The organism is Corynebacterium sp. KPL2734, from assembly GCF_040225595.1.
GTDB lineage: Bacteria > Actinomycetota > Actinomycetes > Mycobacteriales > Mycobacteriaceae > Corynebacterium > Corynebacterium rhinophilum.
The window spans coordinates 1-115,343 of sequence record NZ_JBEHFO010000006.1 but is presented as its reverse complement, the minus strand read 5'-3'; the positions used below and the strand labels follow the sequence as shown (position 1 = coordinate 115,343).

The window sequence follows — 115,343 nt, the reverse complement described above, 5'->3', positions numbered from 1 at the left end:
AATTTACCCGCTTGATGCGGGAAAAGGGCATCCACGAAGACGATACCGTTGTTTTGTATGGCGATAAGTCCAATTGGTGGGCGGCCTATGCGCTGTGGGTATTTACCCTCTTTGGACACAAGGATGTTCGCCTTCTCGATGGCGGGCGCGATGCGTGGATGTCAGAAGAACGCGATACCTCCTTCATGGTCCCGGAATTCCCGGAGTCGGATTATCCCGAGGTAGCCCGGGACGATTCCCTCCTGCGCGCCTTTGTTTCCGATGTCCGCGAGGCAACCGGTTCCCTGGTTGATACCCGCCCGCCGGAGGAATTCGCGGGTGAGGCGACGGAGTTCGACCCGAATGGAAACTCGCCGTATGGTACGACCATGTGCCACGGCCACATTCCGGGTGCGATCAATTTGGAGTGGGATCGCGCAACCTACCCCAACTCCTGTTTCCGCAACGTCGATGACCTCAAGGTCAACTACGGCATGCTGGAGCCGGATACCCCCACCATCTTGTATTCCCACGTGGGCGCGCAGGCCGCGTTTACGTGGTTCGTACTGACCTACCTTTTGGGCTTTAAAAAGGCGCAGGTCTACGATGGATCATGGTCTGAGTGGGGCAACATGGTCAATATGCCGATTGAAAAGTAGATTTTCGTCCGGTCATTAATTACCCACATCGTGACGATGTGGGTTTATTTTTGTTTAAACGTAACAATTATTGCCACACGGACGAATTAATATTTTGGTGTGCAACAATAGATCCCGTAGTAAACGAAGTGTATTCAGGAGGTTACTGCCGTGGCAGTAGAAACCAAGAAGATCTCCAAGGTTCTCGTAGCGAACCGAGGTGAGATCGCCGTGCGCGTCATTCGTGCTGCTCGCGATGCCGGGATCTCCTCAGTCGCCGTTTATGCCGAACCGGATGCGCAGGCGCCCTTCGTCACGCTTGCCGATGAAGCCTTTGCCCTCGGCGGTTCCACCTCTGCTGATTCTTATCTTGTCTTTGACAAGATTCTGGACGCTGCCGCTAAGTCCGGCGCGGATGCCATCCACCCCGGCTATGGTTTCTTGTCCGAAAATGCCGATTTTGCTCAGGCCGTTATCGATGCCGGCCTGACCTGGATCGGCCCGCCTCCCCAATCCATCCGCGCTTTGGGCGATAAGGTCACGGCCCGCCACATCGCCGAGCGCGCCGAAGCCCCCATGACCCCTGGCACCAAGGATCCTGTGGCCAACGCGGACGAGGTCAAGGCCTTCGCGGATGAGCACGGCTTGCCCGTGGCCATCAAGGCGGCGTTTGGTGGCGGCGGCCGCGGCATGAAGGTCGCGCACACCGCCGAAGAGATTCCGGAGCTTTTTGAATCCGCAACCCGCGAAGCCACCACCGCCTTTGGCCGCGGCGAGTGCTTCGTCGAGCGCTACCTCGATAAGGCCCGCCACGTTGAGGCCCAGGTTTTGGCGGATAAGCACGGCAATGTGGTGGTCGTCGGCACGCGCGATTGCTCCCTGCAGCGCCGCTTCCAAAAACTCGTAGAGGAAGCGCCGGCGCCTTTCCTGAGCGACGAGCAGCGCGCCTCCATTCACGAGTCCGCCAAGCGCATTTGCCGCGAAGCTGACTACTGCGGCGCCGGCACCGTGGAGTATTTGGTTGGCGCCGATGGCCTGATTTCCTTCCTCGAGGTCAATACCCGCCTGCAGGTGGAGCACCCCGTTTCGGAGGAAACCACCGGGCTGGACCTCGTGCGCGAGCAGTTCCGGATTGCCCAGGGCGAAGAGCTTTCGCTCAGAGAGGACCCGACACCGCGCGGGCATGCCTTTGAATTCCGCATCAACGGCGAAGACGCCGCGGCTGGCTTCATGCCCGCCCCCGGGACCATCGTCAAGTACTCCGAGCCCGCTGGGCCTGGCGTGCGCGTGGATTCGGGCGTCGTCGAGGGCTCCGTCATCGGCGGGCAATTCGATTCCATGCTGGCCAAGCTCATTGTTTGGGGTCCGGACCGCGAAACCGCCCTGCGGCGCTCCGCCCGCGCCCTGGCTGAATACCAGGTTGAGGGCCTGCCCACCGTGCTCCCCTTTGACAGGGCCATCGTCGCCGATCCCGCCTTTACCGCGGAAAATGGGTCCTTCGATGTCTACACCAAATGGATCGAGGAGGCTTGGGATAACCAGCTGACGCCGCATGATGATTCCACCGATGCGGAAGCCGGCGCGCCCGAGGCCGCCCAGGTCCACACCGTAGAAATCGACGGCCGCCGCATCGAGGTAGCATTGCCCGCCACCTTTGGCATTACCGGCGCGCGCAAGCGGAAAAAGCGCAAGGGTGCCGGCGCCAAGGCCGCAGTGTCCGGCGATGCCGTGACCGCACCGATGCAGGGAACAGTCATCAAGGTCAACGTAGAAGAGGGCCAAGAGGTAGAAGAGGGCGATATCGTCATGGTCCTTGAGGCCATGAAGATGGAAAACCCCGTCAAGGCCCACAAGTCCGGCACCGTAACCGGCCTGGCGGTCGAGGCTGGCGCGTCCACCACCAAGGGCGCGCAGCTGCTGGAAATTAAGTAACCATGCCAGCTAACCTGGAAGAATGACTGATTCTTCTCTTGGTGTTCGCTTGGCCAAGGAAGAGGACCGCGACTACCTTGCGGGCCTCTTCCCCTCCTATATCGCGGACTGGTCCCCCATCGTCGATGGCGGCGTCATCGCCTTGCCCCTTGCCGCCAACGAAGATCCAACCATAGAACCCGTGGGAGCCGCGCTCCTGCGCTACTACCCCGCCGCAACGAAAGGCCCAGCCTTCCTCGGCGATCCGGATGCTGACCCGCTTGACGATGCCACTTGGCTCACCCCCTTCGATCCCGAGGACATCCCAGAGCTCATCGTCGCCACCGACGGCACCGACGGCACCAGCGACGAGGCTTCCCGTGCCCACGACCTGCTGGTTGCCAACGCTATAGACCTCGCGGCCGAGCAAACCGCCCCCGGCATCGCGTCTGCCACGCCGCTACCTGGCTTCGAGGAACTCACCTCGGGTAAGTTCTTCCGCCGCTTTTAATCTGGCCCCAATCTCCTGCAGGCGTCCAAGGCCTGCAGGAGATAAATTTCAACGAAGACCTTGTGTTCTGCACCACAGCTGCTATCGTTAAGGGCTATGAAGATTTCCGCCTAGTACGACGTACCTTGCACACTCGTTCTTTAAAGGTGGATTCTTCATGCCGATTTCTCTTTCTCAACTCAGCCTGTCCTGGCCAGACGGCACGCCCTGCTTTTCTCAACTTTCCGCAACAATCCCTGACTCGGTTACTGGGATGATTGGCGATAATGGATCCGGAAAATCAACCCTTGCTAAGGTCCTGTCCCACCAGATCGCACCATCCTCGGGCACATTCTCGGCACCAGAAGTCACGTACCTAGACCAAGATCTTGGTCTACATGACTCTTTAACCATCGCCGACGTTTTTGGCGCAGCGGAAAAGATTGCCGCGCTCCACGCACTTGAAGCGGGAAATTACTCCGAGGAACTGCTGAAAACCATTGGCAACGACTGGGATATCGAAGACAGGATTCATGCCTGCCTCCATAACGCAGGCGTTGCCCACCCGCTAGATCGCACCATCGGCACGATTTCCGGGGGCGAAGCGGTCACCATCGCGCTAAACGCCGCCTTTTTTGATCACCCAGACTTTGTCATCCTCGATGAGCCGACCAATAACTTGGACGCAGCAGGAAAAACCAAGGTCACCGAGCTTATTTCCAGCTCTTCTACGCCCATTCTTGTCATCTCCCATGACCTAGACCTGCTCTCCCATGTCGAGCACATTGCAGAACTCTACGCGGAACGTTTGCGGTTATTTTCCGGAAATTATCACGCCTACCGGGAGGCCATAGAAACCGAACAGCGCGCTGCCGAAGCAGAAACGCGCGAGGCCAAAGCCGAACACCGTAAGCAAGTGCGCGAGCGCGAGGCGATGCAGGTGCGCATTTCCCGGGACAATCGCCGCGGCAAAGCCTTCTCGCACAACCGCCGAAAGCCCGGGATGGCAATGGGCAACGACAAGAATCGCTCCCAAAATACCGCGGCTAAGCGCTCAGCTCAGGCAGCGGGTTCGGTAAAGGAAGCATTTGCTGCCTATCAAGCTGCGCAACATAAGATCCGCCCGGACGAGCACGTACACCTTGATCTCCCGGGCACGCAGCTGCCCAATGGCACCCGCGTGCTCACCAGCAGCATCGTAGACTTAACCGGTCCTGAACATGTACGTCTCATGGGGCCAAATGGCAGCGGGAAAACCACATTCCTTAATAAGGTTGCGCGCGGTGACGTTGAGTACAGCTTGGACTGTGGATACTTGCGGCAGAAAATCACCCTGCCAGAAGATCGCACAATCTTAGAAATGGTCACGGAGGCCAATCCCACGGCTCACCCACAATTCATCCGCGATCAATTGGCACAGCTACTATTTCGCGATGACCAAGTACACCGCCGCACCGGCCAGCTATCCGGCGGCGAACGCTTCCGCGCGGAATTTGCCCGGGTGCTTTTGGCCGAGCCCAGCCCTCAATTCCTCTTGCTTGATGAGCCCACCAATAATTTGGATATCACCACCATAAAGTGGCTCGTGCAGATTCTTGAGTCCTACGAGGGCGCATACTTGTTGGTCAGCCACGATGAGGGTTTCTGCAAAGAGCTCAGCCTAACTGCGCAGGTGCATATCTAGTCCCCAGTCTCCACTTTGTATCACCTTCACTAATACAGACTATGCTACTATTAGTTGCACAAAACTTATTGGAAGGAGGTAGCTCATGCTCATCACGCTCAACCCTGACGCGGATGTGCCGGTCTTCCAGCAGATTCACGATGAAATCGTGCTGGCCATCGCCCGCGGGCAACTGTTCGCTGGCGAAAAACTCGATCCCGTGCGCCACGTCGCCGCGGATATTGGCATTAACCCGGCCACGGTCAAAAAGGCCTATGACCTGCTCGTGGCTGATGGCCTCGTCGAAACCGCGGGCAGGTCCGGGTCAATCGTTCGACCCGGCGCGCACACCGCGGCGCAAGAACAGCAGGTACGGCAACGCCTGCGCCGCGTGGCAACCCTCGCCCGCGCCCAGGGCTTTTCCGCTGAGGAGCTCCACGGCTATCTCGATTCCGCACTGAAGGAGCTCGCATGATTCTTACCGTCCTCATGGCCGCGACCACGCTGGTCATAACGTGGATAATGACCACGATCCCGGCGCTTGCGGCGCCAGGCGCGCCGCTCGGCGTTCGCGTTCCCCAAAGCCACCTTTCGGATCCCGTTGTGGTCGGTGCTATTTCTGGATTTAAGACTCGGACGTGGGTTGTGGGCATCGCCGCGACGGTTACCTCGCTGTTCTACGTTAACCATTCGTGGGTGGCGGCCCTGTCTTCCCTGCTGGTCATTATCGGCAGCATGTGGGCTTACCTCTCCCAGCGCCGCTATATCATCGCGGCTAAGAAGGACGGCGGCTGGTTCGACGGGGTAGAAACCGCGGTCAGTGCCCAGGTAGCGGAGCGGGACGCCGACGCTGTGCAGGATATTGATGTACCAACGCCGTCTTTCCCCTGGCTGACCATGTTGGGTTCCTTGCTGGTCATCGTCGCCGGTGCGCTCATCGTCGCCGCCCATTGGACCGATATCCCCGATCCCGTACCGGTGCACTGGGATGATTCTTTGGAGCCGGATAGCTGGAGCGACAAGTCCATCGGCAGCGTCTTTTTCATCACGTTTATCGCGCTGGGAATGTGGTTGCTTTTCGCCGGCATCTGCTGGCTTATCCAATGCACCGCGGTTCGTCCACGTTCGGAGCGCTCCATCAAGGCGCGGCTGCGGAATCAGGCAAACCTTGCAGCCTCCAACGAAGCGATGGGCGTCCTGCTGCTTCTCATGTCCCTCGGGCTGGCTTTTGTACAGATAACCGGCCCGGTACCGAGCTATCAGGACCTGGCTGGCCTCTCCTTTATCACCATGGTGGTGATGACCATTAGCGGCACCATAGCCATCGTGGCAATGATACTGCGCGCCCAATCGCAGCTCGAGGATCAGCTGCGCGGGGTGAAACTTCCGGATGGAGACAAAGAATCCCCCGATAATGACGAGCATTATAAGTGGGGGATCCTGTATTACAACCCCGATGACCCAGCGGTGCTGGTGGACAAGCGCCTGGGCGTCGGAGTGTCCTTCAACTACGCCACGTGGCAGGCGAAGGTCTTCCTCGCCGTCATAGCGGTCATCATCATCGGGTCGATTGCTCTTCCATTACTCCTGATTTAGCCAATGCGGTCCAGGATGATCTGGCGCTCCTTATCCAGCGGGGCGTCGGTAATCTTAAAGCCCTGCTGCAAGGTCTCAAGGGAGCGCTCGAAGCGCTCTGGAGTCTCCGTGTGCAGGGTGAAAAGCTTCTGCCCCTTGGATACCTTCTCCCCCTTCACCGCGTGCAATTCGATGCCCGCGGTTGCCTGTACCGGGTCTTCCTTCCGGGCGCGGCCTGCGCCCAGGCGCCAGGAGCTCACGCCGACGGACAAGGCATCAAGCTCGGTGAGGTAACCATCGGATTCAGCGATGACATCGTGGGTATGCGTAGCCACGGGAAGCTTGGCGTCTGGGTCTCCGCCCTGCGCCTTAATCATTTGCTTCCACTTATCCATGGCGCGGCCATCCTTGAGCGCCTTTTCCACGTCGGCATCATGCACGCCGGCTGCTTCCAGCATCTCGCGCGCAAGTGCCAGGGTCAGCTCGACGACATCGCTTGGCCCACCGCCGGCTAGAACCTCGACGGATTCTTCAACCTCGAGCGCGTTGCCCACCTTGCGGCCCAACGGGGTGGACATATCCGTTAGCAGTGCCGTGGTGGCGGTGCCGGCATCATTGCCCAAGTCCACCATGGTCTGCGCCAGCTCGCGGGCCAAGGTCTCATCCTTCATAAAGGCACCAGAACCCACCTTGACGTCGAGGACCAAAGACGAGGTACCTTCCGCGATTTTCTTCGACATGATGGAGGAAGCAATAAGCGGAATCGCTTCAACGGTGGAGGTGATATCGCGCAGGGCATAGATCTTCTTATCCGCGGGCGCGAGGCCAGAGCCTGCCGCGCAAATGATGCAGCCCGGATCCTCCAGGATTTCCATCAATCGCTCATTGGAAATATCCGCCTGCCAGCCCGGGATGGCCTCCAGCTTGTCCAGGGTGCCACCGGTGTGGCCCAAGCCGCGGCCAGAAAGCTGCGGGACCGCGACGCCAAAGGCGGCAACGAGGGGCGCGAGAGGCAGCGTAATCTTATCGCCAACGCCGCCGGTGGAGTGCTTGTCCGCGGTCTTCTTGGACAAGGACTCAAAGCTCATCGTCTCACCGGAGGCAATCATCGCCTTGGTCCACTGCGAGATTTCCTCGCGGTTCATGCCGTTGAGGAAGATCGCCATATTGAGTGCGGCCATCTGCTCATCGCCCACGACCCCGCGAGTATAGGCATCGATGACCCAGTCGATTTCCTCCGGGCTAAACACCCCCTTATCGCGCTTGGTGCGAATAACATCTACCGCATCGAATTTCTCGGCCATGACGACTCCTCCTGTAATGATTTGGAAACCGAAACATACAAGCACATAATGTGATTTACTGCACTATATATAGTGGTTGTACACTCCGCCACGTCCAATTATTATTCCCTATAGAACAGATGTCAATGAGTATTTTTCTTTTTGTTCTAATGGAGAATTAACGCAGTCTCTCTTCATCCCGTAGAAAGAAAGTCCATACCGCAATGAACGCCACCCCGGATTCACCTCCTACCGATGCCGAATTGCTCAGCCTCGCTGAAGAAGCAGCCCACCACGCCTGGGCGCCCTATTCCTCTTTCCCAGTCGGTGCGGCTTTGCTGCTTGCCGATGGCCGCATTGTCACCGGCTCCAACGTCGAAAACGCCTCCAGTCCGCTAGGCATTTGCGCCGAACGCAATGCCGCCGCGCACATGGTCACCACCGCAGACGTAACGGCCACCGATGGCCACTTGCCCAGCATCCCGCAGATTAAAGCGGTTGCTATCGTCGGCTTAAAGTCCGCGCCTTGCTACCCTTGCGGTGCCTGCCGCCAGGTCCTGCGGGAGTTCAACTGCGAGCGCGTCATCGTTTCCGTAGATGGAAAGCCCCGGAGCCACGACTTTGCCGAGATCCTCCCCCACTCCTTTGGCCCAGAGTCACTCTAACTAAAAATTCCCTTCAAAGAACGGTCAGAAAATATGGAACGCTTACAAGGATTGCTCGGCATCATTGCCATTCTTGCAGTGATCTACGTCCTGTCGAGCTCGCGTAAAAATATCAAGTGGCGCACCATTGGTGTGGGCCTTGTCCTGCAGGTGGTCTTCTGTTTCTTAGTCCTCGCGTGGGATCCTGGATTCAAAGCCCTCAAGGGCGTCGCCAATGGGCTGACTAAGCTCACGGAATTTACCAACGAGGGCACCCAATTCGTCTTCGGCGGACTCTTCGGTGATGACTTCGTCTTCGCCCTCAACGTGCTGCCCGTGATCATCTTCTTGGGCGCCATCATCGCTGCCCTGTACTACCTTCGGGTTATCCAGTACTTTGTAGAATACGTCGGATCCGCCATCAAGTGGCTCATGGGTACCTCCAAAGTGGAATCGGTCTGGGCCACCACCGTCATCTTCCTCGGGCAATCCGAGGCCCCACTGGTGATTAAGCCCTACCTGCCCAAGCTCACCCGTTCCGAGCTTTATACCTGTATGGTCGGTGGCTTTGCCTCCGTGGCCGGATCCACGTTGATCGGCTACTCCCTCTTGGGCGCGCCCCTGGAGTACTTGCTCGCCGCATCGCTCATGAATGCGCCGGGTTCCCTGCTCGTCGCCAAGGGCCTCATGCCAGAGACGGAAGAGACGAACCTCGACGCCACCGTGAAAGACGTCCGCGATACCGAATCTAAAAACATCATCGACGCCATCAGTAGCGGTGCCATGGCCGGCGGAAAAATCGCTATCTCGGTTGCTTGCTTGCTCATCGCCTTCATCGCGACGATTGTGATGCTCTCTGCCATCCTCGGCGGCATCGGTTCTCTCTTCGGCCAAGATAACTGGTCGCTCGAAGGCCTCTTCGGCATCATCTTCGCCCCCGTGGCTTGGCTTATCGGTACGCCGTGGAACGAGGCCCTCGAGGTGGGTAACTTCATCGGCCAAAAGACCATCCTCAACGAGTTCGTTGGCTACACCGCTTTTGGTGAAAGCGTCGATGAGCTCAGCGATAAGGCCATCTTGATCTCCTCCTTCGCCCTCGCTGGCTTTGCCAACCTGTCCTCCATTGGTATTCAGATTGGCTCCATCGGCGGCCTCATCCCTGAGCGCCGCGGTGAAGTAGCAAAACTTGGCCCGCGCGCACTCTTCGGTGGCTTCCTTACCAATATGCTCAATGCCGCCATCGTCGGCGTCATCGTTGCACCAATGGTTCTCTAACCCGCCCGGCCAGATTCGATAACTAATCACGCCAAAATTTCCCAAAAGCAACCGCGTTTCCACAAAAATCAGGGCCGAAAATGGCCAAACGCGGTTGCTTTTAGACGTTTCCGCGAACTAGGTATGCAGCGACACAATTAATTGGTTGCGTCCTCTAGCTTTATACACCTTGAACCGTACGGAGTTTGTGTCAGCTCACGGCGCAGACGAGCATTCTCAGCGCGAAGATCGGGCTAGCTTAGCCCATCGGAGGATCCTCGGCGTTCGCGCTCATTTTGCCCCACCGGCCTAAAAGAACCTCGGCAGTGGGAGTGTCTAATGGTTTGTGTGTGGCAATCTATCCCGAATCAAATACTGGGCTCGACGAGAAAGAGAAACCTGTGATCCGATTCGCCATGAGAGATTACGGCACCCTAAAACCTCTAGACAGGCTCTTGTGACTTACATGCCAGGCACAAGGAGCCAAGCCCATCAATAGAACAGGAACGCACAATCATACCCAAGGTTTTAATCCAAGATTACTTCCTGAAACAATTGAATCGCATCAAAGCTACCGTCCCCTAGGGCCAGCCACCTGTCTGCTAACCTGGCAACGATGTTGACAATAGATGCAGACTACGGACATTCCGCCGCCTTGGGGCACCTCAATCGCAGCTTTAATGCCGGTCGCGTATACGGCCTAAAAGGCCCGAATGGTGCGGGTAAATCTACGCTGCTGCAGACGTTGAGCGGCGAGATTGCCCCACTAAATGGCACCGTTTTCATCGACGGTGCCGCGCCCGGTAGCGCTGCGGCGGCCGGTTCCGTCATCTCCGTCGGGGACCCAGTCTTCCTCCCCGATCTCACCGTGGGTGAGCACTTTAGCTTGCTATCCCGCCGCTCCGGCGTAAACTTTGCCGAGGTCCATGAGCTCTGGGCCATCGACGACGCCATCCGGAACTCCGCTGTCAGCAGCCTTTCTTCTGGCCAGCGCCAGCGGGTCTACCTCGCAGCCCAGCTTTATCAGCCGGCCAAAGCCTTGCTTATCGACGAACCCGAGCGCCACCTCGACCACACCTGGACCGCCTTCTTGGCCGAGGAGCTACGCCACCTGGCAGCCAATGGCCGCTGTGTGGTGCTCGCTTCCCATTCTCCGGCCATCTTCGCTGCCTGCGACGAAGTAGTGAAGATTTCATGAAACTTCTCTCCACAGCTTCCTCAGCCATCTATTACGCCTTCATCGCGGCACTTATCGCGAGCGTCAGCGTCTACGCCTGGCACAATGCTGCAGCGCTTCTGCCCTCGCTAGCACAGCGCACGGCCGCTGCTCTGCCCGCAACCGCGACCATTGGTGCCGGGCTCGGCTCGCTCGCCCTCATCGTCCTCCTCGAGGCGCTCTATCCGCTGCGCAGCCTTTCGCTCGGGCGTTGGGTCTATGCGGATAGGCCGCGGGGGCGCATGGGAGGCGTCGATAAGCTGTCTATTGCCCAGCTCGCCGGCGTGAGCCTCCTAGGTCTTGCCCTGTGTGCATCGCTGCATCTTCCACTCTATGCGGCGATAACCCTCCCCCTGCTGCGGTTTGCCATCGGCTGGCGATCCTTCGAACTCGCCTCGCTCCTCCGCGCGGGCCGTACCCGTGCCATCGGCTCGTCCTCCTTTGGGCTACTGGATTCTGAGGTTTCTGCCGATGCTATCGCCTCCCAATCCGCTCGCCTGCGCCCGCGCTCACATGCCACGGCTTCGCTCAGTCTCCTCTTTGCTCGGCGCCTGTTTCGCCGGTGGTACATCCCCCTCGGTGCGGTCGCCGTCATGGGACTGACCCTAGCGCTAGCACCTCAGCTCGGCGGCCTTGCTCTTATTGGATTTGCTGCCGCTTGGACCATTGTCGGCGCCGCTACTGGCCGCGCCGCCTCCTTCGGCCGCATCGTCGATGGTGCGTGGCCCGACTGGGGACTGCCACTGGCTGCCACCGCAGGTGCTGCCGTTGTCGGCACCGCCTTCATCGCCACCGTGTGGAAGCTGTCCCTGTTCACGCTCGCAGCATGTTGTTTGGGGCTTAGTTACACCGCTTTTAAGCGCTCCCGTCCCGCACGCGTTACCACCATGAATATCATCGATACCGGCGGCTTCGGCGCCTCCTTCTCTCCCGAGGTCTTCGGTTACTTCATGCGCGGGAGCTACGGTATTGCTGCCATCGCTGGGGCCCTTTTTCTCTAGTCTCCCTGCCCCGCAACCCAGGTACGTCACTGCATTAAGTCGCAGGTACCTGGGATTCTTTTTGCCCTCTTTTCTGTACCACATAAAATAATACAGCTTGTGTTACAGCAAGTAATACAGAAAAAGATTGGAGGTGACAGATGTTCATTACCCTTCACCCCGAATCTGACGTCCCCGTTTTTCAACAGATTCACGATGAAATCGTTTTGGCTATCGCTCGCGGACAGCTTTCCGATGGCGACAAGCTAGATCCCGTCCGCCGCGTTGCCAAGGATATAGGCATTAACCCTGCCACCGTGAAGAAGGCATACGACCTCTTGGTTTCCGAGGACCTTGTAAAAACCGCCGGACGCTCCGGCTCCATCGTCAGGCCTGGTGCTCGCACCACCGCGCAAGAAAAACAACTGGAAGAGCAATTAAGCCGCATAGTCGCACTCGCCCGCGCCCAAGGCTTTAGCCCAGATGAGCTCCACGCTCGACTCAGCTCCACCCTTAATGACCTGGAAGTATCACCATGATTTTCACACTCATAATGGCCGCCACCACCCTGGTTATCACCTGGATCATGGCCACAGCCCCCTCCCTGGCCTCACCTGGCACACCGCTCGGAGTGCGCGTGCCCAAGGCTTATCTTTCTGATCCTGCGGTTACCTCCGCCCTCGCCGGATTCAAGATACGCACGTGGAGCTGCGGCATCGTGGCAACGGCCATGTCCCTCTTTGCCTGGAAACTGCCGTTATTAGCCGCACTACCTTCCCTCGTGGTGGCGCTCGGTGGCATGTGGGCTTATGCGTCCCAACGCCGCCGTATCACCGCGGCTAAAAAGGCGGGCGGCTGGTTCAACGAGGTTGAAACCAGCATCGCTGCCCGTGTTTCCACCACAGCCATTGATGCGCCCGAATTTCGCGGCATCCCTACCCCGACCTTTCCGTGGGTAACCATGCTCTCTTCCCTGCTGTGCATCGCGGCCGGTGCCATCATCGTCGCTTCCCACTGGTCCGCCATTCCGGACCCCGTTCCCGTGCACTGGAATGAATCCATGGAGGCCGACAATTGGAGCGATAAATCAATTGGGAGCGTATTTTTCTCCTCATTCGTCGCTTTAGCATTGCTGGGCCTATTTGCCATTATCTGCTCTTTTATCGCGCATAGTGAGGTGTCCCCACGCTCTGAGCGCAGCATTAAAGCGCGGCTGCGTAACGAAGCAAACCTCGCCCTGACGAACACCGGCATGGGAGTCCTCACCCTGCTCATCAGCGCCGGGATGGCGCTGATGCAGGTAACCGGCCCTATCCCGCATTATCAACGCTTCAACGGCGCCGCGATCACCACAATGCTGATTCTCACCATTGGTGGCAGCATCGGTCTAGTTGTATTTCTTCTCTACAAGCAATCCCGGTTATCCGAACAATTGCGCGGTATTCACTTCGCTGATGAAGACAAAGAATCACCGGACAATGACCACCTCTATAAATGGGGAGTAATATATTACAACCCGGATGATCCGGCGGTACTGGTAGATAAGCGCTTCGGTACGGGAATGTCATTTAATTATGCCCGGTGGCAGGCCAAAGTCTTTTTCGGCCTCGTGGTACTCATCTTGGTCGGCTCGTTAGCATTGCCCGTCATCCTTGGTTAAGGCGAGCCTCCGCCATCCTCGCGAATCAACGATTTCGTCCATCTAGAGCAAGGATTTCGTCGACGGTTGCGGTCATTTGGATGGACGAAATCGTTGATTTTTAGCACAGCTAGACACCAAAGCGCCCCGCTGCCTCGAGATAAATCGAGGGAAGCGGGGCGCTTGAGTGTGCAGACTAGTTGATTACGGCAATGAGGTCGCCGCCTTCCACCTTGGTGGCCTGGCCAATGGCCACGCGTTCGACCACGCCATCCTTGGTGGCGGAAATGGAAGCTTCCATCTTCATGGCCTCGATGACCGCGATTTGGTCGCCGGCCTTGACCTCGTCGCCTGGCTCTGCCGTGGGGTTGACCACACCGGCGAACGGGGCCGCTACGTGGCCGTCATTGGACGGGTCCGCCTTCTCCACCGTGGCCACGGTGGATTCGGCGTTTTCATCGCGCACCTTCATCGGGCGGATTTGGCCGTTGACGTTGAGCACAACATTGCGCATGCCCTTCTCATCCGGCTCACCCACGGCATCGAGGCGCACCACGATCTGCTTAAGGTTGGAGCGATCGGTGGAATCTTCTGGGAAGAAGTGCACTACCTTTTCTTCGCCTTCGGTCAGGCCGTAGAAGAAGGTCGTATCCGTCAGCGCCTCGGTATTGCCATACTTGCGGCGGAACTCGTTGAATTCCTCGAACTGCTTGGGGAAGAGCAGGCGGTTCAGGCTGGCGCGGCGCTCATCCGAGTTATCCGACTCCAGGTGCGGCTGCTCCTCTGCCGGGACATCGTTAATCTGCGCACCGGTTTCGGCGCGGCCATCGAGGACCTTATCGCGCAGCTCCGGCCAGCCACCCGGAGGGGTACCCAGCTGGCCGCGGAGGAATTGATCCACGGAATCCGGGATATCGTACTTCGTCGGGTTCGCCGCAAAGTCTTCCGGAGAAACGCCGGTGCCCACGAGATGGAGCGCCAAATCACCCACCACCTTGGAGGACGGGGTGACCTTGGTGGGGCGGCCTAGCATCTCGTTGACGGCGGCGTAGTTATCCTCGATGACCTCGAAGCGATCCGCCAGGCCCAATGCGACGGCCTGCGCGCGCAGGTTCGACAGCTGACCACCCGGAATCTCGTGCTTGTACACACGGCCGGTCGGGCCAGGAATGCCGTTCTCGAACGGGGCGTATAGCTGACGCACGGCCTCCCAATACGGCTCCAAATCCGAGACCGCTTGCAGGTCGATTCCTGTATCGCGCTTGGAGTTGGAGAATGCAGCGATGAGCGCGGAAAGCGAAGGCTGCGACGTGGTGCCGGCCAGCGGTGCCGAGGCGCCATCGACGATATCGGCGCCGGCGCGCGCCGCCGCGAAGTAGGTAGCGATCTGGCCACCGGCGGTATCGTGCGTGTGGACGTGGACCGGCAGGTCGAATTCCTTGCGCAGCGCGGTCACCAGCGTGTGTGCGGCCTCTGGGCGCAGCAGGCCGGCCATGTCCTTGACGGCCAAGATATGCGCACCGGATTCTACAATCTGCTCAGCGAGCTTCAAGTAGTAATCCAAGGTGTAGAGGTCTTCCTTCGGCGAAGAAAGGTCACCGGAATACGCCATGGCCACCTCGGCCACGGTGGTATTCGTCTCGAGCACGGCATCGATGGCAGGGCGCATCTGGGAGACATCGTTCAGCGCATCGAAAATGCGGAAGACATCCACGCCGGACTTAGCTGCTTCCTGCACAAAGGAGCGGCACACCGAATCCGGGTACGGGATATAGCCCACGGTATTGCGCCCGCGCAGGAGCATCTGGATGTTCTGGTTCGGCATCGCCTCGCGCAGCAGATCCAGGCGCACCCAGGGATCCTCGTGGAGGAAGCGCATGGCCACGTCGTAGGTAGCACCGCCCCATGCCTCCACGGAGAAGAGGTCTGGGGTCAGGCGCGCCACGGCCTCTGCCGCGGAAACCAACGCGGTGCTGCGCACGCGGGTGGCAAGCAGGGACTGGTGGGCATCGCGGAACGTCGTATCCGTGACCATCAAAGGGTCTTGGGCGCGAATCTTTTCCGCGTACTTCTGCGGCCCGAGCTCCAAGAGGTCATCGCGGGAGCCGCGCGGGAGCGGTTCTTCCGCATTAAACTTCGGCAGCTTATCAAAGGGGCGCAGCGCGGTCGGCCTATCGCCATTGGGCTTATTCACGGTGATATCCGCGATGTAGTCCAGGATACGGCCGGACTCATCTACCGCCGGTGGGGCCTTGAGCAGATCTGGGTGCTCGGTAATGAATCCGGTATCGACGCGGGTATTGACGAAGTCGGACTCATTGAGCAAGGCGCGCAGGAAGCCGATATTGGTGGCCACGCCAGAGACATGGAACTCATTCAGCGCGCGGCGGGCACGGTGGACGGCCTGCTCGAAGGTGGTGCCGCGGCAGGTCATCTTCACCAAGAGGGAGTCAAAGTTGGGCGATACTTCAGCACCCACGGAGGTCGCGCCGTCCAAGCGCACACCAGCGCCACCCGGCGAGCGGTACGCAGTCAACGTACCCGTATCTGGGCGGAAGCCGTTATTCGGGTCTTCGGTAGTAATGCGGCACTGCAATGCGGAGCCGGTAATGGTGATATTTTCTTGCGACAGGTTGATGTCTTCCAAAGAAGCCCCGGCTGCGATATTCATCTGTGCCTTGACGATGTCCACACCGGTAACCTCCTCGGTCACGGTGTGCTCCACCTGCACGCGGGGGTTCATCTCAATGAATACGTGGTTGCCGCGCTCATCCACGAGGAACTCCACTGTGCCGGCACCTTCATAGTTGATGTGCTCACAGAAGTTCACGGCATCCTGGCAGATGCGCTCTCGCAGCTCCGAATCCAGCGATGGCGCGGGAGCGATTTCTACGACCTTCTGGTGGCGGCGCTGCACGGAGCAATCGCGCTCAAAAAGGTGGATGACATTGCCCTGGGAATCCGCAAGCACCTGCACCTCAATGTGCTGCGGATTAATCACCGCAGTCTCGAGGTACACGCTGCCATCGCCGAAGGCCGCCTCCGCCTCGCGCGAGGCCTCTGCCGCCCGTTCGCGCAGCTCAGATTCCGATTCCACGTAGCGCATACCGCGCCCGCCACCGCCAGAGACGGCCTTGACAAAGACTGGGAAGCTGAAGTCACCGGCGTCTGCCACCAGCTTATCGATCTCCGTGGTCGGCTCCGAGTCCTGCAGCGTCGGCAGCCCTGCTTCCTTCGCGGCGTTAACCGCAGCGGATTTATCACCGGTGAGATCCAGCGTGCCCGGGGTAGGACCAATGAATTTAATGCCATTGTCCTCGCAGGCGCGGGCCAAATCGGCGCGCTCGGACAAGAAGCCGTAACCCGGATAGATAGCATCCGCCTCAGACTTCTTGGCAGCGCGGATGATTTCCTCGATATCGAGGTATGCCTTGACGGGCTGTCCCTCGTCACCAATGCGCACTGCCTCATCCGCAAAGGCGCGGTGGAAGGAGTTGCGATCTTCACGAGGATAGACGGCGACGGTCTTCGCCCCCGTTTCAAAGGCAGCGCGGAAGGCACGCACGGCGATTTCACCGCGGTTGGCTACCAAAATCTTGTCGAACGATGGAAGGGCGGAATTGGCCACTTGGGTGTTCCTTTCAACTTGGAAGACGCTGCGTTGCAACGTCCCCACTGGGGTGATCCGTCTCTCAGTTTAGAGATCAGAATAGTTTTTATCATCCCTTTTTTAAAACGGAGTTTTCTACACTCACCTGCAACTTAAACCCCGCCTAGGCGATTTCTGCCAGCCAACCAGTAATAACAGTCCTAACAATTCTGCAAAGTCTGCAAATTTCCATCCGGCAAATTTTTCGCAGTCGGTGTCGCAGTCGCAGCCGTAGTCGGTACCGGAGTCGTAGGCGAAACCGATGCCGCAGCTGCAGCCATATCTGCTGCCGTAGCCGCTACATGTGCATCCTCCTATGCAATATCTGAGGCGAAAATGCGACATCTGAGGGCGCGGTTTGCTCAGTTATACCGTAGGAGGATGCACATTTGACGCAGATGTATGCGGATATACCGCAGGAGGGATGCACAAATGCTCCCCACGCAAGCGTGGGGAGCATTTACGGTCAACTTACCCGGGTTACACGGTCCGCCGCGGGACGAACCGCGCGGGAAGCCAAGTGTTTAGAAGGACTTCGGCGGAACGGAGCGCTGGTCTTCGCCGACGTAGGCGGACAGCGGGCGAATCAGCGAGTTGTTTTCGTTTTGCTCTACGATGTGTGCGGTCCAGCCGGTGATGCGGGCCATGACGAAGATCGGGGTGAAGAACTGAATATCGAACCCGAGGATGTGGTAAGCAGGGCCGGCCGGGAAGTCCAGGTTCGGCTTGATCTTGATCGAGGTGTTTTCCTCCATGGTCTTGGCCATGATGTCGTACATCTCGATCCACTTGGTCTGGTCGTGCTGCTCGGCAAGCTCCTTGAAGGCGGCCTCCATGGTGGGAACGCGGGAGTCGCCATTCTTGTACACGCGGCGACCAAAGCCCATGACCAGGTCCTTATTAGCCAGCTTGTTCTTGGTCCACTCCTCTGCCTTGGCAGGATCGTCTACCTCGAGGAAGTTCTTCATGACGGCCTCGTTGGCGCCGCCGTGCAGCGGTCCCTTGAGCGCGCCGATGGCGGAGTAGGTATCAGACATCGTGGAGGTCACCACGCGTGCCGAGAAGGTCGAGGCATTGAAGGAGTGCTCGGCATAAAGGATGAGGGACTTATCAAAGGCCTCGATATCGGCGCGGTTTACCGCTGGGGAGCCTTCTTCATCGCCGAAGACCATCCACAGGAAGTTTTCGGCAAAGCCCTTCTTACGGGAAGGCTCGATGTAGCCTTCACCGCGGCGGCGACGGATGTCGAGCGCGATGATGGTGGGGATCTTCGCCATGAGTTCGAGCGCGGTACGGCGGACGTGCTCGGAGTCCCTGGTGTATTCCTCCGCGTCCTGGGCCCCGATGAAGGAAATCGCCGTGCGCAGCACGTCCATGGGGTGGCAGCTTTGTGGCATGGACATGATGAGGTCAATGAGATGGCGGTCCAGGTGACGCAATGCCTTTTCACGCGCGGAGAAACGGATGAGGGATTCTTGGCCCGGCAGCTTGCCATTCCACAAGAGGTACGCAACCTCTTCGAAGGAGCAGTAGCGGGCCAGTTCTTGGACCGGGTAGCCGCGGTAGGTCAAGGAGTTGGTCTCAGGAACGACCTTGGAAACGGCAGTTTCATCAACGACGACGCCGTAGAGGCCCTTGCGGATTTCTGGGGTTTCGTTTTTCTTATCGGACATGGTCACTGGCTCCTTAGCTTTCAAAAGTGGGTTGATAGTTGTCTTTGGAATAGGTGAATACGGACTGGTCGAACTCGTTGTATTCCTGGTAGCGGACCAGCTCGTACAGGCGGGAGCGGTGCTGCATGCGCTCTAGCCACTCAGTCTGGATGCCGGTTTCCTGCAAGTCGCGCAGGAATTCTTCGGTAGCGCCCATGGCCACGCGGAAGCTGGAGACTGGCCAGATCACAGCGTTGTATCCCAAACCGTCGAGGGTTTTCGCTGATTGCAGCTCGGTTTTTCCAAACTCCGTCATATTCGCCAAAAGCGGTGTATCCACGGCGGCGCGGAACTTTTCAAAGTCCGCGGGGGAATACAGCGCCTCGGTGAAGATGAGGTCCGCGCCGGCTTCGGCATAGGCCTTGGCGCGGTCGATGGCGTCATCGATGCCATTGACACCGGCGGCATCGGTACGGGCGCAGATGATGAAATTAGGATCGCGACGCTCGTTGACGGCTGCGCTGATGCGGCGGACCATAACCTCCTTGTCCACCACTTCCTTGCCGTCGAGGTGCCCGCAACGCTTCGGGTTGACCTGGTCTTCTAGGTGGCAGCCGGCCAGCCCGGCATCCTCGAGCGCGGCGACGGTGCGGGCGGCGGACATGGGTTCGCCGAAGCCGGTATCGGCATCGACAAGCACGGGCAAGTCCGTAGCGCGCGCAATCTGCCCGGCGCGCTGGGCCACCTCGGTCAAGGTGGTCAGGCCAATATCGGGCAACCCCAAATCATTGGCCAACACCGCGCCCGATACGTAGACGCCGTCGAAGCCGCCGATGTCCTGGATAAGCCGGGCGGTCAGCGGGTTAAACGCGCCCGGCAGCGTGGTGATCGATCCGGATTCGATGGATTTACGGAAATTCGCGCGCTTTTCTGCGTTGCTGATTGTAGAACCAAATAGTCCAGCCATTAGAAGATTCCCTCCGGTTTCTCGGGCGCGGTGGCGAGGTGCTCATCGCTGACCCGCACGTTGAGTTCGGTTAGATCGGTGAGGTTTTCTAGGTCTTGCACGGCGGTGAGGAAGCGCTCTTGCTCGGCCTCGTCGACGACGCCATCGGCAAGCTTTTTGAACTTGGCGATGTACTGGTCGCGGGCGAAGGGGCGGGCGCCCAGCGGGTGGGCGTCAGCCACGGCGCGCTCATCCTCGATGACGGTGCCGTCCTTGAAGGTGATAACGGCCTTGCCGCCGAAGGCTTTTTCCTCAAGGTCGTTGGAGTGATAGCGGCGCGTCCACTCGGGATCCTCGACGGTGGAGATCTTCTGCCACAGCTCGATGGTCTCCGGGCGGTTGGAGCGCTCAGGGGAATAGGAGGTTTCGTGGTCCCAAACGCCATCCTCTAGCGCGACCGCGAAGATGTACATCACAGAGTGGTCCAGCGTTTCGCGGGAGGCGGATGGATCCATCTTTTGCGGATCGTTCGCTCCGGTACCGATGACGTAGTGGGTGTGGTGGGAGGTGTGCAACACGATGGACTCGATATCCGCCGTCTTCAGGCCCTTGTCCTCCAGCGTCTTTTTCAGCGCAAAGGCCATGTCGATGGGAGCCTGCGCCTGGTATTCCGCGGAGTGTTCCTTGGTGTAGGTATCCAGGATGGCGGTCTTGGCCTCACCGTTTTCTGGCAGGGGCACGGTGTAGGTGCGCTCTGGCGAATGCAGCATCCAGGCGATGAACCCGTCCTCGCCCTCCCAGATAGGTGCCGGGGCGCCTTCGCCGCGCATGGTGCGGTCAACGGCCTCGATGGCCATCTTGCCCGCGAAGGCTGGAGCGTAGGCCTTCCACGAGGAAATCAGGCCCTTGCGGGACTGACGGGTTGCCGTGGTGGTGTGCAGCGCCTGGCCGACGGCCTGGTAAATCGTGTCCTTATCCAGGCCCAACATGGTGCCAAGCCCTGCGGCTACCGATGGCCCCAAGTGCGCAACGTGGTCGATCTTGTGCTCGTGCAGGCATATGCCTTTGACCAGGTTGACCTGGATTTCGTAGCCGGTCGCGATGCCGCGGATAAGGTCGCGGCCGCTCAGACCCTTGTGCTGCGCTGCGGCAAGGAGCGGCGGAATATTGTCTCCGGGGTGGGAATATTCGGCGGCGAGGAAGGTGTCGTGATAGTCCAACTCGCGGACCGCGGTGCCATTGGCCAGTGCGGCCCACTCCGCGGAATACGTGCCATCGATGCCGAAAATGGTGGAACCCCCCTTGTCCACGGGGTGGGCTTCTGCCATCACTCGCGCGGATGTAACGGGGCCACGGGCAACGGACGCCATAGCTACTGCGGCGTTGTCGATGATGCGGTTGATGATCATCTCGGTGGTTTCTTCCGGGACTTCTACGGGGTCCGCGGCCACCTCGGCCACCTTGTACGCCAGGTGCTCCTCGTACGGGAAGTCCTCGGCGGATTTATGAGTGCGTACCTCATGGTTTTTCACTAGTTGCGTCCTCCTTCATCAAGAATGCGTTGCACATCACAGTAAATGCTTGCATGTGGTGCACGCTATAGGTAACATTTGTGGAAATTAGCGGACTTCTTTTGTAAAATCTGCAAAACTTGTGATTTTCACAGCGCATGGGCAGTAAAGGAAGACGAGGACGCATGACCAAGCACTATGCGGGGGCACGGATTCACGCTTTGCGCAAGCAACGCGGTCTCACCCAGGTGGCGATGGCGAAGAAGTTGGGGTTATCCACGAGCTACCTTAACCAGTTGGAAAACGACCAGCGCCCGCTGACCGTGACCGTGTTAATGCAGCTAGCCCAACGCTTTACCGTGGACCCCAGCTACTTCGCCGAAGACCGCGATATCCATACGATTACCGAGCTCCGCCACATCTTCCCCGATGCTTCTGAAGAAACGCTGTCGGATCTCGCCTCCCGCTTTCCCGAGTTGATGCCGCGGTTTGTTGACGTTGCTTCGCGCGCCCCTGCCGCGGACCCCTCCCCCTTTGAAGTGGTGCGCGACTTCTTTTATGACGCGCATAACTACATCCACGAGCTCGATGTGCTCGCAGAAGAACTCGCCGGCCAGTTGGGCGATCGCGTCCTGCGCCGCGGCCGGCTGGCCTCCCGCATGCACGAGGATCTGGGGGTTACCGTGCGCTTTTCCCGGCCCGGTCCTCGACGCAGCTTCGACCCGGATACGCGCGAACTCTCGCTACGCGATGGGCTATCTGAGGCCCAATTGGTCTTTGAAATGGCCCTGCAATACTGCCTGCTGGCCTACGGCGATATCTGTGACAACCTCGTGTCTGAACTGCCCGAAGGCGAATCCCAGGATCTGGCTACCCTGGGCCTTGCGCAATATTTCGCGGCGGCTGTCACCATGCCCTACCAGCGCTTTCTCACGATGGCAGAAGATACCCGCTACGATATCGACCTGCTGTGCAACTACTTTGGAACCGGGTTTGAAACTACGGCGCAGCGCCTCGCCACGCTCCAGCGCCCAGGGCTGAAGGGCGTGCCCTTTTCCTTCATCCGCACCGACCGTGCGGGCAATATTTCCAAGCGGCAGTCCTCTACTGCCTTTCACTTCGCGCGCTCTGGCGGATCCTGCCCCCTGTGGGTGGTCCACCGCGCCTTTGAAACCCCGAACCGCATTACCCGGCAGGTCGCGGCCATGCCGGATGGCCACGCCTACCTGTGGATCGGGCGTTTCGTGCAGGGAACGGCCAAGTCTTGGGGTACGCCGCGCAAGGAATTCGCGGTAGGCCTAGGCTGCGATATCACCCAGGCGGATCGCATCGTCTATGCCGATGCCCTGAACCTGGACATGTCCGCCGCCACCCCGATTGGCCCAGGCTGCACGGCCTGCCCCCGCGAGTTCTGTCCGCAACGCGCCCTGCCGGAGGCAGATCGACCGATCAAAGTCGAGCTCAACCGCACTGCGGAACAGGCCTACTCCACGTTCTAGGAACGAGGTTTACTCCAAGTCATCGTGGGCCACCAAGCGGCGGGCGGCCTCGGTGATGGTGCCGGACAGCGATGGGTAGACCGCGAAAGAATCGGCCAGCTGGTTCACCGTGAGCTGGTTGGTCACCGCCATTGCAATGGGCAGGATGAGCTCGGAGGCGGTCGGTGCAACGATGACGCCGCCGATCACACGGCCGGAGGTGGCACGGCAGAACAGCTTGACAAAACCGTGCTGCAGCGAGCGCATCTTCGCACGCGGGTTGGTATTCAGCGGCATGGTAATGGCGCGGGCGGCGACCTCACCGGCCTCGATTTCGGCCTGGGTAAAGCCGACCGCGGCGATCTCCGGGCGGGTAAAGACCGCGTTAGCCACGGTCTTCAGGCGCAGCGGCGAGACGCCTTCACCGAGCGCGTGGTACATCGCCACACGGCCCTGCATTGCGGCCACGGAGGCAAGAGGGAAGAGATCGGAGCAGTCACCGGCGGCGTAGATGCCGGCAATATTGGTGCGCGAGACGCGGTCTACCTGGATGTGCCCAGACTTCGCGGTTTCCACGCCCACATTTTCCAGCTTCAAATCCTTGGTATTCGGGACGGAACCAATGGACATAATGACGTGCGAGCCGTGGATCTCGCGGCCATCCTGCGTGGTGACCAGCACGTTGCCGTCCTCGGTGCGGTTAACGGTTTCCACGCGGCAGTTCTTTTCCAGCTCCACGCCGCGCTCGCTCAGCACGGTTTCGAGGACGTCGGCGGCATCGGCATCATCGTGCGGCAAAATGCGATCGCGCGAGGCCACCATCGTGACCTTGACACCCAGCTCGGCAAAGGCGGATACGAACTCGGCACCGGTGACACCGGACCCGACCACAATGAGGTGCTCCGGCAGCTCGGTGAGGTTATAGACCTGCTGCCAGGTCAGGATGCGCTCGCCATCTGGCTGGGCACCGGGCAAAATGCGTGGGGTGGCGCCGGTAGCCACCAAGACGAGGTCCGCATCGAGCGTTTCTTCGTGTCCATCCTCATTGAATACCGCGGTGACCTTGTGCCCACCGAAGGCATCGGCCTGCTGATCCTCCGGGAAGTGCGCGCGCCCATCGATAACGCGCGCTCCCAAGGAATCCATGGTATTGCGGATATCACCGGATTGTTTAGCCGCCAAGTCTTGCACGCGCTGGTTCAGCGCACTGATGGAAAGCTGCGCCTTGCCGATGCCCTCGTTCAGCTCCATGTCATCCGCGCGGCGCAAGTCCGTTTTAATATTGGCGCCGGCAATAAAAGACTTGGAGGGAACACAGTCCAAGACCACGCTATTGCCGCCCATGCCTTGGTCTTCGATGATGGTGATTTCCGCGCCGTACTTGGCGCCAGCCAGCGCTGCCTCGTAGCCCGCCGGGCCACCGCCGATGATGACAATTCGCTTGGTCTGGTTCAACACGCAATTGCTCCTTTATAGGCTCCACTTTTAAAGTCGCCTACGAGTCTAACCCGTAGGTAACCCCAGCGCGTTAGTCCGCCTGCGCATTCTCCCCCATAAATTGCTCGACCACAGCCCCGAAAAGCTTAATACCCACACCAATCGCCCGCTCATCCACGATGAGATCGCCCATGTGCAGATCGTGCTGCTCCCCCTCCCCGGACCAGCACCCAAGGCGCGCCATGGAACCGGGCACCTTCTCCAAATACCAGGAAAAGTCCTCGCCGCCGGAAGACTGCGGGGCCTGAACCACGGCCTGTGGGTCAATGGACTGTGCGGCAGACGCGAGCATGGCGGTCGCCACGTCATCGTTAAGCACCGGCGGCACGCCGCGGTTATAGGACAATTCATGTTCTACCCCCACCGGCGCGAGGATCTGCTCCACCAACTCCGCGAAGAGTTCCTGCATCTGGCGCCAGATGGTGATATCGGCGGTGCGCATCGTGCCGGTCAGCATGCCGGTTTCCGGAATAGCGTTGGGGGCGTAGCCAGAATTGACCTGGCCAAAGACCAATACCGTGCCGGTGCGCGGGTCAACGCGGCGCGACAGCAGCGCCGGCAGCTCTGTAATAACCTTGCCCAGCGCATAGACCACATCCGCGGAAAGGTGCGGGCGCGAGGTATGCCCGCCCGGGCCTTTAATCTTGAGCTCCACCACGTCCGTTGCGGAGGTTATGGCCCCGGCGCGGATGCCAATGCGCCCCACGCGCAGCTTCGGCTCGGCGTGGATGGCGAAGATGGAATGCACGCCTTCTAACGCACCCCAAGAAATAACGTCGGTGGCCCCGCCGACCCACACTTCTTCCGCCGGCTGGAAGATGACGCGAACGCCCAGCTTTAGCTCATTAACCCGCTGAAAATCCGCCAGCGCGCAGGCCAAACCGAGCGCCACGGTGGTATGTACGTCGTGGCCGCACGCGTGCATGGTCCCGGGCTTCTCAGAGGTAAACTCCAGCCCGGTCACCTCCGTGATGGGCAGGGCATCGATATCGGCGCGGAAGGCCAGGCGGCCAAGCTCCGTGTCTGGGCCGATGTCCACCATGAGACCAGTGTGCGGGAAGCGCTGCGGCTCGAGCCCATAATCCGCAAGGATATTCGCGATATAATTGGTGGTTTCCACCTCTTGGTTCGCAGTTTCCGGATTGCGGTGGATATGGCGCCGCCACGCAATGACCTCCGCACGGTGAGCATCGAACCACTCGTTAATAAACTCCGAGATCACGCGCACGCCTCCCTGTTGCTGGACTATCTCTTGGAGGCAGTCTACAACTAGACCATGCGGTTCAGTAAGTCAGGGTGGTTAGCCCCGCGCATTACTAAAGCGCCGCTGGTTGATGTAGTCCTGCGGAAAGGGCGCGACGTCTTCTACCCCGAGCACCGCGGAATCCGCTAAGTGGCCCTCCACCACGTCCCCACCGGCCGGCAAGAGGACCGCCGGCGGGATTTCTAAGGCCAACGCCAGCTTGTACACCGTGGATAATTGCGGGTCCGCCATGGTGTGTATGCCATTTTCGTTGCGTTCCAAGTTGGAGATCTGGCTGCGCGATACCCCCGAAATATCCGCAAGCACTTGTTGGGATACCCCGCGCCGCTCGCGCACGCGGCGCAGTTGTTGCGAAAATCCGTAGCCGTAGCTCGACCACATTAGTTGAATAAAACTCACGATCTTTTCCCCCTTTTTTGAAAGCCACCTTCGGGCTTTCAGGGAGAAATACTAGCTTAAAGATCGATATTGCGCGGCCCGTAGAGGCGATCGCCAGCATCGCCAAGCCCCGGCACGATATAGGCATCCGCATTGAGCTCGGGGTCAATGGCGGCGGTGACGAGGCGGACGGGAAGGCCCGATTCCTCCAGCGCATCCACGCCATTTTGCGCCGAGACCATGCAGATAGCGGTGATATCGGTAGCGCCGCGGGCGGCCAAGAGGCGCAACGCGTGCAACAAGGAACCGCCGGTGGCCAGCATGGGATCAACGACGAAGACGGTGCGCCCAGTCAGGTCTTGCGGCAGCGCCTCCAAGTACGGCACGGGTTCGTGGGTTTCTTCATCGCGCGCCATGCCAATGAAGCCGACCTGGGCATCAGGAATCATCGACAGAGCGGGATCCACCATGCCGAGCCCGGCGCGAATAATGGGCACGATGATGGGCGGATCCTGCAGGCGGGTGCCTTGTGCTGTGGCAACCGGGGTTTCGCAATCGAAGTTTTCTACCGCCAATTCGCGGGAGGCTTCATATACGAGCATGGTTCCCAAGTCATTGAGCGCGGCGCGAAAAGCGGAGTTATCGCTGCGCGCATCGCGCATCAGGGTCAGGCGGGAAGCGGCAAGCGGGTGGTCTACGACGTGGATATCCATGCCCACTACTTTAAACTTTTTGGGAACCACTTGGGCCATTGGCCAGTCCAATAGGGCATGAGACCATTTCAGATCGATACCGCCCACGCCCGCCATTTAGCCCGTGACCTGCATTCAAACGCGCAAGGAGACAACCCGCCCCACCCGGCATTGCCCGAAGATCCGGCTTTTACCGGGTTCAATGAGGCCGTTCATGCCGCCTTGGACAATATTGGGGCGCGGATGACCATGCTGCGCCGCGATATGGGCCATATTGCGCAGTCTTCCTTCCAGATGTCACGCGAGGCTGAAGACTCCGATGCGGCGTTGCGCGACTTACTCGGGGCGGCGATTTAAGTGCTTGCTACTGCCATTAAGAATATTGCCGCGCTGCAGCCCTCGCCGCTTCCCGATGTCCAGCTTCCCCGCGTCCCAGATATCTCCGCCGTACCGCCACTTGCGGATATCGCGCACGGTGACGCCTCCCAACTTATCGCCGCCGCGGATCTCCTCACCGGCGATAACGAGACCGTCTCCGCCGTACTTGGCCAGGCGCGCAGCCTTATCGCAGCGGCCGCCGGCGATATCTTCGGCATCGGCACGCAGCTCATCCGCGCCGCTGCGCCCATCGCGATGGGACTTATCTCCCTCGACCCCGCCTCTCGCGCCGCAGCACTTGCCTCACTTCGCGCCGTGATAGATGAGCATATTGGCTTGGCGATGGTCCGGGTCAGCCGACTAAAAGACGAGCTCACCAATGCCGCTGCGGCCCTTTTGCCTATCTCCCAGCGCCCGGTGGAATCCGCCGTGGGCCAGCCCCAGCAAGCCATGGCTGCCGCGGCGACGCACACGGCCGTGGCCCCTCCAGCAGAACTGGCCGCTGCTCCCACACCGAACCCGCCGGCGAGTACCGAAGCCGGATCGGGCGCAGGCCGGGCGGCCGTTGCCGCGGCCAAGAGCCAATTGGGCCAACCTTATACCTGGGGCGGAACAGGCAACGGCGGCTTTGACTGCTCGGGGCTTACACAATGGGCCTATTCCCAGGCAGGGGTGGATATTCCGCGCACGGCGGACCAACAGGCCATCGGCAAGCAGGTCAGCGCCGATCAACTCCAGCCCGGCGATCTGGTGGTTTGGGATGGCCATGTGGCGATGTATTCCGGCAATGGCGAGATCGTGGAGGCCGGCGACCCCGTGCAGACTAACCCGCTGCGGACGAATAATATGGGCATGCAATTTAAGGGCTTTTGGCGGCCGACTACCTGACAAGCGCCCGGCAATTCCGCGGGGCCGCAGGGGCGTTGGGTATGCTAAAAGGCCATGAGTACCCGTGCGATTGTGCCTATTAAGCTCTCCCTGACTGAGGGCGATTTTTATACCCTCTGGGCGCCCAAGTGGCGCGAAGGCGGCTCCGAATGGCAAGCCTTTTTGGGCGACGATGACTCCGTCTTGGTCTTTGACTCCCCCGCTGAGCTGCTGTGCTACCTGGAGTCCGATGCCAAGCATGACCTGCTAGATCACCCGCAGTGGGAACAATTTGCCGCCCGCCCAGCGCACCGCGTTACCCCAGCCAAGCGCGATGAATACGATCTGATTGGCATGCCGGAAGCCCTCGCCGGCCGCCCCAGCCACGCCAATGTCGCAACCGTGGCGCGCAACCTCGAGGTGGCATCTGCGCTTGCCGATGTCGCCGCTGCCGAACAAACCACCATCTTCTTCGCCACCCACTCCATCCTGCGCAACGTCTCCCGCGGCGCCGATCACTACTCCGGTGAGCAGGGGCTGAATGAGTGGACCGGCGTCGGACGGGTCATCTTGACCAATTGGAAGAAGGTCATCGCGGATTTGGATAAAAGCGTCCGCGTCGTTCCTAGCGATGAATTCGATGCCTCCGCTATCTCCGATGCCGAAACCCGCATCTCCGAGGCCGCGGACGCCGCCGACGCTGCCGCCAAGGAAGCTGAAGAAAAGCGTAAGGCCGCGGCGGAAGCCGCCGACCCTTATGACGAGTCCCCTTGGGCCGCCGCCGGAATCGACCCGATTAAAATCACCGCACAGTCCAAGTCCGTCTACACGCTGCGCACCTACTTGGACGGCAAGCCCATCTTCTTAGGCAAATGGGGCGAAATCTTTACCTTCGATTCCTCCAAGACGCTGGTGCGGTGGCTCATCGATAATGATGACCACGACTTGGCGCGCGTATCCACCTGGCAGGACGTTGTCACCGCCGCCAATGCCGGTGAACTCGAGGTCCAGGTCCACCCGGATAACCAGTATTCCTTTAATGGCATCGTGCGCGATATTGAAAAGGGACCGGAAGCGGTCGACTCCGACCAACTAGCCCGCTGCTACGAGGTCTGCGCCGATGCCGCGGACTGGGCCGGGGACGATTCCATTAACTCCTATATGCTGGCGAACCCACGCTTGCAGGACTACCTCGGCTACATGCTCGGTTCCACCGAGCACGCAGGCTACGTGCCGTCGAAGCCGTATAACGAGCATGCGGAGTCCTGGAAGGGTCTTGAGAACATGCTAATTAAGCGTTTTTCCCGCTTTTAAGTTTTTACTCTGCCCTGCGGACTACCGGCTCTAGCTACCTCAGCTGCCGGGAGCCGTTACTAACAGAAGACCGCCCCAGTCCAACCACTCCTCACAGTGGAGCGTGGACTGGGGCGGTTGCTGCATTTTCACCTACACCTCATTCCGCATCAAGTGCGGCTAGAGGTGGGAGCCGAGGTGCTCGATAAGATCTCCCAGCATTCTGCGCGATTGGGGCGCGCGCGGGCGTACCTGATCGAAGCCGTGATAGGCACCTGCATACACATCAAGTGTGGTCTCGACTCCGGCGTCCTGCAGTGCGGTAGCAAAGGCCACGGATTCATCATGAAAAAGATCGATGTCTCCCACGCCGATCCACGTGGGCGGCATCCCCGAGTGATCCGAACGCGTCGCCGGCGATGCATACGGTGGCAGCGGGGTTTCTAAATGGTCCTTTCCTAAGTACATATCCCAGGCGCCGCGATTTAAGTTCGGCGGACAAATAAACTGCCCCACCGCACCCTCTTTAGCAATGGTGCGGTGATCAAGCATTGGATAGACCAGTCCAAGCGCTCGAATGGGACGGTCTTCATCCACCGTGCGCTGGGCAAGGCCTGCGGCCAAGCCGCCGCCGGCGCTATCGCCAGCGACCGCAATGCGCGAAGTATCCGCGCCTAAAAGCTCACCGTTTTCCTGCATCCAGCGCAAAGCGGCATAACACTCTTCCAGATCCGCAGGAAAAGGTTCCTGCGTGGATTTGTGATAGCGCGGTGCAATGACAATGGCCCCCAACTCCGATGCGATGAGCGAAGTTTGGGGATCATGCATCGCCGGGCCACCGAGCAGGTGACCTCCGCCGTGAATCCACATCACCACGGGACGTGGCTCGGCTGGCGTTCCATCTCCGCGTGGAGTAATAACGCGGGCACGGAATGCTTGGTCTTCAAAAGAACAAGATAGCTCTTCGATGTCCACCGGGCGCCACTTCGGACGTGCCACGTCCATATTGGCAAATAGCCTGCTCGTTCGAGCGAATCGATCACCCGAGAGCAAGTGCAGCGGCAGGTACAGTAATGGGCTGCGAAGCTCAGGTGCAACGCTGCGCAGATAAGGACGACGACTCTTTATATACGCCGACGCCCCTACTACCGCGCTGCCTGCAGCGAGAGCTTTCAGCACCCGCATTAAAAGTCGCGCAGGATGCGCTGTGCCAAAGGCTCAGACGATGCCGGGTTTTGACCGGTGTACAGGTTGCGGTCAACCTCAACATAAGGCTGCATCGGATCGGTCTGCTTGAAATCAGCGCCGAGTTCGCGCAGGCGGGTCTCAACAACCCACTTGGCAGCGGCGATGGTTTCCTCGCCCTCTTCGGCGTTGGTAAAGCCGGTCATGGTGTAGCCCTTGAGCGGCCAGTTGTCATTGTCCAGTGCGAGCAATGCGGCCGGTGCGTGGCATACCAGGGACAGAGCGCGACCGGATTCGATGCGCTCCTGCAGCAGCTTGGCGGAGTCCTGGTCATAAGCCAAGTCCTCCATCGGGCCGTGGCCGCCGGGGTAGAAGACGAGGTCGTAGTCAGCTTCCTTAACATCGGCCAGGTTCAGTGGGTCTTCCAGGTCTGGACCGATTTCTGCGAGGTAGTTCTCCTGCTCGACGCGGTCGCCCTCAGACAATACCTCGAGGCTGTACTCGTCTACCACTGGAGCCTTTGCGTTCGGCGTAGCAAAGTCGATATCCCAACCAGCGTTCTTAAAAACGCGGTGCGGAGCAATGAGCTCCTCGGCCCAGTAACCGGTAGGGCGGGCGCTGCCATCAGCAAGCGTCCACTTATCAGCGGCGGTAACAACGAATAGTGCGGAAGGCATGTCTTCCTCCTTTATGTAGATTAACTCTCTATTACGCTTCGGAAGCGTTGTCATTCAGGTTCATTGAGAACCCGGAATCTTGGAGCGACTCCTCAGTATCGGGGCCGGCAAGTTCCGGATCGGAGAGGTCCTCGTAGGCCGGAAGGACAACGGTCTCAAGGATACGCTGCCTTGTCTCTTCGGTGCCGAAAATATTTTCAATCGCCTTCACGGTGAGATCGAAAAACTCCTCCAAGCCGTACCCAAAGGTCTCGCTCAAGGCGAGAAATTGCCTGCTCAGCGTGGAATCGCCGGAGGAGACCGAGCAGGTAAAACCAAGCTGCTGCAACAGGGGCAGCGGATGATCCGTCAGCTCCTCAACGTCATCCAAGGGCGAGAATACCAATGGAATGTGTCGGTCGCGGATCCATCCGGAAGCCTTGCCTGGGCGGATTCCATCGACATCAGCGGTGAAATCATCAATCATATTCACCGGCCGCAGCAAGCGGTTCACGCCGGCCTGGGCGGCGCTTTCGGTGGCGGCGAAATCCTCACCCACCGCGATCTGGGTAGGCAGGTACTTCGTGCGGAACTCCGCCGCGGCGGCAGCACTCCCCTCCGGCAGGGTGTAGCCAGCAATGCCCGCAGAGTCCTCAGAGTTAGCCGCCGGCTCTGCCACCTCGAGGACAAAACGTACCTCGAGATCGCCGAAGCGTTCCGCGGCCACCTCGCGTACGACTGCAGAGGTATCGAAAGAATAAGCCGCAGGGTTGAGCTGCAGCTCGGCGTAGACCACGTGGTCATCGGCAAGCTGGGCGCACTGTTCGCGAATATCCGCGTTCAATTCCTCCGCGGTGCTGGCCTGCGAACGAACCGGTTCCCACAGGGATACCTTGGGCAGTTGTTCCACCACGCTCTCGGCGGAATCCTTATTTTCGGGGCTAATTAAAGGTGCATCATGCATGCGCACCATCGTAGGCACCAGCCCTGGGATGCGCCATGTCAGCGTTCTACTTGCGCGGCTTCCTCTTTACCACTTCTGCGTTTGCGAGATCGTCGTGCGAGCCGCGCAGGTTGTTTTCCTCATTAATGGTGGTCGCGTGCACCACCGCGCCCACCAAGCCCACCAATTGCCCGATACCAGGAATCAGGTTAATTAGGCGCCACCACTGGCGCTTGGCGGACTGGCTGAGGCCGAGCTTTTCCTTCGTATCCACATCCCGCACGGTATAGCCGGCAAGAATCTTTGCCGGGCTAGCACCCAACCAAACTTCGCTGCCCAGAACGTAGACCACCATGACGATGCAGAAAACGACAAAGGACAGGGCGTCTACATCCACGAGCTCGTCAACACCCGCGCCAAACGCACTGCTGATGCTACCGGCCAAGAAGAAATCCAAGATGCCCATGCCAATGCGCGTGCTTTGCGAAGGCCGTTCCTGTGCCTGTTGCTGGAAGGGCACCGGCGGGGCAGCGAACGACGGCGACATCTGCTGCTGCTGCGATGATGCGTGCTGACCAAATGGGTTTTGCGCGTACGGGGAGCTATATGGGCTGGGCTGGGCAAAACCCGGCGCCTGCTCCGGACCACCCTGCGGTTGATCGTGGAAGCTTTTCTGCGAGCGCGGTGCCGGAGACCACTGCCCCACCGAACTCAGCGTGCCGAGCTCGCCCCACGTCGGGCGAAGGCCGGTGCGCAATGCTTCATCATATTCGGCCCTCTTTTTCGCCGAGCCCAAGATGCTGGCCGCTATGCGTAGCTGTACGCGCCGCGGCTCATCGGAGTTATATCCTTGCTGCCCGAGCTTGATATCTTTTGCTTCCAATACAACGGAAAGCTCATCCTCGCCACCACTGCGGTCGAGGTCCCACTTTTCGTAGAAGTCTGGGGCAATATCATCGGCGTTCATAGTGTCCTATCTTAAAGGTAAAGAGCGCAGCGATCCTCACCCGTAGGGAGGATTTTTATTTCCGGCGGAAAAGCTTCGCCACACCCACGGCCGCAGCGCCCAGCGCCGCGCCCACGCCGAAGACCGCACCTGCTGGTGCGCCCTCACGTACCTCGTTGCGCACGCGAATAACGGCAGGTTCTGGAACCGGCGGGTGCGCGTACTTCAGGGATTCTGCGGTCGTCGCAGTCCATGCGGAAATATAAAGCACCACGCGCCACACCAAGTACATGACGATCATCAGGACGATGACCGGACCAAAGACCGCGCCGGCCGGACTGCCGGTGGCAGAGGACATGATCACTGTGGACAGCTGCTTGATGGCCTCGAACGCCACCGCACCGATGGCGGCGCCGGTAAAGCCGGACTTCTTAGGCACCTTCGTGCGCGGCAGGATCATAATCAGCCACCACATGACGATGAAGTTGGCGATAAGGCCCAGCAACAAGCCACTGAAGAAGAAGACATAACCCATGCCCGGGAAGGAATCAATGCCTAAGAGGTCAAAGATCTTCTGCGTGAGGCCGGAGGAACCAGCAGCGGTCACACCGAAGGCGACGACAAAGGCGATGATCAGGCCGATAAGCCCCAGAAGGTCCGAGAACTTCTTTTTCAGGAAGGAGCCGCCGTCATTGGCATCGATGCCCCACATGGCAGAAATGCCGATGCGCAGGTGATTCATCCACCCCAGTCCGGACCACAGGGTGGTCAAACCACCAATACCGAACATGGCACCGCGCTGGTCGATGGCCGTATCCAAGATCTCATTGACCGATTCGCTAAGATTCCCGTCAATGGAGTCCGTGATATAGGACTGGAGATCATTGAGCAGGTCTTCGCGGTTAGCAAGGACAGCAGCGATGGTGGCCACCAGCAGCATCGCCAACGGGAAGATGGACAGCACCGAGTAATAGGTAATGCCAGCAGAAAACTGGTTGCCACCCTCTGCGGCATAGCGCTCCTGCATGCGCATGAGATGGTCAACAAAGGGCGACTTGCGCCGGACTTTATCTATCGCTCCCGGGTCATCGGCGTTCGCGCGCTCGATGCCGTAGTGGTCCGTCTTCTTAGAGGAGGATTGCGTGGTGGTGGACACGTGCTTCCCTTCTTGTTCGCACAGCGTTTATCCCGTATAGCGTAGCTGGCAAACACCCAGTTGTCCCTCGGTGGGGTGGGTTAAGGGGTACCTACTACCTGCGCGGGCGGGGAAGGAAGCCAACTTTTTCATAGACGGCATCGACAAGCGGCTGCGCTACTTCCTGTGCGGTCTGGGCGCCGCGCTCCAAGATGCGCTCCAGCTCGCCGCGATCCGCCATGAGCTCGTCATAGCGCTGCTTGAGCGGCGTGATGAAGGCCTCGAGCGCCTCCGCGGTATCCACTTTCAGGTGACCGTAGCCTTGGCCGGCGTACTTTTCCACCAAGGAGTCGACGGACTCACCAGTCAGCGCGGACTGGATGACCAGCAGGTTCGACACGCCCGGCTGGTTTTCCCGGTCGAAAGCGACGGTACCCAGGTCATCGGTCACGGCGGACTTGATGCGCTTGGCAGAGGTCTTCGGGGCATCGAGCAGGTTGACCAGGCCCTTGGGGTTGGGGCCGGACTTAGACATCTTGGACGTCGGGTCCTGCAGGTCATAGATCTTCGCCGCGCCCTCCGGAATGAATGGTTCCGGCACGTGGAAAGTCTCGCCGTACTTATTATTGAAGCGCTCTGCCAGATTGCGGGTGAGCTCCAAGTGCTGGCGTTGATCCTCGCCCACCGGCACGTAATCCGGCGAGTACAGTAGGATATCGGCCGCCATCAGGATGGGGTAAGTAAAAAGGCCCACCGAGGTGCGATCGGCGCCGCGCTTGGCGGATTTATCCTTGAACTGCGTCATGCGGGAGGCCTCACCGAAGCCGGTCAGGCACTGGAATACCCAGGTCAGCTCCGCATGGGCGGGCACGTGGGACTGGACGAAGAGGGTGGACTTCTCCGGGTCGATGCCCAGCGCGATGAGCTGTGCTGCACCGGCCATGGTGCGGTTGCGCAGTTCCTCCGGATTCTGCTCCACGGTAATCGCGTGCAGATCCGGGATGAAGTAAAAGGCATCGTAGCCTTCCTGCAAGTCGATCCACTGCTTCAGCGCTCCCAGGTAATTTCCCAAATGATAGGAATCAGCGGTGGGCTGAATGCCGGAAAGTACGCGGGATGCGGAATTAGATGCAGTGGAATCAGTCATGTCAGGTAATGTTACTCCGTCATTTTTGCTTGTTGATTGGCCGCCCCAAGATGCTGCGCGGCGTCATCAAAAATCGAGACCAGCCGGACACCGCGGGTAACGTGCGGGGTCCACGAGGTATCGATCACGTCATCGAGGTTGTCATCCTCCAGCGAGGCGACATACGCCTTGACCTGCACCAATGCTTCCTGGGTATAGCTGCGGAGCTTGCCGATGTCCTGCGTGGTCACCGCACGCGCTTCCTCCGCCGATTGGCCATAGCCCATGGCATCCGGCAGGTCGAGGTCGTAGCGCTGCCACAGCTCTTCTTCCCCAGTCAGCTGCGCAAGCTGCAGGTCTGCCATGCGGCCGGTGTGCCATAGCAGCCACGTGATCGAGTTCGGGTGATCACCAAAGTGCGCATTGGCGGTCTCGTTGCTCAACTCCGGCAATGCGGCGAGCGCATCGAGCGGGCGCTGCGCCATGTCTGTGAGTAGATCGATAGCTTTCATCGCCAGACCGTGCCCTTAGACCTTGCGGGAGGTGGGGCTGACGATGTCCATGAAAATGGCGAAACCGGTCACCATGAAGGCACCGCCGACGCCCATGAGGACGATGGGGCCAAGGAAGGCGAAGGACGGTCCGACAGCAGTCCACCACCAGATGCTCAGGGCGAGGATTACGGCGCCAAGGACAAAAGGAATAATTGCGCGAGCCATGAACTTTCTCCGTTGCAGATTTCGAAATTTTTAACGTGTTAATACTAGCACTACTGCTTGTGCTTGGGGGTCCTTTGCCTGCCCACATCCTCCTTGTTGAAGGTCCATTGCTGCTGCACATCCACTCCCCTCGCCCCAGGCGAGTGCTTGCCACTGGGGCGGGTAATCGATGAGTGAACAGTCGGCCGTGCAATCCGGTTGCTATTTAACTCTTCGAGGCTTAGCGGGGAGGAAAAATCGCTTGCGGTGCGCTTGCTGCGGCCCAGCGGCCGGGTGATGGGGCTGGCGTAGCGGGTGGCTGCGCCCGCCTTCCGCTTGGCACGACGGGCGCCATCGCGCACGATGCGCGCCGATAGCCGCAGGCGCGGATCCATCTGCTGCTCACCATCGCGGTATTCAAAGACGGGCAGGCCCGTCTTGAAGTAGATGGCCGCAAGGCGCGCGGCAAAGCAGACCAAGGCAGTAATAATCGCCGTGGGTTCCTCCGATAGCCCGGCGCGCAAGAGGATCATGTAGAGCCCGGCCGCAAGGATCGAGATGGCCGCATAAAACTCGCCGGAAAATACCAGCGGAATGCGGTCCGAAAGCAGATCGCGCAGCACACCGCCGAAGACGCCGGAAATGACTGCAGATACCGAGGCGATGATGAAGCCGTAACCCAAGTGTGCGGCAATCTGGGTGCCCAGCACGGAAAAGACCGCCAGCCCCAAGGCATCGAGGATGAGGAAGAGGTGGCGGAAATAGTGCATGAGGAAGGACATGCCCACCGTGACGATGGCGGCAGCGATGACGATGACCAGATAGATGGGGTGTTCTACCCAGGTCAGCGGCGGATCCGCCAGCACGATATCGCGGACGGTGCCACCGCCTAGTGCGGTAATGGCGGCGATCATCGTCACGCCGAAGAGATCGAGCTTCTGCCGGCCGGCCGATAGCGCAGCCGTCATGGACTCGGCGGTAATGCCGATGACGTACAGGACGCTAAATAGCGGCGACATCAGACGTATTCCACCAGCAGTGGCGAATGATCGGACCAGCGCTGCTCCACGGTCGGGGCCTTATCCACCCAGGTGCGCTGCGCGCGATCGAGCAGCGGCTGAGTTGCGGCTTGGTAGTCGATGCGCCAGCCTGCATCGTTATTGAAGGCTTGGCCGCGATAGGTCCACCAGGTATAGGGGCCGTCAGCCTCTGGGTGGAGCCGGCGCGCCACGTCGAACCACTGCGGCGCGGTGGCCGGCTCCCACGGGGTGGTGCCCGCGTAGTCCACGACGCCGAGCCACTCGCCCAGGTTCTTTTTCTCCTGCGGCGCCTCATCCGGGAAGCTGCCGAAAACGTGGTCCATAAAGGCGCGTTCTTCCGGCAGGTGGCCGGCCTTCTTCTCGTTGGCTTTATTATTCTTCAAATCCTGGGCGCGGTGGCAGATATTCCAGTCGCCACCGATGACCATGTCCTTATCGGCGTTTTCTGCCAGCACGGAATCGAATTCATCCAAGAAGCGGTATTTTTCATCCAGCTTTGGCGAATCGGTATCGCCGGAAGGCAAGTACAGCGAGGCAACGCGGATATCGCGGGTGGTCGCGGCAATCCAGCGGCCGGCATCGGTAAAGGAGCCGAAGCCGATTTCGACATCGGCAAGCGGCGTGCGGGAGAGGATGCCTACTCCGGCGCGGCCCTTGGCGGCGGCATCGGCAAGCTCCAAGTGCCAGCCGGCTTCCAGGGCGGGTGCCAGGGCTTTTCTGGCTTGATCCGGGGTGGCGCGTACCTCTTGCATCAGCACGATATCGGCCGGGGTCTGCTCCAGCCAGGCATTCATGCCGGGGTTGTTTTCGTTGCGCTGCTTGCACGCGGCGCGGATTCCATTGACGTTGACGCTAGCGATGGTAAGGCTCATGGTGCTCCAGAATATAGGCGTGTGCGGTGGTACTTCTAGCTGCGGCCTGCAAGGCGTTTTTTATCCCACATTGTTATCGCCCACACAACGCAACCCGCGGCCGCCAAGCCGGCGCCCGCCAGCGCCGGGGCGGAATAGCCCAGGCCCGCACCGACGACGATGCCGCCGATGGTCGCACCGGCTGCGTTTGCGATATTGAGCGCGGACTGGTTGAGTGCGGCGGATAAGGTCTGGGCATCGCCCGCCACGTGGACCAAGCGCAGCTGCAGCGACGGCACCAACGTGGAACCCATAAATGCCACCATGCCAAAGCAAATGGTGGCGGGGATGGCGTGGCTGGAAAGGAAATAGAAGGCGGTGAGGATGATGATCAAGCTGGCCAGGGCGAAAATGATCCCGAATTCAAGGTTGCGGTCCGCCAACCAGCCGCCAAAGGCATTGCCTATCGTCATGCCAATGCCGTAGGCCATGAGCACGACCCAAATCAGGCTATCGCTCAGGCCCGCGACCTCGGTCATGGTCCAGGAGATATAGGTATAGACGGAGAACATGCCACCAAAACCCACCACGCCCATGATGACGGTGAGCCACACCTGGCTGTTTTTAAAGGCACCGAACTCGGTGCGGATATCGGTCTGTTTCATCTCCGTCATGTGCGGCATGAGGAAAAACAGGGCTACGGCGGTAATAAGGCCGATGACCACAACCACCAGGTAGGCCGCGTGCCACCCCAGCGCGGAACCCAGGGCCTGTGCCGCGGGCACGCCGATGACCGTGGCGATGGCAAGCCCCATGCCCACAAAAGCCATGGCCTTGCCGCGCCCGCCGGGAGGGGCCATCGACGCCGCAGACAGGTTAGCCACGGAGAAGTACGCTCCGTGGGGCATGCCGGCGATGAATCGAGCCATCATGAGCACCCAGTAATTCGGCGCGAGTACCGACAGCAGGTTGCCCACCACCAAAAAGCCGATGAGCAAGAGGATGAGGCGGCGGCGCGGGAGCTTGCCGGTAAAGGCCGCAATCAGGGGCGCACCGACCACTACACCGAGTGCGTAGGTGGTAATCAGCGTGGAGGCGGTATCCTCAGAAACCCCGAAATCCTCCGCGATCAGCGGCAGCAGGCCCATCGAGACGAACTCGGTAGTACCGATAGCAAACGCACCAAGGGCCATCGCCACCATGACGATGGTGCGGCGCGCAGTAGAAATCTCCGTCTGGCGGGGCAAAGGCCGACGGTGAATGCGGTGTTCATGGGCGCTGCGCGGGCTTAACTGATCGATAATTTTCACGAGGGGCGACGATACACCCCACCTGCGCATAAAGCATGTTCAGGGCGTGGACAGGTGAAGAGATTTACCCAGCGCATGGCCCCGTGACCGATGCCACCCAGCCCCAGAATGTACCGAGCGCTCCACATGGAGCGGACAAAATCGGTAATCTGGTCACCTGAAGAAATTTTCCCACATTTAATAGGAGAATCATGGCTAAGATTACGTGGACCCGTACCGATGAGGCGCCGCTTCTGGCGACCTACTCCCTCAAGCCCATCGTGGAGGCCTTCGCTTCCACCGCGGGCATTGACGTAGAAACCCGCGATATTTCCCTGGCTGCCCGCATCGCCGCGCAGTTCCCAGAGCGCCTCACCGAGGACCAAAAGGTGGAAGACGCCCTGGCTGAGCTGGGCAAGATGGCCAAGACCCCAGAGGCTAATATCATCAAGCTGCCGAATATCTCGGCTTCCCTAGTGCAGCTGAAGAAGGCCATCGCCGAGCTGCAGGCCGCCGGCTACGACCTGCCTGATTACCCGGATAACCCGTCCACCGACGAGGAAAAGGACATCGCGGCCCGCTACGATTCCGTCAAGGGCTCCGCCGTTAACCCCGTCCTGCGTGAGGGCAACTCCGACCGCCGCGCGCCGGAGGCCGTAAAGAACTTTGTTAAGAAGCACCCGCACCGCATGGGCGAGTGGTCCAAGGATTCCAAGACCAACGTCGCCACCATGGACGATAACGACTTCCGCCACAATGAGAAGTCCGTCATCATCCCCGAGGAAGATACCCTGTCCATCGTACTGAAGACCGCTGACGGCGAGCAGACCCTGCTGCCGGAGCTGCCAGTTCTTAAGGACGAGGTCATCGACGGCACCTTCATGTCCGCCAAGGCCCTCGATGAGTTCCTGCTGCAGCAGGTCAAGCGCGCCAAGGAAGAGGGCGTGCTCTTCTCCACCCACCTGAAGGCCACCATGATGAAGGTCTCTGACCCCATCCTCTTCGGCCACGTCGTGCGCACCTACTTCGCCGATGTCTTTGATAAGTACGGCGACGAGCTCATCTCCGCCGGCCTCAACGGCGAAAACGGCTTGGGCTCCATCCTGGAAGGCTTGGACAAGCTCGACAATGGCGAGGAAATCAAGGCAGCCTTCGAATCCGCGCTTGCCGATGGCCCCGATCTCGCCATGGTCAACTCCCACAAGGGCATCACCAACCTGCACGTGCCTTCCGATGTCATCATTGACGCCTCCATGCCTGCCATGATCCGCACCTCCGGCCACATGTGGAACAAGAACGACGAGGAGCAAGACACCCTCGCCGTCATCCCGGATTCCTCCTACGCCGGCGTGTACCAGGCCGTCATCGAAGACTGCAAGGAAAACGGCGCCTTTGACCCCACCACCATGGGTACCGTGCCAAACGTCGGCCTGATGGCTAAGAAGGCCGAGGAGTACGGCTCCCACAACAAGACCTTCAAGGTGCCCGCAGCCGGCACCGTTGAGGTCCGCAACTCCAAGGGCGAGGTGCTCATCGAGCACGACGTCGAGGCCGGCGATATCTGGCGCGCCTGCCAGACCAAGGACGAGCCGATCCAGGACTGGGTTAAGCTCGCCGTCAACCGCGCGCGCCTGTCCGGTATGAAGACCATCTTCTGGCTCGACCCAGAGCGCGGCCACGACCGCAATATCCAGTCCCTCGTGGAAAAGTACCTCAAGGACCACGACACCGAGGGCCTGGACATCGAGATCCAGGATCCGGTCACCGCTACCAAGACCTCCATCGAGCGCATCCGCCGCGGCGAGGACACCATCTCCGTGACCGGTAACGTGCTGCGTGACTACAACACGGACCTCTTCCCTATCCTCGAGCTGGGTACCTCCGCAAAGATGCTGTCCGTGGTTCCGCTGATGGCAGGCGGCGGCCTCTTCGAGACCGGTGCCGGCGGCTCCGCCCCGAAGCACGTCCAGCAGGTGGAGGAAGAAAACCACCTGCGCTGGGACTCCCTCGGTGAGTTCTTGGCGCTGGCCGAGTCCTTCCGCCACGAGAACCAGACCAACGGCAACGAGAAGGCCGGCGTGCTGGCCACCACCTTGGACAAGGCCACCGAGCGCCTGCTGAACGAGGGCAAGTCCCCATCCCGCAAGGCGGACGAGAACGACAACCGCGGTTCCCACTTCTTCCTGGCTACCTTCTGGGCCGAGGAGCTGGCTAACCAGACCGAGGATGCCGATCTCGCGGCCGCCTTCAAGGACGTCGCCTCCGAGCTTTCCGGCAAGGCCGATGAGATCTCCCAGGCACTTATCGATGCCCAGGGTGAGCCCGCCGACCTCGGCGGCTACTACTGGCCCAACGACGAGAAGACCTCCGCTGTCATGCGGCCTGTCGCACAGTTCAACGAGATCATCGATGGCCTGAAGAAGTAGTTCTTTCTACCATCATGTTTCCGACCGCCGCGCGTATCCTCTCCGTAGTGGAGCGCGCGGCGTCGTCGTTTTCCTACGCCAACGTCCTCAACCACCAGGTCACCTTTGACGCCGCTGCGTGGCGCGAGGGGTGGTCTCAGCACCCGCATCTCGGGCCTCTGCCGACAGTGTTCAACACTGACTCGCCCCGCGGCACACTCACCCGCGGCCAGGTGTTTGCTGCGGCCGGCAACCTCGATTCGTCTGCGGATATACTCGCCTTCTTCGCCACCCTGGCCGCTTGGGGAACGGGCACCAACGGGCTGATGCGCTACCGCGCTATGACTCCGCTGACCATCCCCTCCAACACCAACAAGCTCCTCGATGCTGTCGCCGGAATGCCCTCCGACCCCGTGGCCGCGTACCGGTATTTCAATAACAGCGACTCAGGCCGCGGAAGACGCGTCCCCGGACTGGGGCCCGCGTATTTCACTAAACTGCTGTACTTCACCCATCCACCACAGCCAGGCGAGGTTACCCCACTAATCCTGGATCGCTTCGTCGCGAACGCTATGGGTTGGACCATCCACAGCGGGTGGCGCACTACGGAGTACGAGCTCTACCTGGCCACTGTCCACTCTGTGCTCGAGCAGTGGCGCCCCGATCTACCCTCCGATGCCATCGAGTATCTCCTCTTCACCACGCAGAGCTGACATGTACCCGTTTCCTGAGATGCGGGAGTTCTTTCCTCCGCTGACTCCCGGCAGCGTCTTCATCGTGAGTTCTGCGGACCCCCATCTCGCGCATGCAATGATTCGCCAAATCGGGCAATCAGTTCAATTATGGCCGGAGCTTCCCTTCGTGCCCCTGCGCCGCGAGAGTCAATCATGGGATAACTACTTCGCGGCAGCTCGCCGCACGGCCCTGCGGCTTGACACCATCGTTTTCCTCCCCGTTTCCCCTGAGTGCCCTGACAGGCCAGAGTGCCCGAGGGCCGTCCTCAAGCATGGCGACGCCGGTCTCATCGACCTCACATTGCTGTGGAACGGTTACCAACACTCTGCACCCGCCTCCTACCGCCTGAGCAATGTGACTGGGGCTCTCATTCCCGCCCACGACACGGAGATAGCCTTCCCCAACCTGTTCGACGGACTCTTCCTCATCGAACCCTGCAGCGTCGTAGAGGAAGCCAAGCCGCGCCTGCTCGACCTGTTGGAATCACAGCCCGATGTCCTCCGAGAGAAGCTCCAACTCGGCGAGGGCGACATCACCCTAGCACGCATCGAGTGTACGAATATTGAAAGCAGCGAGCACCACGTTATGTCCTCGCTCATGCTGCTTCTCGATATCTCCGGTATCCCCACCGACCGCACCATCACCGCCACCGGTACTCCCGGCGGCCAAGGCGGTTTCACTAGTTTCCACCTCGAGCTCTCATAATGAAAGCCATTGCTCACCCCCGTTCATCGATGACCTGAAGAAGTAAAAGCTTCTTCACTGTCTAGTTTTCACATCCCTTTCACACGACTGAAAAAATTTTCGCTCTCCGGGAACCAGGGTTGCCTAAGTTCCGACTATTAGTGCAGTTGATATCAGCGTCCATGCAACTGACCACTAAGCACGAAAGAGAACTACTTTATGAGTCGGACGGCTCTGCGTTCCTTCATCCAACGCATACACTTCTACGGCGGAATGTTCGTCGGCCCCTTCATCCTTATCGCGGCATTGACCGGCTGCCTCTATGCACTGGCGCCGACCCTGGAAAAGTTTGCTTACCGCGACGTCATGACCGTCGAGGAAGTAAATAACCCGGTAAGCCTGGAGGACCAAATCAGCGCCGCCCAAAAGGAACACCCGGATATGCCGGTCTCCCAGGTGTGGCCGGCGGAATCGGCGACGGACTCTACGCGCGTGCTGGTGGCGGATCCGGGCATCGACGAGAGCCTGCAGCGCACCGTATTCATTAACCCGGCCGATGGCGAGGTCATTGGTGACTACCCCACCTACTCCGGCTTGGGCGATATGCCGCTGCGACGCTGGATTTCCTCGCTGCATGAAAGCTTCCACTTGGGCCAGCCGGGTGAGCTTTATTCCGAGCTAGCCGCTTCCTGGCTGTGGGTCTTGGCCTGCGGCGGGCTCTACATGTGGTGGATTCGCCGCCGGCCCAAAAAGGCTGCCGCACCGCTAAAGAACCAGCCGCAGCGCTCCAAGCGCTGGAAGGCCACCCGCCTGCACTCCACTATGGGCGCATGGATTTTCATCGGGCTCATTGGCTTGTCAGCTACCGGCATCACCTGGTCCCAACTGGCCGGCGGGAACGTCAATTCCGTGGTGGAGAAGATGAACTGGAAGGCTACGCCGGTAGAAACCGCGCTCACCACCGATTCCTCCGCCGATGCCACACACGGTGCCCACGCCGGGCACGAAGGTCACGGTGCCCACGGCGCTCACGGTGGGGATGCGGAAGCTCCGGGCGAGGCTCCGGAGCCGGAGGTCATCGCCGAGCAGGCAGAGCGCGTCTACGCCACCGGCCGCGCGGAAGGCCTGACGGGCCCGCTGCGCTTGTACGCCCCGGAGGACACCGACTCGGGGTGGAAGGTGAGCGAGCGCTGGGTCGAGTGGCGCTACACCTCTGATGAGGTATCCGTCGACGGTTCCACCGGCGAGGTCATCGACCGCCTGCCCTTCTCCGAGCTGCCGCTATTTAGCAAGCTCAGCAGCTGGGGCATCTACCTGCACATGGGCATCATGTTTGGCCTGCCGCTGCAGATCGCCCTTTTTGCCCTTGGCCTCGCCATCGCCGCCATGGTTGTTCTGGGCTACTACATGTGGTGGAAGCGCCGGCCGCAATTTGCACCTGGCTCCAAGCGGCACTTCTCCTGGGCCACCACCGGCCTGGGCGCTCTCTTTGCCGCAACCGTCGGTGTATTTATACCGCTTTTGGGCATTACCCTTGCCGCATTCCTCGTACTAGACATCATCTTGATGAATACCGGAAAGCGAAAGGCCACGCCGCCGCAGAAGGAGCAGGATGAAGACGCGGAGCTAGTAACGGTGAGCTAGCCTTCTTAGTGAAAGCCATCACAGAGGGTGGAGTTAATGGGTACATTGGTCATTTATGACTAATCCATTACTCCACCCTTCATCGTTGCCCTACCAACTCCCGCCGTTTGCGGAGATTAAGGTCGAGCACTACCGCCCCGCTTTCGACGAAGCGCTCGCGCGCCACGATGCCGAGCTCTCCGCCATTACTGGAAATCCCGCCGCGCCCACGTGGGAAAATACCGTGGAAGCCCTCGAGCGTTCCGGCCAAGACCTCGACCGCGTCATGGCGGTCTTTGGCAACCTTTCTGGCACGGACGTCACCGATGAGATGGAAGAGATCGCCGCCGATATCTATCCGCGCCTGTCCGCCCACTACGACGCGATGTACCAGGACGAAAAGCTCTACCAGCGCATCAAGGACGCCACCCCGCCCGCCGGCGATGAGGAGGGCGCGCGCCTGCACGAGCACCTGCTGCGCACGTTCGCACGCCAAGGAGCGGATCTCGATGCCGCCGGCAAGGCCCGCCTATCCGATATCAACCAGCGCCTGTCCGCCCTATCGGAGGAATTCGGCCGCAATCTCATGGCCTCCACGCGCGAGCACGCCGTCGAGTTCACGGAGGAAGAGCTCGAGGGCCTGCCGCCGGAGCGCATCGCCTCGGCCAAGGCGGATGCCAATGCCCTAGGCCGCGAAGGCTACGTCATCCCGCTCGAGCTGCCCACCGTGCAATCGGAGCAGTCCCGCCTGGCTAGGGAGGGGGCGCGCAGAAAGCTCTATGCGGCATCGGCAAGCAGAGGCTCCGAAAACAACATTCCAGGGCTTATCGAGGCCGTCCAGCTGCGGGCCGAGCGCGCCGAGTTGCTGGGGTATGCTTCCCACGCCGATTACGTCATCGCGGAAGAAACCGCTGGCAGCGCCGATGCCGCGCGCGACATGCTCGCAGACCTCGCCCCCGCGGCCGCGGCCAATGCCGCCGGCGAGCACAAGCTATTAGCTGAGGAAGCCACGCTCAACGAGCAAGACTTCCACGCCGCGGACTGGCCCTACTGGGAATCCAAGGTCCGCGCCCGCGACTTCTCGCTCGACGAGGAGGAGTTGCGCCAGTACTTCCCCCTGGACAAGGTCCTCACCCAGGGCGTATTCGCCGCCGCCGAGCGCCTGTACGGCATTTCTGTGGTTCCGCGCGAGGACCTGGAGGGCTATGCCGAGGGCGTGCGCGTGTGGGAGGTGCTCGACAAGGATGTCGAGCACGCGGGAGATGACGAACACGGCGATAACGACGAACACGGCAATAACGTCGAGCACGGAGACAAGGGAATTGGCCTGCTGCTCACAGACTATTTCGGCCGCCCCACCAAGCGCGGTGGCGCGTGGATGAGCCAGTTCGTGGGCCAATCAGGCCTGCTGGAGCGCAAGCCGGTCATCGTCAACGTGCTGGGCATTACCAAGCCCGCCGATGGTTCCCAGCCCCTGCTGAGCCTGGACGAGGTGCACACCCTCTTCCACGAATTCGGCCACGCCTTGCACGGGCTGCTTTCCGATGTCCACTATCCCACCTTCGCCGGCACCAACGTCCCGCGCGACTGGGTAGAATTCCCCTCGCAGATCAATGAGAACTGGGCGCTGGATAAGTCGCTGGTCAAGCAGTATGCGCGCCACGTCGACACCGGCGAACCGATCCCCGATGAGCTGCTCGATGCCGTGACCGCCGCCTCCGAATTCGGCCAGGGCTTTGCCACCTCGGAGTACTTGGCGGCTTCCATTATCGATTTGGCGTGGCATTCGCTCAGCGCCAAGGATGCCGCGGCACTTGAGGCCACCCCGGAGGCTGTGGACGCATTCGAGGAGGAGGCCCGGCGTGCGGTGGGGCTGGATAACCCGCACATCGCCCCGCGCTACCGATCGACGTACTTCAACCACATCTTCGCCGGCGGCTACTCCGCGGGCTACTACTCCTACCTGTGGGCGGAGGCGCTCGATGCCGATGGCTTTGAGTGGTTCAAGGAGCAAAGCAATCTGCGCGCCGCAGGACAAAAGTTCCGAGACCTCATCCTCTCCCGCGGCGCCTCCCGCGATTTCGGCGCGGCCTACCGCGACTTCCGCGGGCGCGATAAGGACGTAGCGCCGCTGCTCAAGCGCCGCGGCCTCTCCGGCGCCTAGCGGATACTGTCCAGCCAGGCGGCGTGCACGCGCGCCTCATCGTTTTCTTCCGGGTGGAAGCTCAAGGCGGTGACGGCACCGTGGCGCACGCCCACGACCGCGTCCTCCGCGCCGTCGTGCGGCACGGTCGCGATGACCTCCACGCCATCGCCGACGCGGGTGACCAGCGGGGCGCGGATGAAGCTCGCCTCGATGGGCAGAGTTTCTTCCCCGACCACGACCGGCACGGTGCGCTCGGCGGAAAAGCGCTGGTTGCCAAAGGCATTGCGCCGCACGGTGATATCGAGCAGCCCCAGTGTCTGCTGGCCTGGCGAGGGGTTATCCAGCTCGCGGGCGCAATAAATCAGCCCGGCGCAGGTGGCGAGCACGGGAAGGCCGTGGTCTACGGCCTCGCGCAGCGGACCTGCCACGCCGAAGGTGCGGGCGAGCTTATCGATGACACTCGACTCCCCGCCCGGAATCACCAGCCCATCCAGGCCCTCAAGGTCGCGCGGCACGCGCACCCGGCGCGTCCCCGCCCCCAAGCCGTCAAGGATGTGCAGGTGCTCTTCCACGCCGCCCTGCAGCGCGAGCACCCCGATCGTGGCGCTAGCTTCTTGTGGCATGACCACGCGATTACCAGCCGCGCTCGGCCAGGCGGTGCGGTGCCGGCACATCGCCGACATTGATGCCGACCATGGCCTCGCCCAGGCCGCGGGAGAGCTTGGCGAGCTCGGCGGGATCATCGTAAAGCGTGGCGGCCTTCACGATGGCCTCCGCGCGCGCCGCCGGGTTACCGGATTTGAAGATGCCGGAGCCCACGAAGACGCCTTCGGCGCCCATCTGGCGGACGAGGGCGGCATCGGCAGGCGTGGCCACGCCGCCGGCAACGAAGAGCACGACCGGCAGCTTACCGGTCTCCGCAACCTCCGCTACCAGGTCATACGGTGCCTGGAGTTCCTTGGCGGCAACGTAGAGCTCATCGCGGTCGAGGTGCTGCAGGCGGGCGATTTCCGCGCGAATCGTGCGCAGGTGCTTGACGGCCTCGGAGACATCGCCGGTGCCGGCCTCACCCTTGGAGCGAATCATGGCCGCGCCCTCGGTGATGCGGCGCAGGGCCTCGCCCAGGTTGGTCGCACCGCACACAAACGGCACGTCGAAGTCCCACTTATTGATGTGGTTGACGTAATCGGCGGGGCTGAGCACCTCGGACTCATCGATGAAGTCCACGCCGAGCTCGCCCAGAATCTGCGCCTCGACGAAGTGGCCAATGCGCGCCTTCGCCATCACGGGGATGGATACGGCGTCGACGATGCCCTCGATAAGCTCCGGATCGGACATGCGGGCCACGCCGCCCTGGGCGCGGATATCGGCAGGCACGCGCTCAAGTGCCATGACGGCGCTCGCGCCCGCATCCTCGGCGATGCGCGCCTGTTCTGGGGTCACGACGTCCATGATGACGCCGCCCTTGAGCATGTCAGCTAGTCCACGTTTCACGCGCGTGGTCGCAATGTTTTCGGTCATGCGCTCTATACTGCCCTGCCCAAGTGGTACAAGTAAAGAACCATTTCCCGCGTGTTGGGTTGTACCACTTATACTGTGTTTATGCCCCTGCGCCTCGACCCTACCGATACTCGCGCCCTGCCGGTGCAAATCGCCGCCGCCGTGCGCGCCGATGTCACCTCCGGCGCCCTGCTTCCCGGCGAGCCCGTGCCCTCCACGCGCACTCTGGCCACCCAGCTCGGCGTCTCCCGCGGCAGTGTCGTTACCGCCGGTGCCCGCGATGGCCTGGCTTTAGTGCTGCGCACGCTCGGTACTGCGCTGCGCGTCGGCGTCGAATCGCCCGGTTACCCCAGCCTGCGGCGCATTCCGCAGGCGCTTGGCCATGAGCTGGTGAACGTGCCCACCGATGCCGATGGCGTTACCGTTCCCGATACCGACCTCGACGCGCTCATTGTCACCCCGAGCCACCAGTACCCGTATGGCGCCTCGCTGCCGGCCGAACGCCGCGCCGAACTCGTGGCCTGGGCCCGCCAGCATGGCGCTTTACTCATTGAGGATGACTTCGATTCCGAGCTGCGCTACGTAGGCCAGCCGCTGCCCGCGCTCGCCGCGCTCGCCCCAGAGCGCACGGTGTTGCTCGGTACGTTTTCCACCGTGATTTCACCGTCCATCGCCTGTGGCTATGTGGTGGTCCCGGATGGGCTGCGCGGGGGGCATCGACAAGCAGCGCGATATCTTTGGCCAGCCGGTCGGTACCATCCCACAGGCCGCGCTCGCCCATTACCTGGCCAGCGGGGCGCTGCGGCGCCACACCGGTCGCATGCGCCGGACCTATAAGCGCCGCCGCGACCTCGTGGCCGATGCCCTGGGATCTCTCCCCGACGCGCGCCTGTTGCCCATCAATGGCGGTCTACATGCGGTTTTGCTGTGCGACCCGGCCATCGTCCCGCGCGCCGCCGCCCGCGGCATCAAGCTGACCCCGCTGCGCGAATACTGGGGCGGCGTGGACGCTGAAGACGGCGTGGTTTTAGGTTTTGGCCACTTAAGCGATGACAGGCTGGAATACGCCTTACAAACTATTGAAAAGTCCAATCATAAAAGTTAACTGTTAGTTAACATCCGGACACGATTCAACAAAAAAGAAAGCTTTTATGTTTATTTTCTCATAAAATATTCATTGAACGGTACGCGTTCATTCATTTCAATTCAAGGAGATTGCCATGAGAGTAGCTTCTCAATTGTTAGTTGCCGCCACGGCTGCAGCCATAGTCACCCCGCCGGTAGCTGGAGCCGCTGAAACCTCCCCAAACTGGGAGCAAGAGGCTCAGGCCCCGCCCCTGAAACACCCCATTTCACTACGTATAGTGCACAAGGCCTCACCTGGGCACCAGGCGGAACTGCAGCGTCCAACTCAATCTACGTAAAGGGACAAGGTACTCACGTGGAGTGGGCAAGTGTTTCCTACATGGTAGGCACAGACTTGGGAAATGCGTGCGCAGATGAATTTCAAATCATCTACCGCCAAAATGGAGAGGGTAAGTCTCAAACCACCAAAGGCTACTGCAAGCCAGGTCGAGTGAGCCACAAATTTCCCATCAATGCAAACGTCGATCGCGCCAAGTTCTGTGGCCGCGCCAAGGTTGGCGGCAGTTGGGGAAACTTCGCTTGCATCGATATTAAATAGAGGAGGGAACAATGACTTTATGGGAAATTATCCTTATCATTCTGTATATTCTTGTTATTCTCGCACTAGCCGGAATAGTGTGTTGGATTGTTAAAACGATCCTACGAAATAACAACCATAAAATACAGTCGTCTATCAACAACGACAAGTCTGCAAAGCAGTAAGCCTTGTTAGGACCCCTGCCAAAGCAGCAGTTTGCTTTAACAGGGGTCCCCAAAATTACTACAGCAATGAAACTCAGTCCACGGCAATGGAACTATTTCTCCGAACCTAGATTCCCAGACTACCGATACAGACTACTTTCATGCCGACAAGCCTCGTGCCTTTCCGCACCGCTCGTTTTCCGCTCCAACTAATAACCCGGTGACTGCTAAAAATAGGCTGATATTGTTCGCCGCTATTCTATTATGGAATAGCAGTGATCTTACGACAGCACTTGGCATATTGTTGAAAACTCCAAGGTTGACCCCTTCGACTTTAGGCAGTCCTGTAGAATGTAGTTTTTCAAAGCCGTACCTGCCGTTCTAACATCAAACAGCCGAGTCTTCACCAATCCATCCCCACACTGCCGTCTATGAACCGACGTTCGTTGATAGCTTTAGGTACGTTACACCCCATTATCAACCAGCAGGATGGCATCTCTAGTCAACTGGTTTGCACCATTCCAAAGGCTACACTCAGGAATTACCTGAATAATGGCGCTCTGAGGCATCACACTGAAGACAGACACCGGACTTCTAGGAGTTACTGCGCTATACGAGTGCTAGTTTCTGGATTTAAATACCCTCGCACACAGAAAGGCGTAGCAATGGCGTTTGGCCCGTTCGAACTTCTGCTGATACTCATCCCGCTAGCCATCATTATCGGGATCGTTTATTTAATCGTGCAGGTCGCGCGCAATTCCAAAGACATCAAGCACAATGCGCAGGACATCGCGCAGCTTCGAGAGGCACAGAAAAACGGCCCCTCCGCTGAGCAGGGGCCGCTTTCTTAAGTTCCTAGTCCGCAGGCTTTTCCGTATTCACCGCGTGCGAAAAGTTCTCGCTGAACTCCTTGAAACCCTTATTAAAGGTGCCCAGGTTTTCCATAAACCCGCCCATGATGTCTATGGGCAGCGGGAAGACGATGGTGGAGTTTTGGTCCGCGCCGAGTTCCAGCACCGTTTGTAGGTAGCGCAGCTGCAGCGCCGCCGGGGCCTTGCCCAGCTCCTCTGCCGCCTCGCGCAGCTCGCGGGAGGACTGCAGCTCACCGTGGGCCGAAATGACCTTGGCGCGGCGCTCGCGCTCCGCCTCCGCCTCGCGCGCGAGGGCGCGCTGCATCATCTCTGGGATCTCAACGTCCTTAATCTCTACGATGCGAGTCAGCACGCCCCACCGTTCGGTTTGGCCGTTGATGATCGCCGCCAGGTCCTCGTTGAGCTCCTCGCGGTGAGCCAGGAGGTCATCGAGGCTCGCCCGCCCCAAGAGCGAACGCAGGGTGGTCTGGGCAATCTGCGAGGTGGCCACGGCGTAGTTTTCGACCTCGAGGACCGCCTTGCTCGAATCGGTGACCTCGAACATGACCACCGCATTCACGCGCACGGACACGTTATCCTTAGTGATGATTTCCTGCGGCGGAATCGTCAGCGTCACCACACGCAAATCCACGCGCTCCAGCTTATCGATGCCCGGTAGCAAGAAATGCAGCCCCGGCTCCAGCATCGGCCGCAGGTGGCCAAAGCGGAAGGTCACGCCCCGCTCATACTGCTTAATCACCTTGAGCGAGTAGGACAAAAATACCCCGATGAGGGCGATGATGATGCCGATGACGATCGGCCAGAATACGGGAGCGGACACTTAGACTTCCCCTTCCAGTTCTTGACGCACCGAGCGATAGCGCGTGGATTTTCCGTACTTCGAACCATAGCGGTCAACCTGCGCTGCCAATTCCGCCTCGCGGTTATCCATCTCCGGCACCACCAGCTGCGGCGCGTTCGAGGGAGTATTCCACAGGTGCCGGGCCAGCGGGTACACGCCGAACCCGGTGATGATGAGCACCGTGGCCAGCGTCAACGCCACCTCCGAGGGCGAATGATAGCTAATCAGCGAGGCCAGCGGCAGCAGGTAGCCCATCGCCGCGACCGCCAGCGCGATGCCGCGGTGGAAGCGCCCCGAATCCGAGTGCGGCCACGGGTCCAATTGGCGCGTGACCTCCCGGCCATGGTGCGAGACCGTGCACTGCTGCTTGACCGGGCAGGTATTGCACACGGTCGGGTTCGCGCGGTAGCGCATGACGCGGTTTTCCGGGTCGAAGCTGGAGGGCCAGAGCCAGTGATCTTCGGGGCATCGCCAAGCATCGTGGTCTTCCATGTACCGGAACGTGCCGGATTGGTTGGACATGGTGCGGTTGGCGGTTTGTTGCGCCAGCAGGTCGAATACCCAGGCCACCACAAGCAGGAAAAGCCCGTAGCACGCGGATAATACGGTAAATGCACCCGGCATTAGTCGTCCTTCTTATCCGAGCGGTAGGTACCGCCCCACTTGGTACGCGATTCAAACTCCTGGCGCGGCGCGGTGGCAGAATCGCCGCGCTCGGCATCGGGATCTTCCTCCTCGACGAAGGCACCGCGCTCATCGATGTACCCATAGCGCCGGCCCGTGGAGCTGCGCTTGTCGACGCGCCCCTTGCCTCCCGAGACCAGTCCCACCGAGGATCCCACGGGGACCTCGCCCGCGTGATCGTCCTCATCTGGGGTGATGATGCTAAACAGCGGGTTTGTTGGGTGCTCTTCCACCGTTGGGATGTCCTTCTTGTAGAGCACGCCGCGCAGCGCCATCCAGAGGAAGGGCAGGACGCCGAGGAGGAACATGACATCGCCAGGCAGGCGCAGCCATTCCATAATGAAGTTGCCGGGCTGGGTGATGTAGCCCAGCGACCGCGCTTCCACGTAGCCCGATCCGACGGATTCGTAGAGCTGCATGATGCCCAGCGGCAGGAGCGAAATGACCACCATCCACAGCAAGCCCAGGTTTTGCAGCCAGAAAGCCCAGCCCATGGCCTTATCGGACCACTTGTCCTTAGGAATGAGGTAGCGCAGCGCAAAGACCGACAGGCCCACGGCCAGGAAGCCATAGACGCCCATCATCGCGCCGTGGGCGTGGTTTGCGGTAAGTGCCGTGCCGATTTCGTAGTAGGAAACGATAGGCAGGTTGACGAGGAAGCCGAAAATGCCCGCGCCCAAGAAGTTCCAGAAACCGACGGAGACCAGGAACATCACTGCCCAGCGGTGCGGGAAGGGGCGCTCGCCCGAGGCGCGCTGGCGGGAACCCAGCTGCATGAAGGTCCAGGCCTCAACGGTCAACAGGGTCAGCGGCACGACCTCTGCCGCCGAGAAGAATGCGCCCAGGGCCATGTGCTCGACCGGGGTGCCCGAGAAGTACAGGTGGTGCATCGTGCCCAGCACGCCACCGGTGGAATAAAGGATGACGTCCAAGAAGATGATGCCCAGGGCAATCTTTTCGCGGACCACGCCGAGCAGGACGAAGACGTAAGCCACCATGACGGTGGTAAATAGCTCCAGGAAATCCTCGACCCACAGGTGGACCACCCAGAAGCGCCAGAACTCAGCGACGGAGATGTGGGTTTCCGATCCCGCCAAGTTGCCCACCGCGTAAAACGCGGGGATGGCCAGGCCGGCGAAGAAGAAGAGCCACGGCATATTGGACTTGTGCTCGTTTTTCAGGCGGCCGCGCAGCTGGCGGTAGATGATGCCAATCCACACGAACATGCCGATAGTAAGCAGTACCTGGAAGAAGCGCGGCAGGTCCAGGTATTCCCATTGCTGGGAAAATAGCGTGCCCTCTTCGATGTAGCCCATGGTAGAAAGCCATTCAAAGGCCATGGAGCCAAAGACCACGACCGCGATGGCGCCGAGCAGGAACCATACGAACCAATCCTGCTTCTTCGGTTCCTTCTTGCCCACGAACGAGGCCAGGAAGATGCCGGCCGCCAAGAGCCCGCCGGCGGTCCACAGGAGGGAAAGCTGCACGTGCCAGGTGCGCGAGACGTTATACGGCAGGATTTCTTGCAGCGGGATGCCAAAGAATCCGGTCAGCTCCGTGCGGTAGTGCTGGCTGGCCGCACCCAGCAGCGCCTGGATTAAGAACAGCAACGCAATGACCAGGACGAACCAGGCCACCACCTTCTGCGACTTGGTCAGCCCGACCTCGCCCGGCTGCTTAAAGTCCAGGTTCGGCGCTTCTTCCGAATGCCAGCCGATGGACTTGGACCACCGGCCGTAAATCGCGAAGATCAAGCCGGTACCGCCGATGAGCGCGATGAGCGAGAGCACTGACCACACCACAAGGTCCGCGGTCGGGCCGTTGTCCACGCGCGATTCCGCCGGCCAGTTATTGGTATAGGAATAGTCGTGGCCCGGACGCTCTGCCGCCGAAGCCCACGCGGTCCAACCGAAGAAACCTACGAGGTTATTGATGTCTTGCTCATCGGTAATAAAGTCCGACGGCAAGCCACTGTTGTGGGAATCAGGGCCAAAGTACTGGGCGTAGTAGTCCTTATTGGCCTCGAATGCCGAAATCTGGTTATCGGTCCACTCCAGCACGCCCGTTTCTTCGTCATAGCGGTTGGTGCGGAATTCTTCTACCACGGCCTCTTCGGGAGTGGCGGAAGAATCAACGAAATCGGGCATACCATTCGCGTCGTTTTCCTCGCGGGCGTGATCGAGAGCGCGGCGCAGGTACTCCGCCGTATAGTCCGGCCCTAGATAGGCACCGTGGCCCAGCACGGAGCCGTATTGCTGCAGGCCGCGGGCCTGGTACAGCGCCTGGCCGTTAGTGATCTCTTCCTTGGTTAAGACCGTTTCGCCCGTGGATTCGGAGACAATCTTTTCCGGCAACGGCATGGATGCGTCATAGGTGCGGTACGCCAAAAATCCCATGACCAAAAAGCCAAAGATCATGACGAGGGCAATGCCTTGCACCCACACGTTGCTCACCTTGAGGACCGGTTTCTTCCGGTCCTCAACCCCAGTCGTGGTGGCCATAAAGTGTCCTTTTCACAGTTGTAGAGAGTTCGACATACATCATTATGAACGGACAAAGCGGTGTTAAATAGTCGAACGGAAGGCCCCTACCCCCATTCGCCCACATCGGCCAGCCCGCACGCGAGCATTATTGGGAAAATCGGTGCACCATATAGCCGGGTTCCGCCCCCCAGAATCCCCACCCAGCTTGTTTACCCCCGGTTTTTCCGTAACAATTAATGCATGACATTCGCAGAGCACACCAAGCGCAATTGGCTCATCACATTATTCGCCGCGATTTTCCTCGCCGCCATCGTCTGCATGATTTTCTTAAACGATCCACACCGCACGATGGTGGTCGCCACGGTCTTTATCGCCTCGGCAATCCTGCTCTTCGGCGCGATCCTCGGCATCTGGTACCTATTTCGCCGCAAGGACGAAAAAGACCCGCAGTAGATAGGCTGGGGCGCATGGAATTTAGCTTGCTTGGCCACGCCTGCGTCGCAGTTGCGGCGCCGGGCGGGCGTATCCTCATCGATCCCGGAGCCATGACGCCCGCCATCCCCGACGCTGATGCGGTGCTCATTACCCATGCGCATGCAGATCACCTAGACCCGGACCGGCTTCCCGATGCCCCACTCTGGGCACCTGCCGAAGCCTGCGAACAACTGGGGCGCGGTACTGCGGTCTCACCGGGCGAGACCATCACCGTCGCCGGCCTCGACATCGAGGTACTCGGCGGCCAACACGCGCCGATCCACCCAAATATTCCGCGCCCAGTCAATGTGGGCTACTACTTGGGTGGCCTGCTCCACCCGGGCGATCAGTACATCGATCACCCCCGCGAACGTGCTGCTCCTGCCCATTGCCGGGCCGTGGGTGAAGGCCGCGGAGGCCGCCGATTATGCCCAGCGCGTGGGCGCCGCGGTCACGGTCCCCATCCATGACGCCGTGCTTTCCGATGCCGGCCGCACCACCTTCGACACCATGCTCACCAAGGCCGGTGTGCAGGGCTATAAGCGATTAAACCCAGGCGAGAAATTTACCGCTTAGTCTATTTTTATTCTCTGACTACCCTGCGGTTTCGCGGCAGGGTGCTGTACGTTACATACCGCTTAGTCTAGTCTTGCGTGGCATGACGACGAAATACGATAACTCCAACGCAGACTGGTCCTTCGCAACCCGCTCCGTTCATGCAGGCCAAAACCTCGACGGCGCGCACAATTCCCGCAACGTGCCGATTTACCAAACGACTTCGTATGTCTTTAATGACGCCGAGCACGCGGCGAACCGCTTTAACCTCTCCGATGCAGGCCCCATCTACACCCGCCTGACCAACCCAACGCAGGATGCGCTAGAAGAGCGCCTCGCCTCCCTTGAAGGCGGCGTGGCCGCCGTGGCCTTTGCCTCGGGCCAGGCCGCAGAGACCGCGGCCATTTTCAACCTCGCCTCGGCAGGCGATCACATCGTTTCCTCCCCGCGCCTCTACGGCGGCACCTCCACCCTCTTTACCGTCACGCTCAAGCGCCTCGGCATCGACGTCACCCTCGTGGAAAACCCGGACGACCCCCAGTCCTGGCAGGACGCCGTGCAGCCTAATACCAAGGCGTTTTACGGCGAGACCTTTGGCAACCCGGTAGCCGATGTCCTCGACATCCCGGCCATCGCCGAGGTCGCGCACACTAACCAGGTCCCGCTCATCGTGGATAACACCATCGCCACCGCAGCGCTGGCCCGCCCGCTCGACTTGGGCGCGGACATCGTCGTGGTTTCGACCACGAAGTTCTACACCGGCAATGGTTCCGCGGTGGGCGGCGCGATTATTGACGGCGGCTCTTTCGACTGGACCGTCGAGCGCGACGGCGAGCCGGTATTCCCCTACTTCGTCACCCCAGACGAGGCCTACCACGGCCTGAAGTACGCCGACCTCGGCGCCCCCGCCTTCGCGCTCAAGGCCCGCGCCGGCCTGCTGCGCGATACCGGCGCCGCCATTTCCCCGTTCAATGCATGGCTGACGCTTAATGGCATTGAGACGGTAGGGCTGCGCATCGACAAGCACAATGCCAACGCCCAAGCCGTGGCCGAGTACCTGGAAGGCCACGCCAAGGTGACGAAGGTCAACTACGCCGGCCTGGATTCCTCACCGTATAAGAAGATCAAGGAGAAGCTGGGCTATTCCTACACCGGCTCCGTGCTGTCCTTCGATATCGAGGGCGGGCGCGAGGAAGCATGGGCGTTTATCGATGCCCTAAAACTCCACTCCAACCTCGCCAATATCGGCGATACCCGCTCACTCGCGGTTCACCCGGCGACCACCACGCACTCACAGTCCGATGATGCTGCCCTAGCCGCGGCGGGCATTGCGCAGTCCACCATCCGTTTGTCTGTGGGCATTGAAGATATCGACGACATCATTGCTGACCTCGAATTGGGATTTAACGCACTGGCATGAGCTGTATAAGTATCGGCGATTTTCGCACCGAAGCAGGCGCCACGCTTTCCGATGCCCACATCGCCTACCACCGCTTCGGCCATTTCCTCGGCGATCCGCACGGCGGAAATAACGTCATCTTGGTAGAACACGCGCTGACCGGCAACGCCGATGTGGCCGAGTGGTGGTGCGATCTCATTGGCCCAGGCAAGGCGCTGGATACGACGAAGTGGTGCGTTATCGCCATGAACGCACTCGGTGGCTGCAATGGCTCCACCGGCCCCTCCTCCTCGCATCCAGATGGCCGCAGTTGGGGATCGCGTTTTCCGGCGTTATCCATTCGCGATTTGGTGGCCGCGGAGAAAAAGGCGCTGGAAGAACTCGGAATAACGCGCGTACATGCGATTATCGGCGGTTCTATGGGTGGTGCACGCGCCTTGGAATGGACGCTGATGTACCCGGAGGCGGTCGATGCTGCGTGCGTTATCGCCGTCTCCGCGCGCGCCTCCGCGTGGCAGATTGGTATCCAGTCGGCGCAGATTTCCGCGATTGAGCGCGATCCCTTCTGGCACGGCGGCGACTATTATTCCTCCTCCCAGCGCCCTCGCGAGGGACTCGCGGCGGCGCGGCGCATCGCGCACCTGACGTATCGCGGCGAGCAGGAAATCGATGAACGCTTTGGTGTTCAAGCCCAAACCGGCGAAGAGCCCCTCGGGCCCTATCGCCGCCACGATCAGCGCTTCGCCGTGAACTCCTACCTGGATTATCAGGGCTCGAAGCTGGCGGATCATTTTGATGCCGGCTCCTATGTCACACTTACCGAGGCCCTCAACCGCCACGACATCGGCCGTGGCCGCGGCGGCCTGAACCGCGCGCTGGGTTCTTCGCAGGTACCGACCATGGTCGTGGGCGTCGACACGGACATCCTTTATCCCTATCACCAGCAGGAACACCTCTCTCGGAACCTAGGCAACCTGCTGGCCATGGCGAAGGTAGTCTCTCCCGTCGGCCACGATGCGTTCCTCACGGAGTCGCGCCAGATGGACCGCATCCTGCGCAACTTCCTCACCCTGTCCCAACCGCACCCGCTGGACGCGGACAGCACAATCGACTACGCCATCTAGCCAACCCCGCCTACACGCCGGCGCGTGCGCACTTCCGCATCGCCTACGCCAGCGGTTTACGGTCGCGGGTGGCTCGACGCACGAACGGGACGCGGCGCGAGGCAGACAGTGGCGGGGTCCGGAACGGGGGCACGGTAAGTGGCTAGCCCGGACTCCTTGCAGAAGGCATACAGAAGGATCGCCGAAGCGGCGCAGGTTTAACTGCGCTGGCTTCGGCGATGTTCTTTATTGGGCCCAGGGCGGGCGCCACACGATGCCTTCGTGCGGGTGGCGCTCTAGGCGCCCACGACGGGGCGGGGCATTTGGGTCATCGTCGTTGACGGCGTTGTGATACTTGCAGGCGATGGTCAAGTTCTCGGAGTTGGTCTCGCCGCCGAGCAGCCACGGTTGCAGGTGGTGAACCTGGCATTCATCGGCAGGGATATGGCAATCAGGCCACGGGCACACCGGATTTTCGGCCATCGCCATCTGCCGCTGCTTCCAGGTGGCCAGCCGGCGCGTGTGGTACAGGTTCACTGGGCCGGTGACGGGGTGGATGAGGGTGATGAGGCCGGCATCGGCAAGCGCGCGCTCCGCTAGCTGCGCACCGGTGATGGTGGCACCGTTAGTCAGCTGCAGGGTGACGTCGTCGTCGCCGTGGGTAACCTTCACCATGTCATCTAGCGTGAGGACCACGTTGGTAGTGATGGTGGAGGCGGCCGCGCCCTCTGCAAATACCCGGCGCGCATCGTCCACGGTGGAGACGTGGTTATTAATCTCAGCCACTAGGTCCGATTCCGCGGTGATGGTCAGCGTCCACAGGTCATCGGTGCGGCGGGTAAGACGCACGCCCTCCGCGCGCTTCTGTGTGCGCTCCTCCTTGACGCGGCGGCGGGCGCGCTTTTCTACCTCGCTGGTAGAAACGTTGAGCCGGCACAGCTCCTCGCGCATGGCCCACGCCGCGCGCTGGTTCTTTAGCTTCTGCGCGTGCACCTCAATGATTTTCAGCGCATCGAGCGGGAGCGCGGTAGTTCGGGCGGCGCGCTGCTTGGCGCTAAACGATGTCTTGCCAAAATACGTATCCGCCAAGCGCGCGAATTCCGCGGCTTCTTTATCGCTAAAGCCGCGGTCTACCAATTCGGCTTCGGATAGCCCAGCGCACTCCCCGATGAGCGCCATCGGGGAGTTAATCGCTGCGAGGTAATCCGAAATCATGGCCCCGAGCCTAAACCGCGGGTAGCTGAGGGCGCGAGGCCAAGTGCGCGGCGGCTGTGGATAGCCGCGCGACACGCCGCAGATTGGTGATACTGAAACAATCACCTGTGGATAACTAGCTGCCCAGCGCGTCCACGGAGTAGGCGAGAAAGGCCATCAGCGCGCCGATGACCCCGGTAAAGGTGGCATCGAAGCGGCGCGAGCGCACCGCCAGCACGCCGACGCGGCGCGAATCGCAGGTCAGGCGCACCACCGTCAGCCACAGCAGCGCGAGCCCGAGCAAGAAGGTAGCCCTGCGCCAATACTCGAAAATGGCGTAGCCGCCGGACACGGCCACCCCGGCGATGAAGAGCCCGATGGCCACCCACTGCACGGAAGCGGGCAGCGGGGACGGTTTCAGGTGCGCGTCGTGGGGGTTGTCTAAATTCACGCCAGCTTTTCCGCGCGCTCAACGATGTTGCGCACCAAGAAGGCCCGCGTGAGCGGTCCGACGCCGCCTGGGTTGGGCGAGACGAACCCGGCCTTATCCCAGCAGTCGGGGGCGATATCGCCGGTGAGCTTGCCGTCGACGCGGGATACGCCGACATCGAGAAGCGCGGCGCCTTCCTTAATCATGTCCGCGGTGAGCATGTGCGGTTGGCCGGCGGCGGCGATGACGATATCGGCATTGCGGGTTTCGGCGGCAAGATCCTTCGTGCCGGTGTGGCAGAGGGTAACGGTGGAGTTCTCACTGCGGCGGGTCAACATCAGGCCAATGGGGCGGCCGACGGTCACACCGCGGCCGATGACGACGGTCTTGGCGCCGCTCAGCTCCACGCCGAAGCGGCGCAGCAGGTGCAGGCAGCCATTCGGGGTGCACGGCAGCGGGGCTTCCTCATTGAGAACGAGCTTGCCCAGGTTGACCGGGTGGAGACCATCGGCATCCTTTTCCGGATCGATGCGCTCGAGGATGGCGTTTTCATCCAAGTGCTTGGGCAGCGGGAGTTGGACGATGTAGCCGGTACAGGCGTCATCGGCATTGAGCTCATCGATGACCGCCTCAAGCTCCTCCTGCGAAATATCTGCCGGCAGGTCCTTGCGAATGGAATTAATACCTAACTTTTCGCAATCGCGGTGCTTCATCTTTACATAGGACTGGGAGCCTGGATCCTCGCCCACCAGAACGGTAGCCAGGCCAGGGGTTATCCCCTTGTCCTTCAGGGCGGCCACGCGCTCAGCGAGGTCCGCAAAAATCTCGTCACGGTACAAGGTGCCATCTAGTTTGGTAGCGCTCATAGCCCCCATCCTAGACTGAAGGCATGAGCCAGCTGCACATCGTCTTTGATAATCCCGTCATCCCGACCAATACCGGCAATGCCATTCGCACCGCGGCGGTAACGGGCGCGAGCCTGCACCTGATTGAGCCACTGGGATTTAACTTTGACGATAAGCACTTGAAGCGCGCCGGGCTGGACTATCACGACCTGGCGGATGTGCAGATTCATAAGGATTTCGACGCGTGCATGGAGGCGCTGCCCGGCGCGCGCGTTTTCGCGTTTACCACGCATACGGATAAGTGGTTTACGGAGGTCGACTACCAGGATGGCGACGTGCTGCTCTTCGGCACGGAGCCGACCGGCCTGCCGGATGAGCATGTCAACCATCCGCGCATCACCGATCAGGTGCGCATTCCGATGGTCCCGGCTAGGCGCTCGATGAACCTCTCCAACTCCGCATCAACCGCGGTCTTTGAGGCCTGGCGCCAGCTGGGTTTTAAGGGAGCGGTGTAAGTTCTGGCAGGTCGCGGGAGCGCAGGCGGTTGAGGAGGGCGTGGGCATCGGCAAGCGCGAGGTTGCGCGCCGCCATCTTGACGGGCCCCTGCACGAGGTCGAGCTCCACCGTGGCCAGGCCGAATAGCTGGGAAATCGGGCCGCGGCGCAGGGTGAGCTCCTGAATGTGGCGCAGCTCGATGGCCTGGACGCGGCGGTTGAAGCGGCCGACGCACACGATGACGTAGTCGCCGGCCAGCGCGACGGTTTGCTGCCGGTAATCGATGGGCGAGACCCATTTGGCGCGCGCGGGCGAGGCGTAGGTCGGGGCGGCATCGGCGGGCAGGAATTGCCGGGCTTGCTCGCGCTTGCCGACGGGCACGATCCGCGTCGACCCCGATCCCTCGCCGCTGGCCGTGCCACCGTAGCCGGCGACCGACACGCGCGTTTCGTACCAGCCGAAGGGCCGCCACAGGAACGGCTGGGTGACCTGGACGGCGTGGATGCGCTCGAGGCGGATGTTTTGGCGGCGGCGATCGGCAAGGCCGTAGGTGATATTGAGCACGTCATCATCAAGGCTGGCGGTGTAGCGCCACGAGGAGTCAATCACGTTCCATGCGCGCGGGACAGTAGCCAAAAGGATGGGCAGCGTGATGGTCAGGGACATCGGCGTGACCACGAGGAAGATGAGGGCCGCAAGCAGGACGATCGTGGACGCGTGCAAGGCGGCCGCGGCCAGGGAACGCGCGATGGGGATTTCGGGGATGAGGACGTTGTCCTCTTCTTCGGCCGGCTGTTCTTCAGCTGGCCGCTCTCGCGGCTCACCGTGGACGCAGGAGAGGATTTCGGCGCGCAGGGCCTCGGCATCGCGCTTTGTCAGGAAGGCGATTTCGATGGCAGACGACTGCCCGCCGGCCGTTTCCACGCGCACGGCCGCGAGCCGAAAGAGGCGGGCGATAACGGGCTCGACGACGTCTACAGCCTGCGTGCGGTCATAGCGTGCCGTGCGCTGCTGCTTCGAAATAACCCCGCGGCGCAAGGTGAGTTCCTCCTCGCCCAGCTGGTAGCCCATCTGGCGCCACCACACGCCAGAGACGAGCCAGACCACCGCGCACACTGCGATGAACCCGGCCAGCGCGAGGCCAATATCGCGCAGGTCTGCCGCGCTGTGTTCCCCGGTAACGAAGGCAAAGATTCCGCGCAGCGCCTCCATATTGACGTTTAAGGCAAATGCTGCGATGACGGCCAGGATGACCGACCACAGCCGCAGCAACGGGGTCAAGCGGTGGACGCGGTGGTACTTCATAGCCCGCTCATCCGTTCGCGGGCGTGGTGGGTGAGGCGGGTGCGGAGGGCATCGGCAAGCGGGGCTTCCAAACCCTTCACCGTGGCGTCCGTGGTTGCGGAGGCGGTGTGCAGCTGCAGCTCCTTGAGCCCGAAGGCGCGCTCGAGGGGGCCGGCGGTCACGTCCACGAACTGGATGCGGCCGTAGGGCACGACGGTGAAAGAATGCCACAGCTTGCCGCGCGTAATGAGCAGCTCATCGTCGGTTTCGCACCAGCCCATCCGGCGCACCTGGGCGGGGATGAGCCAAAGCAGCCAGAAAAAGAGGACGGCGAAGAGCCCCGCCGCCCAGTAGAACCACGGGGTCCACCAGTACCCTGCCGCTGCGGCCGCCGCGGCGAAGATAATCGTCCAGCCCAGGTGGCGGATGTAGCGCACCTTAACCAAACGCGGCGAGACGGGGTTCATTTCTTCGCTCATAGCTATTGACAGTAGCAATCGAGCCCGCACTCTTGCGCAACTTATCGTTAATCGATATTATCGAATTACGACAACACCGAAAGTCGATAAGGAGTCGACGGAAAGGATTGTCATGACCACCCCACAGCCCACCTCTCAAGCTGAGCGCCGCGAAATTAACGCGGCGGCCGCCTTCTGCCTGTTCACCATTGTCATCCTCGGCCCCACCTACCTTCGCGACCTTGTCACCGGACGCTTTTCCACCACACTGAGTGCGGCCATCCCGGAAGGCCTTAGCAAGCACAACCTCGACGGCGGGCCATTCTGGATGCTCACTGCGGGGCTCGTCGTCAAGATTGCAGGAATCTTGATTATCGCGTTCTTTGCCTACCGCTTGGTCAAACCAATGCTTCGTGGGCAGGTTTTCAATACGAAAAATATCCGCTTCCTTAATGGAATGACCTTTGGGATTTTCGTCTGGTTTATCGGACGCTTCCCACTCGAAGGGATGGGAAATAACTGGGCTTCCTCGCAGCTCGAAATTGACTGGTGGGCCAACCAGAGCGGATCCTCATTAGGCGAGCTTGCGCTGCCCTACCTTTTTGTCTGCACCCTCCAGCTCTTCTCAGTTGCCATCAAGCGCGGCAGCAAGCTCGAAGAGGAGGTTGAAGGCCTTGTCTGAGGAGCAAGAACCCCAGGTGATCTGCCACCTCGACCGGATAATGGAGGAGCGCGGTATTACCGGAGCGGCGCTCGCCAAAGAGGTGGGCATCACCCCAGTTAACCTGTCCGTCCTGAAGAATAATCGCGCCAAGGCCGTGCGCTTTAACACCCTTGCGGCACTGTGTGCGGCGCTGGACTGCCAGCCGGGCGATATTTTCGAAGTGGAATAGAAAACCTTGTCTTTACTTTGGGTTTATGCAATATTCTGACCCATATCTCCAAAGAAAAAGCCCTCCGCACCCATCTATAACCTGGGTACGTGTGCTGCGCGCCGAGCGGGACATGTCGCGCGCCCAGCTGGCTGAGGCCATCAACGTCAACCCGCAGACCGTCGGCGCCCTCGAGCGCGGGGACCACTCCCCCAGCCTGGACCTAGCCTTCCGCGTCTGCGAGGTCTTTGACCTCCCCGTGGAGGCTATCTTTTCCCGCCAAGAGCTTTCCCCGATGTCCACCGAAATCTATAGGAAGAACTCCTAATGGCTAACTAGCTCACCGCAAGCGCCTAGTCCTGCCCGGCGAACTTTTCCTCGGCCTGTCCACCGCATTTGGGCTGCAAATCTTCGGTGCGGAGCGGGTCGCAGCGCAGGAAACTAGCGGAAATCGCGGGAGCCGCGGGAGAGGAAATCACCAAAGTCCAGCGGCTCGAGCTTATCCGCGACCACGCTTACCGCGCCGGTGGCGTTTTGCACGATGCCGCGGATGATAAGCGCGCGGGCGGTACGGGCGAGCACCTTCTGGCGGGACCACAGCCCGGGCGAGACCATCACGTTCATCAGTCCGGTTTCATCCTCCACTCCCAAAAAGGTCAGGCCGGAGGCGGTGCGCGGGCGCTGGCGGTGCGTAATGATGCCGGCGATGCGCACGCGGGTGCCATCGGGGACGTGGGGAAGGCGGGAGGAAGGCAGGACATCGCCAAGCGCGGCCCTGACTAACTCCATAGGCTGCTTATCGTGGGTGACGCCGGTGGCGGCGACATCGGTAGCCATCAGCTCGAACACCGACATGCCGGGCAGGTGCGGTGAGGCGAGCGCGGAGGTGCCGGGCAGCATGCCCTCGCGCTCGGTGGCGGCGACGCCAGCCTGCCAAAGCGCTTGGCGGCGCTCCAACCCCAAGCACTCCAGCGCCCCCGCCGTGGCCAGCGCCTCCACCTGCTCCACGCTAAGATCCGCCCGGCGCGACAGATCGGAGACAGTGCTAAAAGGCGCTGTGGCCTCCACGCGCTCGGCGGCCTTGTCCCCCAGCCCCTTGATGAGGTTGAGGCCCAACCGGATCTCGCCGGTGGGCAGCGCCCTGGCCTGCGCGCCGGAATCATTGATGCTCACCGGCAGCACGCGCACGCCGTGGCGCCGGGCATCCTGAATGAGCGACTGCGGCGAATAAAAGCCCATGGGCTGCGCGCGCAGCAAGCCCACGCAGAACTCCGCCGGGTAGTGGTGCTTGAACCACGCGGAAAAATACACCAGCGAGGCGAAGGACTGCGAGTGCGATTCCGGGAAACCGTAGGCGGCAAAGGCGGTGATCTTGGCCCAGAGCTTCTCCGCGACCTCACCGTCGATACCGTTGGTGGCGCGCAGGCCCTCGAAAAAGCGGCTGCGCAGCGCGGCCATCTTAGCCGGCGAGCGCTTCGAGCCCATGGCGCGGCGCAGGTCATCGGCCTCGGCGCCGGTAAAACCGGCGGCATCCACCGCAATCTGCATCAATTGCTCTTGAAAAAGCGGGATGCCCAGGGTTTTACCCAGCGATTTCTCCAGCACCGGGTGGTCATAGGTCACGGGCTCGAGACCATCTCGCCGGCGCAGGTAGGGGTGCACGGAGCCGCCCTGGATAGGGCCGGGGCGGATGAGCGCGACCTCCACCACGAGGTCGAAGAAGCAGCGCGGTTTTAGCCGCGGCAGCGTGGCCAGCTGCGCGCGGGACTCCACTTGGAAGACGCCGACGGCATCGGCGCGGCAAAGCATGTCATAGACCGCGGGGTCGGCCAAGTCGAGCTCCCACAGGCGCACCTTGCGACCGGTGGTGGCGCGCACGGCATCGATCATGTGGTGCAGCGCCTCCAGCATGCCGAGGCCCAGCAGGTCGAATTTCACCAGCCCGGCGGCGGCGCAATCGTCCTTATCCCACTGCAGCACGGAGCGGTTTTCCATGCGGGCCCATTCCATCGGCACCACGTCCGCGATCGGCCGGTCACATAAAACCATGCCGCCGGAGTGGATGCCGAGGTGGCGCGGCTGGTCGAGGAATTGCTCGGCGAGTAAGGAGACATCGGCAGGCGGCTCGTCTATGCCCTTCGACCACGCATCGGCCGAGCCCTGCGGGTAACCCAGCGCGCGGGCGGCGTCGCGGGTAGCACCCTTGCGGCGGTAGGTAATGACGTTGGCCACCTGTGCGGCGCGGTCGCGGCCGTGGGTGCGATAGACGTACTGGATGACCTCCTCGCGCCGTCCAGATTCGATGTCGATGTCGATATCGGGCGGGCCATCGCGTTCCGGCGACAGGAAGCGCTCGAAGAGTAGCTGCGCGGAAATGGGCTCGGCGTTGGTAATGCCCAGCGCGAAACAGACGGCGGAATTGGCCGCCGAGCCGCGCCCCTGGCAGAGGATATTTTCCTGGCGGCAAAAATCCACCAGGTCGCAGACGATGAGGAAGTAGCCCGGAAAGCCCAGCTGCTTGATGATGCCCAGCTCGTGCCGCATCTGCTTTTTCGCCTTGGCCTGTATTTCGGGCGGGCGCGAGGCGTAGCGCTTTTTACCGCGCCGCCACACCTCGTGTTCGAGCCAGCTCATCTCGGTGTGCCCCTCTGGGACGACAAAGTCCGGCAGGTTGGGCGCGAGGGCACCCCAGGTAAAGGAGCACTCGCGGGCAAGGCGCACGGTTTCGGCGATAAGCTCGGGCCGGCCGGGAAGCAACTGGGCCATCTGCTCACCGGAGCGCATCCAGCCTGCGCCCATCGGGTGGGCATCCGGTGCGGCTTCCTCTAAGGATTGGCGGTGCGCCAAGGCGCGTTTGGCGGCGGCGAGCCGTACCTGGTCGCGCGTTGCCGCCGCAGGTCGAGCGGTTGCTATGGCGCGGAGATTATTGTACTTATCCAGGAAACTGTGGTGATCCGCATCTTCGGGAGACATTGTGCACGCATATTCGAGAACTATGCTGTCTATTTTTATTCTTTCGAGAACGTGATCGATTTTTTGTATAGCCTCCCACCCCAGCAGGAAAAAGCACTCTTCCTCCAGCTCGCGCGCCACGGCGTCTAGGGGCGGGTACGCGACACTCCCCTTCTCGCCGGCGTCCATCCGCGCGCGGGCGAGAAGGCGCGAGAGGCGACGATAGCCTTCCGGCGTGCGCGCCAGCACGGTCACTGGGGCCTCAGCGAGGGAAAGCTCCGCGCCATACATGGCCGGAAGACCCGCCTTAGCTGCAGCTTCCGCGAATTTCATCAGGCCGTAGAAGCCATCCCTATCCACGACGGCCAGCCCCTCGAGGCCAAGCTCTAGGGCGCGGGCGACTAGCTCTTCCGGCTCAGCGGCACCGTCGAGGAAGCTGTAGGAACTTACCGCATGCAGCTCCGCAAAGGGCACAGCGGAGCGCCCACGCTGGACGGGGCTATCGCCGCCGCCGAGGTGATGTACGGCAACGGGCGCGGTGGTGTCCTTACCGGATAGTATCCTTTCTAAACGCGACCACGGTAGCGCCTTTCCACCATTAAATTTCACCCTTCACAGGGTAGTGTCGAATCAGTGTTCTATACAACCCGGCGCGATGAGACGTGTTCAATAGACAAAGCGGTTCGCTTATTGCTAGATTGCTAAACGGTCAATTTATTTCAACTCCTACATGTAAGGGGACCTCATGCAGATTCGTCGCGCAGCGGCCACTACCGCCGCCGTTACCGTCGCCGCCACTAGCCTCGTGGCCTGCTCCTCCGACGCAGATGATGACAAGACCATCGCCGTTGGCACCACCGATGATGCAAAGCAGGCCTGGGTTGCCTTTGAGCAAGAAGCCAAGGACGCCGGCTACGACATCGACATTAAGTCTTTCTCGGATTACAACACCCCGAACCAGGCCCTGAACCAGGGCGAGCTCGATACCAATAACTTCCAGCACCTGAAGTTCCTGGCTGAGTACAACCACGGCAACGGCACCAACCTGGTGCCCATCGTCGCCACCGAAATCGTGCCGCTGGCGCTGTTCTGGAAGGGCCACGACTCTCTCGACGGCATCGAGGGCGAAGAAGTTGCCATCCCGAATGACTCCACCAACCAGGGCCGCGCCATCAACGTGCTGGTCCAGGCTGGCCTTATCACCTTGAAGAAGGACGGGCTTATCACCCCGACCCCGCTGGACATCGATGAGAAGAAGTCCAAGGTCAAGGTCGTGCCGGTCGATGCCGCCCAGACCCCATCCGCGCACGGTGAGGGCACCCCGGCGATTATCAATAACTCCTTCCTGGAGCGCGCCGGCATCGATCCGGCCACCGCCGTCTTCCAGGATGACCCGAACTCCGAAGAGGCAGAGCCTTATATCAACGTCTTCGCCGTTCGCGAGGAAGACGCCGATAACGAGGACATCAAGAAGCTCGCCGAGCTCTGGCACTCCGATGCGGTACAAAAGGGCGTCGACGAGGACTCCGCAGGCACCTCCGTCGAGGTCGAGCGCACCCCAGAAGAACTCCAGGAAATCCTGGACAAGCTCGAAGCAGATTTGGACTAATCACCCTTGCCTTCTACCCCGCCGGTTTTCACCCCGGCGGGGTTTGGCACTTCCTCACTAAGGACGCAACCCGTGGCAGATTCCACCCAGAACGGCACTCGCATTGAGTTCCGCAATATCACCAAGGTCTTCCAGCAGAAAAAGGCCAAGGTCAAAGCTCTTGACGATGTCTCCTTGACCGTCGATTCCGGCGAGATCATCGGCATCATCGGCTACTCCGGCGCCGGCAAATCCACCCTGGTCCGCATGATCAACGGCCTGGATACGCCCACCTCCGGCGAGCTGCTGCTCGATGGCCAGAATATCGTCGGCATGTCCGAAAAGAAGCTGCGCGGCATCCGCCGCAATATCGGCATGATCTTCCAGCAGTTTAACCTCATGAACTCCCGCACTGCGGCGGGCAATATTGAGTACCCGCTGCAGCTGCAGGGCATCGGCAAGCGCGAGCGCCAACAGCGTGTGCAGGAGCTGCTGGATTTTGTTGGCCTGGGAGATAAGGGGAAAAGCTACCCGGAACAGCTTTCCGGCGGCCAGAAGCAGCGCGTGGGCATCGCGCGCGCCCTGGCCACGAATCCTTCGCTGCTGCTTGCCGATGAAGCCACGTCCGCCCTCGACCCCACCACCACGCAGGAGGTCCTCGACCTGCTGCGCCGGGTGAATAAGGAGCTCGGCATCACCATCGTGGTCATCACCCACGAAATGGAGGTCGTGCGCTCCATCGCGGATAAGGTTGCGGTGATGGAAAATGGCCGCGTCGTAGAACAAGGCAGCGTCTACCAGGTCTTTTCCAATCCCCAGACCGCCGTGGCCGCCAAGTTCGTCGCTACCTCGCTGCGCAATGAGCCCGACGTGGTGGAAACCGATGACCTGCTCGTTCATGAAGGCCGCCTGTTTACCATCAACCTGACCGAGGAATCGGGCTTCTTCGGCGCCGCCGCCAAGCTGAAGGATGCGGGCGTATCCATCGCCGTCGTCCACGGCGGTATTACCACCTTGCAACAGCACTCCTTTGGCAAGCTCACCGTGCGCTTGAGCGGTGACGATGCCGCCATCGAAGAGTTCTACCGCGCCCTATCTGCCACCACTCAAATTGAGGAGATTGAACGATGAACGTCAACTATCTCGCCGCCGCCGACTGGGACCGCTTGGGCGGATCGCTTGTCGATGCCATCGTCGACACCCTCATCATGGTCTCGACCACCCTCATCGTCGCCGGCATTTTGGGCCTGGGGCTCGGCATCTTGCTCTACACCGCCCGCCCGGGCGGCATCCTGCAAAATAAGGCCGTCTACCTGGTGGTCAACCTGCTGGTGAACTTCGTTCGCCCCATCCCGTTTATTATTTTGCTGGCGTTTGCGCAGCCACTCACCGTCGCCGTGATGGGCGGATCCATCGGCCGCGAACCGGCCACCTTCGTGATGGTCATCGCCGCCACGTTCTCCGTAGCGCGCGTGGTGGAACAAAACCTCGTGGCCATCGACCCAGGCGTTATCGAGGCCGCCCGCGCCATGGGCGCATCGCCGTGGAAGATCATTACCTCCGTGATTATCCCGGAGGCCCTCGGCCCGCTGATTCTGGGCTATACCTTCCTGTTTATCGCCATCGTGGATATGTCCGCCATGGCCGGCTACGTCGGCGGCGGCGGACTGGGTGACTTCGCCATCGTCTACGGCTACCGCGCCTTCGAGTGGGAAGTCACCGTCGTGGCCACGCTTATCATCATCGTGCTGGTGCAGGCCGCGCAGTTCTTTGGCAACTGGCTATCCTCCAAGGTTATGCGCCGCTAATAAGCTCCACATCCGTGGCCACAAGCGCCTTGCCGGTCTTGGGTGCGTCGCCGCAGGAAGAAACCACTCCTTCCACGGCGCGCTGCTCAAGGGCCACGCTCCACCGGCGGCCATCGGCATGCGTGACCACGGTGCCCTGCTGTGCGTCTTCTGCGTAGAGCTGGCCGTAGTAGAGGTCCTCAGAGGCATCGATAAGCTCGCGCGCTACCGCCAACTCCGCCACCTGGCCGCGCGGGCCGAAAATGCCGCGCCCGCGATTGACCGGGTAGAAATATTTCCCTTCCGCCGCCGCCGCAATCATCTGCGCGGCGGCTTCCTTATTCATCCGGCCAAAGGAATAGGCCCACGGCATGAGCATGACCGAGGGCGCGAAGCGGTGCCCCTTCGTGTGCGAGGTCTCCCACACCATATCCGGGTAATCCTCCACCAGCTCCGCGGCGAGCGGCCGGCCCTTCACGGCGCAGCACTTATCGCGCTTAGCATGGGTGCACACCAAAACCAGCGGCGTATCGAGGGATCCTCCCCCGTTGCGACCCGGCGCAGTGAGATCCAGATCCAGGATCTTTTCCGGACCGGTCAAAAGGACCAATTCCATCACGCCCTGCTCAGCCCACACCAGGTAACACCGGTGCATGGTGCCGATCTGGCGGCCATCGCGGCCGGGGCGGCGAATCAATTGCAGCCCGGCCTGGCCCTTGAGCTTTTTCTTCAGCTGGGCCGTGAGTTCTGGGCCGAAAGTATCGCCATCAAGCACATCGCGCGACCAGCCGCCGGGCCACTCAAAGAGGACAAACACGGACTCTTTTTTCGCCGTGCCGGGCAGCGGTTCCACCTGGTAATCTGAACAGAAATCGGTCATGTACCCTAGCCTAACCCGTCTGCAACTCAGCTCACATATTTGGCAACAATTCGGTCAAGATCTGCCCCCAACGCTAGGCAGTAATTAATGGAAATTATACTCTAGTGGTCATGTATAAAGCCCGCCTCTCACTCCTGCTTGCCGCCGCAGCCTTCCTCACCGGCTGCAGCACCGAATCAGCGGATGACACCACCATGGCGGCCTCTGTGGGAAACTCGCACATCAACCCGCTGGGTGAGGCGGATATGAGCATGAAAACGCTGCGCCCAGAAGCCCCCTCGGAGCTCGTGGTAACCAAGGTACGCGTGGGCCAGCACGATGGTTTCGAGCGCGCCGTCTTCGAGCTCGAGGGCGAGGGTTCCCCAGGCTGGTTCGTGGATTACGCCGATAACCCCAAGCAGCAAGGCTCCGGCCAACCCATTAACTATGCCGGTGATACCGCGCTCAATGTCAATATCGATGGCGTGGTCTATCCGTTTGAGGCCGGCATTGACGAGCCGCGCATCGGCATCGTCGATGCCCCCGCCGGCGGCGTTATTACCCAAGTGGTCAACGGCCGCACCTATGAGGGCCGCAGCCAGTTTGTCATCGGTATGAACCAGCGCAAGCCTTATTCCGTGCAGGTGCTAGAAAATCCCACGCGCCTCGTGGTAGATATTCGCTCCTAATACGTCGCTTCCACGCGCCAGCGCCCCTCTGACCACACCAAGAGCCAGGCGCGCTGGCGTTGCTCCCGTTCAGCCTGGCCCACAATTTGTAGCCGCGCCGCGTACTGCGGCTGTTCGGTCCACCACTGCGTATCCACCGGCCACGGCCCAGCCCAGCCAATAATGCGGTAGCGGTGCGCGCCCCACCCGAGTGCCACGGGCACAGAGGATAGGAGGGCCTCGGCGGTGACGATGACGTCCCGCGCGGCGGCATCGATAAGCCGAATGCGCGCGGCCGGGTGGTTCGGCCCGCCGCCTAGGCGGGCGGGAAGCGGCGCGGGGATCCTGCCTGGCCAGCTGCCCTGCGGCGTGGCATCGCGCTGCTCCCCATAGGGAACGTACTCGATACGCTCGGCCACCCCACGGCCACCGACGGCCCGCGGCTGCAAGACGCGGTCTATGCCCAGCTGCGATTGCACGCGCGAAATCACCCGCTTGACCTGTTCCTGTGAGGCATCCCCGCCCCAGAGGCCATCGGCCTGCGGCCTAGCCACCTCCACCGGCTCAAGCACCAGCCGCACGATCGCGGCACCGTCCTTGCCGCTCGACCGCGCCGCCGTAAGCCACCCATCCAGCTGCCAGCGCACCCGGTCCGCGGTCGCCTGCTCCGTGAGCGCCTCATGAGTGCGCCATACCCGAGCCACGGTTTCGCCAGTTGCCAGCTCCGCCACCACGCGCAGGCGCACGCACACCACTTCCGCCTCCGCCAACCGCACGTGCAGCTGCGCGGCCAGTTGCCGGGCCACGAACGCCGCCGCATCCACGCGTTCGATGGATTGCTCGCTGCTAACGGACAGGTCAGGCCGCGCCATTTCCGGGGATACTCGCCGGTCCGCCCGCGCGTGTGCTACCTCGTGCGCGCGTTTTCCCTGCTGCCCAAACCGGGTAACCACCTGCTTAAACGGCAGCTCCGCCACATCACCTAGCCGGCGCACACCCAATTTCTGCAGCTGGACCACAAATTCCGCAGAAAACCCCAGCGCGGCCTCCGCGGCTAAAACGCTCACGGGCTGGGCGGCCAAGAAATCCCGCGACTCACCCTCCGGCACCACCGCGCCTACCCCGTGGTGCCGGGCCGCGATGATGGCCGTGGCAATCTCGTCTGCCACGCCGAGGGTGGAATCGAAGCCGGCGTGCGCGGTGGCATCGGCAAGCATCTCCAGTGCTTCTGGCCCGTGATAGCGCAGCGCCGCGCCCGCATCCACGATGGCCAGGCCGGGCCGCAGCACCTCCACGGACGAGGCCACGGCATCCAGGCCCGCCGCAATCTCCGCGAAGGCCGCTCCATCCCTATCCGGGTTCGCCTCCACCACCTTTACCTCAGGACAAATCGCTTGGGCCTGGCGCAGGCGCATCCCGCGCCGAATGCCCGCCCGGCGCGCCGCGCTATCGCAGACCAATACCGCGTGATTGCGCGCGATCAACACCGGCCCTGCCTGCCCAACCGCCTGGATGGGCCAATCCGGAAACCACACCGCAGCCGCCCTCATACGGCCGCCAACCTGCGGGGCTCGCCCATGGTAAGGCTCCCGCGCGCGGTGCCCTTTTTCGAGTCCACCGCAAGATCAATATCCACGCCGCGGATGCGCCCGCTGCCCTTGCCGATGCCCCGATATGTACTCACCTCCGCCCCAATGCGCACTGCGGTGCCCGGCAGCCGCGCACCCACGGTCAGCACCGCAGCCTGTCCGCCGCGGATTTTCGCCCACACCGGCCGCGCCTTGGCCGGGCTCAGCTCGCCGGGCGGGCCATGGTGGATGATAAGGTCCATGCCCTCTGCCAGCACGCTGGTTACCGCCCATGACTCCAGGCCCGGATCGGGGACGGTGACCACGTTGTTAAGCTGCCCCATTTCGGCAACTTGTGCGAGAGAAAGATCCGGCCACCCCACTATCCCCACATGGCCCCCGCGGGCCGTAAGATGGCAGATGAGCTCCACCACGAGCGCGGGACACTCCGCGCACGAGACCACCTTCCGCCGGGCGAGCCCACCTGCGGGAAGTAGCCGCGCCAGCTGGGGAACGGTATCTACCAGCTCGTCTTCGTCTTCCTGCTCCATCGCCTGCATGCGGGCGCGCAGCACCGCAACGCGGTCGGACCCATCCAGCCCTGCCACCGCTTTTTCTAGGCGAACGTTCGTTTGACTCACCCACACAGTATGAACCCTCAACCGGACACATGCAACTGTATGTTCGAATGGTAGTCTTAAGCGCATGAACCTGAACGAGGCCTACGGTGCTATGCGCGAGAATCCAACCCCCATTCCCACCCCGCCGTGGGTGCGCCTCGGATCCTCCATCCTGCTCGGCGCCACCGTCGCGCTGCTGACCACCCGCACCCATTTCTTCGCCACCCTATCTGGGGCCGCGGTCTGCCTCGTGGCGGCATTCGTCTTGGTCTTTGCCCACCCCTACCGCCGCGAGATGCGCTCCTATGCCGACCGGCACGATGCCGATCTCATCCCCACCATCGCGCAGCTAGTACCGCTGATGATTCTATGGCTTCTCATCATGCTCGCGCCCATCCTGGGCCTGCCCGCGTGGGGCTCGGCGCTGGTGTGGGTTGCGGTCTCATGCATCAGTTTTATCGCCTTCCCCCACGTGGATGGCACGCGCCGGCTGGCCTTTGTCTAATCCATGCGACACTGCGGGGACTTCTCCACAGGATTTCCCCGGGTTTTCGCGCTGCGGATCCGGGTTATCCACAGTTTGTGCCCTTGCGGTTGCCCTAACGATTGAGCGCGGGCTAACACCGCCCTAGCGTAGGCGGCATGGACGCACTCGAGACCTACCTCACCGCCCTCGCGCCCGGCATGGACATCATCGCCGCGTGCCGCGGGCTCTCTGGGGCTGAGCTTATGGAGCGCGGCGCGCCCGATACCATCGCCGCCGACCTGCTCCTTTTATGCGAAAGCTACTACGGCCGCACCGCCTTTAGCCGGATGCAGCGCCGCGCCATTGCCGATGCCCGCACCAACGCCCACCCCATTTCCCTCCTGGCCGGCATCGAGCGCGTAGTTAATCGCGCGCCCAGCAAGAAACAGGCGTGGGAGCTGCGTGCGGAATGCTGTGCGATGTCTGCGGAGATGAGCGTTATCATCAAACACGCTCGGCGCCGGGTGCGCGAGATGAAAAAGTCCACGGTCAGCCCCGGCGTGCGCACGTACCGGCGGCCCAATGACTACTGGACGCTTGCCATTACGGGGACCTCTCGCTTCATCGCGGATCTGCAGGGCGCGATTACGGCCACTGATAAAAAGCCGCTGCAGGCGGTGGAAGATATCTTCTTCGGCGCCGGCAGCGCCGCGCGCTCCACGGTGGTAACCAACGCCGTCGTGCCGCTGGAGAAATTCATTCGCATCCGCGATGGCCACGGCGATGACGTGCAGCTCGATCTCACCAACGGTGCGACCATGTCCGGTACCGAGTACTTGCGCCGCGTGCTTAACGATGCCGGCTATTCCGCCCCCGGCCCCAGCCCCAACGGCAATGGCGACGGCGACGCCAACGGCAGCGGCAGCGGGGACGGCGAAACGGGTTATGTCACCCTCGTGCATCCGGTAGAAGGGCCGGTCAACCTCTACCGCACGGCGCGCGTGGCCACCGATAAACAAAGAATGATGGCGGCCGCGGAAAATCCACGCTGCGCCTGGCCCGGGTGCAACCAACCGGCAGATCTATCCCAGGTCCACCACCTGACGGCCTGGAGTCGCGGCGGGGAGACCAATATGAAAAACCTCGTCGTGTGCTGTGCTTACCATAACGGCATCAACGACGACGACCCCAATGCCCCGCCCCGGCGCGGGCGGCTAGAAAGAGTGGGCGGTCGCATCGTCTGGCGGCCACCCGTAACACCCCGCAACTAGCCGCAGGTATGCGAAAAGGCGCTCAAGTACTGAGCGCCTTCTACGCATGCCGTTTTGTGGGTTTTACTCCCACTCGATGGTTCCCGGTGGCTTGGAGGTGCAATCCAAGACCACGCGGTTGACGTCCTTGACCTCGTTGGTGATACGGGTGGAGATCTTCTCTAGCACGTCATACGGCAAGCGGGTCCAGTCCGCGGTCATGGCGTCCTCGGAAGATACTGGGCGCAGCACGATGGGGTGGCCGTAGGTGCGGCCATCGCCTTGGACGCCGACGGAGCGGACATCGGCAAGCAGCACGACCGGGCACTGCCAAATCTGCTCATCCAAGCCGGCATTGGTCAGCTCGGTGCGGGCAATAAGATCCGCCTGGCGCAGAGTCTCGAGGCGCTCCTCGGTAACCTCGCCGATGATGCGGATGCCTAGGCCCGGGCCCGGGAAGGGTTGACGGCCGACGATCTCTTCCGGCAGGCCCAACTCGCGACCCACCGCGCGCACCTCGTCCTTAAAGAGCAAGCGCAGCGGCTCGACGAGCTCGAACTCGACGTCATCCGGGAGGCCGCCAACGTTGTGATGCGACTTAATATTGGCGGTGCCATCGCCGCCGCCGGATTCAACGACATCCGGGTACAAGGTGCCCTGGACGAGGTAATCGACGGTGGAGCCGGCGGGGGCATCGTCAAGCACACCGGCCACGGCGCGCTCAAAGGAGCGAATGAACTCCGCGCCGATAGCCTTGCGCTTTTCCTCGGGGTCGCTCACGCCAGCGAGCTTCTGCAGGAAGGCCGAACGCTCGTCGGCGGTAACCAGCTTGGCGCCGGTCGAGGCCACGAAGTCCGTTTCAACCTGCTCGCGCTCACCCGCGCGCAGCAGGCCATGATCGACGAATACACAGGTCAGGCGATCGCCAATGGCGCGCTGCACCAAAGCTGCAGCGACCGCAGAGTCCACGCCACCAGACAGGCCGCAAATAGCGCGGCCTTCCTCGCCTACTTGGGTGCGGATATCCGCGATGAGCTGCTCGGCGATATTATCGGCGGTCCAGTTTTGCTCCAGACCGGCGATCTCCGTGAGGAAGCGGGTGAGCACTTCTTGGCCGTGGGGCGAGTGCAACACCTCTGGGTGGTACTGCACGCCGGCCATCTGCTTGGCCGGGCACTCCATCGCGGCGACGGGGGCGCCGGCGGAGGTAGCGGTTACGTCGAAACCCTCGGGGGCGGCGGAGACGGCATCGCCGTGGGACATCCACACCTTGTGCGTGGGCTCGAGGCCCTCGTGCAGGATGCCACCCTTGACGTCGATATCGGTGCGGCCGTATTCACGCTCACCGGTAGACGATACGGTACCGCCGAGGATGTGGTTCATGGCCTGGAAGCCGTAGCAAATGCCGAAGACTGGGACGCCGAGCTCCAGCAGCTCAGGCTTGAGCGCTGGGGCGCCGTCGGCATAGACGGACGACGGGCCGCCGGACAAAATAAGCGCGGCGGGGTCTTTAGCTTTGATTTCCTCGATAGAGGCGGAGTTGGAAACAACCTCGGAGTAGATTTTGGCCTCGCGCACGCGGCGGGCAATGAGCTGCGCGTACTGAGCGCCAAAGTCCACGACGAGGACTGGGCGCGGGGTAGTATTTGGCTTAGTCACGCCCCATAGTCTAGCCCATAGGCCCCGCGGCCTAGGAAGCGCTTGCCCATGTAGCGCATTGCGGCGGCTTTCGCGCCGTGGTGGCGCGGGGCGCGCAAGCGAATCGGGGTGCGCAAGGGCCCCTCTTGCGCAGCAGCGCGGCTGCGCGAGATGAAGCGATTCGGGGCGTGCGGCGCGGGCTTGCACGGTGCGAGGCGCGCCGCACGCTACTTAGTAGCGAACCGCGAGCTCGACCTTCTGGAAGGACTTCAGGTCGGTGTACCCGCACTTTGCGAGGGCACGCCGCAGCGCACCCACAAGGTTGGTGCGGCCGAATGGTTCGCTGGATGGGCCGTGCAGCACGGTTTCGAGGCTCGGCGCAGCCGCAGGTGCGGCATCGCCTGCGGTAAGGAAATCCACATCGAGGTCGGTATCGACGCCGGCGAACTGCGCGTATCCGCGCGGGAACCGCGGGTGGCCTGCGGTAGCCGGCCAATACCATCCCCTACCGCCTGCCTCACGGGCCTGGGCAAGAAGGGGGCCGAGCGCAACACTATCGGCGCCGCAGGCGAAGGCCTTGGCGATGGTCCCGGAGTTATCGAATTCCGCATCCGCAATGATGTGCACGTAGCGGCCTTCGGTCTCGTCGAGGTAGTCGCGGCGGGCGGCGGCGGCATCGGCAATGGCGGTGGCCATGGCGGTATCGATGCCGACGGTTTCAGCGTTTGTCGTCACGCCCGCACCCACGATGACGCCGGCCGCCCCGGTGCGCATCAGGTGCAGCGCCGTGGTGTAGTCGGCCACGCCACCGGCGATGACGGGCACTTCGAGCGAGCCGATAAATTCCTTCAGGTTCAGCGGCTCGCCGCCGGTGGCGACGTGCTCCGCGGACAGCAGCGTGCCCTGGATGAACAGTAACTCGGCCCCGGCCGCGATGGCCTTGGGCGCCATCTCGCGGGCGTTTTGGGGCGAAACGCGCACGGCGACGGTCACGCCGGACTCGCGCACTTGGGCAATGCGGGAGGCAAGGAGGGCATCGTCAAGCGGGGCGGCGTGCAGCTCCTGAATGGTGGAATTATCGCCCGGCTGGGAATAGATACGCGCCAAGGCACCCTCGAGGTCCTCGTGGCGGCCCCACAGGCCTTCGGCGTTGATGACACCGAGCCCGCCCTGCTTGCCCATCTCGATGACGAACTCGGGCGTGGCGAGCGCATCGGTGGGGTGCGAAACGAAGGGGGTATCGAAGGTATAGGCATCGATATTCCAGGTGGTATCCACGTCCTTGGACGAGCGCGTGCGGCGCTGGGGGACGATGGAGACCTGGTCTAAATCAAAGGTGCGGCGGGCCTCGCGGCCGATGCCGATTTCGGCGTATTCACGCATGATTGTCCTAGCGGTAGTTCGGGGCTTCGGCGATTTGCTGCAGGTGGTGCGGGTGGGATTCCTTCAGGCCCGCGGCGGTGATCTGGACAAATCGCTTGGTCTTGAGCTCATCTAGGGTGGCCGAGCCGGTATAGCCCATGGCCGCGCGCAGGCCGCCGATGATTTGGTGCACGATGGCATCGATCTCGCCGCGGAAGGGCACGCGACCCTCTACGCCTTCTGGCACCAGCTTATCCTCGCTGCGCACGTCGGCCTGGAAGTAGCGGTCCTTGGAGTAGGAGCGCTTTTCGCCGGAAAGCCCGCGACCCTGCATGGCGCCCATGGAGCCCATGCCGCGGTAGCGCTTGTACTGCTTGCCCTGGTAGACCACGATGTCACCGGGCGCCTCAGTGGTGCCGGCGAACATGGAGCCCAGCATGACGGTATCGGCACCGGCGGCCAGCGCCTTGGCGATGTCACCGGAGTACTGCATGCCGCCATCGCCGATGACCGGCACGCCCACGGGGGCGGCGACGGCTGCGGCCTCCATCAGCGCGGTGATCTGCGGCGCACCGACGCCGGCAACGACGCGGGTGGTGCAGATGGAACCTGGACCGATGCCGACCTTGATGGCGTCCGCGCCGGCGTCGATCATCGCTTGGGCTGCCTCGCGGGTGGCGAGGTTACCGCCGATGACGTCGACCTTGTCGCCGAAGTCCTTCTTCACGCGGGAGACCATTTCGAGCACGCGGTTATTGTGTGCGTGGGCGGAGTCGACGACGAGGGCGTCAACGCCGGCATCGACAAGCGCGGCGGCGCGCTGATAGGACTCCTCGCCCGTACCAATGCCCGCGGCAACCAGCAGGCGGCCGGAAGCATCCTTGGAGGCGTTGGGGTACTGCTCGGATTTTACGAAGTCCTTGACGGTAATAAGGCCAATGAGCTTGTTATCGGCATCAACGATCGGCAGCTTTTCTACCTTATTGGCCGACAGAAGCTCCAGGGCCTCGTCCTTGGATACGCCCTCGCGCGCGACGACGAGCGGCATCGCGGTCATGACATCGCTGACTTTGCGGTCAAAGTCCGGCTCAAAACGCATATCGCGGTTGGTGCAAATGCCCAGCAAGGTGCCGTCCTCATCCACGACCGGCAGGCCGGAAATGCGGAAGCGGGCACACAGGGCGTCGACCTCACCAATGGTCATCTCGGGGCGGGCGGTGACCGGGTCCGTGACCATGCCGGACTCGGAGCGTTTGACGATTTCTACCTGCTCGGCCTGTGCTTCCGCAGAAAGGTTGCGGTGCAGCACGCCGATGCCGCCCTGGCGTGCCATGGCGATGGCCATGCGGGCCTCGGTCACGGTATCCATCGCTGCGGATGCCAGCGGCACGCCCAGGCGAATATTGCGGGTAAATTGCGCGCCGGTATCGACCTCGGAGGGCACGATATTGGACTCGGCGGGCAAAAGAAGCACGTCATCGAAGGTCAAGCCGCGCAGGGCTACCTTGTTCGGGTCATCTCCACCAGTGTGAATAGGGTAATCGCTCATCGAGGTATCTCCTTAAACAGGTTCAGCGGCTACCTCAACTGTAGTGCGTGCCCAGCCAATGACACCATTCAGGCTAGGGGTTAATTGCCTTAAGCGGGCAAGTTCAATAGGCTCGCAGGCGTGAACTTCTTCGCCAATATGCCCCGCGATCCTTTTGCAGACGATCCGAATGACCCTGCGTCCTTCCTGGAGGAGGACGAGCAGGTCATGCCGCTTTCCGATGAAGACCGCGTCGCCCTCATCCACGATCTCGCCTTGGTAGAGAAATTCGCAACTGTGCTCGGACCACGCGGGATCGATGGCATCTTCTTCCTGTGTGAAGACTGCCAGGAAAACCACTTCTACGAGTGGGATATTATGGCCGCCAATATGCGCGCCACACTGGCGGGCGAACTCGCCCCAGTGCACGAACCGGGGGCAGAGCCCGACCCGCGCCGCTACGTGCCGTGGGACTACGCGCTGGGCTACGTCGACGGCCTAGAAAACCGCTAGGGCGTGTAAGTCACCGCTCTCGTTATTACTCGGCTCCCGCCCCCAACTGAATGGTTGTGGTGGGTGCTTCTTCGGGCTCGCGAGACTCCGGCTGCGGATTCGCCGGAGCCTGCTCCGTTACCACCACGGTTGAGGTCTCGTACTGCGTTTCCGTTACGGTTTTGGGTGCTGGCTCGGGGTTATCCTGCGGCTTTTGGCCCGGCGCGGTCTCAGTAGCAGTTTCCGTCACGGTTTTCGTCTTCGGACGGGCAGGGCGCTTCTTTTCGGCTCCCTCCTTGGCAGCGATGGCATTTTCTTCTTTGCCTTCAGCCTCTTCGAGCTTGGAGCGGGCTTCCTTCATAAGCTCGCGCGCGCCTTCGAAATCTCCCTCAGCCGCGCGGGATTCCATCTCATCTAAGGTGCCGGCCAGCTCCACGTTGCGGGTCTCATCCGGCCTATCAAACACGCCAGAATTAACCATGACCCCGCCCGCACCGGCGAGGATGACGGTGGCGGCGGCCGCGCCGATAAGTCCGTGCATCACGGGGCGATTACGCCGGCGAGACCGCGCCTTATCGAGGCTGATGACTTCTGGTTCTTCCTCTGCCCCGTCCACGCGCGGGGCAGGCGGCATCTGCTTATCGATGTCCCCCTTCAGCCCTAGCAGCAACCCAGCGAGCTCATCGCTGCCGTTGGAGGGGTCTTTGCCCTGCGACAGCTCGGTGAGGAATGCATCATCATCTACCAAGGGCTGGAGCTGCTCCGTCAGGTCATCGTTATTCTTTTTGGAGTGTTTGGAGGCCATGATGGTTTCTGTCCCTCCTTCCTTTCTTAAGGTTTACGCGTGTCTCTAGAGCGGGGGTTGTGGCTTTAGCCCTCAGTGGCTAGTTGTTGCCCAAGGGCCTTTCGCAATTGTGCGAGAGCTCGGTGTTGTGCGACGCGAACCGCACCCGGGGTAGACCCCACGATATCGGCGGTTTCCTCTGCCGAAAGACCAACGAACACGCGCAAAATAACGATGTTTTTTGCCTTGTCACTTAGGGTATCGAGCAAGGCGCGCATTCTGTTACTACCATCATTTTCTAGCGCCCATTCCTCGGGAGTCGCCTCATTTGCAGTACTTTCTGGAAGCTCCTCGGCGGGCGTGGAGCGATCGCGGCCCATGGCACGGTGGGCATCGGTAACCTTATTAAAAGCGATGCCGTAGACATAGGCCATGAAGGGCCGACCCTTATCTTCATAGGAGTCGATCGATGTGGCGACGGCGAGGCAGATTTCTTGGGTCACGTCCTCCGCGGTGGGCTGGCGCCCGCCGCCGATCCGCGCACGACAATAGCGCAGCACCTGGGGATGAATAATTTGCAGGATAGATTGCAGTGCGCGGCGGCTTCCACCAGCGGCCAGCGGAACGAGATCCGCTAGCTCTTTATCCTTATCGCTCACGAGTGCACCCTCTGCAGACTTTTAAATCGATATTCAACCATATTTCCTCTGGGGTATTGAGCGCAAAGGGCCAACTACGGTACACACCAGCAAACCTGCGACCCGGCAACCACGGCAACGCTCTTGCTTGGCGATGCCCCAGCAAGAAAAGCCCCGCACTGAAGCCTGTGCCGGCGGTTGCCGTGGCTCTACAACAGGGTTTATGCCATCTGCATCATAGAAAGAACAAAATTCATAATTCGTTAACCTTAGTCATTACTGCAGGTAAAAGGGCATTAACAAGTCACATAAATGGAAGCAATACCTGGAAGTCAAATGCTAGTAACCCTTTGTTTACCAAGACGCGACACACTACGAATCGTTGCGGTTCGCGGATGACTCTCCACCAGCCGCCTGAGTAAGAATTCTCGTCCTGTTAAAGGAGCTTAAGTAACGTGTCTCAGTCCAAGTCTCTTCTCGGACCTACTGCAGATGTATGGGATTGGCAGTTGCAAGGTGCGTGCCGCGGTGAAAACTCGGACGTGTTTTACCATCCAGACGGAGAGCGTGGCCGCGCCCGCGCCCAGCGTGAAAACCGCGCCAAGGCCATTTGCAATTCCTGCCCAGTTATTGAGCTCTGCCGCGAGCACGCCCTGCGTTCGGCAGAACCATATGGCGTCTGGGGCGGCATGAGCGAATCTGAGCGCGTCGTAGCACTGCGCAAGCGCCGCCGCGCGACGGTCAACGCCTAATCCAACGCGCAAAGCGCTCACCCCGTTTTCGCAGCAGGCGCGTGCGGGCGGGATCACACGCGGAAGTGCGGCGCTTCGAGTTAGCCTTCCGCGGCTAGCGCTTCCTGCAAATAGCGCCCCGTGAGGGACTCCGTCGAGCCCGCCAAATCTTGGGGCGTGCCGCTAAAGACGAGGTGCCCACCGGCAGAGCCGGCACCAGGGCCGAGCTCGATAACGTGATCGGCGTGCGCGAGCACGGCGAGGTTGTGGTCGATGCAGATGACGGTATTGCCGGCATCGGCAAGCTGATCCAGCAATTGCAGGGTGCGTTCGGTATCGGCGGGGTGCAGGCCCGTGGTTGGCTCGTCTAGCACGATGACGTCTGCGGTGGACTTCTTATCGGCCAGGTGCGCGGCCAATTTAAGGCGCTGGCGCTCGCCGCCAGATAGCGTCGATAGCGGCTGGCCAAGGCTTAAATAGCCCACGCCGGCAGAAACGAGCGTGTCACAAATCTTTGCGGCGGCGGGCACTTTGACGCTGCGCAAATAGTCGGCGGCGCGGGAGGCGGAAAGTTCGAGAACATCGGCGATATTGAGCTCGCCCAGGCGGTATTCCAGCACGTCGGCGGAAAAGCGCCGACCCTGACAAATCTCGCAGGGAACGTCCACGCCGTCCATGACCCCGAGTTCCACGTACACCACGCCGGCGCCATTGCATTTTGGGCACGCGCCCTCGGAATTAGCGGAGAAGAGGCCGGGTTTTACGCCATTGGCCTTGGCAAAGGCCTTGCGGATGGGGTCGAGGGCGCCGGTATAAGTTGCGGCATTGGACCGGCGCGATCCTTTAATGACACTTTGCCCGATGTGCAAGAGCCTGTCTCCTGCTACCTCTGGCAGGCACGCGGCCAGCGAAGACTTGCCGGAACCGGCCACCCCGGCGATGGCCGTGAGTACTCCCTCCGGAATATCGACATCGATTCCTTGGAGGTTGTTGTGCCGCGCGCTGCGGATGGCAAGAGCCTTGGTGGACTCGCGCACCGACTCTTTCAGCGTGGCGGGATCGGCAAGGTACTGCGCGGTTACGGTGCCGCTGCGCCGCAGCTGCGCAGGGGATCCTTCGAAGACGATGGTGCCGCCGTCGGCGCCGGCGCCGGGCCCCAGATCCACGACGCGATCCGCGATGGCGATGGTGGACGGGTTGTGCTCAACCACGAGGATGGTATTTCCTTTATCACGCAGGCGAAGCAGCAGGTTATTGATGCGCTCGCAATCGTGCGGATGCAGGCCGGCGGTGGGCTCGTCGAAGACATAGGTGACATCGCTAAGCGGCGAGCCCATGTGGCGCACCATGCGGGTGCGTTGGGCTTCACCTCCGGACAGCGTCCCGGTGGCGCGCGATAAGGTGAGATAGCCAAGGCCCAGCTCAATGGCGGTATCAACGGCGGCAGAAATCGCATCTACCAGCGGCTGGGCGCCGGGCAAATCGAGCTGGGTGAGCCAGCCGTGCAGATCCGTAAGCTCCATCTCACAGACATCCGCGATGGACGCGCCGGCGATATAGGACTCGCGGGCGTGGCGCGCCAGCCGCGTGCCGGCGCACTCAGGGCAATCAACGAAGACTACGGCCTGCTCGACGAAGGCGCGCATGTGCTTTTGCAGGCTTTCGACTGGCTTGCTCAATACGTTGGTGCGCAAGCGCGTGGCAAGGCCCATGTAACTCATATTGACGCCGCCGACCTTGGTCTTGGTCTCGGCGAAATACAGGTTGTGCTTTTGCTCTTCACTGAACTCGCGCACCGGAATATCATCGGGATACAGGCCAGATTCGGCGTAGCCGCGCCACATCCAGGAGCCAGGCTTCATACCGGGGTAGATAATGGCGCCATCGGCAAGCGAAAGCTCCTCATCCACCAAGCAGGATAAATCGATATCGGATACCTGCCCCGTGCCCTCGCACTTCGGGCACATGCCGCCGGTGCGCTCGAAGCGGCGAACCTCCTTGGTGCCGTTAACCTCGATGGCGCCCTGGCCTGAGGCGGAGGGAACGTTGAAAGAATATGCCGCGGGGCCGCCGGCGCGCGGGGATGCGGCGCGCGAGAACAGCACGCGCAAAAGGCCAGTGATATCGGTGGCGGTGCCAAAGGTAGAACGCGACGAGGCTGCCATGGGCTCCTGCCCCACCACGATGGCGGCGGTAAGGTGCGCCAAGCTATCCACGTCCGGCCGAGCCAGCGAGGGCATAAAGCCTTGGACAAAACCGGGATAAGTCTCATTGACCAAGCGCTGCGATTCCGCGGCGACTGTATCAAAGACGAGCGAGGATTTACCAGAGCCGGAAACGCCGGTAAAAATGGTTAGCTTGCGCTTGGGAATCTCCACCGAAACATCGCGCAGGTTATTTTCCCGCGCGCCGGTAATAATAATGCTCTCCACGAGCTTCAAGTCTAAACCAAAAGCCCGCCGCGCCCTCCCCTGACTTGGCGGGGAAGATGCGGCGGGCTCTGGGCTTTATGCAGCGCAGGAATTAGTGGTGGTGATGGCCGTGACCGGCCTCAGCGTTGTCTTCTTCCTGCGGCTTTTCCACAACGGATGCCTCGGTGGTAAGAACCATGCGGGCAACGGAGGTGGCATTGACCACTGCGGAGTGGGTGACCTTCACGGGATCGATGATGCCGTTATCGATGAGGTTGCCGTACTCCAGGGAGTTGGCGTTAAAGCCTTCACCGTTGGCCATCTCAGATACGCGGGAGACGATGACAGAGCCATCGAGTCCTGCGTTTTCTGCAATCCAGAATGCCGGGCGGGTCAGGGCGCGGGCAACGGCGAGAACGCCGACCTTTGCCTCGCCCTCGAAGTCCTGAGCAAAGGACTCGAGCTCCTTGGAGATCTGCACCAGCACGGAGCCACCGCCGGCGATGACGCCTTCTTCCACGGCCGCACGGGCGGCGTTGATGGCGTCCTCGACGCGCAGCTTGCGCTCGTTGACCTCGGTCTCGGTTGCGGCACCGACGCGGATAACGGCGACGCCGCCGGAGAGCTTGGCCAAGCGCTCCTCGAGCTTTTCCTTATCCCAGGTGGAATCGGTGCGGGCAATTTCGCCGCGGATTTGTTCACGGCGATCGTCGAGGGCTGCGGCGCTGCCGCCGCCATCGACAAGCACGGTGTCTTCCTTGGTGATGGTCACGCGGCGTGCGGAACCCAGCACCTCAAGGCCGACCTCGTTCAGGTTGACGCCCACCTCAGGGTCTACCACGGTGGCGCCGGTAACCACGGCCAGGTCATCCATGAAACCCTTGCGACGCTCGCCAAAGTACGGTGCCTTTACGGCGGCAACCTTCAGGACCTTGCGGATGGAGTTGACCACGAGCGCCTGCAGCGGCTCGCCTTCAACGTCTTCCGCAATGATGAGGGTCGGGCGGTTGGTCTCCGCGATCTTTTCCAGCAGCGGCAAGAAATCCGGCAGGGAAGAAATCTTGTTGCGGACGAGCAAAATGGCGGCATCGTCAAGCACGGCGTGGTTGGTCTCTTCCTCCGTAGCGAAGTACGGGGAAAGGTAGCCCTTGTCAAAGGAAATACCTTCGGTGACATCCACGGTGGAGTCCATGGTCTGGGACTCCTCGACGGTGACGACGCCGTCCTTGCCCACCTTTTCCATAGCGCCGGCAACCATCTCGCCGACCTCCGGATCGCGGGAGGACACGGTGGCTACCTGCGCGATTTCGGAAGCGGAGTTGACCGGGGTGGCGCGTGCCTTGAGCTCCTCGACGGCTTTGTCCGCCGCCGCGGAAATGCCGCGGTTGAGCTCAATCGGGTTAGCGCCGGCTGCAACGTTGCGCAGGCCCTCAAAGATGAGCGCCTGGGCCAGCAAGGTCGCGGTGGTGGTGCCGTCGCCGGCGATGTCGTTGGTCTTGACCGCAACGGACTTCACCAGCTGCGCGCCGAGGTTCTCAAAGGGCTCCTCGACGTCGATATCGCGGGCGATGGTCACGCCGTCATTGGTAACGGTCGGGCCACCAAAGGCCTTGGACAAGACGACGTTGCGGCCGCGCGGGCCGAGGGTGACCTTGACGGCATCAGCCAGCGTATCGACGCCGCGCTGAATTCCCTCGCGGGCTTCTTGGTCGAATGCAATAAGCTTTGCCATAAGTAGTTCCTACTTCTCGATGATGGCGAGGATGTCGCGCTGGCTCAGCAGCAAGTACTCTTCACCGTCGTACTTCAGCTCGGTGCCGCCGTAGCGGGAGAAGACAACGGTGTCGCCTTCCTTAACGTCCATGGGGATGCGGTCATCGTCATCTTCCCAGCGGCCCGGGCCGACGGCGATAACGGTAGCTTCCTGTGGCTTTTCCTTTGCGGAGTCCGGGATAACCAGGCCGGATGCGGTGGTGGATTCTGCTTCTACGATCTGTACGAGGACGCGGTCCTCAAGCGGCTTAATAGTTGCCATGATGTTTCCTCCGTATTGTTCGTTTGCGCACCTTAATGGCGCGCGCGTGCCGGTTGTGGATGTCCAGCACAGCCGTCGTCGCGGGTGAACAACTGTGGGTCAAACAACCTGATTAGCACTCTACCCTCGTGACTGCTAACCCTCAACAACGACGCGACCCCCGTTGCCGGGCTGCGCTACGGCGCCAAGTGCGTCAGGGACACCACGTGTACTCCGCTCGGATGCCGAAAGCTCAGGTTTCCTCCCGTCACGATCATCAAGACGGGCGGGACCTCCCATTCAAAGCGTTCTGCAAACGCCTGCAAATTGCTTGCTGCCTTCTCAATGATCTCTTGGCTTTGCCCCAATTTAATTTCTACGAAAACGGTCCTGCCCGCCAGCTCAAATACCGCATCTACTTCCAGCCCAGATGCGTCACGGGCATGAAAAATGCGCTTTCCACTTAACACCGCTAAGTCATGGACTACTTGGGATTCAAAAAGCTGCCCGGCAAAGGCAAGGTTGCGCAGCAACTTGTCTGGGGACGCGTCCACGGCAGCAGCGGCCAACGCCGGATCCGCCAGATGCCTCTTCGGTGCCGTTCGCAGGCTAGCCCGCGAGCGAAGATGGGAGGACCATGCCAATTGTTCTTCCGCGATGAAGGTGCGCTGCAACGCAGCAAGGTACTCGCTGACCGTAGCCCTTTGCGCACCAATATCGGTAGCAATAGAAGAAATGGACTGTTCTGTGGCTACCCCACGGGCAAGCGAACGAATAAGTGTCGTTACTTTTACCGGGTCCCTTCGCACACCATCGGCGGCATTGATATCCACGTGGGCCACAGTATCGATATAACTGCGCAGATTCTCCTGCGCCGCCTCAACGGAATAATTCCGGTTTGCGGGCCAGCCTCCGTGCGCCATGCGCTCGATAATCCCTGCAACATTCACGACCGTTTCCCCATTCGACTGCGGGGGTTCCTGAGCTACCAATTCGGCTAATGATACTGCGCCATTAGAATGCCCCGACTCATAAAAACTGAAGGTCTTCATCCGCAGCCTGGCGATACGCCCCGCACCCGAGTGCCTGGATTGTTCCTCCATTGGCGCAGTCGACCCAGTAAGAATGAACTGCCCAGGCGCTTGCCGACGGTCAATCTCATGCCGCACCAAGTTCCACAACTGCGGTTTTTCTTGCCACTCATCAAAAACTCGCGGCGTATCCCCCTCCAACGCCAAATCCGGGACGGTGCTGAGCTGCATGTCGAGGTTTAAATCCGTATCCACCTGGACAAGACTGCCCGCAATTTGCCGAGCGGTCGCGGATTTCCCACAGCCCTTTGGGCCTTCTATCAACACTCCACCGGATCGCTGCAGGGCTCCATGAAGCCGCGAATCCTCTACTCGCGAAAGATAAACATAGCCTTCTTGACCAGTCATTTTAAACCCATCCATCAGTTTGAGTGCGTTTCACCCATCAGAATATCAGAGTTTCACCCATCAGTTTGAGCGCGTTCTCCCCATCAGAATATCGGCGATTCATCCATCAGTTTATGCGGATCTGGGCGGTTGAGCGCAGGAATCCCGCGAGTATGAGCTTGACCGCACACAGCGCAAGGAACATTGCACCAAAAATCGCGCCAAACGGCGCCCACCACACTCCGGCAAGGCTCTCCCGCAGCGCGCTCATCCCAGAATAAGAATCGGGATACAACAGCTCGTTGAGCACCGCGACCACCGCCACGCTCAAGGCGATGACTAGGACCGCAGCAGTAACAGTCAGGCAAAATGCCTCGCCCACCTGCACCCGCACCCACGCTGCTGGTGAGGCACCGGCCAACCGCAGGCCGCGAACATCGCTGGCGATGCGCGAGCGCATAATGAGTGAAGTCAACACCGCACCAACGATGCTTGGGGCCACGACTGGGCCGAGAAACGCCGCGAAGACCTGCCCCGACGACAAGGTGTCTAAGTCGCCCATATTACTTTTGAACATCCTTATCCCCGAGCCGACCGCGACAATCAAGCCACCAAACAGCACCCACGGGACGATATGGGGCACGGAAAAGCGGCGGCGCACCCGCACATTGGCCCCGGCGATACCGCATAGTCGCGTCCATTGGTCCACGGCGGGCATGAGCCATGGCGTCATAAATGCCACCAGGATGACCAGCCCCATGGCAGCGGCGATGCTATCGGCCGGCTCCTCTATCTGCAGGCAGCCGTACACGGCACCGCCCACCAAACCGGCAGCCACAAGGCAGCGCAGCACCACCCACACGCGGCGCGGTTCCACCCGCGGGCGAAAGACCCGGCGCAGTGGCACTAGGGCACCGCAGACCGCCGATGCCACGCAAATGGATACAGCGATGCGGATGACTAGCGGGGTTATGGCTAACTCCGGCATGGGAATCCCATCACTGCGAAAGGCCGCGGCCATGGGTTCAACAAACAGGCGTGCCGGGAAGGTCCCTATCAGCGCAGCGATAGCACTCACGGCAATCACCTGCCCCACGATGAAGCTATTGATCATCCACCCAGGCATTCCAATCATACGCCACGAGCGGTACACGGATTCGCGTTCTTCAATAATCAGCCGCATCTGCGACAGCGTGATCAACACCACTGTGCAGACCGCCATGCCCAGCACGGTGCCGCCGAGAGGCCCCGTGGGATCATCGTCCGCGTCCGAGGTGGCCACCAACATGGACACCGCCAGCGCGCAAGAAGCCGATGAGACCACCATGGTCAAAGCAACGGCAAGCCACGAAAGCCAATTGCTTTGTAAATCCTTAAGCCACACCAGCATGATTGGCCTCCTGGAGCTCAATGATGCGATCGGCGTTTTCCGCAGCAAGGTGCGAATGGGTCACCATAACTACTGCGGCCCCATCCCGTGCGGCGGTGCGCAGATGGTCAAGGACGAGTTCGGCGGTGGCATCGTCAAGCGCGCCCGTAGGCTCATCGGCAAAGATATACGACGCACCAGCCAGCAAGGCGCGGGCGACGGCGACGCGCTGCTGCTGACCGCCGGACAGCTGCGCGGGCAAGCGGCGCTCCAGTCCGTCAAGCCCCAAAGACGCGAAGGTTTTCTGCACCTCGTCGCGGCTGCAGCGCCGGCCGGAAAAGCGCGCGGTCAACGTGGCATTGCGCTGCGCATTCAGCGATTCCAGCAGATTATAGTCCTGGAAGACGAAGGCGCGCTCCTTGCGCCCCGGAGCGTTGACCGTACCGGAGCTGGGCTTATCCAGCCCGGATAGCAGGTTCAACAGCGTTGTCTTGCCGCTGCCGGATGGCCCCATAATCGCGACAAATTCCCCCGGCTCGATGCTTAGGTCCACCTCGGCGAGTGCGGTATGGCTGCCGTAGCGCTTGCTCAGATTCTGTGCTTTCAACATGCCCTCCATTCCACCGGCCGTGCCCCGCACGCGCGATGGGGAAGGCTGCCCGAAAAATGGTGGGGCTAGCTCTACTGCCACCACCCCGGCGCGGCGGCTAGGCTGAACGAATATGCGAACTGTCAAGGCCAACGGGTGGAGCCTCGTCCTCGGAATACTTGCTCTTCCGGGACTGGTGATTTCGGTGCTCATGCTGCCGTGGATTCCACTGGTCGCACGCGCCGCGGAGTCTATCGGCCGCTACGGCGCGACGTGGATGGGCGAAAATATTTCCCCGCGGCGGGCCAATCGATGGTTTGATTGGCAGCAGTTTTATCACCTCATCCTGCAGCTGCTCATTTGCGCGGCCTGCTTTGCCAACTGGGTCTTTGTCGGTTTTATCGCGGGCGTATTGGTGGTCGCACCGTTTATTCCGCAGGCTGAATTCAACATCGGCGAATGGTCCACCGATAATCGCCCACTGATCTTTGTCGTGTGCTGGTTGGCAGCAGCCGTGCTCCTCGTCCTGCTGGTAGTGCTCAACCGCCTGCTGGTCAAAGCCTCCATTTCCCTCACCCGGCTCGCCCTGAGCCCCTCCGCACAGGAATTGGCGGCCTCGCGCGCCACGCTTATTGATGCCTTTTCGGGCGAGCGCCGCCGCATCGAGCGTGAGCTTCACGATGGGCCGCAGCAGTACCTGACCGCGCTCAAGCTCAACCTGGCTGCGGCCAAGCTACAATCCCCGCCCGAGGCTCAACAGGCGCTTGCCGATGCCGAACATAAGCCACCCAGGCCTTATCCGCCCTCCGCGCGACCGTGCGCGGTATTGCACCACAGGTGCTTTTCGATGATGGCCTCATCCCCGCCCTCGAAGAACTCTTGGCGCACAGCGGGCTCGATGCGGAACTGCACGTAGAAGGCGCGGAACGCGCAATTGGAGAAACGACTGCGCTACTGGCCTACCACGCGGTAGCCGAGGCGTTAACCAACGCATCCACCCACGGCGCAGCCACCGCCGCCGCCGTGTCCATCTCTTTTGGCGATGATCTCCGCCTCAGCATCCGGGATAACGGTACGGGTGGCCGCTCTACAGGTCAGGCCCCTAGTGGGCCCGATACCGAGCATCCCCGCGCGGTCACTGGTAATGGCGTCGACGCTGGTACAGGCCGTGGCACGAATGGCGAAACTACCATGGGCACTGGGCTGGCCGGCCTACGCGAACGGGCGGCGGCCCTCGGCGGCACTGTCGACTTCTCCCCCGCGCAAACAGAAAGGCAAGGATCCACATTGACCATGGCACTACCGCTGCAGGAGGCCCAATGAAACTCTTATTAGCAGAGGATTCCGCCCTTTTGCGCGCCGGGCTGGAACAGCTTTTAGCGGCACTGGGCCATAGCGTGACCACGGCCAACGATGCGGAGGAATTGCTGGCCTGCGCGGACAGCGATGACTTCGATCTGATCATCACCGATGTCCGCATGCCGCCCACCATGAGCGATGATGGGCTACGTGCCGTGCACGATGTGCGGGCGGCAGATCCCTCGCAACCGGTGGTGGTGCTCAGCCAATACGTCGCCGCAAGCTATCTGGACCGGCTTTTGGAGCACGGCGGATTCGGCTACCTGCTCAAAGAGCGCGTCTCCGATGTGGAAGAATTCGTGCGCACTCTCGAAGAAGTAGCAGGCGGCGGCACAGTCGTCGACTCAGAGGTTGTCACTGCCCTGCTCTCCGCGCGACGGACGGGGCTGAGCCAATTAACCGCCCGAGAGCGCGAAGTTTTGGGGCTCATGGCGCAGGGCCTAAGCAATAAAGAAATCGAAGACAAGCTCGTTCTTACCGCCGGTGCGGTAAGCAAGCATATCTCCAATGTTTTTATGAAGTTGGGCTTCCGGCCCGAGGACGCCAACCGCCGCGTCAAGGCCGTGCTCACGTGGCTGCGCCACTCCGAGCGCTGAAAGGGGGCGTGCTTATGCGCTCTTCGTGGAGTTAATCACCGCAGCGCGCCACAGGGTGTACTCATCTGGGAAGTCCTCGCGGTAGTTCTCCACCGCACGGATGCCGTGCTTAACGGAAGCGATGACCTCATCGATGGTGTCGTTGTCGCCTTCGGCATCTACAAAGATGACTGGGCCGCTGATAGCGCGGATGGGGTCTTGCAAGAAGGCGGAATTGCCCGTGTCTGCGGCATTGCGCGCAAGCGACGCTACGGGGTTGGGCTCGGCTCCCTCCTGCTTCGCCTCTGGATTATAGAGTGCGGCATAGGTGGTGCCGTCATCCTGAAAGACCACGGAAACCCGGTCCTTTTCAGCGCCACCGAGGTATTGGTTCGCGTGTTCCAGCTCGAATTCGATCGTGCGGCGAGAGAGATCCGGCTGGACGAGAAAACCGACTGTCATAAGGGAATACTCCTTGTATCAAGGAAAAAGGGGCGGGAACCTGTCTTAGGTTACCGCCACCTTGCCTGCCCTGCAGTGCGAGGAAAAAGAACTTTAGGTTAACTGAGGTTCTTCCACTTCCATCTGCGTATCGGTGCCCACGCCAAGCCCGGAGGGCTGCGCGCCCTCGTGAATCAGCTGGGCCCCAATCGCCGCTATCATCACGCCATTATCGGTGCACAGCTGCAAGCGCGGCACGCGCAGCTCTACCCCAGCGGCGCTACAACGCTCGGCCGCCAGCTCGCGCAGCCGAGAATTAGCCGCCACGCCGCCGCCGAGCAGGAGCACCTTGGCACCGGTATCTTCGCAGGCGCGGATGGCCTTGGCGGTCAACACATCGGCCACCGCCTCTTGGAACGAGGCACAGACGTCCTCGACGGATATGGTCTCACCAGCCTGTTCGGCACGTTCGACATAGCGAGCGACGGCCGTTTTAAGGCCGGAAAAAGAAAAATCATGGCGGTGCGGTCCGCGCAGGTCTTCGGCTCGCGACATGCCACGGGGAAAGGCGATGGTGGCGCTACCGCGCGCAGCCAGCTTATCTATGACCGGACCTCCCGGATAGCCCAAGCCCAAAAGGCGGGAGACTTTGTCGTAGGCCTCACCGGCGGCATCATCAAGCGTGGAGCCCAACTCGCGCATCGGCTTTCCCACGGCCTCGACCTCGAGCAGCTGGGTGTGCCCGCCGGATACCAGCAGGGCCACCGAGTGCGGCAGCGTTTCGCCCTCCAGGTTGGCCACGGCCACATGGCCGCCGAGGTGGTTGACACCATAAAAGGGCACATTCCACGCCGCGGCATAGGCTTTGGCGGCAGAGGCGCCAACGAGCAGGGCGCCGGCCAGGCCTGGGCCCACCGTGGCTGCAATGGCATCCGGCTTATCGATGCCCGCCTCTTCCAACGCCGCCCGCATCACCTGCGGCATGGCTTCCAAGTGCGCGCGCGAAGCGATTTCGGGCACGACGCCGCCGAAACGCGCGTGCTGCTCCATGGAAGAAGCAACGGCGTTGGCCACGATATCCATGTGGCCATCCTGGCCCAATTCGACGATGCCCACCCCGGTCTCATCGCAGGAGGACTCGATGCCCATAACCTTCATTACTGCTCCTTTGCTTCACGCTGGCGTGCTTGCGGGGACTGGCTGGGACGCACCATCACGTGCGCATCCGCGCCGGAGGGCTGATAGTAATTGCGGCGAATCCCCTCGATGCTAAAACCGTAGCGCCGGTACAGCTCGATGGCGGGATCGTTTCCCACGCGCACCTCCAAAAAGACCGGCGCGCTTTTTAGGTCCGCGATATAGCAAATATTATCCATCATCATGCGCGCGATACCGCGGCGCTGTGCCTGCGGATCGACGCCGATGGTGTGGATTTCAAACTCTGGGTCTGCGGCCGGGCCCATCATGCCGATGCCGGCATAGCCTAGGAGGACTGGATCCTCGCCGTCCTCCGGCGCTGCGGGGTCAAGGGCACCTTCCACCCCGAGGTAGAAGGTGAAGGGCTGGGCCATTTCTTGCTCAAATACCGCTGCCGTCCACGGGGTTTCGCCAGGAAACAGCACCTTTTCCAGCTCGGCGCAGCGCGGCGCATCGGCGGGAGTAAGCTCGCGCAGGTTCACAGGTGTACCTCTGGAATGGCCGGGGAAAGCTGCTGCTTTTTGGGTGGAACCGCATCGGGCCGGCGCAGGTACATCGGTACGAATGGTTCTGGATCCGCATCTAGTTGCGCGACGGCCACTAGGCCCTCGGCAGTGGGCGCGGCCTCACCACGCGGCAGCGCAGCCAGCACTCCCGGCAGCTGGTCAGCCAGTTTTTCTGGAATGATGATCTGCGCGATCCCCTCCAGGGTGAGATCCCCCGGCTTCGATACCCCTGGGCCCATAAGGCGTTGCCCCGCGCGGTAGGTGGCCCAATAAATTTCCTTGCGCCGGGCATCGGTGGCGACCAGCGCCGCGTCCTTTTCATTCGCCCCTGCTAGCGCGGTATGCGCGATGGCATCGTGGGTGCAGACGCCGTGGAGGGGGATGGAGAGGGCATCGGCAAGCGCCGATGCCGTGGACATGCCAACGCGCAAGCCGGTAAAGGGGCCAGGCCCCATGCCTGCAACGACGGCATCGAGGTTACCGAGCTCAAGCCCGGCCTCGCTCATCACCTCGAGGATGGTGGGCATGAGCCGTTCATTGTGCGCGCGCGTATCGGCCAGAACTCGCTGCGTGGTCTGCCCAGCCTCGGTATCGACTACCCCGGTGACCAGGGCCGTCGTCGCCGTATCGATGGCCAGGGCGCGCATTAGCCGACCAGCTTCCACACGCCGTCATCGCTCTGGAAGGTCAGCGGCTGGGAGCCCTGGACCAGCGGAACCCCGCCGTCTAGGCCGTGGCCCTGCTGCTCCATGGCTTTAACCTGGGTGTTGATCATCTCGCAGACCTCGACCTCGGAGGAATCCAATTCCTCTACATAGAGATCAACGTTGTGGCCCAGCGCCATGACGTAGCTCTTGCCCTCAGGAACGACGCCGTCCTCGAAGGTGATGTCATCAGGGTTCGGGGCGGCTTCCTTGACCTTGTCTTCTGCCATGCCCTCGCAAATGAAGCCGATGGCGCTGTAGTCGGCGCCGTAGACATCAGAAGGAATGAGCGACATTACCTCGAGGTTCCGCGGGGCATGCTGCAAGGTGTTGGTGAGGTTGCCTTCCAAGGAATCCTCATCACGCAGGGTGGCCCCGGCAACGAGCACCATCATCACAATGATAAACAGCGCGATAATGGTCGTGGTCAGGTTGCGAGCAAATTTAGTCATGGGGTGAGTAACGCTCCTCGGGTCAAGGGGGTCCTATATGTACATATGGTGAAGTGATTGTCAGTTCTTTTTACCGAGGCTACTCGGCGGCCAACAAACACTCACCCACGGGGTAGTGCCTGCCAGTGTAGGCGGCTTACCCAGTGGGTGAATAATTAGCGCGGGGCATACGGGGCTAAAGCAATAACAATAACAGCACCTGAGCGGCGATAATCTTGCCAATGATGGTGGTCGGGTACACCGTTGCCCAGCCGCGCCCAGCCAGCTCCGTGCCGGTTTGGCCCCGGATATAGGCAAATACTGCCGGGTTCGTGGTCATGCCCGCCGCACAGCCCATGGCCTCGTCCCACTTCAAGCGCAGCACCAGCATGCCGATGACGCCGATGAGGATGGCCGATACCAAGGTAATGATAAAGCCGACGCCGATGATGGTCAGCGAGGACGGATCCGTAAGCGCATCGCGGAACGATGCGCCTGCCGATGTCCCCACGCCCGCCAGGAAGAGCGTCAGCCCCAGGTTCGAAAGTGTTTCCCTGGTGTGGAAGGGCATCTGCCAATTGATGGGGCCGGTGCGGTTCAGGTAGCCGAGGAATAGGCCGACCACGACGGGGCCGCCACCAAACCCGAGCTGCAGGGTCGATCCGCCCGGCATGGGAATGGGGATAAGGCCCAGCAGCATACCCAAGGTCAAACCGATGGACATGGATAAGAGGTCAGCATTGCCGAGCGCCGATTCGGAATCGCCCAAGTACTTTCGCACTTCGCGCACGTGGTGCGAGCTGCACACCACGCGCACGCGGTCGGAGTAATTCAGCACCATATCCGGGTGCGGGACCGCATCGCTATCGCCCTTGCGCACGCGCGCGATGATAAAACCGTGCTCGAGCGCATCGATATCGCGGATGCGCTTGCCCGCAATTTGCGGATTAGACACGGTTATCCGCTTAAATTCCAGGCCCGCCTCTGGGGTGAGCTCGACGGGGTATTCCTCACCGAGCACCTCGATGGCACCGGCGACGTCTTTTTCGGAGCCATTAATAAGGAATGCTTCGCCCTTGCGCAGGGGCATATCCGGCTGTGCCAGACGGTGATTTTCCATATCGGAGATCTCGCGGGTGGCCACTACGCTGTGCCCGGTTACTTGATAAAGGTGTCCGGCCGTATCCGGGAAGTCTTTGGTCAGCCGCACGCCTTTGGCCACCAGCGGGGCGGGAATCATTCCCTCTTCCTTGGCGTCCGCCTCGTGGTCTACCTTGAGAACCTTCGCGCCGATGGCGGCGACCAGGATCGCGCCGATGACCGCGCCCGGATAAGCCAGCGAATAGCCGACGACCGGGGTGGAATTGCCCAGCATATCCACCACCGCTGCCATACCTGGCGTGGACGACAGCGAACCGGCAAACATACCAGCGGCCACATCGGTTTCGAGGCCGAAGACGTGGATAAGCCCAAAGCCCACGCCGACCAACAGGACCAACATGCCGATCATAAAGACGGTCAGCTTCCAGCCACGGGTAGCAAATTCGCGGACGAACGACGGTCCGAAGTTCAGGCCAATGGCATAAACAAAAATGGCCAAGCCGAATTGATACACCAGCGGTGGAATCTGGATATCCGGATTGGCGGTAGACAGCCCGAGCGCCACGAACATCGCGGCCGCGGCACCCAAAGAAATACCAAAGAATTTGATTTTGCCGATGGCCAAACCGATGGCCATGATGGCAAAAAGGGCGAGCAGAGGACTGGAGGCTAGGAGATCTAACACCCTTCAAGGATCCCGCACCTTAATTACCTAAAGCAACTTGACGCCCTACGATATCCATCACTTATACCTTCAAATTAATGAGACCTACCTAATCATTGTGTCGCCACGACCAACTGACGCGGCGCACGTCCTCATCGGCGCTGGCGAACTCCGCCGGTTCGCGGTCGATGCTGACAAAGAGGTAGGAATCCGCAATCTGCTCGATAAGGCCGCCGCCCCATTCGGCGACGACGACGGCATCGGCAAGCTCGGTATCCAAATCCAAGGCATCCAGCTCCCCCAGGGGATCGCCGGAATTGGAGCCTCCCTCGTCCAAGAGGCGGTACGCATCCACATGCACCAGGTCCGGCCCCCCAACCCGGGAGCGGTGCACGCGGGCGATGACGAACGTGGGCGAGGTAATCCGGCCCTTGACCTGCATGCCCTGGGCTATGCCTTGGGTGAAGGTGGTCTTGCCCGCGCCCAATGGGCCATCCAAGATGACGACATCGCCGGCTTCCAGCGCGGCGCCCAGTTCCTTGCCGCAGGCATGGGTCTGTTCCACCGTTGCCAGATCGCGGGTTCCAGACTCCGGAAAATTACTGCGCATCGGCCTCTCCTATATATTCGCGTTCAGTGCGGCCGGTGGGCCGACAGACCACTTCATAGTTGATGGTGCCCACAGCATCAGCAAGCTCTGTGGCAGACATGCCGCCCTGGCCAAAGATGGTCACCTCATCACCGGGTGCAATGCCGTGCGGGTTTTCTCCTAGATCCACCACAATTTGGTCCATGCACACCCGGCCTACCTGGGGATACAGCCGCCCGCCGATGCCCACCTGAAGGTGGCCCTGGCACGCGCGCGGCAGGCCATCGGCATAGCCACAATCCACCGTGGCCAGAAAACCTGGCTTATCCGCGCTCCACGTGCGCCCGTAACTGGTGGCCTCATTCTTGTCGATCGGCTTAAGCCCAAAGACGTTTCCGGACCACGTCATTGCAGGGCGCAAGCCATGGTCCCGCCCAGCGATGGGCTCGAGCCCGTAGCACGCGAGGCCGACGCGCACCTGGTCAAAGTGCGCCGACGGGCGCGAGAGCGTGGCTGGTGAATTGGCCAAATGATTAACCGGGCACTCCAGCCCGGCCGCACGCGCCACATCCAGGGCGCGCCGAAACTCTTCTTCCTGGGCGTCATTATGGGCGTCATCCGGATCGTCCGCGCAGGCAAAGTGGGACATGAGGCCCAAGACGGTGATATGCGGGGCATCCCGCAGCAGCGCGAAAACCTCATCCCAGTCCGCCTTATCCACCCCAGAGCGGTGCATTCCGGTTTCGACCTTGATATAGACCTCGGCGGGGATTTCCGCTTCCACCAGCTTCTGGGCCTGCGCCGGGGAATTGACCGCAATCTGGATGCCAGAAGCCAAGGCCTCTTCTAGTACCTGATCCGACTGCCAAATCCATGCCGCGATGGGTGAATCCACACCCATGCGCCGCAGCTGCACGGCTTCTGTCAGCGTGGCGACGCCAATGGAATCCGCCCCTGCTTCCAGCATCACGGGCACGACCCTTTCTACCCCGTGCCCGTAAGCATCCGCCTTCACCACGCACATCAGCTTGACGTCTGGGCCGATCTTCTCCTTAATCAGCCGCACATTATGCGCGATGGCAGCAAGGTCAATTGTGGTTTTCAGCATGCCACTATTGTGCCACTTTCCACCCGCGCGCTGAATTTACTGCAGATACGTATAAACCCCTCCCCCGCCCGTGCAAGCAAGGGCGAGAAAGGGGTTTGCGGCGCCGGAAAGGTTATTCCACGGTCACGGACTTGGCCAGGTTGCGCGGCTGGTCAACGTCGTAGCCCTTGGACTTTGCCACGTGTGCGGCAAAGATCTGCAGGGGAACCGTAGCAAGGAGCGGCTGCATCAACGTCGGCGCCTTTGGCACGCGGATGACGTGGTTAGCGTAATCCTCTACCGCGGTATCGCCTTCTTCTGCGATCACGATGGTGATGGCACCGCGGGCGCGGATTTCCTGGATATTGGATACCACCTTGGAGTGCAGCGAATCGCGCCCGCGCGGGGACGGCACGATGACGAAGACCGGCTGGCCCTCTTCAATCAGCGCGATCGGGCCGTGCTTGAGCTCGCCTGCGGCAAAACCTTCTGCGTGCAGGTAGGCGATCTCCTTAAGCTTCAGCGCGCCTTCAAGGGCAACCGGGAAGCCTACGTGGCGGCCCAAGAAGAGCACGGATTCCGCATCCTTCATGGAGTTGGCCAGGCCAGCTACCTGCTGCTCTTCATCAATGACGGTTTGTACCTTGTCCGGCATATTGCGCAGCTCAGCAAGAACCCCCTGAATTTCATCGGAGAACATATTGCCGCGCAGCTGTGCCAGGTACAGGCCCAGCAGGTAGGTCGCGGTGATCTGCGCCAAGAAAGCCTTGGTGGAAGCCACCGCGATTTCGGGACCCGCGTGGGTGTAGAGCGCCGCATCGGATTCGCGCGGAATGGACGAGCCCTGCGTATTGCAGATGGCGATGACCTTTGCGCCCTGCTGGCGGGCGTGGCGCACGGCCATCAGGGTGTCCATGGTCTCACCGGATTGGGACAAGGCCACGACCAAGGTCTTCTCATTAACGATCGGATCGCGGTAGCGGAACTCGTGGGCGAGCTCGACCTCGGTGGGGATGCGGCACCAGTGCTCGATGGCGTACCGCGCCACATGGCCAGCATAGGCCGCCGTGCCGCAGGCGATCACGATGATCTTATCGATGGACTTCAAGACCGACTCATCGATGCGCAAATCATCCAGAGTCAGCTGCCCCTGCTCATCAAAGCGACCCAGCAAGGTATCGCGTACAGCGGCAGGCTGGTCGTGGATTTCCTTTTCCATGAAGGAATCAAAACCGCCCTTTTCAGCGGCGGCCGCGTCCCACTTGATCTCAAAGGACTTGCCCTCGGTGGGGTTGCCGTCGTAGTCAGTAATGACCACATCGTCAGCAGTGATGGTGACCACCTGGTCATTGTCCATTTCCACTGCGGACTTGGTGTAGTCAATAAAGCCCGATACGTCAGAGCCCAAGAAGTTCTCGCCCTCACCCAAGCCGATGACCAAGGGCGAATCGCGGCGGGCAGCAACGATGCGATCCGGCTGGTCAGCGTGAATAGCCAGCAGGGTAAACGCACCGTCGAGGCGCTTAGCGGTCAACTGCATTGCCTTGGTGAGGTCACCTGCGGCGTCGTTGTGGAAAACATCGCCAAGCAAGGCCGCGGCGACTTCAGTATCGGTTTCAGAAACGAAGTTGTAGCCCTTGTTCAACAGCTCGGTGCGCAGCTCCGCGAAGTTTTCGATGATGCCGTTGTGCACCACGGCCAGCTTGCCACCGTCAACGACGTGCGGGTGTGCATTGAGATCGGTCGGACCACCGTGGGTGGCCCAACGGGTGTGCCCGATTCCCAACACGGAATCCTTCAGCGGACGGGCTGCGATCTCATCGTCCAAGGCTGCAACCTTGCCCGCCTTTTTCCGCCAGCTAATCTCCCCATCGGCGTACATCGCCACACCAGCGGAGTCATAGCCGCGGTATTCCAGTCTGTGCAGACCTTCCACGACTACATCCAGAGCGAAGTATTCGCGGTCACCGCTAGCGTGACCAACATATCCAACAATTCCACACATAAAAAGGAATCCTACCTCATTGGTCAACACGAACCGGGGGTTGGACTAGGGCCTGTTATTTATGGCCGCATACTAATTCGGGCCGTTTATAGTTACTGAAAACTGGCCTTCACACCGCTAGTTTTCGCGCCCTCGGTGAGCAACCCTCCCGCACTGCAGCTGACCGGGTTGCGGGAGAAGAGGGGGCATCGGCAAGCAGCCGCGCCCCTTCCTTGCCGGACCGTTAGCGGGTAGCGCGCTCCAGCATCTCCAGGACGTGGTGGTAATCCTCGCCGGTGGCGCGGGTCATGCCCAGCTCACACGTGCGGTTGGTAGAGGCGTGATACTGCGCGCCCAGCTCCGTGACCTGGGCGGCCTCGGCGCGGGTGGCGGACTCCGTAAGCTCTGGGTGGAGCATGCCGCGGTCGCCGGCATAACCGCAACAATTCCAGGCGGTGGGTACGTGCACCTCCGTAGCTGCGGCCCGGGCGACCTTTTCCACATCGCCCATCATGCCGAGCTGGAACGCCGAACAGGTCGGGTGAATCGTCATAGAATCCACCGGCTGGGTGGTCTCGAGGCGCGGTAGCAGCGTATCGGCGGTAAAGCTCAGCGCATCGATGACGGTAATGCCAACGGATTCCAGCATTTCCTGAAAGCCCGTGGTACAGCTGGAAGCGTCCACGATCACGGGCAGGCGGGCGTTATCTGTGGCCTCCATGACGGTCTCGCGCACGCGCTGCTCCATAATGTCGTGGCCCTTGCGCATGCCCTTTGAGGACCATGGCGTTCCACAGCAGAGCTTCTCGATGCCCTTGGGAATCTCCAGCGCGATCCCCGCCCTCTCCAAGACGGTAATGAAGGCCTCAGTGGCACCCATGCCCTCGCCTTGTGGGGCGAACATGGAGTTTACGCAGGCTGGAAGATAGATTCCCGAGGTCTCTGCATAGCGATCGCCCACGCGCCCGGCCAGGCGCTCGCGGGACTTGCCGCCCTTTCCTAACTCCGGCTGGTATCCCGGCACGGTATCGGGGCCGACGAGCGAGCGGGCGACGTCGGTAACCTTCGTGACCAGCTGCGCCGGCAGCATGTGCGCGCCGGTTAGCGCCGTTGCGGCACCGCGGCTGGTGACCTGCCAATTCTTGGCGGCAGTAGACCAGACCTTTTCTTCTGCGGCCCCGGCATTCTCGTGGCGCAGCTTCTTGATGAATTTACCGGTATCAATGCCCACCGGGCAGGCGGTTAGACACATGGAATCCACGGCGCACGTATCGATGCCCATGTACTCATAAGCCTCATCGAGTTCTGCAACCAAGTGCGTATCGCCATTTTCCTGCGCCCGCTGGCGGGCGCGGCGCACCACGATGCGCTGGCGCGGGGTCAAGGTGAGATCCCTCGACGGGCAGACCGGCTCGCAATAGCCGCACTCAACGCACGGGTCGATTTCTTCTTCCACCGTGGGGTTGAGCTTGATATTTGTAATGTGTGCATCGGGGTCATCGTCCAGGATGACGCCTGGGTTCATGGTCCCGGTGGGATCGCAGGCGCGCTTGAGCTGCTGCATGACCTCGTAGAGCTCATCGCCGTACTGGCGGCGCACATACGGGGCCATGGCGCGGCCGGTGCCGTGTTCGGCCTTGAGGTTTCCCTCTGCCGAAAGCACCAAGTCCACCATTTCCTCATTGAAGTTGTTGTAGCGGCCAATGGCGCTATCGCCTTCGAAGCGGTCCGTTAGAAGGAAGTGGATATTGCCGTCTTTCGCGTGGCCGAAAATGACCGCATCGTCGTAAGAATAGCGGGTAAAAAGCTCCTGCAAGGAGGAACAGGTATCAGCCAAATCACCCACCGGCACCACAACGTCTTCCAATAGCGCCGTGGTGCCGGAGGGCCTCGCTTCTGCCACCTGTGCATACAGGCCCTTGCGGAAATTCCACGCGGCGGTGCGGGTGGGAATATCGGCAGAAAACTCCGCCGGCGATTGCAGGTCCAATTCACGCAAAAGGGACGAGCCCTTGTTTTCTTTTTCCCGCAGCTCTTCCTTGTCATCGGATTGGTACTCGATGAGCAGCGCGGCCTGCGAATCCACATCGAAACCAGTAATGGCCTGCGGGACCTTATCAAAGCCTTGGCCCACGCGAATGGAGGCAGAATCCATCAGCTCCAGGGTGGCAGCACCGGTCTCCACCAGGGAAGGCAGCGCCTTCGTAGCGGCGGAGAGATTATTAAAGACCGCCACGGTAGTCGTCGTGAGGGAAGAGATGTGCACGGTACGAAAGACCGCTTCCGCGATAAATGCGAGTGTTCCTTCGGAGCCCACCAAGAGGTGCTCAAAAAGCTTGACTGGGCTATCAAAATCCAGGAAGGAATTAAGCCCGTAGCCCATCGTATTTTTCAGCTGGAAGTGGCGGCGGATGATATCTACTGATTCCTGATTATCGCGCACGCGGCGCTGCAGGCGGGTCAGCGTATCCACCAGCTCGGGTTCTTGTGCCTGGAATTGCCGGTCCGCATCCGTGTCCGCGGTATTGATCACCGTGCCGGAAGGCAAGACAAAGGTCAGCGATTCCAAGGTGTTGTAGGTATTGAATTCGGTGCCGCAGGCCATGCCGGAAGAATTATTCGCCACCACGCCGCCGATGGTGCAGGCCGCTTCGCTGGCCGGGTCTGGGCCGAGCTTGCGGTTGCGCAGCCCCAAACGCGCATTGACCTGGCGCACGGTTGCCCCTGGCTGCACGCGTACCCGCTTGCCGTCATCGAGGACTTCTATGCCCCGGAAATGCTTGCGCACATCCACCAGGTAGCCCTCGCCGGAGGCCTGGCCAGCCAAGGAGGTGCCGCCCGAGCGCAAGGTCACCGGAATACCGTGCTGCCGCCCCGCTTTGAAAATGGCGGCCACGTGTTCTGCCGAGCGCGCTTCAATAACGGCCTTTGGGGTGTAGAGGTAGTGCGAGGCATCGGAGGCATAGGCCACCCTGTCGATGATGCCGGTCTTTACCTCCGGCCCATCCTGCGAAAATAATTGGTCGATCTTGAGGGTGCCGGTAGTCATATGCGGCGACCTGCCTTCCCAGAGAAGCATAGAGAATGTTACCTAGTGCACATTTTCGCCTGCTTTCTCGCCGGCGCGCAAGTAAGGCAACCCATACAACTTCGGCGCCGCGCACCCCTTTTGGCCTCCGCGAATCCCCCGCATGTGCCACTCGCCACCCCTTGCCACCAGCACGGGGTGATCTTCATCTATCCTAGAATGCGTGTCTGCGAATTTGAATAAACACCTCGGAACATTATCGAAGCGTGGCCGCAACCGCGTGCTGGTTGGCGACCTCGATTATGCAGGTATTACCGGCAAGGTTTATACCCCTGCGGAAGGCCAAGGCTTGCCCGCCGTCGCCTTTGGCCACGATTGGATGCACAAAATCAAGGATTACCACGCCACGCTGCGCCACCTCGCCAGCTGGGGCATCGTCGTGGTCGCCCCCGATTCTGAGACCGGCATGTTCCCTGACCACCGCAACCTGTCTGCAGACATGGAATCTGCGTTGCAGATCGCCGCTGGGGTAAAACTCGGAACCGGCAATATTACCGTATCGCCGGGCAAGCTCGGCATGATTGGCCACGGCATGGGAGGCGGCACCGCGGTTTTGAGCGCGGTTGATAACCCGAAGGTCAAGGCCGTCGCAGCGATTTATCCCGCAGTGACCGCCCCGTCCTCCGTCGAGGCCGCTCGCAGCCTCGATACTCCGGGCCTAGTCATTGGCTCTGGTCGCGATGACATTTTCAATGCCGGAAACCCCGCCAAGCTGGCCTATAACTGGCGTGGCCAGGTGGCGTACCGGGCCATCGACAAGGGCACTCAGGCTGGCTTTAGCGAAGATCGCTTCCGCAAATTGGCCATCGGTTCCGGCGCCTTCCAATCCGGCCCCACCGAAATCGCCCGCGGTCTTGTCACCGGTTTCTTGCTTTCCACCCTTGCCGGCGAGTCCGCCTATGACGGCTTTGCGGATCCTGAGGCGAGTGCGAAGAAGGTAGAAAGCTTTACCGGCGATGAACTGGCCGAGCGCGCCGGCGTTTCCCGCGATGACTAAAAGCTAACTCGCTGAACTAGACCTATCCACGTCGCAGCACAGATTTCACCTGCCCCGATGCGTTATTGCCACGCGTTGGGGCAGCAGCATTTCGGCGCCACGTTCCAGCAGCTGCTTGCCGATGCCCCACCGCATCACCTTCCCTTCCCCCATGCTGCTCATTTTTGGCCTGTTGGACGGCCTTGGCCGTGGACTTTTCTAGCTCGTCTTGGGCCTTAGCCAGGCTTTTTTCAAATTCCAACATGCGTCGCGCGGTGCGCTCGCGAAATCCCTGCGCGAATTCTGCAAAATCGTTATTCATTACCACTGCCCTGCCTTTCGTGCAGTCACGGATGGTTCATCTGAGTCTGGCGCTGGCGCAAGCTGGGTATCAGCCTCGGGATCCGGAGTAGGTGCCGGTGCCGGGGCCGGTGGCTGTTCAGATTCCGGTGCTGGCGCTGGTGCTGGCTCAGGTTGAGGCTGCGGCTCTGGCGCAGGTGCTCCAGCTCCAGCGGCTTCTGCTGCCTGCAAGTGCTGCACCTTTTCTGGAGGCGGGGCTGGCTCTTCTACCTGGGAAAGCTCCGGAGGCGGCTCAATTGTTCCGTCTTCCGGGCACGGTTCAGGCTCGGGTTCGGGTTGAGGCTCAGGTTCTGGGCACGGTTCGGGTTCCGGTTCTGGTTCTGGTTCAGGGCAAGGTTCCGGCTCGGGTTCTGGCTCAGGCGCAGGCTCCGGTCCTGGGGCCGGGCAATCGGCATCCGCGATATTTTCTAGGCATTCTGCAGCGCCCTCAATGATGAGTCCTACGCCTACCAAAGCAATTCCGGCGCCGACGATTCCCAAGCTGCCGCTGCAGGAGGACTCGATGTCACAAGCTGCATCTTCTTCCACTGCAGCCGGTGCTGTTGGTTCCTCTTCGCACTCAGTATCCTCTGGCACAGGCTCAGGGACTGGGTCCTGTTCAGGCTGGGGTGCGGGTTGTTCCTGTTGTTCCGGTGGGCAATCTTGTGGTTTCGGTTCTGGTTCGGGCTCTGGATCTGGGTCCGCATGCGCCGGCGTGGTCGTGGGTTCGGTCGGTTGAGGATCATTGTTCACCGAACCGCGGCACTGTTGGCACTGGCACTCGGAAGGATGCTGCTCAGGTGTGGGTTCAGGTGCTGGCTGTGGGGCCGGTGCTGGCTTTGGATCTGGTAGTGGTGCCGGTTTCGGATCTGGCTTTGGTTCCGGCATCGGCTCCGGCTTGGGCGGGCATTCAGCGGTGGATGCGGGCTGCGTTGGTTGCGCTGGCTGTGGCGGGTTGGAGGCGGTGTCGCCCCCGCCATTGGGCATCGGCCGCGTGGGGTCTGGCGTATCTGGGCACTTTTCCACCGGTGGTGGGCAGGTATCCTCCTCGGCCTCTGCTGGCTCGGGGCATTCCTCAGGCAGAGGACGCTCGCAGACGCATTCGCACCGGGATTCGAACTCGTCGTAACAGGATTCAATGGCATCATCGCGGTCCCGGCACGTGCTGGCGATGGAGTCATTGGTGTCATCGATGATTTTCGAACCAATGGTAGACACGATGGGAATAATGAACTTGGCCAGCGGGTGCCTGGTAGCCACCATGGACAAGATATTGAGCAGTGGGATGACCGCGGAGATCAGCTCGGTCAGTGCGGTATCGGAGGTATCGACGACATCGGAAATAGCGCCCGAGCATTGCTTGGCAGAGTCCGTAAGCTGCTTGCCTTCATCGCGGTGGATATCAAAGTCTTTTTGAATGCCGGTCAGGTGCTCGCGCAAGGTTCCATGGGCAATCTCAGAGTCATCCGTGCGCAGGAAATCCGCAAGCCCCTTCCCGCCGCCGTGCGGGAGATTTCCTCCCACCGCGGAGATGGTATGACGCAGTATGTTTTGTGGGGCGATGCCATCTACCGCGCTGATGAGCTCACCTAGAAGCCCCAATGGCATGCTGGGACCGGAGTAATGTCCCAGGCAGGCCAATTGGAACTGCGAAATGGCGGCGGAATAATCCCCTAAAAGCGATTTAGTCAGCGTACTCACTAGTCCACGGCCTTTCCGCTCTCTCCTGCAAAGGAGCGGCTAAAGCTGGAATCATACGTGGCGAATGCGCGCATCTGATCGTGCGCTGCCTGACCTGTGGCAGAGATATTGTCTAAGCGCCACGTTCCATTGTCATGAATGCGCGCGAGGATGCTGCGGATGCGCTCCCCGTGCCCAGAAAATCTCCTCCCTGCCGCGGCAATAGGAAAGTCTGGAACGTCGGCGCGGTGAGCTTGGCGCTGTTCATCATTGGCGCTTATAGCTTGTTGTAGTGCAGACATCGCCTCTGCAGGGCGAAGGAAAACCTCAGACATCGGTATAAATCCCCAAATCCATATGCGGTAAGTGTGCTCACCTTCATTGGACTGGGGTTTATACCAAATGGTTCCCCGATACTTCTTATTTTCTTATCTACCTAGACCGAGGCGACGACGGCAGAAAGCCTACCTGCTACCTTGCGGGCGTGTTCCTCTTCTGCCGCTTCCACCATGACGCGGAACAGCTCTTCGGTGCCGGAGGGGCGCAGCAGCACGCGGCCGGTCTCCCCGAGCTCTTCTTCTGCCTCCACGATGGCTTGCTTAACCTCGGCAGAATCCATGATCGCGGCCTTATTGGATACCGGAACATTGATGAGCACCTGCGGCAATACGGTCATCACGGATGCCAGTTCCTTCAAGCTCTTTCCAGACTTGGCCATGCGCGCCATGATGGAAAGGCCGGTGAGGGTGCCATCGCCGGTAGTGGAGTCATCAGGAAGCACGACATGCCCAGATTGCTCGCCACCCAAGGAGAAATCGCCGCGGTGGAGTTCTTCAAGCACATAGCGATCGCCCACCGCCGCGTGACGGACCTCAATACCTTGCTTTTCCATGGCGAGAGTCAAGCCGAGGTTGGACATGACCGTGGCCACGAGCGTATTAAAGCGCAGGTCATTGTCTTCCTTCATGCCCACCGCGAGCAAGGCCATGATCTGATCACCATCGACCACATTGCCTTCGGCATCGACGGCGAGGCAGCGGTCCGCATCGCCATCGTGGGCAAGGCCCAAATCGGCACCGTGCTCAAGCACCGCTGCCTGGGCTTTTTCAATATGGGTGGAACCACAGTTCTCGTTGATATTAAAGGCATTGGGCCGGTGGTAAATCGGAATAACCTCAGCGCCTGCTGCTTCATAGGCACTGGGAGCGACCTTAGACGCCGCGCCATTAGCCGCATCCACGACCACCTTGATGCCGCTTAAGTCAGTGGATACGACTTCCTTGAGGTGCTCTAGGTAGCGCTCGCGTCCATCGGGAGCCTCCGAGATAATCCGGCCCAACTTGGTGCCCGTTGGGCCTTCCTCAACGAGGTTATCCATCGCGGCCTGAATCTCATCTTCGACGCTATCCGGCAATTTCTTACCGCCAGCGGAGAAAAACTTAATGCCATTATCGGGCATCGGGTTGTGGGAGGCAGAGATCATCACGCCGAGATCCGCACCATAATCATCCGTCAAAAAGGCGATAGCTGGGGTAGGAAGCACCCCCACGCGCACAACGTCCACGCCGCGAGACGCCAAGCCTGCGGCGATAGCGGCATCGAGCATTTCGCCCGATACGCGGGGGTCACGGCCGATGATTGCCAAGGGGCGGCGCTCATAAGATTCGCGCTGCGCAGTAAAGACCTCTGCAGCCGCTTGTCCCAGCGTCAAGGCCAAAATGGGAGTCAGCTTTTTATTCGCGAGGCCGCGAACTCCATCGGTTCCAAATAGTCGAGTCATGCAGACAATTATGCCTTGTAGGACCCGCCGGTTGCATGTTTGGGCTGAAGGTGGCTACTCCCCAACTCTCCAGAATCAATTCAAGCTGCCGCTCAGCCTCAGAGCAAGGTTTTGACGCCCGTCTAACGCCATCATTATGTGAAATCATTAAATAGGTTACATATCACTCAAATGCTTTAGAGAGGATCAACAATGAATAAACCTAGATCTTCAGATGCCAGATCACCTGAAACTGCCTCGCAGAAGGCACGGTCAGCCATTGCGAAAGCCGCTTCAGGAGAACGTTCCATACATCCTGCCCTCATCCCCGGAGTAAGTGTCGAAAACACTCGCGCCGATTTCAAAACAAATAAATCAGTTTTCGCAGTGGCTTTGGCCGCTACCATCGGCATTATCATTTGGTCGATCATCGCACCAGACAACTTGGCAAGCACAGGAAGCCAACTACAATCTTGGGTCGTCCAACACTTCGGATGGCTTTTCACGATCATCATGATCGCAGCTACGATTTTCCTGCTTTCAATTGCAATCGCCCCAACAGGAAAAATTAAACTCGGCGCGGATGATTCGACGCCCGATTTCTCTCGGATTTCATGGATTGCCATGTTATTTGCGGCCGGCTTGGGGATCGGATTGGTCTTCTATGGCCCGATGGAACCGCTTTCTCACTTTTTGACACCACCGCCTTACCTCTCAGATGTGGAACCAGCTAGTAAAGAGGCAGTACTTCCCGCATTTTCTCAAGCAATTCTGCACCAAGCTACGCTGCCCTGGATGGTTTATGCACTGGTCGGCGGTGCACTTGCTTATGCGGCCTACCGGCGCGGACGCCTTCCCCTCATTTCATCTTTGTTCGAGCCTCTTGTAACAGATTCCAATAACCGGGTGTTCGGGAAAATCGTAGATATCTTCGCGGTGTTAGTCACCCTGTTCGGTACGGCCACTTCGCTAGGCATTGGTGCTCTGCAGATTCGCACGGGAACTTCAATTCTTACCGGCAAGCCTTTGGAAGGCGATGGAATCATGGTGGTGATTATTTCGATCCTCACCGTCATTTTCATTCTCTCTGCCATGTCGGGCATCAAGCGCGGCATCCGCATTTTGTCGAACATCAATATGAGCCTTGTAATCGGTTTAGGGCTTTTTGTCCTCATCGCAGGGCCCACCATGTACATCCTCGATATGGTTCCTGCAGCGGTACTGCAGTTCTTTAAGAACTTCGAAAATATGATGTCCGTCGCGCCTTCGCAAGGTGAAACAGAAAAGGAATTTGTGACCGCTTGGACGATGCTCTACTGGGCGTGGTGGATTTCCTGGTCGCCCTTCGTCGGCATGTTCATCGCGAAGATTTCCCGCGGACGCACGATTCGTGAATTCGTACTCGTCATTATGCTCGTCCCGACGACCCTATCTCTACTCTGGTATGTCATCTTTGGCGCTACGACCATCAAGACTCACCTTGACGGAGATGGAATCGAAATCAAAGGATCCGGCGAAAATGTGATGTTCGATGTCTTAAGAACGCTTCCGCTCGCTGGCGTCACTACAGTGGTCGTGCTCATTGCCGTGGTTGTCTTTTTTAATACTGCCGCTGACTCCGCAACCAATGTCATGGGGTCGATGTCCCAATCGGGTCGGCCGGTTCCTTCTACCCCCATCTCCGTAATCTGGGGAGCTGCACTAGGCGGAATATCCTTGGCACTATTACTCATTGCTGGTGAAGAGGCCCTGAGCGGCCTGCAATCCATCATGGTGTCGTGCTCATTGCCCTTCGCCCTCATCCTCATTGGCATCATGGTGGCGTGGGGCAAAGACTTAGCATGCGACCCAGCCATCCTACGTAATTCATACGCGGATGCAGCGATTGCTCGGGGCGTCCAATTTGGGCTCCAAGAACACAAGGGTGACTTCGTGTTCAGTTCTTCCCCCGTGCCGGAAAACCTAGGCGCTGGGGCAGAAATTGATAGCGCTGATCCCTACCTCCACGAGTGGTACACCGAATCTGCGACCGAAGAGTACCTTGCTAACCAAGCGGATCTTCGCCGTAAGCAACGAGAAGAGGTCGAAAATTTTACAGAGAAACACGATAAAAACAGCAGCTCCAAGAATTAGTTTCTCCGAGTAATAAGTAGTTCACCAAGTCCCGCCTTCAAGACAAAAGGATTTTCTTCCGTCTTGAATGGCGGGCTTTACTTTAAACGATTCAAAAGTGGACGACACCTTCTGTAGCACAAGTTCTATACAGGCCGAGAAGGCTCGTATAGATGACGAGGGCATGAACCGGGAGGTTACCGACTGCAAGAGAAAGGTGGCAAAACCGCGGCAAGAAGCCTTTTCACAATCAATGTCACCCCGGTTTTCGTTTTGGCATTCGTCGTGAGTGCCCCTAAACTCGTCCAATTCCTCCTTTGTGTGGAATTATTAGATAGGTTACATTTCACTCCCTTGCCTTAGAGAGGATCAACGATGAACGAACCTAGATCTTCAGGTGACAAGTCACCTGAAACTACCTCGCAGAAGGCACGGTCAGCCATTGCGAAAGCCGCTTCTGGGGAACGCGCTATTCATCCAGCCCTCATCCCCGGAGTAAGTGTCGAAAACACCCGCGCTGATTTTAAGACCAATAAAACGGTCTTTGCGGTGGCCTTGGCATCTACATTTGCCGTTATCCTATGGGCCATCATCGCCCCAGATAATCTGGCCAGCACAGGAAGTACCATGCGGGCGTGGGTTGTCCAAAACTTTGGATGGCTATTTACGATCATCATGATTGCCACCACGGCATTCCTGCTGACAATCGCTATCGCCCCAACCGGAAAAATTAAGCTCGGCGCCGATGATTCCAAGCCCGATTTCTCCCGGAACGCCTGGATCGCCATGCTTTTTGCCGCTGGTATGGGAATCGGTCTGGTCTTCTATGGTCCGATGGAGCCGCTTGCCCTATTCTTGACTCCACCGCCGTATCTCTCTGGCGTAGAATCCGGCAGCCAAGAAGCCATCCTTCCGGCCTTTGCCCAGGCGGTTCTGCACCACGCGACGTTGCCATGGATGATCTTTGCGCTGGTGGGCGGCGCGCTTGCCTATGCCGCTTATCGACGCGGCCGCATCCCGCTTATTTCCTCGCTATTTGAACCCCTCATTACGGATTCGAATAACCGAGTATTTGGAAAGATCGTCGATATCTTCGCAGTGTTGGTTACTCTCTTCGGCACGGCGACCTCGCTGGGTATCGGCGCCCTGCAGATCCGCACGGGAACCTCAATTCTTACTGGCAAACCTCTCGAAGGCAATGGAATCATGGTGGTGATCATTACGATCCTCACCATCCTTTTCATTCTTTCCGCAATGTCCGGCATCAAGCGCGGCATCCGCATCCTGTCCAATATCAACATGGGCCTGGTCATCGGACTCACGGTCTTCGTGCTCATCACTGGGCCAACGCTCTACATTCTGGATCTAATTCCCGCCTCCCTGCTGCAGTTCTTCAAGCACTTCGAAGACATGATGTCTTTGTCCGCCTCCCAGGGTGAACCGGAGAAGGAATTCGTCACCGCATGGACCATGCTGTACTGGGCATGGTGGATTTCCTGGTCGCCCTTCGTCGGTATGTTCATCGCGAAGATTTCCCGCGGGCGCACCATTCGCGAATTCGTCTTCGTCATCATGCTCGTACCCACCACCCTTTCCCTTTTCTGGTACGTCATCTTTGGTGCCACCGCAATCAAGACTCACCTGGATGGAGACGGGATTGAGATTGAAGGTTCCGGCGAAAATGTGATGTTCGACCTCATGAGATCGCTGCCGCTATCTAGCATCACCACGGTCATTGTCCTCCTTGCTGTGGTGGTCTTCTTCAATACGGCCGCTGACTCCGCTACCAACGTCATGGGCTCTATGTCCCAATCTGGTCGACCGATTCCCTCGACATTGATTTCTGCAATTTGGGGTGTTGCCCTAGGCGGCATTTCCTTGTCCCTGCTCCTTATCGCCGGCAAGGATGCACTCAGCGGCCTGCAGTCCATCATGGTCTCCAGCTCGCTACCGTTTACCTTCATCCTCATCGGCATCATGGTGGCGTGGGGCAAGGACTTGGCACGCGACCCTGCAATCCTGCGCAGGAAATATGCCCATGCCGCCATTGAGCGCGGCACCCACTTGGGCCTCCAAGAGCACAATGGCGACTTCGTCTTCAGCTCTTCTGCCGTTCCTGAAAACCACGGTGCCGGGGCTGAAATTGAAAACGACGACCCATACCTCCACGAGTGGTACACCATCAACGCGTCGGATGAATACCTTGCAGAGCAAGCCGCCCTCCGCGAAGAGCGCCGCACCGAGCTCAAGGACTTTGCACAGAAGAAAACCAAGGACAAGACCGCAGATGACAATGAGTAATCTCTCTGCTTAATCGGGCCCTTCCCTAGCCCCTAGCCCGCCCCCATCGCACTGCGCAATCAGGCTTCCGCGATGGGAGGCGGGCTTTTCTACTCCACAGTCCGTGGCGCATAGCGGCGCCCACGGGCCCCACAACGGCCTCAGCGGGGCCGCTCAGCCCGGAGCACGGTTAAGCGTTAAGAGGCTTACCGAAGGCCGACTAGGAGGGAATAGCGGGCGCAATCGAATGGGCATCGGCAAGAGCAATAAAACGACAAAGCCGCCGCCTCCCAGAATGGGAAGCAGCGGCAGTGTATGGCGCTTGCGCGCGCAGTAGGAGCGAGATTAACGCTTGGAGTACTGCGGTGCGCGACGTGCCTTGTGCAGACCAGCCTTCTTACGCTCAACTGCACGAGCGTCACGGGTGAGCAAACCAGCCTTCTTCAGGGCGGAGCGATCAGCCGGGTTGTAGATGTTCAGTGCACGAGCGATAGCCAGGCGCAGGGCGCCGGACTGACCGGTCGGGCCACCACCGTTAACGGTGACCTTCAGGTCAAACTGGTTTTCGCGGTCCAGCAGGGTCAGCGGGGTGAGGATGTCCTGCTGGTGCAGCTTGTTCGGGAAGTACTCAGCAAACTCGCGGCCGTTGACCACGATCTGGCCGGAGCCAGCAACGAGGCGAACGCGAGCGACGGCGCGCTTACGGCGACCGACGGTCTGGATTGGGCCCTCGTGGACCGGAGCAGCGGTCTCAACCTCTGCCTCGGTCTCAGCGTTGGCGCTAGCCAACGAATCACCGATGGTGTTGGTGAACTCTTCGGTAGCGGCGCTTGCTGCAGCGATGTCAGCAGCCTCGGCTACATTGTTGTCGATGTTCTGCTCAGCCATTACTGTGCCACCTGCTTAAACTCGAAGGTTTCCGGCTTCTGACCGGCGTACGGGTGCTCATCGCCTGCGAAGACGTGCAGCTTCTTGATGGAAGCGCGGGAGAGCTTGTTGTGCGGCATCATGCCGGCAACAGATTCTTCGATAACGCGGACCGGGTTGGCGTCCAAAGACTGACCCAGGGTCATGGACTTCAGACCGCCCGGGTAACCGGAGTGGCGGTAGCGCATTTCGCGGTCGCGCTTGGTGGAAGAAACGTGAATCTTGTCAGCGTTGATAATGATGACGTGGTCACCAGTGTCAACGTTGGGTGCGAACTGTGGCTTGTGCTTGCCGCGCAGCAGGTCTGCCACGGTGGAAGCAAGCTTGCCCAGCACCACGTCAGTAGCATCGATGACGTACCACTTGCGGGTGATGTCACCGCTCTTTGGGTGGAAAGTAGACAAAATGACTCCTTGAAAGTCTGTCTCGGAACTGCCGGCCAGCGCTAAGCATCCATTCGCTTCCCAACAGCGGCCGGTGGAGACCTGCGGGAAGCGCTTCGCCAGCTGCTTGCCGACGAGCGAACACATAGGGCTACAACTTTAGCTGCTGCTGACGGAAAAGGCCAAAAGGCGTAAATTTTCAACCCATCCCTTTACACAGAATCCAGATCCGAAAAACAACATCGGTCCTGACCCCGGAAATTGGGTTCTTGGGGTATCTATGCTGTTTGAGTCTGCATAGCTGAGGTTTCGAATTAAAATTCATTTGAAGCCAATTGTTGACACAAAGAATACCGCCGACTCGTGTTTTAGCGCATGCACCACTAGAAGACCTCCTAGCGGCAGGTGATTGGCTTGTCGAAGACTTTCCGCTCACGCAACACTTTGAAACGCCCTAGGATTAGTTCCGCTCCTTTTACGACCCTGTGATGACAGATTGAGTGAGATATTACCCGCTTTCTATTTTTGTGGGGTAGCGAAATACAATACTTCGGGACCTGACCCCTGTTTGGTGGACACCTGATGTCCAGCCCAGTCGGGTTGGCAAGAATGGTAATCTACCACCATGTCCAGGTACTGAGAACAGTTCACACGCGATTGTCTGGTTCCATGACATCGTTCCGCATGTCTCATGAGAGAGAGTGTCTAATGGTTTGTGTGTGGGAACCCAACCCGCATAAGGAGATGAACCAGAATGACTACTATGGCGAGACG

At 60.6% G+C, this 115,343-nt stretch carries 103 protein-coding genes and 3 pseudogenes (1 of these 106 running past the window's edge); 45 read left to right on the top strand and 61 right to left on the bottom strand.

Annotated features, from left to right (window positions below):
* The 6 genes from ABRP88_RS05920 to ABRP88_RS05895 all read left to right on the top strand — a co-directional run.
* A protein-coding gene (locus tag ABRP88_RS05920) for a sulfurtransferase (RefSeq protein WP_005277377.1) crosses the window boundary here: on the top strand, positions 1-638 show its 3' portion. Its footprint begins 226 nt before the window's first position; the window shows 638 of its 864 coding nt (coding positions 227-864); the start codon falls outside the window, past its left edge; the stop codon is at positions 636-638.
* Between the two features lie 150 nt (positions 639-788).
* A complete protein-coding gene (locus tag ABRP88_RS05915; RefSeq protein WP_349836601.1) occupies positions 789-2,549 on the top strand; it encodes an ATP-binding protein in 1,761 nt (586 codons plus the stop codon).
* 22 nt (positions 2,550-2,571) lie between these two features.
* Complete coding sequence (locus ABRP88_RS05910) at positions 2,572-3,039, top strand: hypothetical protein (RefSeq protein ID WP_284784451.1); 468 nt, start codon at positions 2,572-2,574, stop codon at positions 3,037-3,039.
* Positions 3,040-3,196: 157 nt separating this feature from the next.
* On the top strand, positions 3,197-4,702 hold the full coding sequence (locus ABRP88_RS05905; protein WP_349836600.1) for an ATP-binding cassette domain-containing protein: 1,506 nt from the start codon (positions 3,197-3,199) through the stop codon (positions 4,700-4,702).
* An 85-nt stretch (positions 4,703-4,787) separates the two neighbouring features.
* Complete coding sequence (locus ABRP88_RS05900; protein WP_349836599.1) at positions 4,788-5,156, top strand: GntR family transcriptional regulator; 369 nt, start codon at positions 4,788-4,790, stop codon at positions 5,154-5,156.
* Positions 5,153-6,277: a DUF1648 domain-containing protein gene (locus tag ABRP88_RS05895; protein WP_349836598.1), complete on the top strand. Its 1,125-nt coding sequence runs from the start codon at positions 5,153-5,155 to the stop codon at positions 6,275-6,277. The genes ABRP88_RS05900 and ABRP88_RS05895 overlap by 4 nt, the downstream gene beginning before the upstream one ends.
* On the opposite strand, the gene ABRP88_RS05890 is transcribed toward ABRP88_RS05895, so the two are convergent.
* Positions 6,274-7,560, bottom strand: coding sequence for a thymidine phosphorylase (locus ABRP88_RS05890; protein ID WP_023028371.1), 1,287 nt, complete (start codon positions 7,558-7,560; stop codon positions 6,274-6,276). The two genes, ABRP88_RS05895 and ABRP88_RS05890, sit on opposite strands and share 4 nt — an antisense overlap.
* 203 nt (positions 7,561-7,763) lie before the next feature.
* Between ABRP88_RS05890 and ABRP88_RS05885 the strand changes: the two genes are divergently transcribed.
* The 6 genes and pseudogenes from ABRP88_RS05885 to ABRP88_RS05860 form a co-directional block, all read left to right on the top strand.
* Positions 7,764-8,204 carry a cytidine deaminase gene (locus ABRP88_RS05885; RefSeq protein ID WP_005277368.1) on the top strand — a complete coding sequence of 147 codons (441 nt, stop codon included), beginning with the start codon at positions 7,764-7,766 and terminating at the stop codon, positions 8,202-8,204.
* 33 nt (positions 8,205-8,237) lie between these two features.
* Positions 8,238-9,458, top strand: a complete 1,221-nt coding sequence (locus ABRP88_RS05880; RefSeq protein WP_349836597.1) for a NupC/NupG family nucleoside CNT transporter — start codon at positions 8,238-8,240, stop codon at positions 9,456-9,458.
* 595 nt (positions 9,459-10,053) lie between these two features.
* The gene (locus ABRP88_RS05875) at positions 10,054-10,635 is read left to right on the top strand and encodes an ABC transporter ATP-binding protein (protein ID WP_005281569.1); all 582 of its coding nucleotides are present in this window, start codon (positions 10,054-10,056) and stop codon (positions 10,633-10,635) included.
* Complete coding sequence (locus ABRP88_RS05870; protein WP_284781845.1) at positions 10,632-11,654, top strand: ABC transporter permease; 1,023 nt, start codon at positions 10,632-10,634, stop codon at positions 11,652-11,654. Before ABRP88_RS05875 ends, ABRP88_RS05870 begins: the two co-directional genes overlap by 4 nt.
* A 140-nt stretch (positions 11,655-11,794) precedes the next feature.
* On the top strand, positions 11,795-12,172 hold the full coding sequence (locus tag ABRP88_RS05865) for a GntR family transcriptional regulator (protein WP_023025400.1): 378 nt from the start codon (positions 11,795-11,797) through the stop codon (positions 12,170-12,172).
* A pseudogene (locus tag ABRP88_RS05860) lies at positions 12,169-13,215 on the top strand (DUF1648 domain-containing protein); the annotation flags it as partial. The gene ABRP88_RS05865 and the pseudogene ABRP88_RS05860, both read left to right, overlap by 4 nt.
* 253 nt (positions 13,216-13,468) lie before the next feature.
* Here the strand turns inward: ABRP88_RS05860 and ABRP88_RS05855 are convergent.
* From ABRP88_RS05855 to prpD, 4 genes are all read right to left on the bottom strand, one after another.
* Positions 13,469-16,900 carry a pyruvate carboxylase gene (locus ABRP88_RS05855; protein ID WP_349836595.1) on the bottom strand — a complete coding sequence of 1,144 codons (3,432 nt, stop codon included), beginning with the start codon at positions 16,898-16,900 and terminating at the stop codon, positions 13,469-13,471.
* Between the two features lie 545 nt (positions 16,901-17,445).
* Entirely contained in the window at positions 17,446-18,594 is a 1,149-nt protein-coding gene (locus ABRP88_RS05850; protein ID WP_349836594.1) for a bifunctional 2-methylcitrate synthase/citrate synthase, read from the bottom strand.
* Positions 18,595-18,607: 13 nt separating this feature from the next.
* On the bottom strand, positions 18,608-19,540 hold the full coding sequence (gene prpB / locus ABRP88_RS05845) for a methylisocitrate lyase (protein WP_284770104.1): 933 nt from the start codon (positions 19,538-19,540) through the stop codon (positions 18,608-18,610).
* Positions 19,540-21,051 carry a 2-methylcitrate dehydratase PrpD gene (prpD, locus tag ABRP88_RS05840; protein ID WP_349836593.1) on the bottom strand — a complete coding sequence of 504 codons (1,512 nt, stop codon included), beginning with the start codon at positions 21,049-21,051 and terminating at the stop codon, positions 19,540-19,542. Before prpD ends, prpB begins: the two co-directional genes overlap by 1 nt.
* A 164-nt stretch (positions 21,052-21,215) precedes the next feature.
* Here prpD and ABRP88_RS05835 point away from each other — a divergent pair, with 164 nt between their 5' ends.
* The gene (locus tag ABRP88_RS05835) at positions 21,216-22,529 is read left to right on the top strand and encodes a short-chain fatty acyl-CoA regulator family protein (protein WP_284781852.1); all 1,314 of its coding nucleotides are present in this window, start codon (positions 21,216-21,218) and stop codon (positions 22,527-22,529) included.
* A gap of 9 nt (positions 22,530-22,538) precedes the next feature.
* Here ABRP88_RS05835 and ABRP88_RS05830 read toward each other — a convergent pair whose 3' ends face one another.
* The 4 genes from ABRP88_RS05830 to upp form a co-directional block, all read right to left on the bottom strand.
* Positions 22,539-23,966, bottom strand: a complete 1,428-nt coding sequence (locus tag ABRP88_RS05830) for an NAD(P)H-quinone dehydrogenase (protein WP_005281545.1) — start codon at positions 23,964-23,966, stop codon at positions 22,539-22,541.
* 70 nt (positions 23,967-24,036) lie between these two features.
* Positions 24,037-25,227 carry a M20 family metallopeptidase gene (locus tag ABRP88_RS05825; protein WP_349836627.1) on the bottom strand — a complete coding sequence of 397 codons (1,191 nt, stop codon included), beginning with the start codon at positions 25,225-25,227 and terminating at the stop codon, positions 24,037-24,039.
* Between the two features lie 78 nt (positions 25,228-25,305).
* Complete coding sequence (locus ABRP88_RS05820; protein ID WP_349836592.1) at positions 25,306-25,668, bottom strand: helix-turn-helix domain-containing protein; 363 nt, start codon at positions 25,666-25,668, stop codon at positions 25,306-25,308.
* A gap of 56 nt (positions 25,669-25,724) precedes the next feature.
* Positions 25,725-26,360, bottom strand: coding sequence for a uracil phosphoribosyltransferase (gene upp / locus ABRP88_RS05815; protein WP_284770107.1), 636 nt, complete (start codon positions 26,358-26,360; stop codon positions 25,725-25,727).
* Between the two features lie 57 nt (positions 26,361-26,417).
* On the opposite strand from upp, the gene ABRP88_RS05810 reads away from it, so the two are divergent.
* Genes ABRP88_RS05810 through ABRP88_RS05800 form a run of 3 tightly spaced genes read left to right on the top strand, consistent with a single transcriptional unit; the run spans position 26,418 to position 28,898 of the window.
* Positions 26,418-26,696, top strand: a complete 279-nt coding sequence (locus tag ABRP88_RS05810; RefSeq protein ID WP_284770108.1) for a chemotaxis protein — start codon at positions 26,418-26,420, stop codon at positions 26,694-26,696.
* On the top strand, positions 26,697-27,605 hold the full coding sequence (locus ABRP88_RS05805; protein ID WP_349836591.1) for a C40 family peptidase: 909 nt from the start codon (positions 26,697-26,699) through the stop codon (positions 27,603-27,605). It begins immediately after the preceding gene.
* 54 nt (positions 27,606-27,659) lie between these two features.
* On the top strand, positions 27,660-28,898 hold the full coding sequence (locus ABRP88_RS05800; RefSeq protein WP_349836590.1) for a SatS C-terminal domain-containing protein: 1,239 nt from the start codon (positions 27,660-27,662) through the stop codon (positions 28,896-28,898).
* Positions 28,899-29,057: 159 nt separating this feature from the next.
* On the opposite strand, the gene ABRP88_RS05795 is transcribed toward ABRP88_RS05800, so the two are convergent.
* From ABRP88_RS05795 to ABRP88_RS05745, 11 genes are all read right to left on the bottom strand, one after another.
* Positions 29,058-29,882 (bottom strand): alpha/beta hydrolase fold domain-containing protein, encoded by an 825-nt coding sequence (locus tag ABRP88_RS05795; protein WP_284849863.1) that lies wholly within the window; start codon positions 29,880-29,882, stop codon positions 29,058-29,060.
* 179 nt (positions 29,883-30,061) lie between these two features.
* Positions 30,062-30,739, bottom strand: a complete 678-nt coding sequence (locus ABRP88_RS05790) for a type 1 glutamine amidotransferase domain-containing protein (protein WP_349836589.1) — start codon at positions 30,737-30,739, stop codon at positions 30,062-30,064.
* A gap of 31 nt (positions 30,740-30,770) precedes the next feature.
* The gene (locus tag ABRP88_RS05785; protein ID WP_349836588.1) at positions 30,771-31,691 is read right to left on the bottom strand and encodes an adenosine deaminase; all 921 of its coding nucleotides are present in this window, start codon (positions 31,689-31,691) and stop codon (positions 30,771-30,773) included.
* Between the two features lie 37 nt (positions 31,692-31,728).
* The gene (locus tag ABRP88_RS05780) at positions 31,729-32,628 is read right to left on the bottom strand and encodes an RDD family protein (protein WP_349836587.1); all 900 of its coding nucleotides are present in this window, start codon (positions 32,626-32,628) and stop codon (positions 31,729-31,731) included.
* A gap of 55 nt (positions 32,629-32,683) precedes the next feature.
* Positions 32,684-33,763 carry a YhjD/YihY/BrkB family envelope integrity protein gene (locus tag ABRP88_RS05775; protein ID WP_349836586.1) on the bottom strand — a complete coding sequence of 360 codons (1,080 nt, stop codon included), beginning with the start codon at positions 33,761-33,763 and terminating at the stop codon, positions 32,684-32,686.
* Positions 33,764-33,857: 94 nt separating this feature from the next.
* Positions 33,858-34,889 carry a tryptophan--tRNA ligase gene (gene trpS / locus ABRP88_RS05770; protein ID WP_349836585.1) on the bottom strand — a complete coding sequence of 344 codons (1,032 nt, stop codon included), beginning with the start codon at positions 34,887-34,889 and terminating at the stop codon, positions 33,858-33,860.
* 11 nt (positions 34,890-34,900) lie between these two features.
* Positions 34,901-35,380 (bottom strand): DinB family protein, encoded by a 480-nt coding sequence (locus ABRP88_RS05765; protein ID WP_349836584.1) that lies wholly within the window; start codon positions 35,378-35,380, stop codon positions 34,901-34,903.
* A 15-nt stretch (positions 35,381-35,395) separates the two neighbouring features.
* Positions 35,396-35,587: a hypothetical protein gene (locus ABRP88_RS05760; RefSeq protein WP_023025362.1), complete on the bottom strand. Its 192-nt coding sequence runs from the start codon at positions 35,585-35,587 to the stop codon at positions 35,396-35,398.
* Between the two features lie 50 nt (positions 35,588-35,637).
* Complete coding sequence (locus ABRP88_RS05755; RefSeq protein WP_284784435.1) at positions 35,638-36,585, bottom strand: trimeric intracellular cation channel family protein; 948 nt, start codon at positions 36,583-36,585, stop codon at positions 35,638-35,640.
* Positions 36,585-37,478, bottom strand: coding sequence for an exodeoxyribonuclease III (locus ABRP88_RS05750; RefSeq protein ID WP_349836583.1), 894 nt, complete (start codon positions 37,476-37,478; stop codon positions 36,585-36,587). Before ABRP88_RS05750 ends, ABRP88_RS05755 begins: the two co-directional genes overlap by 1 nt.
* 35 nt (positions 37,479-37,513) lie before the next feature.
* On the bottom strand, positions 37,514-38,767 hold the full coding sequence (locus ABRP88_RS05745) for an MFS transporter (RefSeq protein WP_349836582.1): 1,254 nt from the start codon (positions 38,765-38,767) through the stop codon (positions 37,514-37,516).
* A gap of 191 nt (positions 38,768-38,958) precedes the next feature.
* On the opposite strand from ABRP88_RS05745, the gene ABRP88_RS05740 reads away from it, so the two are divergent.
* From ABRP88_RS05740 to ABRP88_RS05720, 5 genes are all read left to right on the top strand, one after another.
* A complete protein-coding gene (locus ABRP88_RS05740; RefSeq protein ID WP_349836581.1) occupies positions 38,959-41,172 on the top strand; it encodes an NADP-dependent isocitrate dehydrogenase in 2,214 nt (737 codons plus the stop codon).
* 14 nt (positions 41,173-41,186) lie between these two features.
* Entirely contained in the window at positions 41,187-41,864 is a 678-nt protein-coding gene (locus ABRP88_RS05735; protein WP_349836580.1) for an 8-oxoguanine DNA glycosylase OGG fold protein, read from the top strand.
* A gap of 64 nt (positions 41,865-41,928) precedes the next feature.
* A complete protein-coding gene (locus tag ABRP88_RS05730; protein WP_349836579.1) occupies positions 41,929-42,591 on the top strand; it encodes a hypothetical protein in 663 nt (220 codons plus the stop codon).
* A gap of 198 nt (positions 42,592-42,789) precedes the next feature.
* Entirely contained in the window at positions 42,790-44,214 is a 1,425-nt protein-coding gene (locus tag ABRP88_RS05725; RefSeq protein WP_349836578.1) for a PepSY-associated TM helix domain-containing protein, read from the top strand.
* A 55-nt stretch (positions 44,215-44,269) separates the two neighbouring features.
* The gene (locus ABRP88_RS05720; protein ID WP_349836577.1) at positions 44,270-46,357 is read left to right on the top strand and encodes a M3 family metallopeptidase; all 2,088 of its coding nucleotides are present in this window, start codon (positions 44,270-44,272) and stop codon (positions 46,355-46,357) included.
* On the opposite strand, the gene pdxT is transcribed toward ABRP88_RS05720, so the two are convergent.
* Both pdxT and pdxS read right to left on the bottom strand, forming a co-directional pair.
* A complete protein-coding gene (pdxT, locus tag ABRP88_RS05715; protein WP_349836576.1) occupies positions 46,354-46,962 on the bottom strand; it encodes a pyridoxal 5'-phosphate synthase glutaminase subunit PdxT in 609 nt (202 codons plus the stop codon). The two genes, ABRP88_RS05720 and pdxT, sit on opposite strands and share 4 nt — an antisense overlap.
* 10 nt (positions 46,963-46,972) lie before the next feature.
* On the bottom strand, positions 46,973-47,860 hold the full coding sequence (gene pdxS, locus ABRP88_RS05710) for a pyridoxal 5'-phosphate synthase lyase subunit PdxS (protein ID WP_023025344.1): 888 nt from the start codon (positions 47,858-47,860) through the stop codon (positions 46,973-46,975).
* A gap of 81 nt (positions 47,861-47,941) precedes the next feature.
* Between pdxS and ABRP88_RS05705 the strand changes: the two are divergent.
* Positions 47,942-48,944, top strand: a pseudogene (locus ABRP88_RS05705) (aminotransferase-like domain-containing protein).
* Positions 48,945-50,331: 1,387 nt separating this feature from the next.
* The gene (locus tag ABRP88_RS05700) at positions 50,332-50,517 is read left to right on the top strand and encodes a hypothetical protein (RefSeq protein ID WP_349836575.1); all 186 of its coding nucleotides are present in this window, start codon (positions 50,332-50,334) and stop codon (positions 50,515-50,517) included.
* Positions 50,518-50,521: 4 nt separating this feature from the next.
* Here the strand turns inward: ABRP88_RS05700 and ABRP88_RS05695 are convergent, their stop codons facing one another.
* Genes ABRP88_RS05695 through ABRP88_RS05685 form a run of 3 tightly spaced genes read right to left on the bottom strand, consistent with a single transcriptional unit; the run spans position 50,522 to position 54,564 of the window.
* The gene (locus tag ABRP88_RS05695; RefSeq protein ID WP_023016814.1) at positions 50,522-51,358 is read right to left on the bottom strand and encodes a slipin family protein; all 837 of its coding nucleotides are present in this window, start codon (positions 51,356-51,358) and stop codon (positions 50,522-50,524) included.
* Positions 51,359-52,003: a hypothetical protein gene (locus tag ABRP88_RS05690; RefSeq protein WP_349836574.1), complete on the bottom strand. Its 645-nt coding sequence runs from the start codon at positions 52,001-52,003 to the stop codon at positions 51,359-51,361.
* Positions 52,003-54,564 carry a nitric-oxide reductase large subunit gene (locus ABRP88_RS05685; RefSeq protein ID WP_349836573.1) on the bottom strand — a complete coding sequence of 854 codons (2,562 nt, stop codon included), beginning with the start codon at positions 54,562-54,564 and terminating at the stop codon, positions 52,003-52,005. Before ABRP88_RS05685 ends, ABRP88_RS05690 begins: the two co-directional genes overlap by 1 nt.
* A gap of 222 nt (positions 54,565-54,786) precedes the next feature.
* On the opposite strand from ABRP88_RS05685, the gene ABRP88_RS05680 reads away from it, so the two are divergent.
* The 4 genes from ABRP88_RS05680 to metX all read left to right on the top strand — a co-directional run bounded on the left by ABRP88_RS05680 (position 54,787) and on the right by metX (position 58,098).
* The gene (locus ABRP88_RS05680) at positions 54,787-54,999 is read left to right on the top strand and encodes a hypothetical protein (RefSeq protein WP_349836572.1); all 213 of its coding nucleotides are present in this window, start codon (positions 54,787-54,789) and stop codon (positions 54,997-54,999) included.
* Positions 55,000-55,013: 14 nt separating this feature from the next.
* Positions 55,014-55,490 (top strand): MBL fold metallo-hydrolase, encoded by a 477-nt coding sequence (locus ABRP88_RS05675; RefSeq protein WP_349836571.1) that lies wholly within the window; start codon positions 55,014-55,016, stop codon positions 55,488-55,490.
* A gap of 188 nt (positions 55,491-55,678) precedes the next feature.
* The gene (locus tag ABRP88_RS05670) at positions 55,679-56,995 is read left to right on the top strand and encodes an O-acetylhomoserine/O-acetylserine sulfhydrylase (protein WP_296086833.1); all 1,317 of its coding nucleotides are present in this window, start codon (positions 55,679-55,681) and stop codon (positions 56,993-56,995) included.
* A complete protein-coding gene (gene metX, locus ABRP88_RS05665) occupies positions 56,992-58,098 on the top strand; it encodes a homoserine O-acetyltransferase MetX (RefSeq protein WP_349836570.1) in 1,107 nt (368 codons plus the stop codon). Before ABRP88_RS05670 ends, metX begins: the two co-directional genes overlap by 4 nt.
* Positions 58,099-58,323: 225 nt before the next feature.
* Here the strand turns inward: metX and ABRP88_RS05660 are convergent, their stop codons facing one another.
* The 3 genes from ABRP88_RS05660 to ABRP88_RS05650 form a co-directional block, all read right to left on the bottom strand.
* Complete coding sequence (locus ABRP88_RS05660) at positions 58,324-59,292, bottom strand: HNH endonuclease signature motif containing protein (RefSeq protein WP_349836569.1); 969 nt, start codon at positions 59,290-59,292, stop codon at positions 58,324-58,326.
* Positions 59,293-59,407: 115 nt separating this feature from the next.
* Positions 59,408-59,722, bottom strand: a complete 315-nt coding sequence (locus ABRP88_RS05655) for a DUF3017 domain-containing protein (RefSeq protein WP_284853399.1) — start codon at positions 59,720-59,722, stop codon at positions 59,408-59,410.
* Complete coding sequence (locus ABRP88_RS05650) at positions 59,719-60,567, bottom strand: bifunctional methylenetetrahydrofolate dehydrogenase/methenyltetrahydrofolate cyclohydrolase (protein ID WP_349836568.1); 849 nt, start codon at positions 60,565-60,567, stop codon at positions 59,719-59,721. The genes ABRP88_RS05655 and ABRP88_RS05650 overlap by 4 nt, the downstream gene beginning before the upstream one ends.
* 23 nt (positions 60,568-60,590) lie before the next feature.
* Here ABRP88_RS05650 and ABRP88_RS05645 point away from each other — a divergent pair, with 23 nt between their 5' ends.
* Positions 60,591-61,061 carry a tRNA (cytidine(34)-2'-O)-methyltransferase gene (locus tag ABRP88_RS05645; RefSeq protein ID WP_239269010.1) on the top strand — a complete coding sequence of 157 codons (471 nt, stop codon included), beginning with the start codon at positions 60,591-60,593 and terminating at the stop codon, positions 61,059-61,061.
* On the opposite strand, the gene ABRP88_RS05640 is transcribed toward ABRP88_RS05645, so the two are convergent.
* The gene (locus ABRP88_RS05640) at positions 61,045-62,346 is read right to left on the bottom strand and encodes a PH domain-containing protein (RefSeq protein ID WP_349836567.1); all 1,302 of its coding nucleotides are present in this window, start codon (positions 62,344-62,346) and stop codon (positions 61,045-61,047) included. The genes ABRP88_RS05645 and ABRP88_RS05640 overlap by 17 nt on opposite strands.
* Positions 62,343-62,804 carry a PH domain-containing protein gene (locus tag ABRP88_RS05635; RefSeq protein ID WP_239269014.1) on the bottom strand — a complete coding sequence of 154 codons (462 nt, stop codon included), beginning with the start codon at positions 62,802-62,804 and terminating at the stop codon, positions 62,343-62,345. Before ABRP88_RS05635 ends, ABRP88_RS05640 begins: the two co-directional genes overlap by 4 nt.
* A gap of 112 nt (positions 62,805-62,916) precedes the next feature.
* Between ABRP88_RS05635 and ABRP88_RS05630 the strand changes: the two genes are divergently transcribed.
* From ABRP88_RS05630 to ABRP88_RS05620, 3 genes and pseudogenes are all read left to right on the top strand, one after another.
* Positions 62,917-63,465, top strand: coding sequence for a hypothetical protein (locus ABRP88_RS05630; protein WP_349836566.1), 549 nt, complete (start codon positions 62,917-62,919; stop codon positions 63,463-63,465).
* Positions 63,449-63,676, top strand: a complete 228-nt coding sequence (locus ABRP88_RS05625; RefSeq protein ID WP_005277240.1) for a helix-turn-helix domain-containing protein — start codon at positions 63,449-63,451, stop codon at positions 63,674-63,676. The genes ABRP88_RS05630 and ABRP88_RS05625 overlap by 17 nt, the downstream gene beginning before the upstream one ends.
* 42 nt (positions 63,677-63,718) lie before the next feature.
* Positions 63,719-63,983 (top strand): annotated as a pseudogene (locus ABRP88_RS05620) (helix-turn-helix transcriptional regulator).
* Between the two features lie 113 nt (positions 63,984-64,096).
* On the opposite strand, the gene ABRP88_RS05615 reads toward ABRP88_RS05620, so the two are convergent.
* A complete protein-coding gene (locus ABRP88_RS05615; protein WP_349836565.1) occupies positions 64,097-67,216 on the bottom strand; it encodes an error-prone DNA polymerase in 3,120 nt (1,039 codons plus the stop codon).
* A gap of 136 nt (positions 67,217-67,352) precedes the next feature.
* On the opposite strand from ABRP88_RS05615, the gene ABRP88_RS05610 reads away from it, so the two are divergent.
* The 3 genes from ABRP88_RS05610 to ABRP88_RS05600 all read left to right on the top strand — a co-directional run bounded on the left by ABRP88_RS05610 (position 67,353) and on the right by ABRP88_RS05600 (position 70,003).
* Positions 67,353-68,216: a MetQ/NlpA family ABC transporter substrate-binding protein gene (locus ABRP88_RS05610; RefSeq protein ID WP_239269019.1), complete on the top strand. Its 864-nt coding sequence runs from the start codon at positions 67,353-67,355 to the stop codon at positions 68,214-68,216.
* A 72-nt stretch (positions 68,217-68,288) separates the two neighbouring features.
* A complete protein-coding gene (locus ABRP88_RS05605; protein ID WP_349836564.1) occupies positions 68,289-69,326 on the top strand; it encodes a methionine ABC transporter ATP-binding protein in 1,038 nt (345 codons plus the stop codon).
* Positions 69,323-70,003: a methionine ABC transporter permease gene (locus ABRP88_RS05600; RefSeq protein ID WP_023030155.1), complete on the top strand. Its 681-nt coding sequence runs from the start codon at positions 69,323-69,325 to the stop codon at positions 70,001-70,003. Before ABRP88_RS05605 ends, ABRP88_RS05600 begins: the two co-directional genes overlap by 4 nt.
* On the opposite strand, the gene ABRP88_RS05595 is transcribed toward ABRP88_RS05600, so the two are convergent.
* A complete protein-coding gene (locus tag ABRP88_RS05595; protein ID WP_349836563.1) occupies positions 69,990-70,862 on the bottom strand; it encodes a sucrase ferredoxin in 873 nt (290 codons plus the stop codon). The genes ABRP88_RS05600 and ABRP88_RS05595 overlap by 14 nt on opposite strands.
* Positions 70,863-70,972: 110 nt before the next feature.
* Here ABRP88_RS05595 and ABRP88_RS05590 point away from each other — a divergent pair, with 110 nt between their 5' ends.
* A complete protein-coding gene (locus ABRP88_RS05590) occupies positions 70,973-71,530 on the top strand; it encodes an AMIN-like domain-containing (lipo)protein (protein ID WP_349836562.1) in 558 nt (185 codons plus the stop codon).
* On the opposite strand, the gene ABRP88_RS05585 is transcribed toward ABRP88_RS05590, so the two are convergent.
* Both ABRP88_RS05585 and imuA' read right to left on the bottom strand, forming a co-directional pair.
* On the bottom strand, positions 71,527-73,059 hold the full coding sequence (locus ABRP88_RS05585) for a DNA polymerase Y family protein (RefSeq protein WP_349836561.1): 1,533 nt from the start codon (positions 73,057-73,059) through the stop codon (positions 71,527-71,529). The two genes, ABRP88_RS05590 and ABRP88_RS05585, sit on opposite strands and share 4 nt — an antisense overlap.
* The gene (gene imuA' / locus ABRP88_RS05580) at positions 73,056-73,718 is read right to left on the bottom strand and encodes a DnaE2-dependent mutagenesis accessory factor ImuA' (protein ID WP_502879866.1); all 663 of its coding nucleotides are present in this window, start codon (positions 73,716-73,718) and stop codon (positions 73,056-73,058) included. The genes ABRP88_RS05585 and imuA' overlap by 4 nt, the downstream gene beginning before the upstream one ends.
* Before the next feature lie 64 nt (positions 73,719-73,782).
* Between imuA' and ABRP88_RS05575 the strand changes: the two genes are divergently transcribed.
* Together ABRP88_RS05575 and ABRP88_RS05570 are read left to right on the top strand one after the other, a co-directional pair.
* A complete protein-coding gene (locus ABRP88_RS05575) occupies positions 73,783-74,202 on the top strand; it encodes a hypothetical protein (protein WP_005277210.1) in 420 nt (139 codons plus the stop codon).
* A 137-nt stretch (positions 74,203-74,339) separates the two neighbouring features.
* The gene (locus ABRP88_RS05570) at positions 74,340-75,434 is read left to right on the top strand and encodes an HNH endonuclease signature motif containing protein (RefSeq protein ID WP_349836559.1); all 1,095 of its coding nucleotides are present in this window, start codon (positions 74,340-74,342) and stop codon (positions 75,432-75,434) included.
* Positions 75,435-75,497: 63 nt separating this feature from the next.
* On the opposite strand, the gene guaA is transcribed toward ABRP88_RS05570, so the two are convergent.
* From guaA to guaB, 3 genes are all read right to left on the bottom strand, one after another.
* Positions 75,498-77,072: a glutamine-hydrolyzing GMP synthase gene (guaA, locus tag ABRP88_RS05565; RefSeq protein WP_296086873.1), complete on the bottom strand. Its 1,575-nt coding sequence runs from the start codon at positions 77,070-77,072 to the stop codon at positions 75,498-75,500.
* 210 nt (positions 77,073-77,282) lie between these two features.
* The gene (locus tag ABRP88_RS05560; protein WP_237791468.1) at positions 77,283-78,434 is read right to left on the bottom strand and encodes a GuaB3 family IMP dehydrogenase-related protein; all 1,152 of its coding nucleotides are present in this window, start codon (positions 78,432-78,434) and stop codon (positions 77,283-77,285) included.
* 7 nt (positions 78,435-78,441) lie between these two features.
* Positions 78,442-79,962: an IMP dehydrogenase gene (guaB, locus tag ABRP88_RS05555; RefSeq protein WP_349836558.1), complete on the bottom strand. Its 1,521-nt coding sequence runs from the start codon at positions 79,960-79,962 to the stop codon at positions 78,442-78,444.
* Between the two features lie 120 nt (positions 79,963-80,082).
* Here guaB and ABRP88_RS05550 point away from each other — a divergent pair, with 120 nt between their 5' ends.
* Positions 80,083-80,454 carry a DUF5319 domain-containing protein gene (locus ABRP88_RS05550; protein WP_349836557.1) on the top strand — a complete coding sequence of 124 codons (372 nt, stop codon included), beginning with the start codon at positions 80,083-80,085 and terminating at the stop codon, positions 80,452-80,454.
* A 25-nt stretch (positions 80,455-80,479) separates the two neighbouring features.
* Here the strand turns inward: ABRP88_RS05550 and ABRP88_RS05545 are convergent, their stop codons facing one another.
* Positions 80,480-81,238 (bottom strand): hypothetical protein, encoded by a 759-nt coding sequence (locus tag ABRP88_RS05545; RefSeq protein WP_349836556.1) that lies wholly within the window; start codon positions 81,236-81,238, stop codon positions 80,480-80,482.
* Between the two features lie 65 nt (positions 81,239-81,303).
* On the bottom strand, positions 81,304-81,876 hold the full coding sequence (locus ABRP88_RS05540; protein WP_284796240.1) for a sigma-70 family RNA polymerase sigma factor: 573 nt from the start codon (positions 81,874-81,876) through the stop codon (positions 81,304-81,306).
* Between the two features lie 434 nt (positions 81,877-82,310).
* Here ABRP88_RS05540 and ABRP88_RS05535 point away from each other — a divergent pair, with 434 nt between their 5' ends.
* Positions 82,311-82,607 (top strand): WhiB family transcriptional regulator, encoded by a 297-nt coding sequence (locus ABRP88_RS05535; protein WP_023016784.1) that lies wholly within the window; start codon positions 82,311-82,313, stop codon positions 82,605-82,607.
* 80 nt (positions 82,608-82,687) lie between these two features.
* Here the strand turns inward: ABRP88_RS05535 and ABRP88_RS05530 are convergent, their stop codons facing one another.
* The 6 genes from ABRP88_RS05530 to ABRP88_RS05505 form a co-directional block, all read right to left on the bottom strand.
* The gene (locus ABRP88_RS05530; RefSeq protein WP_502879865.1) at positions 82,688-85,018 is read right to left on the bottom strand and encodes an AAA family ATPase; all 2,331 of its coding nucleotides are present in this window, start codon (positions 85,016-85,018) and stop codon (positions 82,688-82,690) included.
* A 91-nt stretch (positions 85,019-85,109) separates the two neighbouring features.
* Entirely contained in the window at positions 85,110-86,729 is a 1,620-nt protein-coding gene (groL, locus tag ABRP88_RS05525) for a chaperonin GroEL (protein WP_349836554.1), read from the bottom strand.
* 9 nt (positions 86,730-86,738) lie between these two features.
* Entirely contained in the window at positions 86,739-87,032 is a 294-nt protein-coding gene (gene groES / locus ABRP88_RS05520; RefSeq protein ID WP_005277188.1) for a co-chaperone GroES, read from the bottom strand.
* Between the two features lie 176 nt (positions 87,033-87,208).
* Positions 87,209-88,450, bottom strand: a complete 1,242-nt coding sequence (locus ABRP88_RS05515; RefSeq protein WP_349836553.1) for an ATP-binding protein — start codon at positions 88,448-88,450, stop codon at positions 87,209-87,211.
* A 106-nt stretch (positions 88,451-88,556) separates the two neighbouring features.
* Positions 88,557-89,819: an FtsX-like permease family protein gene (locus ABRP88_RS05510; RefSeq protein WP_349836552.1), complete on the bottom strand. Its 1,263-nt coding sequence runs from the start codon at positions 89,817-89,819 to the stop codon at positions 88,557-88,559.
* Positions 89,803-90,408, bottom strand: coding sequence for an ABC transporter ATP-binding protein (locus tag ABRP88_RS05505; RefSeq protein WP_349836551.1), 606 nt, complete (start codon positions 90,406-90,408; stop codon positions 89,803-89,805). Before ABRP88_RS05505 ends, ABRP88_RS05510 begins: the two co-directional genes overlap by 17 nt.
* Before the next feature lie 112 nt (positions 90,409-90,520).
* Between ABRP88_RS05505 and ABRP88_RS05500 the strand changes: the two genes are divergently transcribed.
* The 3 genes from ABRP88_RS05500 to ABRP88_RS05490 are packed head-to-tail and all read left to right on the top strand — an operon-like array spanning position 90,521 to position 92,342.
* Positions 90,521-91,303, top strand: a complete 783-nt coding sequence (locus tag ABRP88_RS05500; RefSeq protein ID WP_349836550.1) for a histidine kinase — start codon at positions 90,521-90,523, stop codon at positions 91,301-91,303.
* On the top strand, positions 91,225-91,710 hold the full coding sequence (locus ABRP88_RS05495; RefSeq protein ID WP_349836549.1) for a sensor histidine kinase: 486 nt from the start codon (positions 91,225-91,227) through the stop codon (positions 91,708-91,710). The genes ABRP88_RS05500 and ABRP88_RS05495 overlap by 79 nt, the downstream gene beginning before the upstream one ends.
* Positions 91,707-92,342 (top strand): response regulator, encoded by a 636-nt coding sequence (locus ABRP88_RS05490; RefSeq protein WP_349836548.1) that lies wholly within the window; start codon positions 91,707-91,709, stop codon positions 92,340-92,342. Before ABRP88_RS05495 ends, ABRP88_RS05490 begins: the two co-directional genes overlap by 4 nt.
* Before the next feature lie 12 nt (positions 92,343-92,354).
* On the opposite strand, the gene ABRP88_RS05485 is transcribed toward ABRP88_RS05490, so the two are convergent.
* The 10 genes from ABRP88_RS05485 to ABRP88_RS05440 all read right to left on the bottom strand — a co-directional run bounded on the left by ABRP88_RS05485 (position 92,355) and on the right by ABRP88_RS05440 (position 104,074).
* Complete coding sequence (locus tag ABRP88_RS05485) at positions 92,355-92,783, bottom strand: hypothetical protein (RefSeq protein ID WP_349836547.1); 429 nt, start codon at positions 92,781-92,783, stop codon at positions 92,355-92,357.
* Between the two features lie 93 nt (positions 92,784-92,876).
* Positions 92,877-93,920 carry a tRNA (adenosine(37)-N6)-threonylcarbamoyltransferase complex transferase subunit TsaD gene (gene tsaD / locus ABRP88_RS05480; protein WP_349836546.1) on the bottom strand — a complete coding sequence of 348 codons (1,044 nt, stop codon included), beginning with the start codon at positions 93,918-93,920 and terminating at the stop codon, positions 92,877-92,879.
* Positions 93,920-94,441 carry a GNAT family N-acetyltransferase gene (locus ABRP88_RS05475; protein ID WP_023016776.1) on the bottom strand — a complete coding sequence of 174 codons (522 nt, stop codon included), beginning with the start codon at positions 94,439-94,441 and terminating at the stop codon, positions 93,920-93,922. The genes tsaD and ABRP88_RS05475 overlap by 1 nt, the downstream gene beginning before the upstream one ends.
* The gene (gene tsaB, locus ABRP88_RS05470) at positions 94,438-95,112 is read right to left on the bottom strand and encodes a tRNA (adenosine(37)-N6)-threonylcarbamoyltransferase complex dimerization subunit type 1 TsaB (RefSeq protein WP_349836545.1); all 675 of its coding nucleotides are present in this window, start codon (positions 95,110-95,112) and stop codon (positions 94,438-94,440) included. The genes ABRP88_RS05475 and tsaB overlap by 4 nt, the downstream gene beginning before the upstream one ends.
* A complete protein-coding gene (locus tag ABRP88_RS05465) occupies positions 95,112-95,621 on the bottom strand; it encodes a hypothetical protein (RefSeq protein ID WP_349836544.1) in 510 nt (169 codons plus the stop codon). Before ABRP88_RS05465 ends, tsaB begins: the two co-directional genes overlap by 1 nt.
* 175 nt (positions 95,622-95,796) lie before the next feature.
* Positions 95,797-97,386 carry an aspartate:alanine exchanger family transporter gene (locus ABRP88_RS05460; protein WP_349836542.1) on the bottom strand — a complete coding sequence of 530 codons (1,590 nt, stop codon included), beginning with the start codon at positions 97,384-97,386 and terminating at the stop codon, positions 95,797-95,799.
* 88 nt (positions 97,387-97,474) lie between these two features.
* Entirely contained in the window at positions 97,475-97,975 is a 501-nt protein-coding gene (gene tsaE / locus ABRP88_RS05455) for a tRNA (adenosine(37)-N6)-threonylcarbamoyltransferase complex ATPase subunit type 1 TsaE (RefSeq protein ID WP_349836541.1), read from the bottom strand.
* Positions 97,965-99,062: an alanine racemase gene (alr, locus tag ABRP88_RS05450; protein WP_349836539.1), complete on the bottom strand. Its 1,098-nt coding sequence runs from the start codon at positions 99,060-99,062 to the stop codon at positions 97,965-97,967. The genes tsaE and alr overlap by 11 nt, the downstream gene beginning before the upstream one ends.
* 112 nt (positions 99,063-99,174) lie before the next feature.
* Positions 99,175-101,046: a glutamine--fructose-6-phosphate transaminase (isomerizing) gene (gene glmS, locus ABRP88_RS05445; protein ID WP_349836538.1), complete on the bottom strand. Its 1,872-nt coding sequence runs from the start codon at positions 101,044-101,046 to the stop codon at positions 99,175-99,177.
* Positions 101,047-101,269: 223 nt separating this feature from the next.
* Complete coding sequence (locus ABRP88_RS05440) at positions 101,270-104,074, bottom strand: FAD-binding and (Fe-S)-binding domain-containing protein (RefSeq protein WP_349836537.1); 2,805 nt, start codon at positions 104,072-104,074, stop codon at positions 101,270-101,272.
* Between the two features lie 202 nt (positions 104,075-104,276).
* Between ABRP88_RS05440 and ABRP88_RS05435 the strand changes: the two genes are divergently transcribed.
* A complete protein-coding gene (locus ABRP88_RS05435; protein ID WP_349836536.1) occupies positions 104,277-105,110 on the top strand; it encodes a dienelactone hydrolase family protein in 834 nt (277 codons plus the stop codon).
* Positions 105,111-105,132: 22 nt separating this feature from the next.
* On the opposite strand, the gene ABRP88_RS05430 is transcribed toward ABRP88_RS05435, so the two are convergent.
* The 4 genes from ABRP88_RS05430 to glmM all read right to left on the bottom strand — a co-directional run bounded on the left by ABRP88_RS05430 (position 105,133) and on the right by glmM (position 108,888).
* Positions 105,133-105,411, bottom strand: coding sequence for a hypothetical protein (locus ABRP88_RS05430; protein WP_349836534.1), 279 nt, complete (start codon positions 105,409-105,411; stop codon positions 105,133-105,135).
* Positions 105,411-107,129, bottom strand: a complete 1,719-nt coding sequence (locus ABRP88_RS05425; RefSeq protein ID WP_349836533.1) for a hypothetical protein — start codon at positions 107,127-107,129, stop codon at positions 105,411-105,413. Before ABRP88_RS05425 ends, ABRP88_RS05430 begins: the two co-directional genes overlap by 1 nt.
* Positions 107,129-107,443: a hypothetical protein gene (locus ABRP88_RS05420; RefSeq protein WP_349836531.1), complete on the bottom strand. Its 315-nt coding sequence runs from the start codon at positions 107,441-107,443 to the stop codon at positions 107,129-107,131. The genes ABRP88_RS05425 and ABRP88_RS05420 overlap by 1 nt, the downstream gene beginning before the upstream one ends.
* 101 nt (positions 107,444-107,544) lie before the next feature.
* Positions 107,545-108,888: a phosphoglucosamine mutase gene (glmM, locus tag ABRP88_RS05415; protein WP_284770174.1), complete on the bottom strand. Its 1,344-nt coding sequence runs from the start codon at positions 108,886-108,888 to the stop codon at positions 107,545-107,547.
* Between the two features lie 192 nt (positions 108,889-109,080).
* Here glmM and ABRP88_RS05410 point away from each other — a divergent pair, with 192 nt between their 5' ends.
* Positions 109,081-111,000 carry a BCCT family transporter gene (locus ABRP88_RS05410; RefSeq protein WP_349836529.1) on the top strand — a complete coding sequence of 640 codons (1,920 nt, stop codon included), beginning with the start codon at positions 109,081-109,083 and terminating at the stop codon, positions 110,998-111,000.
* Positions 111,001-111,354: 354 nt separating this feature from the next.
* Entirely contained in the window at positions 111,355-113,280 is a 1,926-nt protein-coding gene (locus ABRP88_RS05405) for a BCCT family transporter (protein ID WP_349836528.1), read from the top strand.
* 324 nt (positions 113,281-113,604) lie between these two features.
* Here the strand turns inward: ABRP88_RS05405 and rpsI are convergent, their stop codons facing one another.
* The gene (gene rpsI, locus ABRP88_RS05400) at positions 113,605-114,147 is read right to left on the bottom strand and encodes a 30S ribosomal protein S9 (RefSeq protein WP_023025246.1); all 543 of its coding nucleotides are present in this window, start codon (positions 114,145-114,147) and stop codon (positions 113,605-113,607) included.
* On the bottom strand, positions 114,147-114,590 hold the full coding sequence (rplM, locus tag ABRP88_RS05395; RefSeq protein ID WP_034653789.1) for a 50S ribosomal protein L13: 444 nt from the start codon (positions 114,588-114,590) through the stop codon (positions 114,147-114,149). The genes rpsI and rplM overlap by 1 nt, the downstream gene beginning before the upstream one ends.
* Positions 114,591-115,343 lie beyond the last annotated feature (753 nt).

What these genes read in the sequence shown, in the direction of transcription:
- ABRP88_RS05910 (WP_284784451.1), top strand. Translation starts at nt 2,572, where the DNA reads ATGACTGATTCTTCTCTTGGTGTTCGCTTGGCCAAGGAAGAGGACCGC.
- ABRP88_RS05905 (WP_349836600.1), top strand. Translation starts at nt 3,197, where the DNA reads ATGCCGATTTCTCTTTCTCAACTCAGCCTGTCCTGGCCAGACGGCACG.
- ABRP88_RS05900 (WP_349836599.1), top strand. Translation starts at nt 4,788, where the DNA reads ATGCTCATCACGCTCAACCCTGACGCGGATGTGCCGGTCTTCCAGCAG.
- ABRP88_RS05895 (WP_349836598.1), top strand. Translation starts at nt 5,153, where the DNA reads ATGATTCTTACCGTCCTCATGGCCGCGACCACGCTGGTCATAACGTGG.
- ABRP88_RS05890 (WP_023028371.1), bottom strand. Translation starts at nt 7,560, where the DNA reads ATGGCCGAGAAATTCGATGCGGTAGATGTTATTCGCACCAAGCGCGAT.
- ABRP88_RS05885 (WP_005277368.1), top strand. Translation starts at nt 7,764, where the DNA reads ATGAACGCCACCCCGGATTCACCTCCTACCGATGCCGAATTGCTCAGC.
- ABRP88_RS05880 (WP_349836597.1), top strand. Translation starts at nt 8,238, where the DNA reads ATGGAACGCTTACAAGGATTGCTCGGCATCATTGCCATTCTTGCAGTG.
- ABRP88_RS05875 (WP_005281569.1), top strand. Translation starts at nt 10,054, where the DNA reads ATGTTGACAATAGATGCAGACTACGGACATTCCGCCGCCTTGGGGCAC.
- ABRP88_RS05870 (WP_284781845.1), top strand. Translation starts at nt 10,632, where the DNA reads ATGAAACTTCTCTCCACAGCTTCCTCAGCCATCTATTACGCCTTCATC.
- ABRP88_RS05865 (WP_023025400.1), top strand. Translation starts at nt 11,795, where the DNA reads ATGTTCATTACCCTTCACCCCGAATCTGACGTCCCCGTTTTTCAACAG.
- ABRP88_RS05850 (WP_349836594.1), bottom strand. Translation starts at nt 18,594, where the DNA reads ATGTCCGATAAGAAAAACGAAACCCCAGAAATCCGCAAGGGCCTCTAC.
- prpB (WP_284770104.1), bottom strand. Translation starts at nt 19,540, where the DNA reads ATGGCTGGACTATTTGGTTCTACAATCAGCAACGCAGAAAAGCGCGCG.
- ABRP88_RS05835 (WP_284781852.1), top strand. Translation starts at nt 21,216, where the DNA reads ATGACCAAGCACTATGCGGGGGCACGGATTCACGCTTTGCGCAAGCAA.
- upp (WP_284770107.1), bottom strand. Translation starts at nt 26,360, where the DNA reads ATGGATATCCACGTCGTAGACCACCCGCTTGCCGCTTCCCGCCTGACC.
- ABRP88_RS05810 (WP_284770108.1), top strand. Translation starts at nt 26,418, where the DNA reads ATGAGACCATTTCAGATCGATACCGCCCACGCCCGCCATTTAGCCCGT.
- ABRP88_RS05800 (WP_349836590.1), top strand. Translation starts at nt 27,660, where the DNA reads ATGAGTACCCGTGCGATTGTGCCTATTAAGCTCTCCCTGACTGAGGGC.
- ABRP88_RS05795 (WP_284849863.1), bottom strand. Translation starts at nt 29,882, where the DNA reads ATGGACGTGGCACGTCCGAAGTGGCGCCCGGTGGACATCGAAGAGCTA.
- ABRP88_RS05790 (WP_349836589.1), bottom strand. Translation starts at nt 30,739, where the DNA reads ATGCCTTCCGCACTATTCGTTGTTACCGCCGCTGATAAGTGGACGCTT.
- ABRP88_RS05785 (WP_349836588.1), bottom strand. Translation starts at nt 31,691, where the DNA reads ATGGTGCGCATGCATGATGCACCTTTAATTAGCCCCGAAAATAAGGAT.
- ABRP88_RS05780 (WP_349836587.1), bottom strand. Translation starts at nt 32,628, where the DNA reads ATGAACGCCGATGATATTGCCCCAGACTTCTACGAAAAGTGGGACCTC.
- trpS (WP_349836585.1), bottom strand. Translation starts at nt 34,889, where the DNA reads ATGACTGATTCCACTGCATCTAATTCCGCATCCCGCGTACTTTCCGGC.
- ABRP88_RS05765 (WP_349836584.1), bottom strand. Translation starts at nt 35,380, where the DNA reads ATGAAAGCTATCGATCTACTCACAGACATGGCGCAGCGCCCGCTCGAT.
- ABRP88_RS05760 (WP_023025362.1), bottom strand. Translation starts at nt 35,587, where the DNA reads ATGGCTCGCGCAATTATTCCTTTTGTCCTTGGCGCCGTAATCCTCGCC.
- ABRP88_RS05755 (WP_284784435.1), bottom strand. Translation starts at nt 36,585, where the DNA reads ATGTCGCCGCTATTTAGCGTCCTGTACGTCATCGGCATTACCGCCGAG.
- ABRP88_RS05750 (WP_349836583.1), bottom strand. Translation starts at nt 37,478, where the DNA reads ATGAGCCTTACCATCGCTAGCGTCAACGTCAATGGAATCCGCGCCGCG.
- ABRP88_RS05740 (WP_349836581.1), top strand. Translation starts at nt 38,959, where the DNA reads ATGGCTAAGATTACGTGGACCCGTACCGATGAGGCGCCGCTTCTGGCG.
- ABRP88_RS05735 (WP_349836580.1), top strand. Translation starts at nt 41,187, where the DNA reads ATGTTTCCGACCGCCGCGCGTATCCTCTCCGTAGTGGAGCGCGCGGCG.
- ABRP88_RS05725 (WP_349836578.1), top strand. Translation starts at nt 42,790, where the DNA reads ATGAGTCGGACGGCTCTGCGTTCCTTCATCCAACGCATACACTTCTAC.
- ABRP88_RS05720 (WP_349836577.1), top strand. Translation starts at nt 44,270, where the DNA reads ATGACTAATCCATTACTCCACCCTTCATCGTTGCCCTACCAACTCCCG.
- pdxT (WP_349836576.1), bottom strand. Translation starts at nt 46,962, where the DNA reads ATGCCACAAGAAGCTAGCGCCACGATCGGGGTGCTCGCGCTGCAGGGC.
- pdxS (WP_023025344.1), bottom strand. Translation starts at nt 47,860, where the DNA reads ATGACCGAAAACATTGCGACCACGCGCGTGAAACGTGGACTAGCTGAC.
- ABRP88_RS05700 (WP_349836575.1), top strand. Translation starts at nt 50,332, where the DNA reads ATGGCGTTTGGCCCGTTCGAACTTCTGCTGATACTCATCCCGCTAGCC.
- ABRP88_RS05690 (WP_349836574.1), bottom strand. Translation starts at nt 52,003, where the DNA reads ATGCCGGGTGCATTTACCGTATTATCCGCGTGCTACGGGCTTTTCCTG.
- ABRP88_RS05685 (WP_349836573.1), bottom strand. Translation starts at nt 54,564, where the DNA reads ATGGCCACCACGACTGGGGTTGAGGACCGGAAGAAACCGGTCCTCAAG.
- ABRP88_RS05680 (WP_349836572.1), top strand. Translation starts at nt 54,787, where the DNA reads ATGACATTCGCAGAGCACACCAAGCGCAATTGGCTCATCACATTATTC.
- ABRP88_RS05675 (WP_349836571.1), top strand. Translation starts at nt 55,014, where the DNA reads ATGGAATTTAGCTTGCTTGGCCACGCCTGCGTCGCAGTTGCGGCGCCG.
- ABRP88_RS05670 (WP_296086833.1), top strand. Translation starts at nt 55,679, where the DNA reads ATGACGACGAAATACGATAACTCCAACGCAGACTGGTCCTTCGCAACC.
- metX (WP_349836570.1), top strand. Translation starts at nt 56,992, where the DNA reads ATGAGCTGTATAAGTATCGGCGATTTTCGCACCGAAGCAGGCGCCACG.
- ABRP88_RS05660 (WP_349836569.1), bottom strand. Translation starts at nt 59,292, where the DNA reads ATGATTTCGGATTACCTCGCAGCGATTAACTCCCCGATGGCGCTCATC.
- ABRP88_RS05650 (WP_349836568.1), bottom strand. Translation starts at nt 60,567, where the DNA reads ATGAGCGCTACCAAACTAGATGGCACCTTGTACCGTGACGAGATTTTT.
- ABRP88_RS05645 (WP_239269010.1), top strand. Translation starts at nt 60,591, where the DNA reads ATGAGCCAGCTGCACATCGTCTTTGATAATCCCGTCATCCCGACCAAT.
- ABRP88_RS05640 (WP_349836567.1), bottom strand. Translation starts at nt 62,346, where the DNA reads ATGAAGTACCACCGCGTCCACCGCTTGACCCCGTTGCTGCGGCTGTGG.
- ABRP88_RS05635 (WP_239269014.1), bottom strand. Translation starts at nt 62,804, where the DNA reads ATGAGCGAAGAAATGAACCCCGTCTCGCCGCGTTTGGTTAAGGTGCGC.
- ABRP88_RS05630 (WP_349836566.1), top strand. Translation starts at nt 62,917, where the DNA reads ATGACCACCCCACAGCCCACCTCTCAAGCTGAGCGCCGCGAAATTAAC.
- ABRP88_RS05610 (WP_239269019.1), top strand. Translation starts at nt 67,353, where the DNA reads ATGCAGATTCGTCGCGCAGCGGCCACTACCGCCGCCGTTACCGTCGCC.
- ABRP88_RS05600 (WP_023030155.1), top strand. Translation starts at nt 69,323, where the DNA reads ATGAACGTCAACTATCTCGCCGCCGCCGACTGGGACCGCTTGGGCGGA.
- ABRP88_RS05595 (WP_349836563.1), bottom strand. Translation starts at nt 70,862, where the DNA reads ATGACCGATTTCTGTTCAGATTACCAGGTGGAACCGCTGCCCGGCACG.
- ABRP88_RS05590 (WP_349836562.1), top strand. Translation starts at nt 70,973, where the DNA reads ATGTATAAAGCCCGCCTCTCACTCCTGCTTGCCGCCGCAGCCTTCCTC.
- ABRP88_RS05585 (WP_349836561.1), bottom strand. Translation starts at nt 73,059, where the DNA reads ATGAGGGCGGCTGCGGTGTGGTTTCCGGATTGGCCCATCCAGGCGGTT.
- ABRP88_RS05575 (WP_005277210.1), top strand. Translation starts at nt 73,783, where the DNA reads ATGAACCTGAACGAGGCCTACGGTGCTATGCGCGAGAATCCAACCCCC.
- ABRP88_RS05570 (WP_349836559.1), top strand. Translation starts at nt 74,340, where the DNA reads ATGGACGCACTCGAGACCTACCTCACCGCCCTCGCGCCCGGCATGGAC.
- ABRP88_RS05560 (WP_237791468.1), bottom strand. Translation starts at nt 78,434, where the DNA reads ATGCGTGAATACGCCGAAATCGGCATCGGCCGCGAGGCCCGCCGCACC.
- guaB (WP_349836558.1), bottom strand. Translation starts at nt 79,962, where the DNA reads ATGAGCGATTACCCTATTCACACTGGTGGAGATGACCCGAACAAGGTA.
- ABRP88_RS05545 (WP_349836556.1), bottom strand. Translation starts at nt 81,238, where the DNA reads ATGGCCTCCAAACACTCCAAAAAGAATAACGATGACCTGACGGAGCAG.
- groL (WP_349836554.1), bottom strand. Translation starts at nt 86,729, where the DNA reads ATGGCAAAGCTTATTGCATTCGACCAAGAAGCCCGCGAGGGAATTCAG.
- groES (WP_005277188.1), bottom strand. Translation starts at nt 87,032, where the DNA reads ATGGCAACTATTAAGCCGCTTGAGGACCGCGTCCTCGTACAGATCGTA.
- ABRP88_RS05515 (WP_349836553.1), bottom strand. Translation starts at nt 88,450, where the DNA reads ATGACTGGTCAAGAAGGCTATGTTTATCTTTCGCGAGTAGAGGATTCG.
- ABRP88_RS05510 (WP_349836552.1), bottom strand. Translation starts at nt 89,819, where the DNA reads ATGCTGGTGTGGCTTAAGGATTTACAAAGCAATTGGCTTTCGTGGCTT.
- ABRP88_RS05505 (WP_349836551.1), bottom strand. Translation starts at nt 90,408, where the DNA reads ATGTTGAAAGCACAGAATCTGAGCAAGCGCTACGGCAGCCATACCGCA.
- ABRP88_RS05500 (WP_349836550.1), top strand. Translation starts at nt 90,521, where the DNA reads ATGCGAACTGTCAAGGCCAACGGGTGGAGCCTCGTCCTCGGAATACTT.
- ABRP88_RS05490 (WP_349836548.1), top strand. Translation starts at nt 91,707, where the DNA reads ATGAAACTCTTATTAGCAGAGGATTCCGCCCTTTTGCGCGCCGGGCTG.
- ABRP88_RS05485 (WP_349836547.1), bottom strand. Translation starts at nt 92,783, where the DNA reads ATGACAGTCGGTTTTCTCGTCCAGCCGGATCTCTCTCGCCGCACGATC.
- tsaD (WP_349836546.1), bottom strand. Translation starts at nt 93,920, where the DNA reads ATGAAGGTTATGGGCATCGAGTCCTCCTGCGATGAGACCGGGGTGGGC.
- tsaB (WP_349836545.1), bottom strand. Translation starts at nt 95,112, where the DNA reads ATGCGCGCCCTGGCCATCGATACGGCGACGACGGCCCTGGTCACCGGG.
- ABRP88_RS05465 (WP_349836544.1), bottom strand. Translation starts at nt 95,621, where the DNA reads ATGACTAAATTTGCTCGCAACCTGACCACGACCATTATCGCGCTGTTT.
- tsaE (WP_349836541.1), bottom strand. Translation starts at nt 97,975, where the DNA reads ATGCGCAGTAATTTTCCGGAGTCTGGAACCCGCGATCTGGCAACGGTG.
- alr (WP_349836539.1), bottom strand. Translation starts at nt 99,062, where the DNA reads ATGCTGAAAACCACAATTGACCTTGCTGCCATCGCGCATAATGTGCGG.
- glmS (WP_349836538.1), bottom strand. Translation starts at nt 101,046, where the DNA reads ATGTGTGGAATTGTTGGATATGTTGGTCACGCTAGCGGTGACCGCGAA.
- ABRP88_RS05440 (WP_349836537.1), bottom strand. Translation starts at nt 104,074, where the DNA reads ATGACTACCGGCACCCTCAAGATCGACCAATTATTTTCGCAGGATGGG.
- ABRP88_RS05430 (WP_349836534.1), bottom strand. Translation starts at nt 105,411, where the DNA reads ATGAATAACGATTTTGCAGAATTCGCGCAGGGATTTCGCGAGCGCACC.
- ABRP88_RS05420 (WP_349836531.1), bottom strand. Translation starts at nt 107,443, where the DNA reads ATGTCTGAGGTTTTCCTTCGCCCTGCAGAGGCGATGTCTGCACTACAA.
- glmM (WP_284770174.1), bottom strand. Translation starts at nt 108,888, where the DNA reads ATGACTCGACTATTTGGAACCGATGGAGTTCGCGGCCTCGCGAATAAA.
- ABRP88_RS05410 (WP_349836529.1), top strand. Translation starts at nt 109,081, where the DNA reads ATGAATAAACCTAGATCTTCAGATGCCAGATCACCTGAAACTGCCTCG.
- ABRP88_RS05405 (WP_349836528.1), top strand. Translation starts at nt 111,355, where the DNA reads ATGAACGAACCTAGATCTTCAGGTGACAAGTCACCTGAAACTACCTCG.
- rpsI (WP_023025246.1), bottom strand. Translation starts at nt 114,147, where the DNA reads ATGGCTGAGCAGAACATCGACAACAATGTAGCCGAGGCTGCTGACATC.